Here is a 112,204-nt window from a genome sequence, read left to right as displayed (position 1 = left end):
ATCTCTGGAATCTGCGCCGCGGCATCACCGGCCGTTATATCGGACTCAATCCCGCCGGCACCTTGATGCTGGTGGCGCTGCTGCTCGCCATCGCCGTCTCGACGATCACGGGCGCGATGTCGGTCACCGTGACCTTCTTCGGCGTCTGGTGGGTCGAGGACACCCACCATTACTCATCGGACGCGGTCATCGTGCTGGTCGTGCTGCACGTGGTGGGCGTGCTGTTGATGGGGCTTCTCCAGCGCGAGAACCTGATCCGCGCGATGATCACCGGCCGCAAGCGCATCCGCGGCCACCACTAGCCTTTCGTTGTTCCGTTCTCCGCACAGCCGGGCGCGGTCTTCCGCGCATGCCGGCAAATTGAATCGAACTGGAATCGTTAACGGCCCGGTAAGTATGCAATCGGGCGTTGCACAAAATTAACGCGATCAACGTCTACCGCGTACACCATCGGCACCATTGGCGATGGAGCTATATTGCATGTTCCGCGTTTTCTCCTGCCTGACGGCCGAGCACGATTGGCGGCTCGTTGTGCTCGCAGGTCTGGTCTGCTTCGCCGCAAGCATCGTCGCGGCCAGTATCTTTCATCGCGCCATCGCGACGCGGGCGAGAACGCGGTGGGTCTGGATCGCGATCGCCGGCGCGGCCATCGGCTACGGAATCTGGGCCACGCATTTCGTCGCGATGCTCGCCTACGAGCCTGGTGTCACGACCGGCTACGGCCTCGTGCTGACCGCGTTTTCGCTTGCGGCGGCCATGCTGCTGACCTCGGTCGGCTTCGGTGTTGCGGTCGGCGCGTCTCCCCGGTGGAGCGCGGCGGCAGGCGGCGTCATCATCGGCGGCGGCATCGCCAGCATGCACTATCTGGGGATGTGGGCCCTTGAAGTGCCCGGCCGGGTCAGCTGGTCATTGGACCTCGTGCTCGTCTCGATCATTGTCGGCACGTGTCTCGCCTATGCGGCACTGGCGGTTGCCCTCTCCCGGCAGGACTTTCGGGGCATGCTGGCGGCGGCAGTCCTGCTCACGCTCGCCATCGTATCGCATCACTTCACCGCCATGGGTGCCGTGCAGATTGCACCGGATCCCACCCTCGCGACGGATACGATTTCGCTGTCTCCGGCTTTCCTCGCGCTCGCCATCGCCGGTGTCGCGCTGTCCGTGCTGGGGATGAGCCTGATCGGCGTGCTGGCCGATCGTCGTCTGGCAAGCAGAACCGAAAGGTTCGAGGGCATCATCAGCGAGCTTTCGGTCGCCCGGCAGCAGCTCGAAGACTCCCAGCAGGAGCTGCGGGATCAGACGCTCCGGCTGGACACCGCGATCAATCACATGGTCGAAGGTCTTTGCATGTTCGATGCCGAGAAGCGGCTCGTCGTCTGCAACGAGCGTTATGCCCGGCTCTATCGGCTGCCGCAGGAACTGCTGCGGACGGGGACCTCGCACGCCGACATCATCCGGCATCGTATCGTGGAGGGCATTCTCAAGGGCGATCCCAGCGAGGGCGCCGCCGAGCAGTTCATCTCGAGGCTGGCAGCCCTGCCGTTCGATGCGGTCTCGAGCAGGATCGACGAGTTTGCGGACGGCCGGCTGATCTGCGTGACGCGACAGCCGATGGCCGGCGGCGGATGGGTGGCCACGCATCTCGACGTCACCGAGCAGCGCCGGTCCGAGGCCAAGATCACCCATATGGCGCAACACGACGCGCTGACCGATCTGCCGAACCGCGTGCTGCTCAGGGAGCGGATGGAGCATGCGATCGCGGTGACGCGCAACGGCGGGCTCGATCTGGCCGTGCTCATGCTCGATCTCGATCGCTTCAAGGAGGTCAACGACACGCTCGGACATCCGTCGGGCGATGCGCTGCTGCGCTCCGTCGCCGAGCGTTTGCGCGGATGCGTCACGGAAACCGCGTTGATCGCGCGACTGGGCGGCGACGAGTTCGCGGTGATCGATTACGTGACCAACCCGGCCGTGGAGGCCGCCGCCCTTGCCGAGGCCATCAGGAAGGCGCTCTGCGAACCCTTCGATCTCGGCGATCATCGGGTCACGGTGGGCACCAGCATCGGCATTGCCATCGCGCCGCGCGACGGCAACGATTCCGACGTGATCCTGAAGTGCGCGGATCTCGCGCTCTACTCGGCCAAGAGCGGCGGACGCGGTGCATTCCGCTTCTTCGAGCCGGAGCTCGACGAGCTCATGCATGCGCGGCGCAATTTGGAGCGCGACATGCGGGCCGCGCTGGCCGGCCGTCAGTTCGAGCTTCACTACCAGCCTTTCGTCAACGCCGCGACCGGCAAGACCAGCGGCTTCGAGGCCCTGCTGCGCTGGCATCACCCGAAGCGCGGCCTGGTCCTGCCGGGCGAATTCATTCCGCTCGCGGAAGAGACCGGCCTGATCGTGCCGCTGGGAGAATGGGTCCTGCGAACCGCCTGCGCGGAAGCCGCCAAATGGCCCGCCGATGTCAGGATCGCAATCAACCTGTCTCCCGCGCAGTTCAGGAGCAAGGAGCTCGTTCCGGTGATCGTCGGCGCGCTGGCGAGTTCAGGGCTTGCGCCGCACAGGCTCGAGCTCGAAGTCACCGAGACGGTGATCATGCACGACAGCGAAGCCGTCTTTGCGGTGCTCGCCCAGCTGCGCGAGCTCGGCGTGCGGATTGCCCTCGACGATTTCGGCACCGGTTATTCATCGCTGAGCTTCCTGCAGAGATTCCCGTTCGACAAGGTCAAGATCGACCGCAGTTTCGTCCACGAACTGTCCAGCGCGCCGGCAGAAGCGCGCCATCTCGCGCGAGCCGTGGTCCGTTTCGCAGTCAGCCTCGGCAAGACCACGACCGCCGAAGGCGTCGAAACCAAGGAGCAGCTCGACATCCTCCGCGAGGAGGGGTGCGCCGAAACGCAGGGCTACTATTTCAGCCGGCCGATGCCCGCATCCGACGTCGTCAAACTGCTGCGGCGAGTTTTTGGCGCATCCACCCGCGCGGCGTGAGCCGCCGGATTCTCACTGCAGCGGCGGATCGCCGCTGGTGCGCTTCTTGGCGAGATCCATCTCGGTGACCGCGATCAAAATCTCCGCGCGCGTCTTGAGGTCGGGCGCCTCAAGCATGGCCTGCTTCTCGGCAGGGCCGTAAGGCGACATCATCGCCAGCGCGTTGACAAGCGCCTCGTTGGGCGCGCTCTCGACGCCTTCCCAGTCCACCTTGAGATTATTGGCCTTCAGGAAGTCCGCGAGCACCGACAGCAGGGCCTCGCGATCGACCTCGTCCTCGCCCATGCGCGCGGTGAAATCGTCGACGAAGGCGAAGAAATCCACCTTGCATTGCCGGTATGCGGTGAGCACCTCGAGCTCCTCGACCACCTTGAAGCGCGCGACACCGGTGAGCTCGAGGATGTAGCGGCCGTCGCCGGATTCGGCGAGCTGGGTGATACGGCCGACGCAGCCGACGCGGAACAGCGCCGGCTTGTCGGAATTCTTCGGCGAGTGCGCCACGTCGGGCTGGATCATGCCGATCAGGCGATGGCCGTCGCGCAAGGAATCGTCGACCATCGCGAGGTAGCGCGGCTCGAAGATGTTGAGCGGCATCTGGCCGCGCGGCAGCAGCAGCGCGCCCGGCAGCGGAAACACCGGAATGATCTCGGGGAGGTCGGCGGGTCCGCGATATTCGATGTTGATCGGCATCTGGTCCCCGCTGACTGGCTAGAGCATGATCCGGACCCGAAGGGCCGCGTTAGCGCAAAGAGTGCTGCGGTTTTCCGCCAAGATCATGCTCCAGCAACAAAACGCCTACGAAAACAGGATCGTCGACAGGCGCTTGCGTCCCTCGACCGTTGCATCATCCATGCCGCCCCAGGCCTCGAAGAACTGCACGAGCTGCTTACGGGCGCCGTCGTCATTCCACTTGCGGTCGCGCCTGACGATCTCGAGCAGCTGGTCGGTGGCGGCGGCACGATTGCCCTGCGCGTTGAGCGCGGTGGCAAGGTCGAACCGCGCCTGATGATCGAGCGGGTTTGCGGCGACTTTCTGTTCCAGCTCGGCCACCGGCCCGAGCTGCTGCGCCTGCTCGGCGAGATCGATCGCGGTCTGCACCGCCTTCACCGCGGGATCGTTGCGCTTGGATTCCGGCACCATGGCCAGCGTCTGCTTGGCCTGCTCCATCGCGCCGGAGACGGCGTAGCACTTCGCAAGGCCTGCAAGGGCCGCGATGTTGGTCGAATCATACTGCAGCACTTCCGCGTAGATCTGGGCAGCCGCAGCGGCATCGCCCTCGGCGAGCACGGCCTCGGCCTCCTGCAGGATCTCGGCGATATTCGGCTCGCCCGGCGCAGTCATGCCCTTGGTCAGCTTTTCGATGAAGGCATTGACCTGGCTCTCGGGCACCGCGCCCATGAAGCCGTCGGCCGGCTGGCCGTTGACGAAGGCGATCACGGCCGGGATCGACTGGATGCCCATTTGGCCCGGGATCGCCGGGTGCTGGTCGATGTTCATCTTGACCAGCTTGACCTTGCCCTTGGCGGCCTTGACCGCCTTTTCCAGCACGGGCGTGAGCTGCTTGCAGGGGCCGCACCACTCCGCCCAGAAGTCGATCAGAACCGGCTGGCGCTTCGATTCCTCGATCACGTCCTTCACGAAGGCCTGGGTGGTGGTGTCCTTGATCAGATCGGCCGCAGCCGGGCCCGCCGCTCCGTTACCCTGGTCGATGATCGTCACGGGATCCCCTCGTCTGATGTCTGGAATGGCGGCTCTTTAGCACGTCGCCGATTCATATGCTGTGTTGTCGGCCCCTAAAATTGGGCCGGGACGGCCGAATTTCAATCCGGGGCGGCCGATTCGGCGGTTCCAGGACGTTTTCGGGCGATTCGGTCGCATTCGGGGTCGATATAGGGCCTCAAGAAGCGAATCTATCCCTCCGGTAGCTGTTGCATTCGCCGCCCGCTTTTGGCATACGACAGCCGTTGCCGGCGCGTCATGCGACCGACACAGGATGCGGGTGTAGCTCAGTGGTAGAGCACGACCTTGCCAAGGTCGGGGTCGAGGGTTCGAGCCCCTTCGCCCGCTCCAATTTTTCCCAGAGCATCCAGCCAAACCAGACCGGGCCGCGGTTTTCCGCGCCGGTGGCGGCTGTATGGGGTTTGCAATGACAATTCTGGTTACGGGCAGCGCCGGCCATCTCGGTGAGGCCACCCTGCGGACGCTCCGCGGCCGCGGCTCGCCTGCGCGCGGCATCGATCTCAAGCCTTCGCCCTTCACCGATGCCGTCGGCTCGATCGTCGACCCAGGCTTCGTGCGGGAGCAGATGGACGGCGTCACCGTCGTGATCCATTCGGCGACGCTGCACAAGCCGCATGTGGCGACGCACTCCAAGCAGGACTTCGTCGACACCAACGTCACCGGCACGCTCAATCTGCTCGAGGCGGCGGTGGCCGCCGGCGTGAAAAGCTTCGTCTTCACCAGCACGACCAGCGCGTTCGGCTCGCAGCTTCGCCCTGAAGCCGGGCAGGCCGCGGTATGGGTCACCGAAGATCTGGCGCCGGTGCCGAAAAACATCTACGGCACCACAAAGCTGATGGCGGAGAATCTGTGCGAGCTGTTCTTCCGCGAGCGCGGTCTGCCGGTCGTTGTCCTGCGGACCTCGCGTTTCTTTCCGGAGGACGATGACGATCCGGCGATGCGATCGGCCTATGCACTGGACAATGCGCAGGCCAACGAGCTGCTCTATCGCCGGCTGGACATCGCGGACGCGGTGAGCGCGCATCTGCTGGCGGTCGAGCGCGCACAGAAGATCGGCTTTGGCCGCTACATCGTCTCGGCGACGAGCCCGTTCGAGCAGCGCCACCTCGCCCCGCTTGCGCGTGATGCGGCCGGTGTCGTCCGCGAGCTCCATCCCGACTGCGAGGCGCTTTATGCGGCGAGCGGCTGGCGCCTGTTTCCGCAGATCGACCGCGTCTATGTCAACGAGCGCGCCCGGCGCGAGCTCGGCTGGCGGCCGAAATTCGACTTCGCCCATGTGCTGCGCTGCCTTCGCGACGGCCGCGATTTCCGCAGCGCGCTGGCGCGCGAGGTCGGCGCGAAGGGCTATCACGATACGCTGTTTAACGACGGTCCCTACCCCGTCGCCCCGTAAGCGCCGCATTCGTCATTTTGCCCGATGCATCAAGTGTCTGTGCGGCGCCACCGGGAGCAAGCCGGGCCGGCGCCGCTCTACTGTGCATGGGGTTGTTTTCGAAGTTTTGTTTTGATGCCACTTCGCGCTGCCTGAAAATTGGCCGCGCGCGAAGTTGATTCCGCGCTGCAGCGAGAGCGTTGTTGCCGGCCGGCGCGCGCCGGGAGCAAATCAGTCTCAATTTTTACTGAGCGCAATCACAGCGCACGCGGCCAGCTTCTCACCGCCCGCAGATGTGCTAACCTTTTTGCGTCTGCCTCTCGACAGACTCCGAACTTCGCCTACTCAAACCAGCAAAACAAAGAACGTGCAGCCCTGACGGCTGCCTTAGGGGAGTGACGCGATGACATCGATGTTCCATCGATCCGTGTTGGCGCTTGCGGCCGTGGCCCTTCTTGCCGGGACCAGCGTTGTCAATGCGCAGCAACAGGACAAAAACCGGGCACTGAAGAAATACGAATCCGGCACCAAGGAATTCTGGACCCATCCGCCGGATGACTGGTTCCTCGGCGACGAGACCGAGGCGCAGAAGGGCCTCGCGCCGCCCTCGGGGCCGCCGACCGGCGCGTCCGAGGCCGAGCTGGCGACGATGATGAAGAAGATCAAGCTGCCGCCGGGCTTCAAGATCGAGGTCTATGCGCCCGGCGTTCTCGCCGCGCGGCAGATGGCCTGGGGCAGCAAGGGCACGCTGTTCGTCGGCTCGTTCGGCCTCGGCAACGTCTATGCCATCAAGGACAACAACGGGAAGAAAGAGGTCAAGACCATCCTCAAGGGGCTGAACATGCCCACGGGTCTTGCCGTCAAGGATGGTGCGCTCTACGTCATCGCGGTCGACAAGCTGATCCGCTACGACGACATCGAGAACAAGCTCGACAATCCCGGCGAGGGCAAGGTCGTCTATGACGATATGCCGTCCTATGCCGCGCATGGCTGGAAGTACATCGCCGTCGACAAGGACGGCTGGTTCTTCCTGCCGTTCGGCCCGCCCTTCAATGTCGGCATTCCCCCGACCAGCGTGTCGCAGATCCGCCGCGTCGATCCCAAGACCGGAAACGCCGAAATCTGGGCGCTCGGCGTCCGCAATTCGGTCGGCGGCGACGTCGACCCGCGGACCGGCAAGTTCTGGTTCACCGAGAACGCCCGCGACTGGATCAGCGATGATCTGCCCAGCGACAAGCTGAACATGATCAACAAGATCGGCGAGCACTTCGGCTATCCCTATTGTCACCAGGGCAACCTGCCCGACGACAAGTTCGCGATGGGCCACAAGTGCTCCGAGTTCACGCCGCCCGTGCTGAACCTCGGCGCACACGTCGCTCCGCTCGGCATGAAGTTCTACACCGGCGATCAATTCCCCGCCGACTACAAGAACAACATCCTGATCGCCGAGCACGGCTCCTGGAACAGGCACAAGTACCAGGGCGCCCGCATCATGCGCGTGATCGTCGGGCCCGACGGCAAGAACGCCAAGCAGGAGGTGTTCGCCTCCGGCTGGCTCGAGGGCGATCAGGGCTATCTCGGCCGTCCCAACGACATCATCCTCGCCAAGGATGGATCGATCCTCGTTGCCGACGACTGGGCCGGCGCGATCTACCGCATCAGCTACAGCAAGAAGTAGCGCAAGACGAAACGGAGGCTGCGACCGCGCGACGGCCGCAGCCTCTTTCATTTCAACTTCGACGCCGTTTCGGATTGCGCGCCAGCGCAAGCCCGGAACCCATGACCCCAAATCGTGGTTATGGATTGCGGGCGACGCTCGCCTCGTAATGACGCGTTCGACAGATCGGAATCCCCACCATGCGCCGACAGTTTTCTTCGTATGCCATCGGCGCACTCTCGCTCGCGGTGCTCGCATTCGTGCCCGCAAATGCCGCCGACAACGCTGCGATCAAGGAGAAGGCGGCCGTCTGCTCCGGCTGTCACGGCGAGAACGGCATTTCGCAGACGGAGAACATTCCCTCGTTGGCCGGCCAGCCCGATCAGTTCATCCAGTGGCAGCTCGTGTTCTTCCGCGCAGGCTCGCGCAAGAACGACCAGATGCAGCCGATCGTGGAAGAGATCACCAACGAGGACATCCGCAATTTCGGCGCCTATTTCTCGCAGATGACGCCGCCGAAGGCAGCGGAAGACAGCGATCCGGACCTGTCGAAGAAGGGCGCGCAGGTTGCCGTCGGCCGCCGCTGTGCGTCATGCCACACCGACAGCTTTGCCGGCACCAAGGCGGTGGCGCGGCTCGCCGGCCAGCGCGAGGAATATCTCGTCAAGGCGCTGCGCGACTACAAGGCCGGCGTGCGCGTCGGCGGCGGCGTCGCCGCGATGGCCGACGTCGCCTATCACATGAGCGACGAGGAGATCACGGCGGTCTCGCACTATCTGGCGTATTTCAAGTAGCGCGCGGCTGTTGCCCGCGCCGTCGTCCCGTGGCGCGCCAAGCGCGAGCCCGGGACCCATAGCCACAGCGTCAAGTTTGGCGAAGACTCGTGGTGACCAGCTCGCGCCATAACCACTCCCTGTGGTTATGGGTCCCGGGTTCGCACTGCGCGCGCCCCGGGACGACGATCGCGTGCGGAGTTACCCCGCCCGCTGCTTCTCGTACGCCTTCAGATGCGTATACGCGATGCGCAGCTTCGGCACCGGCACCTTGGCGGCATCGGCGCGCGCGATGAGGTCGCCGATGACGTGATCGGCTTCGACCGGCAGCCCCGCCTTGATGTCGCGGAACATCGAGGCGGTCATGGGCGAGCCCTCGGCGGTGATGTTGCCCTTCACTCGCTCGAAGAACGGCCCGCCCGGCGGATAGCCGGAGGCGGTCGCAATCGCGCTGGTCTCGTCGAGCATGCCGAGCAGGAAGTCGCGGCCGCCGGGTGCGGCGAGGATATTGCCGACGGAGGTGCGCATCAGGCTGGTGCTTGCTGCCAGCGAGGAGAGGAACACCCACTTCTCCCACATGTCCTGCATGATGTTCTGGCTGGCGGTGGCGCCATTGATGCCGCTCTTGAAGGCCTCGTCGATCGCCTTGACGCGGTCCGAAAGCTTGCCGTCGCGCTCGCCGTAATTGAGCGACTGCATCGGCTGGAGCTGCACCACCTCGCGCTTTTCGTTCAGCGTCGCCGCGATGGCGCAGAGGCCGCCGAGCACGCGGCCCTTGCCGAATTTGGCATCGAGGATGTCGAGATGCTTCATGCCGTTGAGCATGGGGATGATCGCCGTATTCGGTCCGACCGCGGGCGCGAACGACTTGATGGCGTCGTCGAGGTCGAACGCCTTGCAGCTCAGCAGCACGACGTCGAACTTGTCCTTGAGCGCGTCGGCCTGAACGGTCGGCGGATTCTTCAAGGTCACGTCGCCGTTCGGGCTCTTGATGACGAGGCCGGCGCTCGCCAGCTCGCCGGCGCGCTTGGGGCGCACCAGGAAGGTAACGTCGCGGCCGGCCTGCAACAGCCTGCCACCAAAATAGCCGCCGATGGCGCCGGCGCCGACCACGAGGATACGCATGGGAAATTCCTTATTGTTGTTTCTTACCGTCGCCCTGGCGAACGCCAGGACCCATTACCCCAACTGCTCGTTATCGGACAAGTTGGAGCACCAGCTCGTCCTAGCAATAACCCTCGGTGGTTATGGGTCCTGGCTTTCGCCAGGACGACACTGACGAGACTACTCGTTTTCAGGGAGAAGCGGGATCACTTCTCCAGCACCATCTCCTCGACCTCGCGCAGCTGCTCCTTGCCGAAGAACATCTCGTTGCCGACGAAGAAGGTCGGCGAGCCGAACGCGCCGCGGGCGACCGCCTCCTCGGTGTTCTTGATCAGCGCGGCCTTCACCTCCGGCTCCTGCGCGCGGGCGAACAGTTTTTGCGCATCGAGCCCGGAGGACGCCAGCGCCTTCGCCGCAACCTCGGGATCGTCCATTTTCTTCGGCTCGCGCCACATGTGGTGGAAGGCGGCCTCGACGTATTTTTCGAACACGCCTTCGCGCTGTGCGGCGATCGCGGTGCGCATCAGGTTCAGCGTGTTGACCGGGAAATTCGGATTGAAGACATAGGGCTGGACCTTGAAGCGCTTGATGAAGCGCCCGGTCTCGACCTGCTGGAATTCACGCTTGTTCTTGATGCCGGCGAGCGTCTCGGCCGGCGACTTGTTGTTGGTCGATTTGAAGATGCCGCCGAGCAGGATCGGCACATATTCGAATTTGACGCCGATCCGCTGTTCGATCGCCGGGATCGCCAGATGGCTGAGATAGGCGTTCGGGCTGCCGAAATCGAACAGGAATTGCGGGGCTGTGCGGGTCAAATTCATTCTCCCTGATCTGGCTTTCTGAGCTGACCTTTCTCTCCATTGTGGCGCAGGCCGCGCCACAGGTCCATTGTTTAATGATGGTCATAATACTTTGACCGGTCAGACCAGACGCCGGATCGCTCGCCTGCGCCACACCAGCAGGTAATACCCCATCTGCAAAAGGAACATGGCGCAGAACACGATCGGATAGGCGGCCCACACGCCCTCGAGACCGATGGTGCGGCTGAGGATGATCGCGGCCGGCAGTTCGATCGCGACGATTGCGAAGATCGACAGCAGCATCGGCGTGAAGGCGACGCCGGCGGCGCGCATCGCGCCCGAGAACACGGTGGCGAGACCGAACGGCACCGAGCTCCACAGGGCGATGTCGAGCAATCGCTTCGCTAGATCGAGCACGGCGCCGTCGGTGATGAAGATGCCGAGCACGGCGCGCGGCGCAAGGTAGATCAGCGCGACCAGCCCGCCGGTCAGGACGATGTTGAACGCAAGACCGGTGCGCACGATGGCGTCGAGCCGCGCCCTGTCGCCGCCGCCGATCGCCTGTGCACCGAGGATCGAGACCGCGATCGAAATCGACATCGCCGTGAACTGCGTATAGCCCATCACCTGGTTGACCGCGCCATAGGCCGCGGTGGCGTTCGAGCCGAAGCCGTTGACGAGGCCGAGCAGCACCAGCTCGGCGATCGCCATCACCACCATGCCGATCGCGCTCGGCAGGCCGATGCCGAGGATTTTTCCGAGCATCGCGCGATCGAGCCTGAGATGGCGCAGCAAGGCGGCGTTCGGGACCAGCGCATGCTTCTTCCGCCGCAGATAAGCGGCCAGTGCCATCAGCGTCAGTGTGTTGGCGATGGCTGCCGCCCATGCCGGGCTGGTGATGCCGGCAGGCGGCAATCCGAACAGGCCGCGGATCAATAGTGGCGTCAGGATCAGGCCGATCGTCGTCGACAGTGCCAGCGCCAGCAGCGGCGTGAGCACATCGCCGACGCCGCGGATCATCGCAGTCATCAGCAGGAAGACGAAGCCGAGCGGCATCGTGAGCAGCATGATGCGCGCATAGGCGCTGGCCTGGTCGAGGATGTCAGCGGGCGTCGCGAGCACCGTCATCAATTGCCGGCTGAAGATCCCGCCGGCCAGCGCGACCGAGACCGACAGCAGGAGGCCGACTGCGAGCGTGGTCCCCACCACGCTCTTGATCTTGCCAGGCTCGCCCGCACCAAACGCCTGGCCGATCAGCACGGTCGCGCCGGTGCTCAGGCCCATAACGAAGGCGAACAGGAAGAACATCACCGGGAAGAACGCCGATACCGCGGCGAGCGCGTCGACGCCGATCATCTGGCCGAGATAGACATTGCTGACGGTGCCGAACAGCGATTGCAGCGCATTGCTCAGCATCAACGGTGCGAGGAAGCGGAGGAACGTCGTCCAGAGCGGTTTTGGAGCGGACATGGATCGGCCTTTCATCAGGGCGTGCGAAGCCGTTGCCGCGCAATGCGCGGCTCGGCTGTCGATGGGGTTGTGAGAGAGCGCGCCCTTAGGCGCGGTCGCTGTAGGCGAGCTTGACGATGTGGTCGCGGACGTCGGTCGGCCAGTCCGCGATCAGTCCGGTGAAGCGGCGCCGGTCATCGGCGAACAGCGCGCGCGAGGCCTCCTCGAACTGCGGCAGATTGCCGGCCATGGTCGACATGAAGTGATAGGCCGCATCGCGCGCCTGCCGCTCGCGGTCCTTGTCGCCGCTCGCGCGCCGTGCCTCGTCGACGAGTTTTCGCAAGGCGACCGAGGCGCCGCCCGGCTGCGCGCCGAGCCACTCCCAGTGCCGCGGCAGCAGCGTCACCTCGCGCGCGACCACGCCGAGCTTCGGCCGGCCGCGCCCGCGCGGCTCGCTCGGCGATGCGGTCTCCTCGACCGGGGGCGGGAGAAGCTTTGCGAGGCGTGCCAGCACCTCGCGATCCCCGCCGCGCAGATCGAAATCGATCGACCGGCCCGTGGCGTCCTCGAAGATGATGATGGGCTCGTCCGGCCGCGACGCCACCCGCTTGACGACCAGCGCGACCTCGCCTGCCGGTCCGGACACCAGGCGCCGCTGGCCCTGGAAGGCGGTGAAAATCTTCTGCATTGGAATCATTGCCATATTTGCTGACGTTGGGCGGTTTAATACCCGGGTAAATTCTGAACGTCAATATACCCGGGTGAAAATATCCGCACCCGGTGCTCGACATTGTGTTCCCGGGCTGGCACGAACGGCCCGGCCGATCGACTATGCCTAGCCCCGGGGATCCACGATGCTGACCGTTCACCACCTCAACAACTCCCGCTCGCAGCGCGTGCTGTGGCTGCTCGAAGAGTTGGGCGTGCCCTATGAGATCGTGCGCTATCAGCGTCAGCCCGACATGCGTGCGCCGAAGGAGCTGCGCGCGATCCACCCGCTCGGCAAGTCGCCCGTCATCACCGACAACGGCAACACCATCGCCGAGTCCGGCGCGATCATCGAATATCTCATCGCCACCTACGGCAACGGCCGGCTGATCCCGCCGCCTGATACGCCGGAGCGGCTGCGCTTCACCTACTGGCTGCACTACGCCGAGGGCTCGGCGATGCAGCCGCTGCTGCTGAAGTTGCTGTTCACGCTGATGCCGAAGCGCGCGCCGGCGCTGCTGCGTCCCCTCGTGCGCAAGGTCTCGAACCAGGCGCTGACCGCGCTGGTCAATCCGCAGCTCAAGCAGCACATGCACTATTGGGAAGGCGAGCTTGCGAAGAGCGAGTGGTTCGCCGGCAACGAGTTCACCGCGGCCGACATCCAGATGAGCTTTCCGCTGGAAGCAGCACAAGCGCGCGGCGGGCTCGAGCAGGGCCATCCCAGGGCGATGGCGTTCCTGGAGCGTATCCATGCGCGGCCCGCCTATGCGCGCGCGTTGGAGAAGGGCGGGCCGTATCAGGTGGGGCGGTAGCTAGCCCCGTCATTCCGGGGCGGTGCGCAGCACCGAACCCGGAATCTCGAGGTTCTCAGGTGCGCAATTGCGCACCAGAGTTCACGCTTCGCGTGCCCCGGAACGACATCTCTCCGCTAATCCGCGTGCAGCACGCGGCCGCGCGTCTCCGGCAGCGCGAACGCGGCGATGAAGAACAGCACATAGGCCACCACTGCGAAGATCGCGATCGCGTTTGCGAGCGACGTCGTCGCCGACAGTGCGCCGACGAGGAACGGAAACAGCGCACCGATGCCGCGGCCGAAATTGTAGCAGAAGCCCTGGCCCGAGCCGCGCAGCCGCGTCGGATAGAGCTCCGTCAGGAACGCGCCGATCCCCGAGAAATAGCCCGAGGCGAAGAAGCCGAGCGGGAAGCCGAGCACCCACAGGATCTCGTTGTTCAGCGGCAGCTGCGTGTAGAGCAGCACCACCGCCATGGCGCCGATCGAGAAGATCAGGAACAAATTGCGACGGCCGATCCGGTCGGCGAGCCAGGCGCCGGTGAGATAGCCGATGAAGGAGCCGATGATCAGCGTCGACAGATAGCCGGTCGAGCCGACGATCGACAGATGCCGCTCCTTGGTGAGGAATTGCGGCACCCAGAACGTGATGGCGTAGTAGCCGCCCTGGCAGCCTGTCGCCATCAGCGACGCCAGCACGGTGGTCTTCAGGATCGGGCCGGAGAAGATTTCCCAGAGCGCCGGACGATCGCCGCTTGCGGCCTGCTTGGCACGGGCCTCGGCCGCGACCTCGGGCTCGGTGACGGAGCGGCGGATGTAGAACACCAGCAGCGCCGGCAGCGCGCCGATCACGAACATCCAGCGCCATGCGATTTCCGGCGGCAGCAGCGAGAACAGGATCGCCTGCGACAGTACCGCGAGGCCCCAGCCGACCGCCCAGCCCGACTGCACCGAGCCGACCGCGCGGCCGCGATATTGCGGCCGGATCGCCTCGCCCATCAGCACGGCGCCTGCTGCCCACTCGCCGCCGAAGCCGAGGCCGAGCACGGCGCGCGCGATCAGGAGCTGGTCGAAATTCTGCACGACGGCACAGACCAGCGAGAAGAACGAGAACCAGATGATGGTAATCTGTAGCGTCCTGACCCGGCCGATATGGTCGGAGAGATAGCCGCCGAGCCAGCCGCCGATGGCGGAGGCCAGCAGCGTCACGGTGCCCGCAAGACCTGCCGAGGCCGCATCGACCTTCCACAGCGCGATGATGGTGCCGATCACCAGCGGGTAGATCATGAAGTCCATGCCGTCGAGCGCCCAGCCCGCGGCGCAGGCCCAGAATGTCCGCCGCTCCGGCGCGTTCATGTCGCGATAGAAGGCGAGAAGGCTGGTGTCCTCGATCTCGGCGCGTTCGATGCGCTGGTTCGGATCGGCTGTGGTCATGTGCGTTTCCTCGGCTATTTCTCCAAAGCCGCGCGGTGGTAGCATGCGCGCCGGCCGCTGCAAGCAGGCCCGCGCTGCCGTGCCATGCACGGACGGGGCTACTGCCCCGCGGCTTCCGCGCCGCGCGTGCGCGGATCGGGCGCGCCGAGGGGACCGTTCGCCGTCACGAGAATCGAATTGGCGGAGGTCTGTCCCATCGGCTCGACGATGACGTGGTCCATGGCCTTCAGCCCGGACAGGACGTCGCCCGGGAAGCCGCGCTCGACGCGCACCTCATCCGGCATCCATTGATGGTGCAGCCGCGGCGCGGCCACGGCGGCGGCGACGTCCATCCTGTAGTCGAGGACGTTGACGATCACCTGAAGCACGGTGGAGATGATGCGGCTGCCGCCGGGCGAACCGGTGACCAGCACCGGCTTGCCGTCCTTCAGCACGATGGTCGGCGACATCGAGGAGAGCGGCCGCTTGCCGGGCCCGGGCAGATTGGGCTCGAAGCCGACGAGGCCGTAGGCGTTGGAGGCGCCGACCGCCGCGGTGAAATCGTCGAGCTCGTTGTTGAGCAGTACGCCGGTGCCTTCGGCGACGAGGCCGACGCCGTAGCTGAAATTCAGCGTATAGGTGTTGCTGACCGCATTGCCGCGGCTGTCGACGACGGAGAAATGCGTGGTGTTGCTGCCCTCGCGCGGCGCGTCGGCGGCGGACACGAGCTGCTGCGATGGCGTGGCGCGATCGACGGCGATGCCCGCGCGCAGCTTTGCGGCGTAGTCCTTCGACGTGAGCGTCTCGATCGGCGCCTTGACGAAAGCGGGATCACCGAGATAGCGCGCGCGATCCGCATAGGCGCGTTTCATGGCCTCGACGAGGAGATGCAGCGATGCTGGCGATCCCTGCCTGAGGTCGGCGAGCTGGAAGCCTTCGAGGATGTTGAGCGCTTCCATCAGCACCACGCCGCCGGAGGACGGCAGCGGCATCGAGACGATGTCGTAGCCGCGATAGGTGCCGCGTACCGGCGTGCGGATCACCGGCTGATAGGTCTTCAGGTCGTCCGTCGTCATGATGCCGCCGGCATCCGACAGCGCCTTGGCGAGCTTGTCCGCGACCGGGCCCTCGTAGAAGCCGCGCGCGCCCTGTGCGGCGACGGCCGACAGCGTCTCGGCAAGGTCGCTCTGCACCAGCCGGTCGCCTTCGCCGAGCGAGCTGCCGTCGGGCTTCGAAAAGATCCTCGCCGAGGACGGCCAGCGTGCGAGGCGCCGGTGCCAGCCCGGCAGGCTGTCGGCGATGTCGTCGCTGACGATGAAGCCGTCGCGGGCGAGTGCGATCGCGGGCTCGAGCAGTTGCGCCAGCGTGAACTGGCCCGAGCCGTATTTCTCCAATGCCAGCGCCAGCCCTGCGACGGTGCCGGGCACGCCGACACCGAGCGCGGAATCGCGCGACTTCGCGGCGTCGGGCTTGCCATCGGGACCGAGGAAGATCTGCGGCGTGGTCGCGGCCGGCGCGGTCTCGCGGTAGTCGATCGCGATGTCTTCGTTGCGTTCGGCGGAATGGATCACCATGAAGCCGCCGCCGCCGATATTGCCGGCGCGCGGATAGGTCACCGCCATGGCGAACCCGGTTGCGACCGCGGCATCGACCGCATTGCCGCCACGGCGCAGGATGTCGGCGCCGACCTGCGCGGAGATCTTCTCCTGCGCCACCACCATGCCGTGCTCGGCGGCAACGGCGCGCACCGAATCCAGCGGCGGCGGCATGTAGGTCCGCCGCGCATCCTGTGCGGTTGCGGGCGCAAGTTCAAACGCCAGAGTGGCGAGGAACGCAAAAAAACTCCGCCGGGTCCAGTATGACGACATTATCAAAATTCCGCCGTGGCCGCGGGCCAGTTCACACGCCTCTCCTTAATGCTATACCGTTTGCGCCAAGAGAGACAAAACTGTTCGTGATGAGGACTTCGGAATGACGACGATCGCCCACGATGCGCGCATCGCCGGGGCGCAGCGGACCTATCCGCCGCGCGCGGCTGTCGTCAGCTGGATCTTCTTCGACTGGGCCGCGCAGCCCTATTTCACGTTGATCACGACCTTCGTGTTCGCGCCCTATTTCGCCACCAGCATCGCGCCGAATCCGGCCACGGGCCAATCGCTGTGGGGCTTTGCAATGGCGGCCGCGGGTCTCGCCATCGCATTGCTGTCGCCGGTGCTCGGGGCCATCGCGGATGCGTCCGGCCGCAGGAAGCCCTGGATCGCGGCGTTCGGGACGCTGCTGGTGCTGGCCTCCTGCACGCTGTGGATCGGCAAGCCCGGCGATCCCTCAGTGATCCCGCCGCTGCTCACGGCGGTCGCGCTCGCCAGCGTCGGCGCGGAATTCGCCACCGTCTTCAACAACGCGATGATGCCGACCCTGGTGCCGCCGGAGCGCATCGGCCGGCTCTCCGGCACCGGCTGGGCCACGGGCTACGTCGGCGGCATCGTCAGCCTGATCATCGTGCTCGGCTTCCTCGCCGCCAATCCCGAGACCGGGCGGACGCTGCTCGGCTTCACGCCGCTGTTCGGGCTCGATCCCGCTACGCACCAGGGCGACCGCGCCGCGGGTCCGCTGACCGGGTTGTGGTTCATTATCTTCGTGACGCCGATGTTCCTGTTCACGCCGGACTATCCGGCGAAGCGTCCGGTGCGCGAGGCGCTGCGCGAAGGCCTGCTGGAGCTCAAGCAATCGATCAGAAGCCTGCCGCAGCAGAAATCGCTCGCGGCGTTCCTGCTCGCTAACATGATCTACACCGACGGCCTGGTGTCGCTGTTCGCGTTCGGCGGCATCTATGCTGCCGGCACCTTCGGCTGGCACACCATCCAGATCGGCACCTTCGGCATCATGCTCGCGATCGCGGGCACGTTCGGCGCATGGCTCGGCGGCAAGCTGGATGATCGTCTCGGGCCGAAGCGCGTCATCGCCGGCAGCCTGCTGGTCCTGCTGCTCGCCGTGGCGGCGATCCTGCTGGTCGACAAGGACAGCGTGCTGTTCGTCAAGGTGGCGCCGCCGCTGCCGGGCGCGCCGCTGTTCTCGAGCGCGGCCGAGCGCGCCTATCTCGTGCTGGGCTGTCTCATCGGCGCCGCCGGCGGGCCGTTGCAGGCCGCGTCGCGCACGTTGCTGATCCGCCTCGCGCCGAAGGACCGCATCGCGCAGTATTTTGGTTTGTTCGCGCTGACCGGGAAGGTGACGTCCTTCATCGGCCCGCTTCTGATCGGCGTGCTTACGGCGACCACGGCAAGCCAGAAGGCCGGCATGGCCGTGCTCGTGGTGTTCTTCGTCGCCGGGCTGGGGCTGCTGATGCGGGTGAGGGATTAGCCGCAGTCCGTAGCCCGGATGGAGCGAAGCGCAATCCGGGGCAGCCGTTGTGAGATTGCGAAACCCGGATTTCGCTGCGCTCCATCCGGGCTACGCTCATAACTGCGACCTCAGTGCCGGAAATGCCGCGTGCCCGTGAACACCATGGCGATGCCGTGCTCGTCGGCGGCCTTGATCACCTCGTCGTCGCGCATGGAGCCGCCGGGCTGCACCACGGCGGTGGCGCCGGCTTCGATGCAGGCGAGCATGCCGTCCGCGAAGGGGAAGAACGCGTCCGACGCCACGACCGAGCCCTTGGTGAGCGGCTCGGCGAGCTTCAGCTCGGCCGCCGCATCCTGCGCCTTGCGCGCCGCGATCCGCGCTGAATCCACGCGGCTCATCTGGCCCGCGCCGATGCCGACGGTGGCGAGGTCCTTGGCGTAGATGATGGTGTTGGACTTGACGTGCTTGGCGACCCGGAACGCGAATTTCAGGTCGCGCATCTCGGCGTCGGTCGGCGCGCGCTTGGTCATGACCTTGAAGGTCATGTCGTCGACCACGGCGTTGTCGCGGCTCTGCACGAGGAGGCCGCCCGCCACCGTCTTGGCGGTGAGGCCGGGCGCGCGCGGATCGGGCAGGCTGCCGGCGAGCAGCAGACGCAGGTTCTTCTTCCCGCCGATGATGGCGATGGCTTCCTCGCTGGCGTCGGGCGCGATGATCACCTCGGTGAAGATCTTCGTGATCTCGCGCGCGGTATCGGCGTCGAGCGCGCGGTTCATCGCGATGATGCCGCCGAACGCCGAGGTGGAATCGCAGGCCAGCGCCTTGCGGTAGGCGTCGACGAGGCTCGTGCCTTCCGCGACGCCGCAGGGGTTGGCGTGCTTGACGATGACGCAGGCCGCCGTGCGCTTGGCGTCGAACTCGCCGATGCACTCATAGGCCGCATCGGTGTCGTTGATGTTGTTGTAGGAGAGTTCCTTACCCTGGAGCTGCCGTGCGGTGGAGACGCCGGGGCGTTTGTCGGGCGTCGCATAGAACGCCGCAGTCTGGTGCGGGTTCTCGCCGTAGCGCAGCGACTGGATCAGCTTGCCGCCGAAGGCGCGGAAGTCGGGCGCGTCGATCTCGAGCTGCCGGTTGAACCAGTTTGAGATCGCGGCGTCATAGGCCGCGGTGCGCGCATAGGCCTTTGCCGCAAGCCTGCGGCGCAGCTTCAGCGTGGTCGCACCCTTGTTGGCGGCGAGCTCGTCGAGCACGGCCTTGTAGTCGTCGGCCTCGACCACGACGGCGACGTCGTCATGGTTCTTCGCGGCGGCGCGGATCATCGCGGGACCGCCGATGTCGATGTTCTCGATGCAATCCTCGAAGCCCGCGCCTTTGTCGACGGTCGCCTCGAACGGATAGAGGTTGACGACGAGCAGGTCGATCGGCGCGATGCCGTGCGCCTTCATTGCCTCCGCGTGCTCCTTGTTGTCGCGGATCGCGAGCAGGCCGCCATGCACCTTCGGATGCAGCGTCTTGACGCGGCCGTCCATCATCTCGGGGAAGCCGGTGAGCTCGGAGACGTCCTTCACCTTGAGGCCAGCGGCGGCGATCGCCTTGGCGGTGCCGCCGGTCGAGACCAGCTCGACGTCGTGCGCGGCAAGCGCTTTCGCGAACTCGATGAGGCCGGTCTTGTCGGAAACGGAGAGAAAGGCGCGGGTGACGCGGCGGGGATGGTCAGTCATGAGCAAGATCCTCTGTTCAGGGAGTGTCTATGCCCAGGCGCGCGGCGGATATGGCCCGCGCTTCCCGATGGTGCTCCATCCAAGGTCGCCAGTCGCGCGAACGAGCGCTCGATAGCAGCTTTTGGCGTTCGTCTCAACGGGTAGATAGGTCCGGATCGCGCCTGTTTACAGCGGAAGTTCCGGCTCCCGGCGGGCGTTGCGGCGCGCGTTGGTGACCGCCGGCGAGGCCGTGGAGCGGACAAAGCTCCAGCGGATCGAGGGCGCCTGCCGCGCGTCCTGCCGGATCACGATCTGCGCGGTGCGGCGCGGGCCGTCATTACCGGCGAGGAACACGCTGTCCTCGAGGTCCACCTTGTCGTCGAGGGCCTCGAAGGTCCAGACGTCGCGGTTCGGCAGCACCAGCATGACGCCGCGGGCGTCCGACAATCGGCTCGCCTTCACTGCGGGATGCAGGTGGAAGCGCAACGCGAAATCGGCGTCCGCGCCCTTGAAGCGTCCACCCTGCGGCGGCGACAGCGTGTCCTCGCCGTCGATGCGCGCGCCGTCATTGGCGATCATCAGGACGCGGCGGTGGATCGCGCCGAACTTGGAGAGATAGCCGTCATGCGACGTCGTCAGCAGCGTGCCGTTCTGCACGACCTCGCGATAGCTCTCGACCTCGACCGGGCCGCTGGTGACGGGCGCACCGTGCAGCAGCCGCTTCATCGCCGACATCTCGACGAACTGGCACGAGGACGTCTCGTGATAGGTCAGCGTCGAATGCGCAGCGGTGCCGCGCGCGAACGGCCGCCAATTGTCGCGGCCCGTGGTCGGCATGCCGCAATTGGTGACGATGCGGCTGATGCCGGAGGACAGTTCGAACGACAGGCAGCCGGCATGGGCGTCGTGGCTGACGCCGGCCGGCGGCGGCGGGCCGGTGTCGATGATCAGCGTGGTCTGGCCGGCATCGAGGCGCTGGAAGCCGGTATGCGGCATGTTCGCCATCGGCGCGCCGTGGGTGTCGTCATAGGCGAGCAGCGTGGCGAGCAGGTCGGACGGTGTCGCGCTCATGCCGTTGAACAGCGCGAAATTTCCGTCGCCATGGCGGAAGAAGCGCAGCATCGGCATCATGCGGTCGATCGCGTTGAGCAGCGCCGGCGGCGGCGCGATGTTGCGCGCGGCGAAGGTCTGCCGCAGCGGCAAGAGATCGATCAGCAATTCGATCAGTGCGCCCGGATTGCGCGAGATGTGGCCGCCGTCGGGCAGGATCTGCCGTTGCAATTCGTCCGACAGCTTCTTCGAGGCGCTGCGGATGTGGCGCGCCTGGTTGGCGAGGCACAGCGCGGAATAGCACAGCGCGATCAGCACCTGCAGCTTCGGCACTCCGTCCGGAATGTCGACCATGGTGTAGCGCAGGAAGCGGATCTCGCGGGCGAGCGCGCGCAGATAACGGCGGTAGAACTTGTTGTCGGTGTCGTTGAGCACCAGCGGCGCCTGCGACAGCAGCGAGATCACGCGGCGCGCCAGCACGTCGGCGCGGCGCGCGACGGGGCGGCGCTTGTTGGCGGGGTTGGCGATCCAGTCCTCGACCAGCGCGCGGGCATTGGCCCGCGTCAGCGCGGTGTCGGCGGCGCGCAAATGGCGCAGCCAGCCGAAGCCGAGCAGCGCGACCTCCCAATCCTCCGACGGCGGCTCAAGATCGAAGATCGAGCGGCCGTGGCAATTGACGATCTTGCCGGCGAAGACGAAGCGGCCGGCATAGATCTCGGCGGCGCGCGTCGCATCGGCGGTGCGTAAGTCATGCGGCGCGATGATCAGCCGGTCGGTGCGTCCGGGCCAGACCCGCGAGAGCGCAACCGAGCCGCCGCTCGCGCGCGCGAGCACGTTCCGCGCGAAGCGGTTCATGACCAGCGTCGAGATACGTCTGCGTTGAGCGACCGACACGCCTTGCCTTGAAGGGGAGGATTCCGACGAATCCTTATTAATCCCAAAATCGGTCGCCTGACACCACCTTGAACGGGACGAATCAGTGTCGGAGTTGCAAAAACCGGTGCAAAATCAGGATTTAACGAGCCGGCTTGCGTAGAATCCGTCGAGCCCGCCGAGCTTGGGATCGGCGTTCGGCAGATGGCTGGGCAGGGTGCGCAGGTCGCCGTCGGCGGTGATGATTTCGGCGAGTCCGGCGACCTCCGACGCTGTGATCGGGACGCGGCGAAGCGCGGGCTCGGAGGCCAGCAGCGCGGCCACGGCCTGCTCGCCCTCCTCGGGTTCCAGCGAACAGGTGCAGTAGACCAGCGTGCCGCCCGGCTTGAGCAGCGAGACGGATTTCTTCAACAGCCGCTGCTGGAGTGCGGTCAGCGCGGCGATGTCGGATTCCTGGCGGAGCCAGGCGACATCGGGGTGACGGCGGATCGTGCCGGTCGAGGTGCAGGGCGCATCGATCAGGATACCGTCGAAGCCCTCAGGCGGGCCGGCCCACTCCACGGCGTCAGCAACGACGGTCTCGGCCTGGAGCGACAGCCGCGTCAGGTTCTCGCGCAGCCGCGCCACCCGGGCGGGGGAGCGGTCGATCGCGGTGACCTGCGCGCCGGCCTGCGCCAGCTGGGCGGTCTTGCCGCCGGGCGCGGCGCAGAGATCGGCGATGGACTTGCCCTTGATGTCGCCGAACAGCCGGGCCGGCAATGCGGCGGCGGCGTCCTGCACCCACCATTGTCCTTCGGCGAAGCCGGGCAGCATCGTCACCGAGCCGTGCAGCAGCATCCGCACCGTCCCGGTCGGCAGCGTCTCGCCGTGCAGGCGGCTCGCCCATTGCGCGGCATCCGACTTCACGGTGAGATCGAGCGACGGCTCGTGGCCAAGTGCCAGCGCCATGTCGCGCGCGGTCGCCTCGCCGTAATGCGTGCTCCAGCGCGCCAGCAGCCAGGGCGGCAGATCCAGCGATTGATTGGCGACTTCGTCAACCAGCGCCTTGCCCTCGCGCGCGCAACGGCGCAGCACGGCATTGACGAGGCCGGCATAGCGCGCGGCGCGCCGGTCGGATTGCACGAGGCGGACGGAGAGATCGACCGCGGCGTGATCGGGCACGTCCATCCAGAGGATCTGTGCGGCGCCGATCAGCAGCGCGCTTTGCGCGCGGGGCGCGTCGGAAGGGATGCCCTTGTCGAGCAGGCGGGACATCACATGGCCGAGCGTGCCGAGCCGGCGCAGCACGGTGGCGACCAGGCGGCGCATCAGCGCGCGGTCGCGGTCGGCCAGCGTCTTCAGTCCGGGATGGGCGCCGCCGCCGTCAAGCTGATCGTCGAGCGTGCGGTGCTTGTGCAGCACGCCATCGACGATATCGGCGGCAATCCGCCGCGCCGCAAGACCAGGCACTTCGGACGGAGGGGCAAAACGTTGAGAGGGCATGCGGAAACAAGGTTCTGAGCGAGCGGCAGTTCCGCCGATATGGGCGCATGCCTAGAGGAGTCGATGTGTGGCACGCGAATATGCCAAATGTAAGAATGGCCTCTCGCGTTTACAGCCCACTATCGCCATTTCAGCAATGCGATATTTGACCTCGCACGCATCGTGATCCTGCGCTAGGAACCGCTTGATGAGTGATCAGCCCTCCGTTCCCGATCGCAAGCAGCTATCGCCGGCCGCCCAGCGTGCGCTGGCCGAGGCCGAGGCGCGCCGGCAGGCTGCTGCTGCGCATGCGGAAGCGGCGCCCAAGGAATTGCAGGGGCCAAAGGGGCCCGAGCCCACCCGCTATGGCGATTGGGAGCGCAAAGGTATCGCCTCGGACTTCTGAGGCGCCGTTTCACGCGCCGGTTTCACGTGCTCTTGCCGGCTCAGCCGACTCAGCCCTAGCGTGCGCGGATGCCGCGCTTCGATCCCAGCCATCCCTACCGGTCCTCCTACCGCGGCTCGCCGTTTGGCCGCCGCTTCTCCGGATTGCTGCCGTGGATGTTCGTGGTCGGCATCGCGGTCGCGATCGTGCTCACGTTCCGGCACGGGACAAACTGGCCCATTCCGCATGCAGACGACGGACAGTCGCGCGATGCCGAGATTGTTATTCAGCGCGCCGGTCATCCCGATAGCCGCGAGGCAGTGGACGTCATCCGCACCACGGCGATACCTTTCTCGCGCGCGTTCGTCCGCGCGACGGCCGCGACCTCGTTGTCCGCGTTCGCCTGCGCGGCATCGATGCGCCCGAAATGAAAGCGTCCTGTCAGGACGAGCTCGACAAGGCCGAGGCCGCCAGCGCTGCGCTGCGCAATCTGCTTGGCCAGGGAGGCGTGACGATCTTCAATCTCGGCCAGGATAAATACGGGCGCGTGCTCGCCGACGTCGCGACCAAGCGCACCGCCAACGTCTCGGCCGCGCTGCTCGCGGGCGGTTACGTGCGCAGCTACAATGGCGGCCATCGCGACGGCTGGTGCGCGCGCGGCTGGCGCGTCTGGCAATAAAAAAAGCCGCGTCGATCGACGCGGCTCTTTCAACTCTTTGGGATTTACGGCGATCAGCGCGTCACGACCACCGTCGTGCCGACGGAGACGCGGCCGTAGAGATCGGTGATGTCGTCGTTGAGCATGCGGATGCAGCCATAGGAGACGAAGCCGCCGACCGAGCCCGGCACGTTGGTGCCGTGGATGGCGTATTCGCCGCCGGAGAGCGTCATCGCCGCGACGCCCATCGGGTTGCGCGGCGAGCCGCCGGGAATGACGTCGGGAAGCTGCGGCTTGTCGCGCTTCACCTCGGCGGGCGGCGACCATGCCGGGTTGCGGTACTTGCCGTCGATGCGGGTGGTGCCGGCCCACTGCTTGCCGGACTTGCCGACGCCGACAGGATAGCGGACGGCGTGGCCGTTATCGAGGATCAGATAGAGTTTGCGCTCGCTGGTTTTGACCACGATGGTGCCCGGCGAATAGTCGGCGAGGTGGGCCCCCACCATTTCCGGCCGCGCCTCGGCTGCGGTCGACATCAAGACCCCTGCCCCGATGGTGGCGGCCAGCGCCACAGCAATCCTCATCGACATCAATGCTTCCCTTCCGTTGCCCCGAACGGGTCGTCCAAATCTACGCAAACCCGGAAATTGCCCGCTCGCCCACACAGTATTAACCGCGCCCGTTAACCGGATGGTTTCCAAGCGCGGCCGCCAGGGGCGGGCCGGCAGGGGGAACAAAGGAAATGTTCGAAATAAAGTAAATGACTTGAAAACAACACTCGGCGGGAAAGATACCGGCGCGCCGTCACGCGCGCTGACAAGCGCGTGAGGATGTGAACCGCGGTTGTTTTGAGGGTGCGGGCGCGAAAGGCAGGCGCGTGTCCCGGACGCGCTGCAGCTTGCGCTGCTGCGCGGAGCCGGGACCCAGCTCTTTCTTTGCGCGGACCGATGGGCCCCGGCTCTGCAGCGCACCGCGACTGGACGATGCCTAGCATCGCCAGGGGTCGGCGCTGCGCTGCGTCCGGGGCACGAGAGTTTTCCTACGCCGACTTCTTGTTCTGCCGGTTCTTGACGAGGTCGTCGACCACGGCGGGATCGGCGAGCGTCGAGGTGTCGCCCAGGCTGCCCGGTTCGTCCTCGGCGATCTTGCGCAGGATGCGGCGCATGATCTTGCCGGAGCGGGTCTTGGGCAGGCCCGGCGCGAACTGGATCTGGTCGGGCGAGGCGATCGGACCGATCTCCTTGCGCACCCAGGTCACGAGCTCCTTGCGCAGCTCGTCGGTGGGCTGCACGCCGGCCATCAGGGTGACATAGGCGTAGATGCCCTGGCCCTTGATGTCGTGCGGGAAGCCGACGACGGCGGCCTCCGAGACCTTCTCATGCGCGACCAGCGCGCTCTCGACTTCCGCGGTGCCCATGCGATGGCCGGACACGTTGATGACGTCGTCGACGCGGCCGGTGATCCAGTAATAGCCGTCGGCGTCGCGCCGGCAGCCGTCGCCGGTGAAGTACTTGCCCTTGTAGGTCGAGAAGTAGGTCTGCTCGAAGCGGGCGTGGTCGCCATAGACCGTACGCATCTGGCCCGGCCACGAGCGCGTCAGGCAGAGGTTGCCCGTGGTCTCGCCTTCCAGCACCTTGCCGTCGGCATCGACGATTTCAGGCACGACGCCGAAGAACGGCTGCGTCGCCGAGCCCGGCTTCAGCTTGGTCGCGCCCGGCAGCGGCGTGATCAGGATGCCGCCGGTCTCGGTCTGCCACCAGGTGTCGACGATCGGGCAGCGGTCGTCGCCGACGACGCGGTGATACCATTCCCAGGCTTCGGGATTGATGGGCTCGCCGACCGAGCCGAGCAGGCGCAGCGAGGCGCGCGAGGTCTTCTTTACCGGCTCGTCGCCGCTCTGCATCAGCGCGCGGATCGCGGTCGGAGCGGTGTAGAAGATGTTGACCTTGTGCTTGTCGATGACGTTCCAGAACCTGGAATTATCCGGGTAATTCGGCACGCCTTCGAACATCAGCGTGGTCGCGCCGTTGGCGAGCGGCCCGTAGAGAATGTAGCTGTGGCCGGTGACCCAGCCGACGTCGGCGGTGCACCAGTAGATGTCGCCATCGTGATAGTCGAAGACGTATTGATGCGTCATCGAGGCGAACACGAGATAGCCGCCCGAGGTGTGCAGCACGCCCTTGGGCTGGCCGGTCGAGCCCGAGGTGTAGAGGATGAACAGCGGGTCTTCGGCATGCATGTGCTCAACCGGGCATTCGGTCGTCACCATCTTGGCGGCGTCGTGATACCAGAGATCGCGCGACGGATTCATCTCGACCTGGCCGCCGGTGCGCTTCACCACGACGACCCAGTCGACGCCGTCGGCCTTGGCGAGCGCGGCGTCGACATTGGCCTTCAGCGGCACCTTCTTGCCGCCGCGCAGGCCTTCATCCGCGGTGATGATCACCTTGGACTGGCAGTCGTTGATGCGCTGGGCGAGGCTGTCGGGCGAGAAGCCCGCGAACACCACCGAGTGGATCGCGCCGATCCGCGCGCAGGCCAGCATCGCATAGGCGGCCTCGGGGATCATCGGCAGGTAGATCGTGACTCGGTCACCCTTCTTGACGTTACGGGTGCGCAGGATGTTGGCCATCCGGCAGACCTCGTCGTGCAGCTCCTGATAGGTGATGTGCTTGGACTGCGAGGGATCGTCGCCTTCCCAGATGATCGCGGTCTGCTTGGCGCGCTTGGGCAGATGCCGGTCAATGCAGTTGTAGGCGACGTTGAGGATGCCGTCCTCGAACCATTTGATCGAGATGTTGCCGGGCGCGAAGGAAACATTCTCGATCTTGGTCGGCGCGTGCATCCAGTCGATGCGCTTGGCCTGTTCGGCCCAGAACGCGTTCGGGTCCGAGATCGAGCGGGCGTACATGTCCTTGTACTTGGCCTGGTCGATCCAGGCGCGCTTGGCCCATTCCGCGGGGACGTCGTAGATCTTCTCGGACATGCTTCCCTCCAGATACGGCAAGCCGAGCACAGGTGACTGGCGCGCCGACTTCATCGTTGAACCGATTATGCGTCGGGCTAACCGGGCCCGACAAGGAGCACAAGCTGAACCTTCGGCGAGCCGCCGGCCATGCGGAGAATCAAGCCACAACCGCCGGCTGTCGCAAATCTGAAACAGGCCGGGAGACGGCTTTCGGCTCTTTACCCAGTTCGCCGGAATAGGCCTGTGCACGGCGCCCATGCGTCGCAGGAGGTATTTAGAAACCGCTTCTCACTGATTCGGGACTCGCAATGCGGTTCGGAACACCCTAAGTGGCTAACCCGGGTCCAAAGAGACCCGCAGGGAACAAACAATAGAACAGCGGCATTGAACGGTAACAGACAGGGCCAAGGCGTAACACTATGATGGATCAGCAGAATCTCGGGACGATGCGGCCCGCTTCGGCCGATCCTGCTGCCATTGCGCTGGCTAAAGCCCTCGGACAATGGCCGAAACCGGCCGGTTCCACCCGTCCCAGCCCGAAAAAGGCGTTCGACTCGGCCTCCCCGGCGGCGGTCGAGGCACTCGCCAAGGAGCTGGGCCTGCGGCTCGGCGACCAGAACGAGCTGACCATCCGCCGTATCCGGCGCGGCAAGGGCTATTCCTTCGTCCGCCCCAACGGCGCCCATATCCGCGACGCCCGCACCATCCGCCGCCTGCACGCCATGGCGGTGCCGCCGGCCTATCGCGAGGTGCGCTACTCCGCCGATCCGAGCTCGCATCTCCAGGCGGTGGGGCGCGATGCCGCGGGCCGGCTGCAATATCGCTATCACGCCGACTGGGAGAAGGTCCGCGAGCACCGCAAGGCGCATCGCCTGGAAAAGCTCGTCGGCGCGCTGCCAAAAATCCGGCGCAAGGTCTCGGCGTTCCTGTCGGGCGACGAGCCGACGCGCGAGTTCGCGCTCTCGGCCGTGATCGAGCTGATCGCGCGCACCGCGATCCGTCCCGGCAATGAATCCTATGCCCGCCTCAACGGCACCCGCGGCGCCACCACGCTGCTGAAGGCCAATGTCACGCTCGAAGAGGACAGCTTCGTGCTGACCTTCAAGGCCAAGGGCGGCAAGGCGGTGCGCAAGGAGTGCGACGCGGCCAAGCTGGTGCGCGCCATCGGCATTCTGCAGGGCGTTCCCGGCAAGCGCATGTTCCAATATCGCGATGCCTACGGCATCGTGCGCGCGGTCAGCACTACGCAGGTGAATGCGTTCCTGCGCGAGATCGCCGGCATCAAGATCTCGCTGAAGGATTTCCGCACGCTGATGGCGTCCGCCGTCGTGGTGGAATCGCTGTCGCGGATCACGCCGGCGACCAGCCAGCGCGGGCGCAAGAAGCAGGTGCTGGAGGCGATCCGCGCCGCCGCCGACAAGCTGTCGAACACGCCGGCGATCTGCCGCAAGAGCTACGTGCACGACACCATCGTCACCGCCTTCGAGGACGGCATCCTCGAACGTTTTGCGGCGACGATGAAGGGCCAGCGTTCCCAGGCGCGGCGCGAGCAGCTGCTGGCGCAGGTGGTGGCGACCGCGGCGGTTTAGCGGCGTGCTGCCGTAGCAGCACTGCTCTCGTAGGGTGGGCAAAGGCGCAAAGCGCCGTGCCCACGATCTCGCGATTGAGGCACGAGTGGTGGGCACGCTTCGCTTTGCCCACCCTACGAGAACTACGACTTGGTCGTGACACCCCTGTCCGGGCCGGGATCCTTGCCGCTGGCTGCGATCGTGAGTCGCTCCAGGTAATGCGCCCACCCCGTCGCATGCGCGGCCGCCTGCGCTTCGCTCGGCAGCCCGCTATGGGTCATGCGCAGCAGTGTGCCGCCGTCGCGTTCGATCAGGTCGATCTCGATCAGGCTCGAGCCGGGCGGCACTTCCTGGCCGCCCTCCCAGCCGAACGTGTAGGCGAGGCGATGCACCGGCACGACCTCGCGGAACGCGCCGCGGGCGGCGCCGTCGCGCGGACCGATGCCTTTCAGCAGATAGAGCCCGCCGGGATGCGGCTCGGTGGTCGCGTCGGATCCCATCCAGCTCAGGATCTTCTCGGGGTCGGTGAGATAGGCGAAGACGGTGGCACGCGGGGCCGCGATCTGGGTCTCGCGTCGTACGACGAACGGTTCGGTCATCGGCGATCATCCCTGGTCCTGCCTTGAGCAGACCATGGGACATGGCGGCGGCGCGGCGCTCCGTCAAGGATTGCCCGTGACAAACACCACCCTGCTTCGTCATCATCGGACCATGCAACTTGCCCCGACCCTCGCCTGGCTCGTCGATGCCGCCCAAGATTGTTCCGGGGCTGACCGCCTGCTCGCGGAACTCGGCGCGCATCTGGTCGCCGACGGCGTGCCGCTGGCGGCGGGCGCTCTGACGCTGGACGTGCCGCATCCGCTGATCGCGAAGCGGACGTGGTTATGGCGCGCCGAAAGCGGCGAGGTGATCGAAGCACTCGGCTTCGCACCGGGCGGGCTTGCGCCCGATCCGCCCAACGACGCCGGCCGCCGCTGGCTGCGCGACGTCGCGGGCGGCGAGGTGCACGAAGACGCCGTCGGACGATCCGATGGGCCGCTGCTCGGCTGGATCGGACCGCGTCCGTTCACGGCGGATGAGATCGAACGATTGCGCCAGGCCGCGCGCTTCGCCGCGACGCCGCTTGCCGTGCTTGCCGCGCGCGCCACGTTGCGGGCGACGCTCGATGCTTACCTCGGCAAGCGCAGCGCGGAGCGGGTGCTGGCGGCGCCGCTGCGGCGCGATCTCGGCGAGACCATCCAGGCCGCGCTGCTCTATGCGGATCTGCGCAATTTCACGACCTTGTCGGAAACGACGCCGCCGGCCCAGGTCATTGCGGCGCTCGACGCCTGGTTCGACCGCATCGCCGGTGCGGTTCACGCCTTCGGCGGCGAAGTATTGAAATTCATCGGCGATGGCGTGCTCGCGATCTTTCCGGTGCTCGAGGCCTCGCCGCGCCGCGCGTGTGATGCCGCCCTGCGTGCTGCAAGCGCCGCCGAAGCCGGGATGGCCTATCTCAACAAGGAGCGCGGTGCCCAAGGGTTGCCGCCGCTCGCGTTCGGCGCGGCGCTTCATCTCGGCGAAATGCTGTGGGGCAATATCGGCGCCGCCAACCGGCTCGACTTCACCGCGATCGGTCCCGCGGTCAATCTCGCCAGCCGGCTCGAAGGATTGTGCAAGCAGCTCGGCCGGACCGTGCTGGTGTCGGGCGCGCTTGCTGCCGAGACCGAGATGCCGTTGATTGCACTCGGACCGCATTCGCTGCGCGGCATCGCAGTGCCTTGCGAGGTGTTTGCGCTGGCGGAGCGGCAGGCTGGCTCGTAGCCCGGATGGAGGAAGCGTAATCCGGGACGGTCTTTCCGAATGCGCGAATCCCGGATTGCGCTGCGCTCCATCCGGGCTACGGCAACGCCTACATCCCGCCCATCTTGCACACGAGCTTCCACTCTTCCGCCGTCACCGGCTGCACGGACAGGCGCGAATATTTCACCAGGGCCATGTCTTTCAGCTTCGTCTCGGCCTTGACCGCGGCCATCGTCACCGGCGTCTTCAAGGGCTTGTCGGCCTTGATGTCGACGCAGACGAACTTTTCCGTTTTGTCGGTCGGGTCGGTGTAGGCTTCCTTGATGATCTCGACGATGCCGACGATCTCCTTGCCCTCGTTGGAATGATAGAAGAACGCCTTGTCGCCCTTCTTCATGTTCACGAGGTTCTGACGGGCGGTGTAATTGCGCACGCCGGTCCAGGCTTCGCCCTTGGCGCCCTTCGCGACCTGCTGGTCCCACGACCACACCGACGGTTCGGATTTCACCAGCCAGTAGTTCATCGCCATCTGTCCCGTTCCTGATACGCCGCCGCGATGTTTAGGGCACGCGGATGCCCGCGACAAGCGCGGGCATCCGATATCCATCGCGGTGCTCACTCCTTCAGATGTCGATCGAAGAATTTTGCGATATCGGTGAAGGCTTCCTTCGTCTCCGGCGCGCTGATGTTGAACTGGTACTGCGCGTGAGACTGGCCTTCATAGACGTTCAGGTCGGCGGTGACGCCGGCGCGCCGCAATTTGCGATGGGTGCGAACCGTGTTGCTGAGGAACAGGTCGCGCGTGCCCGAGGTCAGGATCGTCGGCGGGAAGCCCTTGAAGTCGCCATAGATCGGCGAGATGTAGGGGTTCTTCAGGTCGGTGCCGTTGGCATAGAGCTTTGCGGCGCGGCCGAGCCAGCCGTCCCAGGTCACCAGCACGTTGTCGACCCACTCATTGCTGGCATAGGTGTCGCCGACCTTGTCGATATCGGACCACGGTGTGCCCGGCGCGATCGCGGCCGGCTTCGGCAGCTTCTCGTCCTTGGCCCGCAGCACCATCGCCAGCGTCATCGCCCCGCCTGTCGACGTGCCGAAGATCGCCATCCGTCGCGCGTCATGCGTTCTGGTGACCTCCTTCCAGACCGCCATCGCATCGTCCATCGCGGCGGGATAGGGGAAGTCGGGCGGCATCCGGTAGTCGACCGAGATCACCTTGAAGCCGCCGAAGCCGGCCATCATGATCGCTTCCGGCAGCGCGGCTTCGCCGGGCCCGAACACATAGCCGCCACCATGGACATGGACCAGAAGGCGCCGCCGGTTCTCCGGCGGGATCCTGTTCGGCGTCACGACGAAGCAATGCACGCCGGCGATCTTCGTCTCCTCGACCTTGACGCCGAGCTTCTCCTTCATGGCCGGAACGTTCGCGATCGACAGCTTTGCGCGACGGTCGATCAGCTCTTTCCATTCGCTCGCGGATTTCGGATCTGCATTGAAGTGCGGCGGAAACGGTGCGCCGATCATGGCCTGCATGTCGGAGCTGACGTCGTTGGAGGGATTGACGATCGACTTGACGGGTGCGACCCGCTTGCCGTTTTCGGCATTGGCGGCCGCCTCGTTCTTGGCGAGCTCGTCATAGGAGACCGCGGCCTGAGCGCAGGCTGCGGTCGGCAGTGCAATGGCAGTGAGTGCGGCGATGGCGATCGAAACGATCGCATGATGCGGTTTGCGCATGCGTTCTTCCCCTGGATCCGCTTCGTTGTTGTTGGACCGGGATCCTGCGGTGTGGCGCTAGGCTAGACCAGCGTGCAGAGGCCGTGAAGTGCTACCTGCGAGGCGAGGGCGCGCTTCACTCCTCGGCCTTGAACGGCCGCGTCAGCAGCCCCTCGATCGCGGCATCGATCGTCAATCTGCTGTCGAGGATGGCGGCGACGGCTTGCGAGACCGGCATGTCGACATTCGCGGCCGCCGCGAGCTCGACCAGCACCGGCGCGGTGAAGGCGCCTTCCGCGAGCTTGCCGGCCGGCGCCGCCTCGCCGCGCCCGAGCGCAATGCCAAGCGCGAAATTGCGCGATTGTGCGGTCGAGCAGCTCAGCAGGAGGTCGCCGAGGCCGGAGAGGCCCGAAAGCGTTTCCGCACGCGCGCCGCAGGCACGGCCGAGCCGCGCCAGCTCGCTGAAGCCGCGCGTGGTCAGCGCGGCATGTGCAGAGGCCCCGAGCTTGCGGCCGACCACGATGCCGGCCGCGATCGCCAGCACGTTCTTGGCCGCGCCGCCGATCTCGACGCCGCGGATGTCGGTGGAGTGATAGGGGCGGAATGTCGGCGAGCCCAGCGCCTGCACCAGGCGGCTCGCCAGTGCTTCGTCCTTCGCCGCCAGCGTCACCGCGGTGGGCAGGCCGCGCGCGACGTCGTCGGCAAAGCTTGGCCCCGACAGGATCGCCGGCTGCGCATGCGGCGCAGCTTCCGCGATCACGTCGGTCATGAATTTATGGGTGCCGTGCTCGATGCCCTTGGCACAGGCGACGACCGGGACAGGCTTTGCGAGATGCGAGGCCAGCATGTTGACCGTGCCGCGCAGGTGCTGCGCCGGCGTTGCGATCAGCAGCATCTCCGCGCGCGACGCCTCCGCGAGATCGCTCGTCACCACGATCTCCGGAGCGATCCGCACGCCGGGCAGGCGCGGATTGTCGCGGGTCGATGCGATCCGCGCGGCGTGCTCGGCATTGCGGGCCCAGAGGGTGACGTTCCGCCCTGCCCGCGCCGCCACCAGCGCCAGCGCCGTCCCCCAGGCGCCCGCGCCGATCACCGCAACGGATTGGAACGCGGTCATCTAATATCCCGCCCGCGTCTTGCCGTAGCCCGCGGGTGCCGTGGCATTGGCGTCGAGCAGCCAGCGTGCACGCGGTTGCGCTTCCATCGTATCGGTCAGGCCGAGCGCGAGGCGCTCGGCACCGGCCCATGCGATCATCGCGCCGTTGTCGGTGCAGAGCGTGGGCGGCGGCATGATCAGTTGCGTGCCGGCCTGTCGCGCGACCTCATGCAGCGCGCCGCGGATCGCCTGATTGGCGGCAACGCCGCCGGCGGCCACGAGCGCGCGCGGCGCGCCGAACTGCTCGCGGAAGAGCTTGAGGCCGACGCCAAGCCGGTCGGCCGTCGAATCCAGCACCGCGGCCTGGAAGCTCGCGCAGAGATCGCTGATGTCCTGCGACGTGATCTCGGGCAGTCGGCTCGCTTCGGTGCGCACCGCCGTCTTCAATCCCGACAGCGAGAAATTGGCGTCGGGACGTCCCTGCATCGGCCGCGGGAACGCAAAGCGCGTGGCATCGCCGCTCGCGGCGGCACGCTCGACCTGGGGGCCGCCGGGATAAGGCAGGCCCAGCATCTTCGCGACCTTGTCGAAGGCCTCGCCGATGGCATCGTCGACGGTGGTGCCGAGCCGCACATATTGGCCGACGCCGGTGACCGCGACGATCTGGGTGTGGCCGCCCGAGGCGAGGAAGAGACAGTAGGGGAAATCGATGCCGTCGGTGAGGCGCGGCGTCAGCGCATGCGCCTCCAGGTGGTTCACCGCGACCAGCGGCGTGTCATGCACCATCGCGATCGCCTTCGCGGTGGTGAGCCCGACGATCACGCCGCCGATCAGCCCCGGCCCCGCGGCCGCCGCGACGCCGTCGAGCTGGGCATAGTCGATGCCGGCCTCGTGCATAGCGCGGTCGATGATCCCGTCGAGCACGTCGACATGGGCGCGGGCGGCGATCTCCGGCACCACGCCGCCGAAGCGGGCATGCTCCTCGACCTGCGACCGCACGATGTTGGACAGGATCTTGCCGCGGCCGCCCGGCGCGCGCTCGATCACCGCCGCGGCGGTTTCGTCGCAGGTGGTTTCGATGCCCAATACCAGCATTGGCGAATCGTTATCCAATTTGCGCCCTTGCACTGATCCGCAAAGCGGAGTTCTGGTAATCCGGTAGCATTCCGGGGTTGGCTTGCGCAATCGTCACGAAGCAAGCCATCCCGTCGAATGCCTCACCGTTACGCGGTTCGGGAACACGAGCGATGTCCATTCTTGTCACACGGCCGCATCCCGACAATGAGGCGACGGCGGGAAATCTGCGCGCGCGGGGACATGTGGTGCTGCTCGCGCCGGTCCTCAAGTTCGAGCCGGTCGCCTTTCACGACGAGAGTGAAGCGGGCTATGGCGCCGTCATCGTTACGTCGGCCAATGCGATCCGCGCCATCGCGCCGCAATTGCGGGACCTTGGCCTTCTGGAGCTGCCGCTGTTCGCGGTCGGCGAGCACACCGCTGCTGCTGCGCGCGACGCCGGCTTTGGCGAGGTCATCGTCGCGGGCGGCGATGCCGCTTCCTTGCGCGAGAAAATCATTCGAAGCGCGCGCGACAAGGTGCTGAAGAAGAAAAGCACGCTGCTCTATCTTGCCGGCGCGGATCTGTCGCGCGATCTCGGCGGCGAGCTCGACGCGGAAGGATTCAACGTGGTCACGCAGACCACCTATCGCATGGCGCCGGTCAAGCATCTGCCGCGCGAGGTCTGCGAGGGCTTCGCGGCCCACGGCGTCGAGGCGGTGTTGCACTACTCCCGGCGCAGTGCGAGGGCGTTCCTGGATGCGGCGCGGGATGAGGGCGTCGAAATCTCGGCGCTGGCGATCCCGCAATGCTGCCTGTCCGAGACGGTCGCGGGCGTGCTGCGCGATGCAGGTGCCTCGCAGGTTCTGGTGGCCGCGACGCCGGACGAAAATGCCTTATTTGACACCTTGGAGCGTGCTTTGCGTACCCGTTTGGCGTAAGAGGTCGGGCCCAATCCGGCGCGATTTAGGTCCACCCGGGATCTGTGTAAGGTATGGAAGTGTGAGGAACCGTCACGATGGCCGACGACAAGCCTGAAGACGCAGGATTGGCTCCCGACACCGGTCGTGCCAAGCGCACCCCGCCTACCATCGATCTGGAGGCAACCGAAGTCTCGACCCAGCCGCAGGACGTTGCGGGCGAGCCCGAGGCTCAGCCGGCGGCCGAGCAGGCCGCGCATGACGAGGTCAAGATCGAGGAGGCCAAGTCAGAGGCGGAGTTAGAGGCCAAGCCGGAGCCTCAACCCGAGCCAACGCCCGAGTCGGCCGAGGAGCAGCCGTCCATTGCGCCCGCCGCCGCCTCGCGGCCGGTTTCCCCCTGGATCATCGCACCGTTCTCCGGTGCTGCGGCCGCAGCGGTCGTGATCGGCGTCGGCTGGATGCTGGGCTGGCCCGCCGTGCAGGCTCCGCCGGCCGCGCCGCAAGTGACCAGCGCGACGGTCGATGCGCTGAGCGGGCGCGTCGCCGCGGTCGAGGCCAAGGCCGGCAAGCCCGTCGCCGATCCCGCCATGGCGGCGCGGATCGACGCGCTGGAGAAATCGGCGAGCGCCCTGCGCAGCGACATCGCCAATCTGCGCGCGCAATCCGACAAGACCGCGGGTGCGCTGAATGACGCAAAGTCCGCGGCGCCCGTTGCATCGCCTGATCTTGCCGCACTCGCCGACCGCGTCACGCAGCTCGAGCGCGCCAGCAAGACCGAACGCGCCGAGCTCGCGCAGCAGGGCGAGAAGATCGCCGAGACAAAGAAGCTGGACGACAAGCCGCTGCGCTTCGTGGTCGCAGCCACCTTGCTCGACGTCGCCGTGCGCCATGGCGATCCCTATCAGTCGCAGCTGTCCGCGGCGCGGTCGCTCGCCGCCAAGCCCGAGATGCTGAAGCCGCTCGATACGTTCGCATCGTCGGGCATCCCGACGCCGGTCGCGCTGAGCCGCGAGCTGCTCGCCATCGTGCCGAAACTGTCGCCGCCTCCGGAGGCTCCGGCCGCGAATGCCGGCCTCGTGGAGCGTCTGCAGGCGGGTGCATCGAAGCTCGTTCGCATCGAGCGCACCGACGGGGTCGGCAATGATCGCGGCGCCATCGTCGCGCGGGTGACGTCCGCGGCGCTGCGCAACGATTTCGTCGAGGCGCGGCGCGAGCTGAAGACGCTGCCCGAGGCCGATCGCGTGCCGGCGCAGGGCTGGCTCGAGAAGGCCGACGCCCGCGACGCCGCGCTCGCCGCGTCCCGCAAATTCGCCGACGATGCCATGGCGGATCTCGCCAAGTCTACGCAGTAAGATTCGCGCAACAATCCGCGCGTAATTAGGGATCGCCATGCTTCGCATCGTCCTTTTCCTTGTCTTGATTGCGCTCGCAGGCGCGGGCTCGGCCTGGGTTGCCGACCAGCCCGGCGAGGTCGTGCTGACCTGGGGCGGCTGGCGAGCCTCGCCGACCATTCCGGTGTTCGTGCTCCTTCTCGGCGTGTTTGCCGTGGCGATCGTGCTGCTCTGGAGCATCCTGACCACGATCTGGCGCACGCCGGGTCGCATGCGCCAGCGCCGTCACGAGAAGCGCCACGCGCGCGGCCGCCAGGCCATCACCCACGGCCTGCTCGCGATCGGTCATGGCGACACCGCGCTGGCCCGCCGCCACGCCGAAGCAGCGCGGCGGCACGCGCCGAACGATCCGCTCGCGCTGCTGCTGCATGCGCAATCGGCCCAGCTCGAAGGCAATCGCGACGAGGCCCAGCGCGTCTTCCGCGCCATGGCCGAGCGCGAGGACACGCGTTTGCTCGGCCTGCGCGGCCTGTTCATCGAGGCGCAGCGTGCCGACGATGCTGTTGGCGCCGTGATGATCGCGGAGGAGGCGATCAAGCTGTCGCCGTCCTCGACCTGGGCCTCGCATGCGGTGCTCGGCTTCCGCTGCGCGCGCGGTGACTGGAGCGGCGCGCTCGCGATCCTCGAGTCGAACCTGTCCACCGGCCTGATCGACAAGCCGACCTATCGTCGCCAGCGCGGCGTGCTGCTCACGGCGCGCGCGCTGGAATTGGAGAGCATGGACCGCGACGTCGCGCGCGAGAGCGTGATGGAGGCGATCAAGCTGGCGCCGACCCTGGTGCCGGCCGCCGTGCTCGCCGCGAAATTCGAGAGCGAGGCGCATCAGGTGCGCCGCGCCATGAAGCTGGTCGAGGCCGCCTGGCTCGCCAATCCGCATCCCGATCTCGCGGACGCCTATGCCCATGTGAAGCTCGGCGATTCCGCGCGGCAGCGCCTGCAGCGGGTCGAGACGCTCGCGGCCAAGACGTCGGCCGACAAGCCCGGTCATGTCGAGGGCCAGCTCGCGATCGCGCGCGCCGCGATCGACGCTTCGGAGTTCGCCCGCGCGCGCGCGGTGCTGGCGCCCTATATCAACGATCCGACCCAGCGCGTGGCGATGCTGATGGCCGAGATCGAGCGCGCCGAGCACGGCGATAGCGGCCGTGCCCGCGCCTGGACCTTGCGCGCCGTGCGCGCCCGCCACGATCCGGCCTGGACCGCGGACGGCTATGTCAGCGACCGCTGGCGCCCGGTCTCGCCGGTCACCGGCCGCCTCGACGCCTTCCAGTGGCAGACGCCGGTCGCGAGCCTTCCCTCCGACAAGGGCCCCACGATCGAATCCTCGGCCTTCGAGGAGGCCATGCTGGCTGCCCCGCCGCCGAAGCGGGTGACGGCGGCTCCGAGCGAGAGCCCGGTGGAACCGGCCGCTCCGGCTCCCGCGCCCGCCGCTCAGGACAATTCTCCTCGTGCTGAGGCCGCCAAGGAAGTCGTCCCGGAAGCGTCCAAGGGCGTCGCCAAGGAGACAGCCAAGGAAACCGTCAAGGAAACCGTCAAGGAAACCGTCAAGGACGAGCCGGTCCTGGCGCCCGCCGAGCCAGCCAAACCGGCCCCCGAGCCCACCGAATCAACGCCGGTCGCGGCCACCCCGGTGTTCCGGACCCGCGCCGACCTCGGCAAGCCCGCCCCTGCCCCGATCCCCGCCGTCATCCCGATCGTCCGTGCGCCCGACGATCCCGGGATCGATGACGAGGGGCCGAGCGATGAATTTACGGAACAAATCGGCACGCCAAAGGCCCAGGCCGGCGGCTGGCGCGGATTCTGGTCCCGCTGGGGGGCGTGAGGCGGATTTCGAACCCCGCTTGTTCTTGCCAATTCGGGCCATGCCCGATATCAGAAGCGCGCGTATCGGGGCCGGCATTGCTTTGGTCCCGGCAAGGTTGCCGCAATAGCTCAGTCGGTAGAGCACGTCATTCGTAATGACGGGGTCGGGGGTTCGAATCCCTCTTGCGGCACCAGCCTTCGCTGGCTTTGCCAGCTTCGGCCCGGCAAGCCGACACTCTCTCACTGCCGATCCTGCTCGATCACAGTCTCGGTGAGGTCTGTCACATAATCCTGCGCCCCCACTCCCGTAGTGTCCGCATCAGGCAAACACGGGGAGATTTCACATGCGCAAGATCGTTCTGGTCGCCGCCATGATCCTGGCTTCTGCATCCGCCCATGCAGGCGACCGCAGCCTGTCGCTGTCCGGAATGGCCGGGCAGTCCGCCGCTCCGCAAGCCGCGCCGATCGCCACGCCCGCCTCGCAGGTGAGCGAAGTCGCACCGGTGGCCGAGGCGCCGAAATATTCCGATCGTCCGCCGGCAGTGTCGTTACCTCCCGTGCCCGCTGCGGCGACCGTGCCTGCTGCAACCGCAACCGCGACCACGACCACGGCCACGACCACGACGGCATCGTCGCCGGCGCCGGTCGCGACCACCAGGCCTGCGAAGACGGCAAGGGCGGAGAAGCCGAAGCACAAGCGCGAATGGACCGAGCGCCGCATCATCAGCGAGCTGCATCGGCACGGCATCTACTGGTAAGGCGGCTGCGTCCTCAACTCTCGCCGTAATGCCCAAAAACGTGGATGGCCGGGACAAGCCCGGCCATCACGCAAGAGTTTTGGATCTGATCGCGCTTACTGCGAAACCGTCTGCACCACGCTTGAGATCGGACGCATGGTCGTGCTGGCGGTCGGAACCTTCATGTCCTTCATCAGCGCCTCGTCATATTCCGGCAGCGTCTGAAGCGTCGTCTTGGCTTTCATCTGCACGACCTTGTAGCCGCCGGCCTTGAGGCGGGCGAGCAGCGCCGGCATCGCTTCGCCGGTGTGCTTCTGGAAGTCGTGCATCAGGATGATGCCCTTGCCGAGCTTGTCGAGCCGCGTCATCACCGTCTCGATGATCTTCTCCGGCGTCGCGCCTTTGCGGAAATCGAAGGAGTCGATGTCGGTCGAGAACATCGCGACGTTGCGGGTGCCGAAATAGCTCACGATCGCCGGATTGTGCTGAAGCTGCGGGAAGCGGAAGAACGGCGCGGGGTTGGCACCGAGCGCGAATTTCACTGCGCTGATACCCTTTTCGACCTCGTCCTTGGCCATCTGCTCGGTCATCTTCTTGCCGTTCAGATTGACGTGCGACCAGGTGTGCGTGCCGACCGTGTGGCCCTGGGCCAGCACCTGGCGCAGGATCTCCGGATGATAGGTCGCGTGCTTGCCGACCGAGAAGAACAGGCCCTTGGTGCATTCATCCGCGAGCGCCTTCAGCACGGCGGGCGTGTTGACCGGCCACGGACCGTCGTCGAAGGTCAGCACGACCTCCTTGTCGGTGAGGAAGTCGAACTGCTTGAAATGGTCGAAGCCGAAGCCGGGGCCGCCGGTGGTGTCGATCTCGACCACGCGGGAGACGCCGAGCGCGTTCGGATTGGCGCAGGCCTGCTTCGGTTGAACCGGCGCGACCGGAGCGGGCGCAGGCGCGGCTGCCTGGGCCATCGTCGCGGGCTTCACCGCGATCGTCGCGGTCGTCGTGACGTCATCCTTGGCCGCAAGCTTCGCCGGTGCCGGCAACGGGTCGGCGGCACGGGCGGCAACTGTCTTGGGGGCGCCATGGTCGGCGCTGGAGGAATAATAAAACCAACCGCCGGCGGCGATCACGACCGCCGCAACTACACTGGCCAGCATCAGGCCCAACGCATTACGCATCGCTACTCTTTCCAATTACGCAACCAAACCTGCGGAATCTCCCGCGCGACGAGCCATTAATGCGAAGGAACAGTTAACGTGACACCAACACGACGGCGGTTGCGGAGGAATTTCAGCGGGGTGCGCCAAAGTGACCGACCTCACAGAAGGTGGGTCGCCCGTGACCGTCATCACAGTGGAAACTGTTTTGCTGGAGCATCGTAGTTCCCATTAACAACGGGCCCGCCAAGGCGGTGCCAATGGGAGCTTCAAATGACCACCTCGTTCACGACCAAGTCCCTGAGTAGCAAGATCCGCGACGCCAGCCTGGCGCTGGGCTTCGCCGCGATCGTCTCGATCATCTCGACCACTTCGAGCTTCGCCTTCTCGGCCGAGGCGCAGCAGCAGTGCACCGGCGATGCTTTCCGCCTGTGCTCGGCGGACATCCCCAACATCCCGAAGATCACCGCGTGCATGATGAAGCACCGTTCGGATCTGAGCGCCGGCTGCCGCGCGGTGATGGACAAGGACCTCGCCAAGGGCGCCTCACGCAAGGTCGCTGACGCACAGGACAAGCAGTAAGAGAATGCGCAACGCCGCAGGCGTTGCGATCTGACAAGCTCCCCCTCGCGATGCGCCCCGGCATCAGGCCGGGGCCACGCGGCGGTGCCATGTAGCCGGCAATAAAGCCGTTGCGGCCGAGGGATCGTCGCACTAGCTTCGCCCGCACTTTCTTCCGGGTAAGAGGCATTATGCGATGACCAGATTTCTTTTGATGATTTCCCTGCTCCTGTGCGCATCCGCTGCGTCGGCGCAACAGCAGCCTGGACACGACGCGTGCGCGCGCGATGTCAGCCGCTTCTGCCGCGCCGTGATGAACAATGGCGATGGCGCCGTGCTGGCGTGCCTGAAGCAGAATCGCACCCGTCTCAGCAAGGGCTGCGACAAGGTGCTGACCGATCACGGGCAGTAGCGATTGCCGTAGCCCGGATGGAGCGAAAGCGTAATCCGGGAAATCTCACCGCGGAGACAGAACCCCGGATTGCGCTGCGCTCCATCCGGGCTACGCAGCTTCGCCGGGACGACGGAGAAGAAGCCCTACGTGCTGCTGCCCGCCGCGGTCGCGACCACCGGCAGCACCTCCTCGCTGGCGCGGTCCGGCGTCTCCTCCTTCCAGCGCACCGAGCCGAACGGACGCTCCAGCATGCGGCGGACGCGCACCGGCTCGGGGCCGATGTGGAAGTCGATCGCCTGCTGATGCAGCGCGCGTTCGGACAGCGTCGAACGGTTGCGCTGGCGCAAGTAATCGAGCCAGGTCGGGCAGTGATAGCGCTCGGTCCACAATTCGGGGTCGGCGATGTCGCGCGCGATCGACCAGCCGTAGGCGCCGTTGCGCTGGCGCGAGAGCTGCACGTCCTGCATCACGTTGTGGAAGGCGCGCGCGTTCTCCTGGGAGACGCGATACTCGATCTCGACCACCAGCGGCCCGCTGCGGCCGGTGAGCGACAGCCTGACTTCAGGGTCGGCAAGCACCTCGGCGTCCTCGTTGCGGGCGCCGACGCGCGGCATGGTGAGCCAGACTCCGAGCAGCGGCGAGATCAGCATCAGGCCGGCCGCCGTCAGCAGCGCGACCTCCACGCCGGCATAGTCGGTGAGATGGCCCCAGCCCCAGGCGCCGATTGCGATGCCGCCGGAAATCGAGGCCTGGAAGGCCGCCAGCGACCGGCCGGCGACCCAGCGCGGCGCCGAGAGCTGGACGCCGATGTTGAACAGCGCGACCGCCGCCATCCACACCGCGCCGGCGAGCACCAGCGCAGCGGCCGTCAGCACCGGCTCCGTGCTCACGGCGAGCGCGGCCATCGCGAACGCCATCGAGATGGTGCAGGCGCGGATCGCGGCCTCGCCGCTCATGCGCTTGCGGAGTTCGTGGATGTTGAGCGCGCCGACCACCGCGCCCATGCCGAAGGCGCCGAGCATAATGCCGTAAGTCTGCGCGCCGCCATGCAAGAGGTCGCGCGCGACCAGCGGCATCAGCGCCATGATGGCGCCGCCGATCAGGCCCATCACCAGCGTGCGCAACAGCACGATCTTGATCGGCGGCGAATTGGTGATGTAGCGGAAGCCCGAGACCATGGCGCGGTTGAGCTTTTCCCGCGGCAGGCGCGACGGCTCCACCGAGCGGCGCCAGATCAGCAGCACCACCAGCAGCGGCAGATAGAGGATGGCGTTGCAGGCAAACGCCGCCACCGCGCCGAGGGCTGCGACGATGACGCCGCCGACCGCGGGACCGAAGCTGCGCGCGATGTTGTAGCTGATGCCGTTCAGTGCGACGGCTGACGGCAGCGCTTCCGGCGGCACCTGCTCGCTGACCGAGGATTGCCAGGCCGGCCCGAACAGCGCGTTGCCGCTGCCGACCACGAAGCAGAAGGCCAGCAGCGTTTCCGGCGTGATCAGCTTGAGCCCGGCCAGCACCGTCAGCGCGCTCGCGCCGGTCAGCGCGATCGCGAGCGAGACCAGGGTGACGATGCGGCGGTCATACATGTCGGCGATCGCGCCGGCCGGCATCGAGATCAGCATGATCGGCAGCATCAGGGCCGTCTGCACCAGCGCCACCTGGTCGGCGGACGCCGACATCTGCGTCATCGCCCAGGCCGCGCCCACGCCCTGGATCAGAAGGCCGAGATTGGAGAGCAGGCTGGCGAGCCAGATGCGCCGGAATACGGTGAACCGCAGCGGGGCGGTGATGCCGTCGCCGGCGAATGTCTGACGGTTCGGCTGCTCGGTCATATCCCCTTCCAAATGGGCTGGCAGAAGTGGTCTTGGAGTGATCTTTGGGCAATTCCGGCAGGTCCAGTGATGCCCGCGAAAGTCCTTCGCTGTCCAGTGGTTAGGCCGCTATAAGCGGTGCAAAGAGATGGTTTTGCCGGAGAGGAACAAATGAGGCTGTCGCGACGGACGATCCTGCTGGGGGCGGGCAGCCTGCCTTTCGCGGTTGCGAGCTTGCGGGCGGGGGCGCTGGCCCAGACGGCGCCTGCAGCGCAAAACGGGCAGGTCCCGCCGATCCTGTTCGTCCACGGCAATGGCGACTACGACGCGCTCTGGATGACGACGCTGTGGCGGATGGAATCCAACGGCATCGCGCGCGATCGCATGATGGCGATCAATTTCACCGATCCGCTCGCCCGCAGCGACGACAAGGTCGAGCAGGCGGGCCGCTCCTCGGCCGAGGACCAGCGCCGCGAGCTTGCCGCCGCCATCGCTGAACTGAAGCGCCGGACCGGTGCGGCGCGCGTGGCCCTGGTCGGCAGCTCGCGCGGCGGCAACGCGATCCGCAACGTCATCAGGAATGGCGGTGCCGGCGATGTCAGCCACGCCGTTTTGTGCGGCACGCCCAATCACGGCGTGTTCGCGACCGATGACCAGCCCAACAACGAGTTCAACGGCCGCGGCCCGTTCCTGCGCGGCCTGAACGAGGGCGAGAGCGAGGTGACGCCGGGTGTTGCCTTCCTCACGCTGCGCAGTGACGGCATGGACAAATACGCACAGGCTGACGGCCGCTTCATCGGCAAGCCCGGGACGCCGACCGGCGTCACCAATGAAGGGCCCGAGCTGAAGGGCGCCACCAATCTCGTGCTCGGCGCGCTCGACCATCGCGAGGTGGCGTTCCACCCGCGCGCCTTCCGCGAGATCTACAAGTTCATCGCCGGCAGCGAGCCCGCGCGCATCGCGATCGTGCCGGAGCAAGTCGTCCGGCTGAACGGCCTCGTCACGGGTACGCCGGGCGGCGTGCAGACCAATCGTCCGGTGGCGGGCGCAACCGTCGATATCTTCCGCGTCGATCCCGATACCGGCGAGCGCAAGGGCAGTGCAGTGCACAGCGCGAAGACCGGCGCCGACGGCCGCTGGGGGCCGGCGCAGGTCGAATCCGGCTGGTCGCTCGAATTCGTCCTGACCTCACCGGACGCGCCGACCACGCATATCTATCGCTCGCCCTTCCCGCGCTCGTCGGACGTCGTGCATCTGCGGCCTGCGCGTCCGCTCGGGCCGGCCGACAAGGGCGCCGGTGCGGTCGTCATCATGTCGCGTCCGCGCGGCTATTTCGGCCTGCCGCGCGACGTGGTGCTGTTCGACGGCAAGGAGCCCGCCGACGTCAAGCCGGGCGTGCCCACGGATGCGGCAGCGACACTGCGCCTTCCCGCGACGGAGATCGGGCGTAACATCGTGGCCCAGTTCGGCGAAGAACAGATTGTGGCACGCCTCTGGCCGGCCGCCGAGAACAGGATTGCGATTGCCGAGCTGACTTACTAGCTATTGACCTGCGTCACATCTCTCGGGAGTGAGCCATGAATATCGCCAGTGTGCGTCGGCCCATCATCCCCCCGGCTCCGCCGCGCGCGCCCGACGACATGTCGTTCTTCGGCCGCCTGGCGGTGATCCGCCGGAACATGATCGCGACCTGGGGCCAGCGCGCCTATGAGGAAGAGGTCATCAAGGGGCGCTTCTTTCTCCGCAACAGCTTCATCCTGAACCAGCCGGATGCGATCCGGCATGTCCTGCTCACCAATTACGAGAACTACACGCGCACGCCGGCCGGCATCCGCATGCTGCGCCCCGTGCTCGGCGACGGCCTTCTGATCGCGGAGGGGCACTCCTGGACGTTTCAGCGCCGCACACTCGCGCCGGCATTCACGCCGCGCGCGACCGCGAACCTCGTTCCGCACATGACGGCGGTGCTCGACGAGACCATCGCCAAGCTCGACACGCGCACGGGCGAGCCGGTCGATCTGCGCGAGATCATGCAGCGCATGACGCTCGAGATCGCCGGGCGCACGATGTTCTCGTTCGGCATGGACCGGCACGGCGCAACCTTGCGCAACTTCGTCATGGAATATGGCGAGCGGCTCGGACGGCCGTATGTCCTCGACATGCTGCTGCCGGTGTCCTGGCCGACCCCGATGGATCGGGCGCGCGCCCTTTTCCGCGAACGCTGGACCGAATTCGTTTCGATGCTGATCGCCGAGCGGCGCGCGATGGGCAAGAAGGACGGCGCGCCGCCGCGCGACCTGTTCGACCTCATGGACGCCGCGCGCGACCCTGAGACCGGCAAGGGCTTTTCCGACGAGCAGCTCGTCGACGAGGTCGCGACCATGATCCTCGCCGGCCACGAGACCACGGCGACCGCGCTGTTCTGGGCGCTCTATCTGCTCGCGCTCGACCCGGAGACGCAGGAGGAAGTCGCCTCCGAGACGCGCGGCGAGCATCTCGACAGCATGGCCGACATCGATCGCCAGAAGTTCACCCGCGCGGTGACCGAGGAGACGATGCGGCTGTATCCGCCGGCGTTCCTGGTCGCGCGGGCTGCGCGCGAGAAGGACAACGCCGCTGGCGTCGAGATCGGCAAGGGCGACATCATCATGATCGCGCCCTGGCTGCTGCACCGGCACGAGAAGCTGTGGGATCAGCCGAACGCGTTCATTCCAAAGCGCTTCATGTCGAAAGAGGCGCCCGACCGCTTCGCCTATCTGCCGTTCGGCGCGGGCCCGCGCGTCTGCGTCGGCGCGCCGTTCGCGCAGGCCGAATCCGTGCTGGCGCTGGCACGGCTGATCGGCGCCTTCCGCGTCGAGCTCGCCGACGCGGCGAATCCCGTGATCCCGCTCGGCGTCGTCACGACCCAGCCGGACCACTCACCCATGTTCCGCATCACGCGTCGATGACAGGCACTTGCCTGGCCGATGGCGTGATTCAACCGAGATAGAGCCCGCCATGAGCGACATCCAGGCCCAGTTTTCCGTTCTGAAGCAGACCGCCGATGCGAAGGTGGTCGACGAGATCGCGCGCCTCATCGAGGACGGCGAGGATCACGAGCTCAACCGCGTCAATGTCCTTGATTTCTCCAGGCAGCATGGCGTCGACGAAGAGCACGCGATCTCGGCGTTCCTGCATGCGGCGCGGCTGGGGCTGTTCGACCTCGGCTGGAACGTGCTCTGCCCTGGCTGCGGCGGCGTGCTGGGTGCCCACACGACGCTGAAGGCGCTCAAGCCCGACGACTATCATTGCGCGCTCTGTGCCTGCGGCTACAAGGCTTCCGTCGACGACCAGGTCGAGGTCTCCTTCACCGTGAACCCGCGCGTCCGGCGCATCGCGGCGCACGATCCTGATACGCTTCCGGTGTGGGAGTATTTCAAGCAGGTATTCTGGAGCTCGGGCGTCGACTTCAACAAGGAATCGTTTGCGACGCTCGCCAACGAGGTCACGCTCGACACCATGGAGCTTCCGGCCGGCGAGAAGGCGACGATGTCACTGCAATTGCCGAACGATTTCGTCATCATCTTCGAGCCGGTGACGCACGCCGCCCATTTCATCGACGTCCAGGGCGAGCCGACCAAGGACCGCCAGCAGCTCGCCATCATGTACAACAAGGTGCAGGCGCCGACGGGGACGACGGTGATGCGGCCGGGCCCGTTGCGGCTGTCGATGGAGAACCAGGCCGGCGTGCGCGTGCTTCCGTCGGTGTTCATCGCCGCCGAGGCGCTTCATCACCTCATCGGCAAGCGCAAGCCGTTCCTCACGGCGAAGCGGATGCTGTCGAACCAGACGTTCCGCGATGTGTTCAAGGCGGACAATCTCAGTCTCGACCAGCGGCTGCAGATCACCTCGCTCACCTTCCTGTTCACCGATCTGAAGGGCTCGACCGCGCTCTACGAGCGTGTCGGCGATCTCGCCGCCTTTGATCTCGTGCGCGCGCATTTCCATGCGCTGCTCGAGATCATCTCCTCCGAGAAGGGCGCGGTGGTGAAGACCATCGGCGATGCCGTGATGGCGACCTTCATCCGTCCCGAGCACGCGATCGGCGCGGGCCTGCGCATGCGCGCGGCGATGGACGAGCTCAACAAGCAGCGCGGCACCACCGACCTCATCGTCAAGATCGGCATCCATGAAGGGCCGTGCCTCGCCGTGATGCTCAACGAGCGGCAGGATTATTTCGGCCAGACCGTCAACATCGCCGCCCGTGTGCAGAGCCTGTCGACCGCGCAGGAGATCCACATCACCGGTCCCGTGCTCGACGCGCCCGCGGTCGCCGAGGTGCTGGAGCGGCGCGCGATCAAGCCGATCCAGAAACAGGCCGCGCTGCGCGGCATCGCCGACAAGATGGTGGTGTACGAAATTCCGTAGTTGGTGTCGTCCCGGCCTCCGTGCGCAATTGCGCCACCAGGCCGGGACGACACTGGTGGACTTGGTTGCCGATTGTCTCTCGATTACATTGCCCAGGATTGCCGAAACGTAATGCGCGTGCGGAACTGACGCACGTTGCGCCAATTGAGTTTCCCTCTCATATAATGCCTGTAGCTGCCGCACCCCCGCGGCAGCATCGATTTTGGTAGGACCTTATGCTCGACGGCCTGCGCCAGTTCATCGCCGACATTGTTGCCCCCCAGGCGCAGGACCGCGCATTCGGCGACAGCGATTATCGGCTCGCCGCGACCGCGTTGCTGGTCCACGTGGTATCGCTGGACGGCCAGCCGAGCGCGGCCGAGCAGCGCAAGCTGCACAGCCTGATCGAGAGCCATTTCGGGCTCGATCGCGGCACCGCCGACCGGCTGATCGCCGATGCGACCCAGGTCGAGGGCGATGCGGTCGATCTGTATCATTTCACCAGCGTCATCATGCGGTCGCTCGACGAAGCCGGCCGCAAGCGCATCGTGCAGATGATGTGGGAGCTGGTCTATGCCGACGGCCAGGTCTCCGAGTTCGAGGACAATGTCGTCTGGCGTGCGTCCGACCTGCTCGGGATTTCCCAGCGCGACCGGATCGAGCTCAAGCACGCCGTTGCGGAGCGTGCCGGCGGCCAGGTCAAGGACAGCGCCGTCGGCGGCTGACCCGCGCGCAAACCTGCCTAGCAGCGGTTGTGCGGAGCACATGACGAAACTTTAATGTAGCCGGTCGCGGTCCGGATTCGCCCGTAAAATCCCGGATTTTCTGCTTTCCCTGATATTCGCTCAAGCGGCCATGCGGCTGGCGCCGCTTGCCTGTCGCGCACGGCCTATGCTCTCGTTCCGCCATTGCGGGGCCAAAAAACTTCAATTCAAGAGACATCGATCGTGACTGAGCGGGTAACGTTGATCACCGGTGCCTCGGCTGGCATAGGCGCGGAGCTGGCGCGCGTGTTTGCCGCCAATGGACACCGTCTCGCACTGACGGCGCGCCGGGCAGACCGGCTGGAGGCGCTCGCGAACGAGCTCGCCGCCAAGGGCGGCAAGAAGCCGATCGTGATCGCCTGCGATCTCCAGGACGCGAATGCCGGCGAGAAGATTGCCGCGGCACTCGCCGCCGAAGGCGTCGAGCTCGATCATCTGGTCAACAATGCCGGCTTCGGCGTGTTCGGCGATGCCATCGAACGCGACCGCGTCGAGCAGGTCGGCATCGTCGATGTCAACGTGCGGGCGCTGACCGATCTGTCGCTGCGTTTTGCCGATCATCTCATCAGGAACAAGGGCGGGCTTCTGAATGTCGGATCGGTCGCCGGCTTCCTGCCGGGCCCCGGCATGGCCGTCTATTACGCCTCCAAGGCCTATGTGATCTCGTTCACCGAAGCGCTGCGGGCGGAGCTCGCGCCGCGCGGCGTTCGTGTCACCGTGCTTTGCCCCGGGCCGGTGCCCACCGAATTCCAGGCGCGCGCCGGCGTCGGAGCCGGACACGATACCGCCCTTCTCAATGTCTCCGCCGCCGTCGTTGCACAGCAGGCCTATCGCGGCCTGATGGCCAATAAACGGGCAGTCCTGCCCGGTCTCGGCATCAAGATTGTGCCGTTCGCGCTGCGGTTCTTCCCGCGCGACTTCATCCTGTCGGCCACCAGCCGGTTCCAGCGGCAGCGGCACTGAAGGCAGCCCCAGGCGTCCGTAGTGGCCCGGAGCTTGCTTCAGTTGTGGAGCATGTGTGCGCAAACTCACACGATGTTAACCTTCGCTTAGCTATGCTGGCGATGTGAACCGATAGCACTCGCAGAGGCCATGTCGTTCCGGACGAACAGGTTTGGTGGCGCAGAGGTGGTGCCCTTCCCAGGAAGGACGCCGGGCGCGGCCGCCTCCGGAACGAAGTTGCCGGTTCTCATCATCCTGCATCAGGAATCCTCGACACCCGGCCGCGTCGGCAATGCGCTGCGTGCGCTCGGCCATCGCCTCGACATCCGCCGTCCCCGCTTCGGCGATCCCTTGCCCGAAACGCTCGACCGGCATGCCGGCGCGGTGTTCTTCGGCGGTCCGATGAGCGCCAACGATCCCGACGATTACGTCCGGCGCGAGATCGACTGGATTGAAATTCCGCTTCGCGAACAGCGGCCGTTCCTCGGCATCTGCCTCGGCGCGCAAATGCTCGCGATGCAGCTGGGCGCCCGCGTCGCGCCGCATGCGCAGGCATTGACGCAGATCGGCTATTACCCGATCCGCCCCACAGCTGCGGGACGCGCGCTCTGCCCGGACTGGCCGGCGCAGGTCTATCATTGGCATCGCGAGGGTTTTGAGCTGCCTGCCGGCGCCGAGCTGCTTGCGGAAGGCGATGATTTTCCGATCCAGGCCTATCGCTCCGGCAATGCCTTCGGCGTTCAGTTCCACCCTGATGTGACCTACGCGATGATGCATTGCTGGACCACGCGCGGCTATGACGGTCTCAGCGCGCCCGGCGCGCGCGAGCGGCATCATCATTTTGCGGACCGTGCCGTGTATGACGCGGCCGAGCGCGCCTGGCTCGATCATTTCATCGGCGACTGGCTGGCGCGGCGGCCGGTGCTGGCACAAGCCGCCGAGTGATCGCGGCTTCGCGCAAGTCCTTGCCTCACTCCTGGATATGCTAGGCTCGTTCCTAACGAGCGCGCGCAAACGCGTGCCGGCAGCACAGGGAGAGCGTCATGGCCTACGAACACATCCTCTATGAGGTGAGCGACAAGATCGCGACCGTCACGCTCAATCGCCCGGATCGCATGAATGCGTGGACGCCGGTCATGGAGCGCGACGTGCGCCATGCGATGGAAGCGTCAAACGCGGACGATGATGTCCGCGTCATCGTGCTGACGGGCGCGGGCCGCGCCTTCTGCGCCGGCGCCGACATGGATGCGCTGAAGGGCTTGGATCCCGATGACGTGAGACGCGCATCGAACCTGCCGCCGTTCGACATGAACCGCCGGCCCGACTGGCAGACGCGCTACGGCTTCTATCCCGCGATCAAGAAGCCCGTCATCGCCATGCTCAACGGCGCGACCGCGGGCATCGGCCTCGTGCATGCGCTCTACTGCGACTTGCGCTTTGCCGCGGACAATACGGTGTTCACCACGGCCTTCGCCCGGCGCGGGCTGATCGCCGAGCACGGCATCAGCTGGATGCTGCCCCGCATCGTCGGCCACGCCAATGCGATGGATCTCCTGCTGTCGGCACGGCGCGTGACCAGCGCGGAAGCCTTGCGGATCGGATTGGTCAACCGGCTCGCCTCGCCCGAGACGCTGCGCGAGGAAACCTATGCCTATGCGCGGGACCTCGCCGATTTCGTCTCGCCGAGCGCGATGGCCGTGATCAAGCGGCAGCTCTACGAGGTCCCGTTCCAGACGCTGGCGGAGGCGACCATCGAGGCCAACCGCGAAATGATGGTGGCGCTGAACGGGAGTGATTTCAGGGAGGGCGTGGCAAGCTTCATGGAGAAGCGGCCGCCGCGGTTTACGGGGAGGTAGGGGCTTGCATCGGGAGAGTCCGCCGCCGCCGTTCGGGCTATGGCGGGACAGCCTTCGCTACGAAAAAGGCTTGCCTAGCCGAAGCAGGCGCAGCCTGCGAAGGCTGGTGGAGCCAGGCGGGATCGAACCGCCGACCTCGTCATTGCGAACGACGCGCTCTCCCAGCTGAGCTATGGCCCCTTTGCTGGCCGCTCTGGTGAACGCGGCCGACAACCGGGCGCCATTTAAGTCCCCGGCAGGGTCAAGTCAAGGACGCGTGTAACCCGGTTTTAGCCATCCCGGCACCGACTTCCCTTGTTTGGGCGGGGGGGAACCGATATCTAGCAAAAGGCGTCAATCCCGACCGCGGCCAGCGTTTTCCAGAGCCAGAGTCTTCAAAAGCCAGAGTCCTAGAAAATCATGCGTGCCGTTCTCGACATCGTCATCATCGTGCTCGACCTCTACGTCTGGCTGCTGATCGCCTCCGCGATCCTGTCCTGGCTGATCGCCTTCAATGTGGTGAACACCCGCAACCAGTTCGTGTCGGCCGTGGCCGAGTTCCTGTACCGGATCACCGAGCCGGTGCTGGCACCGATTCGCAATTTCCTGCCGAGCCTCGGCGGCCTCGACATCTCGCCGATCATCCTGATCCTGATCATCATGTTCATCGAACGGGTGATCCTGTACTACATCTACCCGAACGTGATCTGAGCAGGCTGGAGCGCCTTGGTTGCCAAACCAGCATCTGGGGAACCCTGGCGCTATTCGGCCGCTGGAATCAGCATCGCGCTGCGCGTGACGCCGCGCGGCGGCCGCGACGACATCGACGGGATCGAGCAATTGGCCGATGGCCGCAGCGTGCTCAAGGTGCGGGTGCGGGCGATCGCCGATGGCGGTGAGGCCAACAAGGCCGTTCTGGTCCTGCTGGCGAAATCCCTCGGGGTGCCCAAAGCCAGCGTCAAGCTGCTGTCCGGAGCCACCTCGCGGCTGAAGCAGATCGCCGTCGACGGCGATCCGGCGCGGCTCGGCGCAGCCCTGCGCCAGCTCGTCCAGGCCAGATCCGCAGACGCGAAATCGACAGACTGAGGAACCGACATGACCGCTGAGATCATCGATGGGAAAGTCATCGCTGCCAAGCTCCGTGCGCGCGTGGCCGACGAGGTCGCGCGGGTCAAGCGCGAGCACAATCTGGTCCCGGGCCTGGCGGTGGTGCTGGTCGGCAACGACCCCGCCAGCGAGGTCTATGTCCGCTCCAAGCATACCCAGACCCAGGCCGCCGGCATGGCCTCGTTCGAGCACAAGCTGCCGGCCGACGTCTCGCAGGCCGATCTGCTGGCCGTCGTCGCAAAGCTCAACCGCGACCCGGCCGTGCACGGCATCCTCGTGCAATTGCCGCTGCCCAAGGGGCTGAACACCGAAGCCGTCATCAACGCGATCGATCCGGCCAAGGACGTCGACGGGCTGCATCCGAACAATGCCGGCCGGCTTGCCGGCGGCCTCGAGGCGCTCTCGCCCTGCACGCCGCTCGGCTGCATCATCCTGACCAAGAGCGTGCATGCCTCGCTGGAAGGCATGAATGCGATCGTCATCGGCCGCTCCAACCTGGTCGGCCGTCCGCTGGTGCAATTGCTGCTGAACGAGAACGCCACGGTGACGATCGCGCATTCGCGCTCGCGCGACCTGCCCGGGCTCGTGAAGCAGGCCGATCTGGTCTATGCCGCGGTCGGCAGGCCCGAGATGGTGCGCGGCGACTGGCTGAAGCCGGGCGCGACGGTGATCGACGTCGGCATCAACCGTATCCCCAAAGAGGACGGCAAGACCCGTCTCGTCGGCGATGTCGCCTATCAGGAAGCTCTCGGCGTTGCCGGCGCCATCACGCCGGTCCCCGGCGGCGTCGGCCAGATGACGGTGGCGTGCCTGCTGGTGAACACGCTGCGCGCGGCGTGCGCGATCGCAGGGTTGCCGAAGCCGGCGGTGTAGCTGAGTTCTCGTGCCCCGGACGCGGCGCAGCGTGAAACGGTGCGCTGCTGAGCCGGGGCCCAGCGCAAGCGGCGCCATGAGTCCCGGCTCTGCGGTGCATCACTTGGTGATGCGCCGCGTCCGGGACACAGAATCCTAGCCCTTCTTCTTCTTCTCGCGCTCGATGCCTTCGAGGATCAGCTTGTGCGCTTCCTCCGGGCCGCCCCAGCGCAGGATCTTCACCCACTTGCCCTTCTCGAGATCCTTGTAGTGCTCGAAGAAGTGCTGGATCTGCTGCAGCGTGATGTCGGGCAGGTCGGAGTACGACTTCACCTTGTCGTAGCGCTGCGTCAGCTTCGACGACGGCACTGCGAGGATCTTCTCGTCGCCGCCGGCCTCGTCTTCCATGAACAGCACGCCGACCGGGCGCACGCTCATGACGGCGCCGGGGATGATGGCGCGGGTGTTGATGATCAGCACGTCGCAGGGATCGCCGTCGTCGGACAGCGTGTGCGGGATGAAGCCGTAGTTACCGGGGTAACGCATCGGCGTGTACAGGAAGCGGTCGACGACGAGCGTGCCGGCCTCCTTGTCCATCTCGTACTTGATCGGTTCGCCGCCCACGGGGACTTCGATGATGACGTTGATGTCGTGGGGTACGTTTTTTCCGATCGAGATCGCATCGATACGCATTCAAGGCTCCGTTGTTGCCGAGGTTAAATCGCGCCCGGCAGCGATTTTCGGCGCTGTCTTACGCGGGCTTGGCGCGCCAATCCATCGTGTTTTTGTGAAAAAATGAATCCAGCGATCACCGGCGCAATGGGCAAACGGTATCGACGGATGGGAAACGCTGCCGGCTAAGCTTTCAGCAGCTCAATTGGTCCAAATTTGAGTTGGTCCAAGTTTTAATTAGTCCAGGCGAAGGCAACCTTGTCGAGCGACTTCGGCCCGAAACGCTCCGAGGAGCGCGCCACCATGCGACCACCGAGAGCCCGGTAGAACTCGGTCGCGGGATCGTTGTCCGAGAGCGCCCACACCACCATGCTCTTCAAACCGCTCTGCATCAGATCGCGGCGGGCGGCCGCGAACAGGCGACGGCCGAAGCCGAGGCCCTGAAACTCGGGACGCAGATAAAGCTCGTAGATCTCGCCGTCGAAATGCAGGCTGCGGGCGCGGTTGCGGCCGTAATTGGCGTAGCCTGCGATCTTGTCGCCGAACACCAGCACGCTGACGCGGCTGCCCTTGCGGATCGCGCTGTCCCACCACTGCGGACCGCGGCGGTTGATCAGCTTCTCCAGCTCGGCGCCGGGAATGATGCCCTGATAGGCCGAACGCCAGGCTTCGTCATGGGTGGTCGCCACCGCAGTTGCATCTGCAGCTTTGGCCGGCCGGACCTCGATCAGGGTTGTGCTCATGGGCGTAATCAAACCAAGTCGCCGGGCCGGCGGCAAGACCTATCGTTAATTATCGGTTAACGTGTGGACTTTCTGCATCAGTATTTTAACCATGTTGTCCCGAAAGAAGACAAGACGCCAATTCGAATGGCACCGGCGTGCCATGCGTCGGTGCAAAACTCGTGTGCGGCAACGAATGAACGGCAATGGCAACGCAGAAAGTCCGCCCTTGCTGATTCGTTCCTACTAGTGTGGCCATCGCTGTCCGTGTTCGCCTCCGGCAATTCATGCGACTCATCAACGCCTTTGCACTCCTGTCACTGCTGGCCTTGCTGACTGCGCCGCCTGTGTGCGCACAGGTCACGTTCGGCGCGTCGGGCGACGAGGGCGCGCCGTTTCGCCGGCAAGAGTGGCGGGTGCCCTCGCCCGATGCCGACATGGCCGCGCATGCCCTGCTGTTTCGTCCCGCCAGTGCCGGCCCGTTCCGCCTTGCGGTCATCGCGCATGCCTCGACGCAGAACGGCTTGCGTCGTGCGCAAATGCCGCAACCGGAGTACCGCGCGCTCGCCGCGTTTCTCGTTGCGCGCGGCTTTGCCGTGCTGGTGCCGGAACGGCTCGGCCATGGTGCGACCGGTGGCCGCTATGTCGAGGATCAGGGCGGCTGCGACGAAGCGGACTATGCGCGCGCCGGCCGCGCGACCGCGGACGAAATCTCGCGCGCGCTGGAGTTCTTGCGCAAGCAGGACTTCATCCGCAAGGATGCCGCGATCGTGATCGGCCATTCCGCCGGCGGCTGGGGTGCGCTGGCGCTTGTGAATGCCGATCCAAAGACGATCTCGACCATCATCGCGTTCGCGCCGGGACGAGGTGGCCACGCCAATGACGAACCGAACCGGATCTGCGCGCCCAACACGCTTGTCGCGGCAGCTGCGGAGTTCGGCGGGGCGGCGCGCATTCCCGTCTCGTGGCTCGTTGCCGCCAATGACAGCTATTTCGCGCCTGCATTTTCGCAGAAGCTTGCCGAAGCGTTTCGCGGCGCTGGCGGCAAGACAGACTTTCACGTCCTGCCGGCCGTCGGCGGCGAAGGCCATGCGATGATCGAGACGGAGGCCGGCGTCAAAGCCGCGAGCGGTGAGCTCGCCCGCGCGCTGAACCCGCCCAAGCCTGTGGCGACCAAGAAGCCATGACGCTGTATTTCCTGGTCAAATTCCTCCACGTGCTCGGCGCCATCGTCATCCTCGGCACCGGGACCGGCATCGCCTTCTTCATGCTGATGGCGCATCGTACTTACGATGCGGAGTTCATCGCGCGGACCGCTTCGTTGGTGGTGATCGCGGATGCGATCTTCACGCTGTCGGCCGTGATCCTTCAGCCGCTCAGCGGCGGCCTGCTGATGATGCTGTCCGCGACGCCGATCACGGAGCGCTGGCTGCTCGCGTCGCTGGCGCTCTATGCCATCGCAGGCCTGTTCTGGGTGCCTGTCGTGTTCATGCAGATCGAGATGCGCGATCTCGCGCGCAAGGCCGCCGCTCAGCACGCCGCGTTGCCGGAGCGTTACTTCGTGCTGTTCCGCCGCTGGTTCGCGTTCGGCTTCCCCGGCTTCGGTGCGACGATGGCGATCCTGTGGCTGATGGTCGCGAAACCGTTTTGAGAGGCGTGATGAACCAGCGCACCATACTCGTGCTCGGCGCCTCCGGCCTGATCGGCCGCTTCGTCACCGACAATTTGCGCATGCGGGGATTCCGTGTCGTCGGCGTCGCGCGCAGCCTCTCGCCTGCGCAGAAGATGAGCGCGCTGGATCTCGAATTGCCGATCCTCTCCCTCGATGCGGCTACGTTGGCGCGCCTGCTCGGCGACCACGCCGTCGATCTCGTCGTGAACTGCCTCGGCGTGCTCCAGGACGGCCCCGGCAGCGACACCGGCGCGGTGCATCGCGATTTCGTTGCTCGCCTGCTTGCGGCGATCGGCGGCAGCGGCCGCGCGATCCGGCTGGTGCACATCTCGATTCCCGGCACACATGAGGCGGATCGCACCGCCTTTGCGACGACCAAACGCGAGGCGGAGCGATTGATCGCGGCATCCGGCATTCCTCACGCCATCCTGCGGCCCGGCTTCGTGATCGCGCCGTCCGCCTATGGCGGCAGCGCGATGCTGCGCGCACTCGCCGCCTTTCCCGTCGATCTGCCGGACAAGGAGATGGCGACGCCGTTCCAGCCCGTCGCGGTCGAAGACATCGCCGCCACCATCGCCTGGTTCGCCGCGCGCGAGATTAACGATGACTCGGTGAGGGCGGTGAGCTGGGACCTGATGCAAGCCGAGCCTGTCACCATGGCCGGCGTCATCAAGCAGCTCCGTGTCGCGTTCGGCACGGCCGGTTGGCGACGCATCGCGATGCCGCGCTTCATGCTGGATCTCGGCGCAGCAATCGGCGATCTCGCCAACATGCTCGGCTGGATGCCGCCGATGCGCTCCACGGCCATCGCCGAGCTCCGCCGCGGCGTGCGAGGTGATCCCTCGGCGTGGATTGCCGCCACAAGCATCGCTCCCAAGACGCTGGTGGATGCGATCGGGCGCCATCCCGCGACCATCCAGGACAAATGGTTCGCGCGGCTGTTCCTCGTGAAGGCGTTGATATTCGCGAGCCTGGTCGCGTTCTGGCTCGTCTCCGGCTTCATCGCGCTGTTCGTGTCCTACCGCGCCGCCGCCGGCATTTTGACCGCGCATCACTTCCCGCCCGCGCTGGTCGATCCCATCACCATCGGCACCAGCCTGATGGACATGAGCATCGGCGTGCTGATCGCCTTCCGCCGCACGGCTGCGGTCGGGCTCGTCGCAGGCATTTTGGCGTCGCTCGGCTACATGTTCGGTGCGGCGATCCTGACACCCGACCTCTGGATCGAGCCGCTCGGCGCGCTGGTGAAGACGGGGCCGGCGATCGTGCTGATGCTGGTCGCGCTCTTGATGCTGGATAATCGCTGATGGCTAAGTGGCCCGACGACGACATGATCCTGTTCGACGGCGTCTGCATCTTCTGCTCGCGCTGGGTCCGCTTCGTTGCCAAGCGCGACACGGCGAGGCGGTTCCGGTTCACGCCGATCCAGTCGGATTACGGGGCGCGGTTGGCGCGCACGTTCGGCATCGATCCCGATGATCCCGATACCAACGCCGTCGTCCATGGCGGCGAAGTCTTCATGAAGTCCGACGCGGCGCTGACGGTGCTGTCGCAACTTCCGGGTTGGAGTTGGGTGCGCGGGCTGTTTGCCGTGCCGAAGCCGTTGCGCGACCCCGTCTACAGCCTCATCGCACGCAATCGTTATCGCATCTTCGGAAGGTATGACGCGTGCTTCGTGCCGGATGCGGATCTGCGGGCGCGGGTCATCGAGTAGCGTCGTTCGTCCTTGTGAAGGACGGCTGCACCACAAACTCGGTGTCGTCCCGGTCTTCGCCGGGACGACGCTGGGGTAGGCTAGCGCTTCGCCGCCAGCACTTCCTTCGCCGCGCGCTCCCCACTGTCTCTTGCCCCATGTGCCGTCGTGAAAAACTCCGGCGACGTCGCCTCTCCGGCAAAGAACAGCCGCCCATCGACCGGCGCGGCGAGCACGGCACGATCTCCCGCATGCCCCGGCAGCGCGTGCGAATACGAGCCCCGCGCAAAGGGATCATGCGCCCAGCGCGACTCGTAGAGCGGCTTCAGCCTGCGGCGGATGTCGTTGCCGAGAAAGCTCGCGATCTCGTCGATGCTGTGCGCGGCGATGGCGCCTTCGCCGGCATCTTCCAGCGCGCGGGCGAAGCTGCCGCCGAAGAAGCCTTCGATGCAGGGCTGGCCGAACGGGCGGATGTGATAGGTGCCCATCTCCGTGCGCATGGTCGCGCCGCGCAAATTGCCTTCTTTCGGGAAGGCTTCGGCACCCTCGAGCGCCAGCGTCACCTTGTCGTCCACGCCGAGCGGCAGGCCGGCTGCGGCATCGACCTTGGCGGGAAGGGGCGGCGAGAAGCGGATGGCTTCGTCGGCGATCAGATTGGTCGGGACGGTGACGATCACCTTGTCGGCGGCGAGCGTGCCCTGCGAGGTCTCGATGCGGATGCGTTTGCCGGAGTGATCGATCAGCGTGACCTCGCAGTTCAGCGCCACCGGGCAGGGCGCGCCATAGGCCGCGACCAGCGCGCCGTAGCCGCGACGGACGCGCCAGTTGAGGTTGGTGTCCTCATAGGCGTCCCAGTCCAGCGTGGACATGTCCTTCAGCTCGCAGCCGTTGATGTAGGTCGAGACGGCGTCGATCATCGGATTCCAGCGATTGCCGGACTCCAGGCTCAGGCTCGCGGGCTCGTCCTTGCCTTTCTGCGCAACCTGCCAGAGACGCTCATAGAACGCGTCCATCGCGCGCATGAAGTCGTCGCGCTCGCTTTGCGGAAAGGCATCGCCATAGGCGCGCTCGCGCCAGGGCGGCAGGTCCTTGTTGACCTCGAAACCGAGCTGTCTGGCGATTGCGACGAAGGAGTTCCTGTCGGCCGAATGCAGCCAGCCGCAGCCGACGTCGAACGTCACCTCCGGCGAGGCCTGCACGGTCCAGGCGCGGCCGCCGAGCCGGCCCCGCGCCTCCAGCACGATCATGGAGAGGTTTGAGCCCGCCAGCGCATGCGCGGCGCCGAGGCCGGCGGCGCCGGCCCCGATGATCGCGACGTCCACGGAGGAGGGGAGGGAGGTCATGGGCGGGCTCTAGCACGTCTGCTGGGTGTGCTGAAGCCGGGCGGATATGCCGATCTCGTGTCCCGGACGCGGTGCGGCGTGTAACGCCGCTCCGCAGAGCCGGGACCCAAGGTGATGTGCAGGAGAGAACGTCTGGGCCCCGGCGCAGCAGCGCACCGCTATCGCGCTGCGCTGCGTCCGGGGCACGAGAGAGCGGCCGCTTACGCCACCGCTTCCTTGGCCTTTTCCGCGCGCTTGCGCTCGTTCGGATCGAGGTGCTTCTTGCGCAGGCGGATCGACTTCGGGGTGATCTCCACCAGCTCGTCGTCCTCGATATAGGCCAGCGCCTTTTCCAGGGTCATGCGGATCGGCGGGGTCAGGCGCACGGCTTCGTCCTTCGAGGTCGTGCGGATGTTGGTGAGCTGCTTGCCCTTGAGCACGTTGATCTCGAGATCGTTGTCGCGGGTGTGCTCGCCGACGATCATGCCGCGATAAACCTTCCAGCCTGGCTCGATCATCATCGGGCCGCGGTCTTCCAGCTTGAACATGGCATAGGCCACCGACTCGCCCTGGTCGTTCGAGATCAGCACGCCGTTGCGACGGCCCTGGATCGGGCCCTTGTAGGGCAAGTAATTGTGGAACAGGCGGTTCATGATCGCCGTGCCCTTGGTATCGGTCATCAGCTCGCCCTGATAGCCGATCAGGCCGCGGGTCGGCGCGTAGAACACCAGACGCAGGCGGTTGCCGCCGGACGGCTTCATCTCGATCAGCTCGGACTTGCGCTCGCTCATCTTCTGCACGACGACGCCGGAATGCTCCTCGTCGACGTCGACCACGACCTCCTCGATCGGCTCCAGGGTCTGGCCGGTGGCTTCGTCCTTCTGGAACACGACGCGCGGACGCGACACCGAGAGCTCGAAGCCCTCGCGACGCATGGTCTCGATCAGGATCGCGAGCTGCAATTCGCCGCGGCCGGACACTTCCATCGCGTCCTTGTCGGCGGACTCGACGACGCGCAGCGCGACATTGCCTTCGGCCTCGCGCAGCAGGCGGTCGCGGATCAGGCGACTGGTGACCTTGTCGCCTTCGGTGCCGGCGAGCGGCGAGTTGTTGACGATGAATGTCATCGACACGGTCGGCGGATCGATCGGCTGCGCCTGCAACGCTTCTTCGACCGTGGGATCACAGAAGGTGTCGGCGACGGTGCCCTTGGTGAGGCCCGCGATGGCGACGATGTCGCCGGCCTCGGCGAACTCGACCGGCTGGCGCTCGAGGCCGCGGAACGCGAGGATCTTGGTGATGCGGCCGTTCTCGATCAGCTTGCCTTCACGCGACAGAACCTTGACGGCCTGGTTCGGCTTCACAGAACCCGACGCGATGCGGCCGGTGATGATGCGGCCGAGATAGGGATTGGCCTCGATGATGGTGCCGAGCAGCCGGAACGGGCCTTCCTGGACCACGGGGGGCGCCACATGCTTGAGCACGAGCTCGAACAGCGGCTTCATGCCGACGTCATGCGAAGCGTCGGGCGAGTCGGCCATCCAGCCGTTCTTGCCCGATCCATAGAGGATCGGGAAGTCGAGCTGCTCGTCGGTAGCGTCGAGCGCCGCGAACAGGTCGAACACCTCGTTGACGACTTCGGAGATGCGGGCGTCCGGACGGTCGACCTTGTTGATGGCGACGATCGGCTTCAGGCCGAGCTTGAGCGCCTTGCTGACCACGAATTTGGTCTGCGGCATCGGGCCTTCAGCGGCGTCGACCAGCACGATCACGCCGTCGACCATCGACAGGATGCGCTCGACCTCGCCGCCGAAATCGGCGTGGCCGGGGGTGTCGACGATGTTGATCTGGGTGTCGCCCCAATGCACGGAGGTGCACTTGGCCAGAATGGTGATGCCGCGCTCGCGCTCCAGATCGTTGGAGTCCATGGCGCGCTCGGCGACCTTCTGGTTGTCGCGATAGGTGCCGGATTGCTGCAGCAGCTTGTCGACCAGGGTGGTTTTGCCGTGGTCGACGTGGGCGATGATGGCGATGTTGCGAAGGTTCATGTGTGAGCTTCTTTGCGATCGAACAATGGGTTAAGCGCGATCTCGCCGGTCGGACCGGGACCTCTTCTCGAAACAACGCTGGAAGACTGGAAACGGGGCGCTTTCCGCCCAAAAAGGAAGCCCGGCCATATCAGACCGGGCGCCCTGTGCGTTGCGGCGCAATATATGCAAAAACCGCCAAAAAACAATGTGTTCTTTGGCCCTTGGTTGACTGAATTTTGTCCGGGAATTCCCGGGGCTTAGGGCTGGGTTCCGGGATGGACGGGGGCCTTTCGCCCCTTGATGGCCGCCCAGATCAGGACGACGCCCCCAATACCGACCACCAGTCCCAGGAAGACCAGCGGGGCGATGTCGGAATCGATCTTGCCCCCGTCGATCACCGAGGCCCCGCCGAACAGCAGGGCGCAGAGGCCCGGCAGCAGCATGATGATCCCTCCGAGCACCATGAGCGCGGTGAGGCAGCCGCTGCGTGGCGGGAGCGGAGGAGGGGGCGGAAGGGCGGAAGGTGGTTGCTGGCTGTCAGGATTGCTCATGATGGCGGTGGCCCCACTCCCCATTTTCTGATCGCGGCGGCAAGCAACAGGACGGCGGCGGCGACGCTCAGTGCCAATCCGATCAGGCCGAGCGGGCCCCTGCCATCTAAGCTCAGCAGGCAGACGCCTGGAAGGAGGAGAAGGATGCCGATGATGACCATGAAAGCGGTCATGCAACCGCTGCGTGGCTCCGGTGTACGAGGGGGTAGCGGGGGCGCGTCGTTCATCGCCGTTGCGCCAATGCGATCAGGATCAGGATCAATCCGACGAATGCAACCGTGAAAGTGATTGGCGTGATCCGAGCAAAAGAGGAACGGCCGATATACCCACCGCTTGCGACCACGGTGCAAGCACCTGGCAATAGCAAGATTAAGCCGGCGGCAAGCCGGTTGATTCCAATCACGATGCCCATGACGGCAAGTGCCACGCCGACAAGAGCAGCGTTGAAAGCGATGACGACAAGTGGTGGGTCGTTCGGCTTATGGAGCTCAAAGCCAAAGAAGGTTTCCGTGCACAAGCCAGGCAGGAGCAAGAGGATTCCTGCCGTGACGAGAAACGCCGCCAGACAGCCTCTGGACGAGTCTATCGCGGGCGGGGCATTCCGCGGCGGAGATGGATCAGGCGGAAGCGGAGGGGGCGCACCGGTATCGCTCACCGCGGCACGTCCTCGCCCTGCCTCGCTTCCCGATAGGTCTGCGCGGCCAGCTCCGCGCGGATGCCGTCGATCTTGCCGTTGCGGTAGAACAGATTGTAGGTGTCGAACGGAATGATCGCGCCCTGCTCGGTCACGAAATGGATGCAGCTGCGCTTGACGTTGCCGACGCAGAAATTGAAGCGGTCGAGAAACTGCACGATGGTGACGCGGAAGACGTTCTCGTAGGAGAGCCCTTCCGGCACCTGAAAGCTCGGCAGGCAGCACAAGAGCTCGCAGACCCGCTCGCTCGTGTTCAATGGCCCCGACGACAGCGAGAACAGGTCGACGAATTTCTCCCGCAGCATCGGATATTTTTCCGGGCTGATGGTGTTGGGCATCACCGCAACGAGCTGCTCCTGCGGGATCAGCGAGGTCAGCGGCAGTACTTTTTCGCCATTGCGCAGGCCGTAGCCGATCGAGATGCTTTCGGGATTGCAGGGCAGCGGGATCATGTCCTTGTCGCCGAACACGCCGGTCTCGACGACGCGGTTGCGGATCTCCGACAGCATGATGCGGTCGGTGGTCTTGTCGAAATTCTCGTTGCGGCCGGCATCCTGCACCGGCTGCAGCGTGACGCCGCGCACGCACTTCCAGGTGAGGGCGTGGCGAACGATGTCGCCGATCTCGGAATCGTTGACGCCGCGCTTGATGGTCGCGACCAGCGTGGTCGACACGCCGTAATGCTCGAGATTTTCCAGCGCCTGCTGGCGGATCTTGCGCAAATCCGCACCGCGCAGATTGACCAGCGCATCGCGCTGAAGCGAATCGAACTGGAGATAGACCTCCAGCCCGCGCCTGTTCTCGGCGAGCCGCGCCACGAAATCCTTTTCGCGGGCGATGCGCAGGCCGTTGGTGTTGATCATGACGTGCCGGATCGGACGGGCTCGCACGGCGTCCAGGATTTCGAAGAAATCCGGATGCAGCGTCGGCTCGCCACCGGAAAGCTGCACCAGGTCGGGCTCGCCTTCGCTGGCGACCAGTGCGTCGAGCATCTTCTCGACCGTCGCGAGCGGCGTGAATTTCGTCCGCGCCGGCGCGGAATCGGCGAAGCAGACCGGGCAGGTGAGATTGCAGTGCTCGGTGATCTCGATCAGCGCCAGGCAGGAATGCTGCTCGTGGTCGGGGCAGAGGCCGCAATCATAGGGGCAGCCGAATTCGGTGCGGTGCTGGAATTGCAGCGGCCGGTCGCCGGGCTTGATGAAATCCTTGCACAGGCGCCAATAGGCGGCATCCGTCGAGACCAGCGTCGACTGAACGCCGTGCTCCTTGCAGCGCTTTTCGTACCAGACCTCGTTGTCGAGGATCTGGATCTTGGTCGGCACCAGCTTCAGGCAGGTTTCGCAGAGGGATTGAGTCTGGCCCCAGAAGATGTAGGGACGCGACTTACGCAACGGCGCGTTCATGCACAGGTCTCGCTTTGGGCGCCGTCGCCAGCATGACGGCGGCGTAGAGCAGGATGGACAGCGACAGCAGGTGAAACAGCGTGAAGGGGCCGATCAGCGCGCCATAGGGCTTGAGGAATTCCCATAGGAAGCGCTGCGACCCATAATAGAGGAGAACCAGGTAGAAACCATTGGTGATCGCGAACGCATTCCGGTTCAAGGCCGCCGCCACATAAGCGAGCGCGAACAAGGCCATGGCTGCGCTCTCATAGAGCTGCACGGGATGGCGCAGAACGCCGTCGCCGAAATCATGGCCCCACGGCAGCGTCGTCGGCGTGCCATAGGTGAAATCGTCGAGGCCTGCGAAGTAGCAACCGAGCCGCCCGATCGCGATGCCCAGAGCCAGCGGCAGCGCAAAGCGCGCGCCGGTCCGTACCGTGATTCCGGCGGACCATTTGTAGAGCTCGATCGCCACGATGCCGCCGGCCAGCGCACCTTCGACCGAGCGCGCGATGCCGCTCTGGCCCGACAGCCAGAGATTGGCGGATCCGAACAGATAGGCGCCAAGGCCTGCGCCGAACACCAGCGCGGCGACATAGGGCAGCTCGAAGGATTGTGCCGGAAACCGCAGGCCCTGTCGCGACAGCCAGTAGACGGCGCCAGCCGCCGCCAGCCACGCCGCGATGTCGAAGACAGTGTGAAGGAAGGCCCCGCTCATGCGGGGGTAGTATAACACGGTCGCGTTTAAAAGCGCGTGCGGTGCATTGCTGTGCCCTCTGCCCTTGCGGGAGAGGGCGGCGACGCTGTCGGCCGCGGCTTCGCTTGGCTGAGGGGTCTCTCGCATCAAGGCGAGTTCGCGGAGAGAACCCCTCATCGGGCGCGCGCAGTGCGCGCGCCACCTTTTCCCGCAAGGGGGAGAAGGGGAAAAGACCTCACCCGCTACCCGCCTGCCGCTCCTCGGTCGGGTACACGCCGCGCAGCACTTCCTCGAAGTGCATCTTCACGGCCTCGTTGCACAGGCAGGCGCGCAGGCGCAGGCCGTCTCGGTTGCGGACCAGGATCGATCCGCGCCGCGTATCGAGCACGCCTTCGGTCCTGAACGACTGCAGCACGCGGCTGGCATAGCTGCGCCCGACCCCGAGCAGCGTCGCGAGCTGCTCATGCGTCAGCGGCACGCTGCTCTCGTCGCCGGTCCGCTCCATCGCAGCCAGGATCCATTTCGCCGTCCTCTGCTCGATCGAGTGGATGGCGTTGCAGGCGGTGGACTGGAAGATCTGCGCCAGCAGGCAGTCGGCGTAACGGGCAAAGATGTTGCGCAAGGACGCCGAGCGCAGCTTGGCTGCTTCGAGCTTGGCGACATGAATACGCGCGAAGGGGCCGCCGAACTTGACGCAGATGCGGGTGTAGGCGGGCAAAAATCCTTCGCTGACGATGCCGCCGACCGCGCCCTCGCGGCCGACCAGGATGGTCTCGACGTCGCGGCCGTCCTCGTTGGGCACCAGGAAGGTCGCCAGTGACGGTCCACAGGGGAAGTGGACGACCTGGACATCGTCACCGGGATTGTAGAGCAAATGGCTCGCGGCGGTGTCTTCGACGGTCACGTGGGGCGCAAGCAGGGCATAGTCCGCCGGGCTCAGGCGCCGCAGCAGATTGTTGGCCGGCCGGCTTTCGACCTCGCTCGTCTTGTCGATCCGCGCATCCATCGTGACCCCCTGTCCTCCTCTCCACATTAGCGAGTTCCTCCCACTTCCTGTGTGCACAAGTGGACAGACGGAAGAACTGCGATGTGGTGGGTTTCGTTCCGGGAACCCTCCGATGCGCTGGGCGCAGGCATCGTGTCGCGGCAGTCCTGATCCGAAAACCCCCACCCAAGATGCGATCATGGCACCTGCACTTCCCAATGGCTCAGGCCGCCCGGCCGATGTTCTGATCGTTGAGGACGACCCGATCATCGCGATCGATTTCGAGGATCGTCTTATCGGGTTCGGGGTGGCGAGCGTGCGGACCGTCGGCTCGGTGACGCAGGCATTGGACGCGATCGCGATGCGGGCTCCCGACTTTGCGCTGCTCGATGTCGAGCTGATCCGCGAGAAGAGCTTTGCGGTCGCCGAGCGGCTGGTCGCGCTCGGGATCCCGTTCGTGTTCGTCACCGGCTACGGTGCCGACGCGCGGATTCCGCCCGAGTTCGCCGGCCAGCCGCGGCTGCAGAAGCCGTGCTCGAGCGACGCGCTGGAGGCGGCGCTCCAGGTCCGAGCCGCCGGCTAGCGGTCAGGCCTGCTTCGGATCGAGCGTGGTGGACCACAGCGCGACGTCGGCGCGGTCGCGCAAGGTCACGGTCATCCGGCCGGATGCGCCGTCGATCTTGACGTGACCGAAGAACTGCATGCCGGCGGAGGGCGGCAGGTTCTGGCTGTCCTTGCCCGGCGCCTTGACGAAGCGGACCTCGGGCCCAAACGTGTTGTCGAGCGCGTTCGGTCCGAACGTGCCGGCGTGCAGCGGGCCCGAGACAAACTCCCAGAACGGCTCGAATTCCTGGAATTGCGCCTTGTTCGGATCGTAGTAATGCGCGGCGGCGTAATGCACGTCCGCCGTCAGCCACACCGTGTTGCTGACCGGCGCCAGCTTGATGAAGCGGAGGATGTCGGCGATCTCGAACTCGCGGCCACGCACCGGGCCATCGCCCTGCGCAACGGCTTCCGAGCCGCCCTGCGGCGTGTCCGCGACGACGAGGCTGATCGGCATGTCCGACGCGATCACCTTCCATGTCGCACGCGAATTCAAAAGGCCGCGCTTGAGCCAGGCGATCTGGTCCGGGCCGAGGAAGTAGCTCGCCGGACCGTAGGCGGTTTCGAGATTGGCGCCGTTGGGACCGCGATAGCTGCGCTCGTCGAGCACGAACACGTCGAGATGCGGACCGTAGGAGATCTGGCGATAGACGCGGCCGGGCTCGTTGATGCTCTCGCGCATCGGGTACATCTCGTGGAAGGCGCGGCCCGCGCGGGCCGCGAGCAACTCGATGTCGCGCACCTTGTAAGCCGCCGGCAGATCCTTCGACAGCGACCAGTTGTTGGTCACCTCATGGTCGTCCCACTGCACGAAGATCGGCACTTCGGCATTGAAGGCGCGGAGATTGTCGTCGGTGAGATTGTATTTGTGCGCGGCGCGATATTCGTCGAGCGTCTCGGCGACCTTGGCCTTCTCCGGAATGGTGACGTTCTTCCAGATCTTGCCGTCGGGGAGCTTCACCTCGGATGCAATGGGCCCGTCGGCATAGATCGTGTCGCCGGAGTGCAGGAAGAAATCCGGACGGTGCTTGCGCATCGCGGAGAAGGTGAACATGCCGCCGTCATCGGGATTGATGCCCCAGCCCTGGCCTGCGACGTCGCCGCCCCAGACGAAGCTGACGTCGCGGCGGTCGGTGGGCGCGGTGCGGAAGCGGCCAACGACGGCCTCGCCCTCGATCGCGCTGTGGGAGAGATCGCGGAAACGGACGCGATAGAAGATATCCTGGCCGCCGGGCAGGTTCTCGATCAGCATTTTCGCGGTGAAGTCGCTCTCGGGGAGCGCTGCGATCGGCGGCAGCGCGCGGGCATCCCTGAACGATTCCGTCGTCGCCACTTCGACCAGCATCTGCGAGGGGCGGTCGGCGCGCGCCCAGACCACGCCGCCGTCGACGGTGACGTCGCCCGACTGCACGCCATGGGTGACCGCCGGCCGGTCGGCCGCGCGCGACAGATAAGGCATCGCGACAGCGCCGAGCGCGCCGGCCCCGGTTGAGAGGAAGCGGCGGCGGGAGAATTTGATCTTCATGGCTGGCTCGCTGGCTGGCTTGTGCCCGTCTCGCACCGTCATTCCGGGATGGTGCGCAAGCACCAGACCCGGAATCTCGAGATTCCGGGTTCGCGCGTGTGCGCGCCCCGGAATGACGGGCGGAAGCTATATTGAGACAATGTGACGCAGCAATTACGCGCGCAAGCCTTTAGGCGTTGCCGGCGGCCCTGAACTGCGCGCCCGTGCGCTGCAGGTTCTGCTGCAGGCTGAACAGCACCGCCTTGCGGTCGGCGACGGCGGCGTGGAACTGGTCGAGCGCGATGTTGAAGGCGGTGAGCGCGGCTTCCTCGATTGCGCCGTGATCGAAGCAGCGCAGCGTATCGCGCAGGATGTCGTCGGCCTCGGCCTGCATCTGGTCGAGCTCTTCCGTCGTCTCGCTCTTGCGTGCCGCCGCGATCATGTCGAGCAGGCGCTCGCGCTGATGGTTGCTGCTGTCGCGCTCGTCCTTCTTCAGATAGCCGGCGAACCAGGCGCCGAGCGAGCCCATGGCGGAGAGCGCCATCAGGCTCCACCAGATGTAATCGCTGTATTTGTCGAGGAAGGACTTTTCCTCGCCGTCGACGAACGCGGCCGCGCCCGGATGCACCGGGATCACCGCATCCTTGTCGGTATCGGGAGTTTCGATCTTCGCCGCCAGCGGGAATTCGGTCACCAGTTGCTGCCGCACGGCGAACAGCTGGCGCGTGAACGCCGCGATGGAGGTTTCGGACACGGCTTTGCGCGCCACGATGTGGTGCGCGAAGCTGATGGTCTTGACCTCGTCGTCGGGGCGGGCGGGCGAGCCGCCAAAGGTGCCGGCGGGAATCTCGGAAGCTTCATAGACCGGATGGTTCTGCGCGATCGCATCCGCGGAATCGATCGCGATGAAGGTCGGCGCGCCGAAATCCTTGGTGGAGGCGGCGATCGCGTCCGCCGTGATCTTGCTGTTGACGGGACCGGCGGCGAGATAGACGTCGGCCTTCTGGGACTTGATCGCCTCGGCAGCCTCGTTGGCCGGAAACTGGATGATATCGACCTTGGCCGGATCGACGCCGTATTGCTGCAGGATCACCTTGAGCAGATTGACGTTGGCCTGGGTGCGGCCGACCACGCCGACGCGATGGCCGGCGAGCTGCTCGATCTTGGTGATCTTGGGGCCCTTCTTCTTGCCCTTGCCCTGGACCGACCACAGCACCACAACGTTCTTGCGCAAGGTGGCGACCGCCTGTGCGTTCTTCGGCACATCGACGTCGCCGCGCACGATGGCGAGATCGACCTTGCCCCCGGCGAGCGCCTCGGCGCTGGCGGTGGCGCCGTCGGTCTGGATCGGGCGCAGCCGCACCTGGCTCTTGTTCTGGGAGAAGGCTTGCGTCAGCGCCTGCACGACCTTGACGTCGTCGCTGTTGGCGGGGCCGACCGCGATCTTCAGCGTCACGGGGCGCATCGCGAAATAATAGCCGCCGACGAGCGCGCCGATGATGGCAAGCACCAGCGCCAGAGACACGAGCGCCGTCTTCCGCGCCGCGGATCGCGGCGAAGGCGGAGAGGGCGCTTCGGCCAGGTCCAGACCCCCGGTCATCGATCTCCCAAACAGGCGTTTCAGGCTCAGCTTCATCTCGGCCGGCAATTTAGGCCCACAATTGTAGCAAATTTCCTGTCCGCCGGGGTTACATCTCCGTCATGGTTAGCGGATCGGCGCGAATCCGCGTGAACCGGGACCGTAAGCACGGTGTTAGGGTAAAAGTTCCCCTGAAGCACGGAGGCGATCATGGCAGAACGGCTGGCGGCGGACGCACGCAAGCAGGCCCTGGGTGGTATCCCGGGCTGGACCGAAGTCGGGGGTCGCGACGCGATCGCAAAGACCTTTGTCTTCAAGGATTTCAACGAGGCCTTCGGGTTCATGACCCGCGCGGCGCTGGTCGCCGAGAAAATGGACCATCACCCCGAATGGCGTAACGTCTACAAGACCGTGGAGGTGGTGCTCTCGACCCATGATGCCGGCGGCGTCACGGCGCTCGACATCGAGCTCGCCAAGGCAATGAACGCCATGGCCAGGTCTACGGCCTAGCTGACACCAGGCTGACATCTTGCAGCGATGGGCCGCATCCCCATCTTGTGACCAGCAGGGCATGCGGCGATCCGCCGCCCCTCGATGAACGGAGAGTTGGAGCATGGCTGCCGAGCACAGCGTCGGCTTCGAGCCGGCCGATCGGCTCGCGGAAGATCGTGAGAGCGTGCGCCGCCGCTTCTGGCGCAAGCTGAAGCGCGTCGCCGCACAGCTGCCGTTCGCCGAGGATCTTCTCGCGGCTTACTACTGCGCGTTCGACCTGCAGACGCCGCGTCATGTCCAGGCATCGCTGCTGGGCGCGATCGCCTATTTCATCCTGCCGCTCGACTTCGTTCCCGACGTGATGCCGATCCTCGGCTTCACCGATGACGCCGCCGTGCTCGCCACCGCCATCCGGATGGTCGCCACTCACATCACGCCCGAACACCGCGAAGCCGCCCGCGCCGCGCTGAAGCGCGGTGTGGGGGAGAGGGCGCAGTAGGGGCGATTCAACCACACCCACCGCTGTCATTCCCCGCGAAAGCGGGGAATCCAGTACGCCGTGGCCTCTCGATTCAATCGCCGGCGTCACGGAGTACTGGATCGCCCGGTCAAGCCGGGCGATGACACTGAGAGTGTGGGTGCTGCCTGCGACACCATTGGTCGCAACGACAACCACTACTTCTTTCCCGTCTCCGCCCGCGCCTTCTCCGCGTCCCAGACCTGGAACTGCTTGAACAGCGTCTCCCTGTCCGCGTCGGAGACCTGCGCAGCGTTCGGGCTCTGCTTCAGGAACGCCTCGAAGCGCTGCCGCGTCACAGGCTCGACGCCGTGCTTGTCGAGCCATTGCTGCGCCACCGGCAACCTGTTCCAGCCGGACAGCGGCGCCGCGAGCGAGACCTCCTTCCATTTGGGATGGAAGGGCGGGTTCTGCAGCGCCGGGAATTTCGTGAAGAACGCGTCCACGAACAGCGCGAGCTTGCGATAACGCTCGGTGTTGGGCGCCCAATTATAGGCCGCGAGCACCGCGGGCACCGCGATCGTGTCCACGCTCTCGCCCTCCTTGACCAGGTTCGGATAGTCTTTGGCCGTCAGCGTTGCCGGCAGATAGTCGCTCTGCAGCGGCTTGGCGTAGTCCACCTTGGCGAGATGGAAGCGGCCGTCGTTGCCGAAAGTGGAGACCGACTTGTACGGCTTGCCGCCGACCACGATGACCGCGTCGATCTCGCCGGCCTTCAGCTTCTCCATCGCGATGCGCTGCTCGACGTAGACGAAGTTCGCCTTGATCCCGAGCCGCTCGAAGACCGTCAGTGCAGTGACGAAGGTCCCGCCATTTGGTAGATCGACGCTGACCTTCTTGCCCTCGAGGTCCTTCAGCGTCGCAACCGACTTCGGCGCGATGACCTGCATCTCTTCATTGTAGAGCTTGGTCACGTAAGTGAACTGTTTCTTGATGTCCTTGGCAAAGCCCTTGCGCTCGAGATAGTCGAGCGTGTCGGCGCGCACGATTCCGAGATCGACGCCCTGCAGGAACAGGATGTCGGCGACGCTCTGCACCGAGCCGCGGCCGACGATCGGCAGCACGCGGATCCTGTTGCCGTCGTCGAGCACCGAGGCGAGGTCGGCGCCGAACTGCACATAGGTGCCGCCGATCGTGCCGGTGATCAGCGTGACGGTGTTGGCGTTCAGCGACTGCTTGGTCGAGCTCGACCCGAACTGGAAGATGGCCTTCAGGCTGTCCGAGACCTTGGCCGGATCGTATTCGGTCTGCTCGGCGCGAGCGGCGACGGCACAGATCGTCATGATGGCGGCAAGCGCCACTTTCAAAGCGTTACGCATGATGTCCCCTGATTAGTTCGAGAGCCGGGCAAGGCGCTGGCGCGCCTCCGCCGATCCAAGCGTTGCCGCGCGCTGGTACCAGTCGCGTGCGGCTGCCGCGTCGGCCGTCACGCTTCGCGCATCGCTGGTGCCGAGCACGGCCGGATCATAGGTCTGCGCCAGCAGAAGCGCGGCCGTTGCGTCTTTTGCATTGGCGGCGCGTTCGAGCAGCAGGCGCGCGGCGGCGATGTCGCCGACTCCGATCAGGCTTCTGGCGCGCGTCATCAGCCCTGCCAGCGTGTCGGCGTCGAGCGTCCTGGCTGGCTCGGGCGGTGCCGGCTGCGCCGCGACGGGCGCGGGCGCCGGCGTCGGCGCTTGGACCTGCACTGGAGGTTGGCTTTGGGTTTGGGCTTGCAGCGCGGTCTGGTAGGCGGTCGCAATCGCCTCGCGGCTTGGTGTCGAAGGCGCCGGAAGCTCCTGCTTGTCGGCGCTCGCCAGCATCGCGTTGGTCACGCGGGCCGGATCCTTCAGCGGGGTCTGACGTGCAGCGGGTGCATTCACGACCGCTGCGGCCTGTACGGAAGCTGCATCCGGAGAATTGCCGCCGATGCCGGCGACGAGGCCGCGCAGATCGGATTGAAACAGTACGGCCGCAATCGCCGCGGCGGATATCGCAAGCCCGGCAGCGGCAACGCGATACGCGATCCAGGTTCTGGAACGCAGCGCCAGCGGCGCATATTCCCGCGGGTCGGGTGCTCCGAGCGGATCGGAAAGGAACAGCGGAATTGGATCGTCCTGCGGAAGATCGGCGCGCTTTGCGCGCGCACGGATGTAGGACGTGGTGGACGAATGTGATGCAGATCGATCGGAGTCGAGCGCGCGCGACTCCTTCGACAGACGGTAGGCCGTCGTCTCCATGGTGTGATGCTCCCCATTACTGACGCAACGCAGGGGCAGTCCCGGCTTCAGTCTTCTTGTTTTTTGTCCAGAAGCGCCCCGCAAACTGGAACCGGTAAATCGCCGTCCGATTCAGCCCAAAAAACGACGGCCGTTTGCGCGAATCTGGAGATATTTGGGTTTGATTACGGCGAGGCGGCGGAATGCACCGCAATTTTGGCCGCAATGGTTGAGGGGATTTTACCATGCGCGCGAGGGCGCGATGTCGCGCGAGAAGCGGCGATGGCCATCCACCTCGCCTCATACTCGCTGTCATGACCCGGCTTGACCGGGGCATCCGGTACGCCGCGGCGTCTCGGCTAAATCGCTGATGTCTCTGGAATACTGGATCGCCCGGCCCTGGTGCGCAATTGCGCACTGGCCGGGCGACGACAGCGAGCATGTGGCGATGGCGTGCCTCGCATCCTCACGGATGCAGGATCACCTTGCCCATGGCCTGGCGTCCCGCCAGCACCTTCAGCGCGTCCGCGGTCTGTGCCAGCGGGAAGGTGCGGTCGACATGCGATGAAATCTTTCCTTCCGCCGTCCACTTCACGAGCTTCTCGAGATTGGCGCGGTTCTTGGCCGGGTTGAGCCTGGTCCAGGCGCCCCAGAACACGCCGCGGATATCGCAGCCCTTCAAGAGCGCAAGGTTCAGCGGCATCTTCGGGATGTCGCCGGCGGCAAAGCCGATCACCAGGAAGCGGCCTTCCCAGGCGATCGAGCGCAGCGCCTGCTCGGCATAGGCGCCACCCACCGGATCGAAGATGATGTCGACGCCCTTGCCGTCCGTCAGCTTGCGCAGGCCTTCCTTCAGATCTTCCTTGCCGTAGTTCAGCGTCAGCTCGGCGCCATGCTTCTTCGCGAATTCGAGCTTCTCGTCGGAGGAGGCGCAGGCGATCACCTTCAGGCCCATCAGCTTGCCGAGCTCGCAGGCGGCAAGGCCGGTGCCGCCGGCGGCGCCCAGCACCGCGAGCGTCTCGCCCGGCTTCGGGCTGGCGCGATCCTCCAGCGCATGCAGCGCGGTGCCGTAGATGATGATGATGCCGGCCGCGCGGTCATAGTCGAGATTGTCGGGGATCTTGACGATCGAGGCCGCCGGCAGCGCGATCTTTTCGCGCGCGCCGTTGTGGCCGCAGGAGGCGACGACGCGGTCGCCGACCTTGAGGTCGGTCACGCCGGGGCCGATGCTCTCGATCACGCCGGCGACTTCCGCGGCGGGCGAGAACGGGAACGGCGGCTTGATCTGGTACTTGCCCTGGATCATCAGGATGTCGAAGAAGTTCAGCGCCGCCGCCTTGATCGCGATCACGGCCTCGCCGGGACCCGCCACCGGATCCGGCACGTCTGCCAGAACGAGATCGTCGGGCTGGCAATATTGCGAGCAGAGGATGGCTTTCATGGCGGCACCTTGGAGCGTTTCGAGTGGAATTATAGTTGGATCGGTTTTGCCGGATTTAGCCACGGGCGACAATCCGGATTCTTTGTCTGAGGCCGAGCACCGGCTTATCCTCGTCATTGCGAGCGAAGCGAAGCAATCCAGAGTCCGTCCTGCGGAAATAGCCTGGATTGCTTCGTCGCTTTGCTCCTCGAAATGACGAACCCCGCGGAGAAAGGGATTCAAACGATGTTTGAAATGGGTCTGCTCAGGGACAAGCGCATCCTCGTCACCGGCGGCGGCTCGGGTCTCGGCGCTGCGATGGGGCGGCGCTTCCTCGCGCTCGGCGCCGAGCTCGTGATCTGCGGCCGCAAGCACGAGCGGCTCGAGGCAGCTGCGAACGAGATGCGCGAACAGACCGGCGGCAAGGTCACCACCATCGCCTGCGATATCCGCGACGGTGCGGCCGTGGACGGCATGATGGACACGATCTGGCGCGAGGCACCGCTCGACATTCTCGTCAACAATGCTGCCGCGACCTTCATCGCGCAGAGCGAGCATCTCTCCTTTCGCGCGGCCGACGCGATCCTCGCGCCGACATTGCACGGCGCGATGTACTGCACGCTCGCCGCCGGCAAGCGCTGGATCGAGGATGGGCATGGCGGCGTCGTGCTCTCGATTCTCTCGACCTCCACTATCACCGGACGCGCCTTCACGGTGCCGTCGGCGATGGCGAAATCGGCGGTGCTGGCGATGACCAAAAGTCTTGCCGTGGAATGGGGCCCGAAGGGCATCCGCACCGTCGCGATCGCGCCGGGTCCGTTCCCGACATCGGGCGCATCGGGCCAGCTTCGCCCCGAAGGCCGCGACGAGGGCTGGACCGCGCGCAACCCGCTCGGCCGTACCGGCGAGCACGGCGAGCTCGCCGACCTCGCCAGCTTCCTGGTCTCCGATCGTGCGGGTTACATCAATGGCGAGATGGTGGTGATCGACGGTGGCGCGCATTTGCGCAGTTCCGGCGCCGAGGACCTGCTCGGCTGGACCGAGGCGCAATGGGCCGCCCAGCGCGCCGCGATCCAAAGGCTGACCCGCTAACTGCCTTCCCAAATTGGACTTTCCCGGCTATCCCTGCACCGGGGACAAAGCGCGGCCGGGCCATCTTCCAGTCACAATATTGAGGGAACCACTCCACCATGTGGCGGGTGCTATCTTTGGCTTTGATGATGGGCGTGGCGGCGTGGGGAATCACTGATTCCGCGCGGGCTCAGACGGCGCAACCGGCGCCCAAGGCTGCAGCACCCAAAGCCGCTGCACCGGCAGCCAACACGGCGGCCAAGACCGCTGCAAAGCCCGAGAGCAAGCCGGCGGGCCCGGCTGCGGCGGTTGCGGGTGGCGCGGAGCCCACGCTGATCGGCCAGTTCGGCACCTGGGGCGCCTATTCGGCGACGCCCAACGGCAAGAAGGTCTGCTTCGCGCTGGCCAAACCCTCGTCCTCGAAGACCAACCCGCCGAATCGGCCGCGCGATCCCGCCTACGCGTTCGTTTCGACCCGGCCGGCGGAAAAGGTGAACAACGAAGTCTCGGTCATGATCGGCTACGCGCTGAAGCCGGGCTCGGAATCATCGGTCGAGGTCGGCGGCGCCGCTTTTGCGATGTACACGCAGGGCGACGGCCTCTGGATCAAGAACGCGGCCGAGGAGGAGCGGATGGTCGAGGCCATGCGCAAATCCGCCGATCTCGTGGTCAAGGGCGTCTCGGCCAAGGGCACGGAGACGACCGACACATTTTCGCTGAAGGGCCTCGCCCAGGCGCTCGACAAGATCGCCCAGGATTGTAGGCGGTAACGCCTAGTCGTTAAGGCTGAGGGCGATAAGGTCGCAATCGGCGGTTCCGGTTGCTATATAGGGGCGGTTCCAGATTTTCTTCCGTCATTCCGGGATGGTCCGAAGGACCAGACCCGGAATCTCGAGGTTCCGGGTTCGTCGCTTCGCGCCGCCCCGGAACGACCAATCAACCAGGTCCATTCAATGCAACCGACGACCGAGCCGCACAACGCAACATTGGTGGAGAAGACTCCGCTCGAAGTCTATGTGCCGCCGGCAAAACCGTCGCTGATCGGCCTGTCGCGCAGCGAGCTGGCCGATCGCCTCGGCGAGATCGGCGTCGCGCCGGCGCAGCGCAAGATGCGCGTGCAGCAGCTCTGGCACTGGCTCTATTTCCGCGGCGCCCAGAGCTTCGACGACATGACCTCGATCTCGAAGGGCATTCGCGGCGAGCTCGCGCAGCACTTCACGGTCGATCGGCCCGAAGTGGTGGCCGAGCAGATCTCCAACGACGGCACCCGCAAATGGCTGCTGCGTCTGCCGAGCGGCGACAATGTCGAGAAGGCGCATGAAGTCGAGTGCGTCTACATCCCCGAGACCGACCGCGGCACGCTCTGCGTCTCCTCGCAGGTCGGCTGCACGCTGAACTGCTCGTTCTGCCACACCGGCACCCAGCGCCTGGTGCGCAATCTCACCGCCGGCGAGATCGTCGGCCAGATCATGGTCGCACGCGACCGCCTGAACGACTGGGCCGATCGCGAGGACGGCACGCGCCGCGTCACCAACATCGTGATGATGGGCATGGGCGAGCCGCTCTACAATTTCGACGCGGTGCGCGATGCGCTGCTGATCGTCGGCGACAACGAAGGCATCGGCATCTCCCGCCGCCGCATCACGCTGTCGACCTCGGGCGTGGTGCCGAACATCGTGCGTGCCGGCGAGGAGATCGGCGTCATGCTCGCGATCTCGCTGCACGCGGTGCGCGACGAATTGCGCAACGAGCTGGTGCCGCTCAACCGCAAATATCCGATCAAGGAGCTGTTGCAGGCCTGCCGCGATTATCCCGGCGCCTCCAACGCGCGCCGCATCACCTTCGAATATGTGATGCTCAAGGGCGTCAACGATTCGCTCGACGACGCCAAGCTGCTGGTGAAGATGCTCAAGGGCATCCACGCCAAGATCAACCTGATCCCGTTCAACCCCTGGCCCGGCACCGCCTATGAGTGCTCGGACTGGGACCAGATCGAAAAATTCTCCGAATACATCTTCAATGCCGGCTATTCCTCGCCGGTGCGCACCCCGCGCGGCCGCGACATCCTCGCCGCCTGCGGCCAGCTCAAGTCGGAGACGGAAAAGCTCAGCGCGCGCGAACGCCAGGCGCTGCGCGCCATGGCGATGACGGATTGATGAATGCGTGCTCCGCGCACTCTCGTCATGGCCGGGCTTGTCCCGGCCATCTATGTTTATAGGCTGTCATTCCGGGGCGCGCGAAGCGCGAACCCGGAATCTCGAGATTCCGGGTCCGGTGCTGCGCACCGTCCCGGAATGACGGTGATATTCAACAGGCCCGTTTGATGTCCCTGATCGGCCGCCTCATCGTCATCTTCATCGGCTTCCTGGCCGCCTGTTTCGTCGGCGGCATGATCGTCGTCGGCGCGCTGCTGTTTCCGGAGTTCGCCGATCTCGGCGCAGGTCCCGTCGACCAGGGTGCGATCGACATCCTGCTCGGCTTCGGTTTCATCTTCGTCTCGGGTTTCGCGCTGGTGCCGGCGGCGGTGATCGTCGCCATCACCGAAGCGCTCTACATCCGCAGCGCGCTCGCCTATGCCGTCGGCGGCGGCCTTGTCGGGCTTGCCTGCTATCTCGGCCTCGTTCCCTTCCACTCCGACACGCTGCAGTTCGAGGGCATCGTGCGGCGGCATCTGGAAATCATGACGGGTGCGGGCATCGTCGCCGGCGTCGTCTACTGGCTGGTCGCCGGCCGCAACGCCGGCGCCTGGCGCGAACCGCCGCCCCCGCGCAAGCCGCCTCCGCCATTGCCGGCGAATTCAACGCAGGATGCGCGGTGATTTGTGTGCGTCATTCCGGGGGGATGCGAAGCATCGAGCTCCGGTGCGCAATTGCGTATCCGAGAATCTCGAGATTCCGGGTCTGGTCCCTCGGACCATCCCGGAATGACGCCCGCAAGGGTTTCCATCCCCGTCCCACTCCGCTAAACCGCGCGCCATGAACCGTACCGGACTCTTCATCGGCCTGGCGCTGTGGCTCGTGATCGGCGTTCTTTTCGGCCTCTATCCCGAGCTCGATCTCAAGCTGGCGTCGCTGTTCTTCGACCCCGAGACCAAAACCTTTCCGCTCAAATCGGTCGGCTGGGCCGGCTTTGCGCGCGACGCGGCAATGTGGATCGCCTGGGCGTTCGTGCTGCCTTCGCTGGTGGCGCTCGTGGTCAAACTGTTTCGGCCGGACCGGCCGCTGATGGTGTCGGGGCGCGCGATGGTGTTCCTGCTGACGACGATCATCCTGTCGGCGGGCATCCTCACCAACCTCACGTTCAAGACCTATTGGGGGCGGCCGCGTCCGGTGGTGGTGACGCAGTTCGCCGGCGACCAGCAGTTCGTGCCTTGGTGGGATCCGCGCGGCGGCTGCGCGCGCAACTGCTCGTTCTTCTCCGGCGAGGGCGCGACCGCGTTCTGGACGCTGGCCCCGGCCGCGCTGGCGCCGCCGGCGTGGCGGCCGCTCGCCTATACCGCGGCGGTGATCTTCGGCGCAGTCACCAGCGCCCTGCGCATGGCCTTCGGCGGGCACTTCTTCACCGACGTCTCGATCGCCGGCCTCGTCACCTTCGTCGTGATCTGGCTGGCCTACGCACTGATCTACCGCTGGCCGCGGACGCGGTTCTCGGACGCGGCGGTGGACGCCGCGCTGACCCGGCTGGCCGCGCCCGGCTACCGCCTCCGCCAGCGCCTGTTCGGCCGCAAGACCGGCCCCGAACCCTCGATTTGAGCCATTAAATGCGTGCCGACCCCCGCGAAATTTGATATTCGCGCGGTCAAGCCCGTACCTTCATCAGCCCCTTGAGACCGATTGGAAGCCCCATGACCACGATCCTGAAAAGCCTGCCCAAGGGTGAGAAAGTCGGCATCGCTTTTTCGGGCGGTCTCGACACCTCTGCGGCGCTGCTCTGGATGAAGCAGAAGGGCGCGCGCTGCTACGCCTACACCGCAAACCTCGGCCAGCCCGACGAGGCCGACTACAACGAGATCCCGCGCAAGGCGGAGGCATTCGGCGCCGAGAAGGCCGTGCTGGTCGATTGCCGCACGCAGCTCGTGCACGAAGGCATCGCCGCGATCCAGTCGGGTGCCTTCCACATCTCGACCGGCGGCATCACCTATTTCAACACCACGCCGCTCGGGCGCGCGGTGACCGGCACCATGCTGGTCGCAGCGATGAAGGAGGACGGCGTCAACATCTGGGGCGACGGCTCGACCTTCAAGGGCAACGACATCGAGCGCTTCTACCGCTACGGCCTGCTCACCAATCCGAGCCTGAAAATCTACAAGCCCTGGCTCGACCAGCAGTTCATCGACGAGCTCGGCGGCCGCGCCGAGATGTCGGCGTTCATGACCGCGCAGGGCTTTGCCTACAAGATGAGCGCCGAGAAGGCGTATTCGACCGACAGCAATCTGCTCGGCGCCACGCACGAGGCCAAGGATCTCGAGAGCCTCGACAGCGGCATCAAGATCGTCAACCCGATCATGGGCGTGCCGTTCTGGCGTGACGACTGCACTGTGAAGGCCGAGAAGGTCGTGGTGCGTTTCGAGGAAGGCCAGCCGGTCGCGCTGAACGGACAGACCTTCACCGATCCCGTCGCGCTGTTCCTCGAGGCCAATGCCATCGGCGGCCGTCACGGCCTCGGCATGAGCGACCAGATCGAGAACCGCATCATCGAGGCCAAGAGCCGCGGCATCTACGAGGCGCCCGGCATGGCGCTGCTGCACATCGCCTATGAGCGCCTCGTCACCGGCATCCACAACGAGGACACCATCGAGCAGTACCGCATCAGCGGCATGCGGCTCGGACGTCTGCTCTATCAGGGCCGCTGGTTCGACTCGCAGGCCCTGATGCTGCGCGAGACCGCGCAGCGCTGGGTCGCGCGCGCCGTCACCGGCGAGGTGACGCTGGAGCTGCGCCGCGGCAACGACTATTCGATCCTCAACACAGAGAGCCCCAACCTCACCTATGCGCCCGAGCGGCTCAGCATGGAGAAGGTCGAGGACGCAGCCTTTACGCCGGGCGACCGCATCGGCCAGCTCACCATGCGCAACCTCGACATCGCCGACACGCGGACGAAGCTCGGTCTCTATTCGAAGACCGGCCTGCTGTCGGGCAGCGAAGGCTCGCAGATCTTCAAGCTCGAGAGCGACAAGGGCTGATTGACGTCGTCGTAGAAATCGTAGGGTGGGTTAGCCGAGCAGATGTGCGAAGCGCATCTGCTCGGCGTAACCCACCACTTCCGTCACCACGGAAATCAAAGAGGTGGGTTACGCCTTCGGCTAACCCACCCTACGCGTTCCATCCGTGTCCCGGACGCGATGCAGCGCGAAGCGGTGCGACGGAGAGCCGGGACCCATGACCCAAATCCAACTGCATCCATAGTGCGTGGTCCCCGGCTCTGCTGCGCATCACTGCGTGCTGCGCAGCGTCCGGGGCACGAGAGCTCAAAACAAAAATGGCCGGGATCGCTCCCGGCCATTTGCATTGATGCGTGTCGCCTCAGCGCGGCGGCGGTGCCGCGTTGGCCTGGCCGCCGTTGAGCAGCGGCGTAATGCGGCGGACGGTGACGCGCCGGTTGATCAGGCTCGGCCCCTGCGTCTGCTCCTTCAGGTACTGCTCGCCGTATCCCTGCGACGTCAGGTTCTCCGCCGGCACGTTGAACTGCTGGGTCAGCAGCTCGGCGGCGGCCTGCGCGCGGCGGTCCGACAGCGACAGATTGTCGACGTCGTTGCCGACCGCGTCGGTGTGGCCCTCGATCAGGAACACCTCCTGCGGATTGGCCTGGAGCGCCTGGTTGATGCCGTCGGCGATCACCTGCAGCCGCGCCGCTTGGTCCGGTGGGATGGTCCACGATCCCGTTTCGAAGTTGATCGTGTTGACGTCGATGCTCGGCATCTGCATGCGGACGTTCGGGCTGTAGCGGATCTCGTCGAGCGAATAGCGCCGATCGATCCGCTGCACCGGCGGTGCCCGCATGGTCTGGTAGATCACGTCCGGCGACGCTTCCTGGGCGTCGACGATGTAGCGATCGTAGGGGATGTTGACCACCGGCGGCGGCACGTCGACATAGAAGCCGCCGACCGCCCGCGGATCGCGATAGCTGTTGTCGATGATCACGATCTCGCGTCCGCGCGGGTCCCTGCGGATTCGCCGCAGCAGCGAACCGTCCGCGGCGACCACGGTGATGACCTCGCTGCCGTCGGGACGCACCACGACCGTCCGCGTTTCGCCGCCGACGGTGTCGGTGCGGATGTCGCGGGCGCCGTAGCGGAAGCGATAGAGGTCGTTGCCGCGAACATATGCCTGCCCGCCCGGATCGCGGATGATGATGCGGTCCGGCTCGGTGTAGACAGTGCGGCCGCCTTCGACGACCTCGCGGCGCTGGCTGTGCATGTCGGCGATGGTCGCGCCGATCACCGCACCGGCCACCACGCCCGCACCGATCGCGAGCGGCGTCAGGTCACGCTGCTGCGGACGGGGCGGCGGCGGCAGCGGTGCTGCAACCGTCGGCGCGGCGCGGAAGGCCGGCGCAACCGTCGGCGGCCTGTATTGCGCCCGGTCGGGCGGCGGCGCTGCGGCCGGCGAGCCCGGCACGACTGTCGGTGCCGCGGCACCGGCGGGAGGCGCGGGCGGCCGTGCGGGCAGGTTGCCGGCCTGGGGCGGCGCAGCCGGCGTTCCGGCCGCGGGCGCGCCGGCAGGCGGCGTTCCACCCTGCTGGCCAGGAGCTGGCGTTACGGCCGGAGCGGGTGCTGCGCCGGGAGCCGGTGCCACTGACCCCGGACGTGCGGGCGGCGTCGCAGTGCCACCGGGGGCCGGGGTTGCCGTCGGAGCGGGCGCGGCCCCTGGGGCCGGCGAACCCGCCGGCGGCGGAGGCGAACCGGGGCGCACGCCGGGCGGCGGCGGTGGCACGCCAGGGCGGCCAGCCGGCGCTGCGCCCGGAGCGGGCGTCGCGGTCGGCGCAGGTGTTGCGGCCGGAGCCGGCGTGGTGGCCGGGGCGGGCGCGGCAGGTCGCACCGCCGGTGCTGCGGGCGGAGGAGCCGGGGGCGTCGCCGTGGGCGCAGGCGCCGGGCGCGCCGCCGCAGGGGGCGGCGGAGGCGGAGGCGTGTGCTGCGGAGCCGCGGCGGGAGGCGGCGTGGGAGCCGGTCGTGCCGCGGGCGGCGGCGGAGGCGGCGGGGTCGGGGCATGCTGCTGCGGAGCCGCGGCCGGAGGCGGCGACGGCTGCTTCGGGGCGGCAGGCGGCGGAGGAGGCGGCGGCGGAGCCGGGCGGGCCGCAGGCGGAGGCGGCGGGGGCGGCGGCGCGGCAGGGCGCGCGGGCGCTGCAGCCGGCGGAGGCGCAGCGGGCGGGTGAGGCGGTGCCGCAGCGGGCGGCGGTGCGGCCGGGCGTGCCGGGGCTGCAGGCGGCGCGGCGCCTGGCGGGCCCTTCGGCGGCTGCTTCGGTTTTCCGTCAGGGCCAGTCTCTTGCTGTGGCTGGGCCTGCGCGACGACGAGCGGCGAGGCGCCCTGCGCATGCGATGCGGTGTTGGCCAATTGCATCGCGGTGAGAGCCGACGTCGCAAGCAGCACGAAACGAAGGTTGGTCATGATGGTGAACTTCCCCGGAAGGTTCTTTGACGAAGTGTTGGGATGAACAGCTACGCGTTAGGCCGCATTGTGGCGGGCGAAGCGGTCGTGGCCCGATTTATTTCTGCACGCAAATCACCTCACTATGGTGACGTTCATTGCGCATTCAGGCGTACGTTGCAATCGCCTCACATGTGATGCTTCGCCTCATATGCGATCCGCGGCGGCATTGCGTCCGTCGCGGGATTGGGAGTGAGCGGTCCGTTCGGCCCGCGCGATGGAATCTCTTCGGGCATGCGGCCCGGCAATTCGTCGGGCCGCGGTGATTCGCCGGGCTCGCGCACCGGCGGCGTGATCTCGGGCTGCGGATTGCCGGGCGGAATCCCCGGTGGCGGCTCGGTCGGAGTGCCCGGTGTCGATGGCGGAATCTCGGGCGGCTCGATCGGCGTCACATCGAGACCTTGCGGTTCTCGCCGATATCGGGACGCGTGTTCGTCACCGCCGCGGCAGCCATCTTCACATAGGAGATCACCGTGCCCGGCGAGTCCCAGAACTCGGCGTCGTCAGGCGTGATCTTGAGCACGCGGATATTGGGATCCTCCGCGGAGTCCCACCACGCCTTCGCCGGCGTCGTGAACAGCTGCTTGATCTTCGCGCGGTCGTTGGAGACGTCGGCAGTGCCGGTCAGCGAAACATATTTCTGGCTGCCGGCATCGGCGAACGACAGGTTGATGGAGGGATTGCGCGCGATCTCCTCGTCCTTGTGACGGCGCGCGTCGGTGAGGAAGAAGATCGTGTTCGCGTCGCGATCGAGATAGGCGCTCATCGGCCGCGCGCGCAGCTTGTCGCCGTCGCGCGTCACCAGCATCGCGAATCCGATCTTCTTCATCAGATCCCAAACGCGGTCGACGTCGCGGGCATTGTCGTTGGCCATATCGTACTCCTTGCTGCAAGGATCGATAACGGCCCGCGGGATGCGATGTTCCAGCCGGAACCCGTCTATTCCGGCGCGTGACAGACGGCCTCGATGTTGTGGCCATCGGGATCGAGCACGAACGCGCCGTAATAGTTCGCGTGATAATGCGGGCGGATGCCCGGAGGTCCGTTGTCGCGCCCGCCGGCGGCAATCGCCGCCTTGTAGAAGGCATCCACGGTGGCGCGGTCCTTCGCGGTGATCGCAATGTGCACCGGCTTGTTCATGGCGCCTTCGGCGCCGAACCAGAGATCGGGCTTGCCGCCTGCGCCGAAGCCGGCTGCCGCGGCGTGGCCGGTCTGCTCCGCCGTCACTTCCATGATCAGGCTGTAATCGAGCGGCGCCAGCGCCTTCGCATAAAACGCTTTCGCGCGCTCGTAATCGGAGACGGAGAAACCCAGATGGTCGATCATCGCAAACCTCCGTTGCCTGCTCCCGTCAGCGCGACAGGAACGTATTGCTCCGCGTCTTGCGCGCGACCGTGAAGCCGCGCGCGACCATGTCGGCAATACAATCCTGCTGCCATTCGTTTTGTGACAGATGCTCGATGACGACCGCGCGCGGCCACAGCGATTGCGGCGCGTCGCGGAAGAAGCCGATCAGCACCCGGTCCTCGAAACCCTCGACGTCGATCTTGAGCGAATCGACTCGGGCAACGCCGGCCTCGTCGAGAATGCGGGTCAGGCGCAGTGACGGCACCTTGATGGCTTCCGCGCTCGCCGTGCCGGTGACGACATGGGTGGCGCCGAGATTGCCGCCGCCGCTCTCGATCATCAACTCGCCGTCGCTGTCGCCCGCTGCGGCCTGAACCAGGCGCACCTGTGTTGCTTTCGATGCGGCATGGTTGAAGGCGAGCCGTCCGAAGGTGAGGGGATGCGGCTCGATCGCGACCACCTTGCCGGTGGTGCCGACCTGGCGCGCCATCACCAGCGCGAAAGTGCCGACATTGGCGCCGACGTCGACGAACACACCGCCCGCTGGCGTGTGCTGGCGCAGGAAATCGAGCTCGTCGAGATTGTAGTCGGGATTGAACAGCGCGCCGCGCTCGGTGGCGCTGCCCTGGTGATAGAAGCGGAACGAGGCGCCCTGATATTGCACGTCGATCGGGCCGCCGCGCAGCAGATTGACCAGCCGCGACATCCACGGCCGGAACGCGCCGCGCTTCAGCCCCGACTGCTGCGCGAGGCGAATGATCGCGGCCTGCGCCGCATTCGGCGCAAACGCGCCGAACGGCGCGGATGAAGGGGCATTGTCGGGCGTCAAGCAGCAGGTCCTCGTTGCAGGCGGCGCATGCATAGCCGGTTTTGGCGGGGACTCCAACGCTAAGGGGAAAGAATGTAGCCCGGATGGAGCGCAGCGAAATCCGGGGCCTTCGTTGCTTGAGGCGCGATTCCCGGATTGAGCTGCGCTCCATCCGGGCTACGGAGTTCACGCCGCCTTCTTCGGCGCCTTGCGCTGCCTCAGGAATCGACCGAGCAGCTTGCGCTTGCCCTTGCGCGGGATCAGGTCGATGTCGCTGACGAGCTTGGCACCGCCCTTGCGGCGCTCCAGCACGATCTTGCGGCTGTGGAAGGCTTCCAGCTCGACGCGATGCGCGACGCTGACAATGGTCGCCTTGGGCAGCTCGTCGGTGACCATCTGCATCATCTTGTCCTGGCTCTTCTCGTCGAGCGCCGAGGTCGCTTCGTCCAGCACGACGATGTCGGGGTTGTGCAGCAGCAGACGTGCGAAGGCGAGGCGCTGCTTCTCGCCGCCTGACAGCGTCTGGTCCCACGGTCCCTCTTCCTCGATCTTCTCCTTGAGATGATCGAGACCGACCTTGTGCAGCGCTTCGCCGATCTCCTCCCCGGTCCAGTTCTCGGCGGCGCCGGGATAGGCGACGGCGCGGCGCAGCGATCCCGAGGGCACGTAAGGCCGCTGCGGCAGCATGAACAGGCGCCGGTCGGCATGGAAATTGACGCTGCCGCCGCCCCACGGCCAGAGCCCCGCGATGGCGCGCACCAGTGTGCTCTTGCCGGTGCCGGATTCGCCGGCGACCAGCAGCCGCTCGCCGGGCTCGATCACGACCTCGGTCTCACCGACCACGGCGGTGCCGTCGTCCAGCGTGACCGAGAGGTCGTGCAGCTCCAGCATGGCGTCGTTGCTGGTCTCGCCGCGCTTGATGCGGCCGAAACCGTCGCCCTGCTCGGCGCGCTCGAGACCATCGAGCGACATCATCAGCGAGGCGATGCGGCGCGCACAGGCGTTCCAGTCGGCGAGCCGCGGATAATTGTCCACCAGCCAGCCGAACGCGCTCTGCACGATGGTGAAGGCCGACGCCGCCTGCATCACCTGTCCCAGCGTCATGCTGCCGTCGAGGAACTTTGGCGCGCAGAGCAGGAGGGGGACGATGGGGGCAACGAGGCTCGACCCCTGCGACACCAGCGTGGTGCGCATATGCTGTCCGGCGAGTCGCGCCCATTGCCGCAGCACGCCAGTGAAGTTGCGATCGATGCCGCCGCGCTCCTCCTCCTCGCCGCCGAGCAGCGCGATGCTCTCGCCGTTCTCGCGCACGCGCGTCAGCGTGTAGCGGAAATCGGCCTCGGCCTGGTTCTTGTCCTCGGAGACCTGCACGAAGCGCCGGCCGATCACCACGATCGAGCCGGAGGCGATGGCGGCATAGAGCATCGCCGCGATCACGAGGAAGCCGGGAATGGTGACAGTGGAGCCGCCAAGCGTGACGGTGAGCGCACCGCCGATGGTCCAGAGCACGACGATGAAGGTCACAGCCGACAGCAGCGCGGAGGTGACGCCGGCGAGGAAATCCACCGGCGAATCGGTCGCGATGCGCAAATCCTCCGCGATCCGGTATTCCGGATTCTTGTGGTCGCCGCCGACGAGGTTGAGCTGGTAGTAGCGGCCGTTGGTGAGCCAGCGGGTCAGGACGCTGCTGGTGAGCCAACCCCGCCAGCGCCGCTGGATGCTCATGCGCGCGAACACCTGCGCGACGCCGAGCACGATGCTGCCGATCGCGAGCGGGAAGAAAACCGCCGTGAGATGGAAGACGGTGCCCGCATCGCGCTTCTCGATGGCGTCGAAGATCGCGCGATTCCAGACATTGATGCCGTACTGAAAGGCGACGGTGAGGACGATCAGCACGCCGAGCCCGAGCGAGAACGGCCAGGCGAGGCGGTCGCCGTTGCGGCTCCAGAAGCCGCGCGCGCTGATCCAGAAGCGCGTGAGCAGGTAATCCTTGCGCGCCTGCTCGGCCTCTTCGGGCGACAGCTCGGGATCGGGTTCGAGCACCTCCGGCGGCGGCGGCGCGACCTCGTCGCCGTTCTCGCCCTTGATTTCGACAATGGGCGTCTTGCCCTGTTCGCGTTGTCTGGCCGGCTTTTGCATGGCCGGGTAACGCGAGGGAACTCAGCCGGTTCCAGCCGGTTCCATGTTACTGCTATTCGGCGGCGCCGTCGCGCACCCGCCGCAGCCGCGCGGCGCGGTGCAGCACCTGCGACAATTCCTCGATCGAATAGGGCTTCTGCACGAGGTCGAAGCCGAGGCTGCCCTCCTGCGACAGCGCCTGGCTGTAGCCGGTGGTCAGCACGACCGGCACGCCGATGCTGCGATCGCGGATCGCCCGCGCCAAGTCGAGCCCGGTCATGCCGGGCATCACCACGTCGGAGAACACGACGTCGAAACGATCCGCGTCCACGACGAGCTCGGCGAGCGCATCGGCGGCATTGTCGACCAGCGTGATGCTGTAGCCGAGCTCGGTGAGCCCGTCGGCGGCGAAATTGGCGAGCTCGATATTGTCCTCGACCAGCAGCACCGACATGCCGCTGCCGGCCGCGGGCGCGGTGTCAGGCGCCTGCCGCCGCGGCAGCAGCTCCGCCGGCACGCGCGGCAGGAACAGCGAGAAGGTGCTGCCCTGTCCGACCTCGCTCGCCACCGTCACCTCGCCGCCGGATTGCCGGGCGAAGCCGAACACCTGGGACAGGCCGAGACCCGTGCCGTGTCCGACCTGCTTGGTGGTGAAGAACGGCTCGAAGACGCGCCCGAGCCGTGCGGCGGGAATGCCGACGCCGGTATCGCTGACGGTCACGGCGACGAAGCCGAGGTCCCCGGAGATATGGCTGCCCGGAACGCTCGCCGCCGCCTCGACGGTGAAGCTGATCCGGCCCTTGCCCTGCATGGCGTCGCGCGCGTTGGTCGCCATGTTGATCAGCGCCGTCTCGAACTGGCTGGCATCGGCATTGACGAGGCACGGCTCCGCCGGCAGCCGCATCTTGATCTCGATCGCGGGGCCCAGCAGCGTGGCGAGCATGTCGTGCAGCGACTGGATCCGTTCGCCGACGTCGAACACTTCCGGCTTCAGCGTCTGGCGCCGCGCGAAGGCCAATAGCTGCGAGGTCAGCCGGGCCGCGCGCGCGACCGCATCCGCGATCGCCGTGATGTAGCGCTGCCGCCGCTCTTCGGTGAGTTGCGGCCGGTTCAGCAGATCGACCGAGGCGCGGATCACGGTCAGCAGATTGTTGAAGTCGTGCGCGACGCCGCCGGTGAGCTGCCCGAGCGCCTCCAGCCGCTGGCTGTGCTTGAGCGCCTCCTCGGCCTCACGCCGCTTGGCGGCCTCGGCCTGGAGATGCTGGGTGCGCCGGAATGCGAAGGCGAGCAGCAGGAACAGCAGCGCGGTGGCGGGGACGCCGAACACCAGATGCTGGCCGATGGTCGCGTACCAGCGCGCACGGATCGCCGACGTCTCGAGCCCGGCGCTGACATAGATCGGATATTCGGCGACGCGCCTGTAGCCGATGCGGCGCTCGATCCCGTCCGACGGCCAGGCGATCGTCATGAGCCCCTGCGCGGGGTGCGCGGCGATCTCGCGGCCGACCGGCCCGCTTGGATCGAGCCGGAGGTCGCGGTCGAGCCGGGGGAAATGCGCCAGCATCACGCCGTCGGTGCGCCCCATGGCGAAGAAGCTGCCGGGATCGGAGCCGATCCGGGCATAGAAGCTCTCGAAATATTCCGGCAGCACGGAGGCCTGGATCACGCCGATGAAGCGGCCGTCGTCGGAATCGCGGCGGCGGCTCACGCCGAAGAAGCGCGCTCCCTGGTAGGGCGGGCGCGGCGTCAGCGGCGTGCCGATGAAGGAGCCTATGCTCTGGTCGACATGGACATAGAAATAGTCGCGGTCGGCAAAGCCCAGTTCAGGCGGCGGCGAGGCGAGGCTGTTGACCAGCGCCTTTCCGTCCGCGTCGAAGATCCAGGCGGATTTGAGCTGCGGCAGCGAATCGGCCAGCCGCTTCAGCCGGCGGTGCAGCGCCGGCTCGCGCGCGCGGATGACCTCGTCGGGAAGGCCGCGCACGACCTCGTTGAGCTCGGACAGGCTGCGGTCGATGGTCTCGAACACCTTGAGCGCGTGCTCATGCGCGACGTCGAGCGTGCGCTGGATCTCACGGTCGGCGATGTCCCGGGTGGAGTTGTAGGAGATCGTGGAGGCGATCACGAACAGCGCAATCGGCAGCGCCAGGGATGCAGCCATCATCCACTGCAACAGTCTCAGCGAATTGCGTTGCGCGCCGTGCACGTTCGCTCCGGTCCCAGACCGGAGAGCTTAACTGAACTTCCCGCCGGGAAGGAAGCGGCTTATGGCCGTAATCTTTGGTTGTATTACGACGAATCGCCCGTCACGCGCGTTGCGGCAAATTCTACTCAAAATGCTGCCGGCCGTGGCATGCCCCGGCCGCGATGGCCGGGGGCCGTAGCATGAACGATGCTAGATCTGGCGCTCGACCATCTTGAGCTTGAGCTCGGCGATGGCTTCCGCGGGGTTCAGGCCCTTCGGGCAGGCCTTGGCGCAGTTCATGATGGTGTGGCAGCGATAGAGGCGGAACGGGTCCTCGAGATTGTCGAGGCGTTCGCCGGTCGCCTCGTCCCGCGAATCGGAGACCCAGCGGTTGGCCTGCAGCAGCGCGGCGGGGCCGAGATAGCGCTCGCTGTTCCACCAGTAGCTCGGGCAGGAGGTCGAGCAGCAGGCGCACAGGATGCACTCGTAGAGGCCGTCGAGCTTCTCGCGGTCCTCGTGGCTCTGGCGCCATTCCTTCTGCGGCGTCGGCGAGGTCGTCTTCAGCCACGGCTCGACGGAGGCGTACTGCGCGTAGAAATTGGTCAGGTCGGGGACGAGGTCCTTCACGACGGGCTGGTGCGGCAGCGGGTTGATCTTCACCGCGCCGTCCTTCACGTCGTGCATCGAGCGGGTGCAGGCGAGCGTGTTCTGGCCGTCGATGTTCATGGCACAGGAGCCGCAGACGCCTTCGCGGCAGGAGCGGCGGAAGGTCAGCGACGGGTCGATGTGGTTCTTGATCCAGATCAGGCCGTCCAGCACCATCGGACCGCAATCATGGGTGTCGACGTAATAGGTGTCGACGCTCGGATTCTTGCCGTCGTCCGGATTCCAGCGATAGACCTTGAACTCGCGCAGCTCGGTCGCGCCCGCGGGCTTCGGCCAGGTCTTGCCGCCGGTGATCTTGGAGTTCTTCGGAAGTGCGAATTCAACCATTCGTCTGGCCTCTGGTTTCTCCCGTCATTGCCGGGCTTGACCCGGCTATCCATCGCCTTTGAGAAGATGGATGCGCGGGTCAAGCCCGCGCATGACGAGTGGTGATCAATACACGCGCGCCTTCGGCGGGATGTACTGCACGTCGTTGGTCATGGTGTAGTCGTGAACCGGGCGATACTCGATCTTGACCTTGCCCTTGTCGTCCAGCCAGGCCAGCGTGTGCTTCATCCAGTTCTTGTCGTCGCGCGCGGAGAAGTCCTCGCGGGCATGCGCGCCGCGGCTCTCGGTGCGGTTGGCGGCGGAGTCCATCGTCACCACCGCCTGCGAGATCAGGTTGTCGAACTCCAGCGTCTCGATCAGGTCGGAATTCCACACCAGCGAACGATCGGACACCGCGATGTCGGTGATGCCGCTGTGGACCTTCTCGATCAGGTGCTGGCCTTCGCTCAGGACTTCGCCGGTGCGGAACACCGCGCAATTGGTCTGCATCACGTTCTGCATGCCCTCGCGCAGCTTCGCGGTCGGGGTGCCGCCGGAGGCGTAGCGGTAGTGGTCGAGACGGCCGAGCGCGAGGTCCGACGAATTCGCCGGCAGCTCGGGCTGCTTGGCATTGGGCGTGAGCTTCTCGGCGAGGCGGAGCGCCGCGGCGCGGCCGAACACGACGAGGTCGATCAGCGAGTTGGAGCCGAGGCGGTTGGCGCCGTGCACGGAGACGCAGGCCGCTTCGCCGATCGCCATCAGGCCCGGGATGATCGCGTTGTCGTCGCCGTCCTTCTTGGTGAGCACTTCGCCATGATAGTTCGTGGGGATGCCGCCCATGTTGTAGTGCACGGTCGGCACGATCGGGATCGGCTCGCGCGTCACGTCGACATTGGCGAAGATTTTTGCGGATTCGGAGATGCCCGGCAGCCGCTCGGCGAGCACCGCGGGATCGAGATGGTCGAGATGCAGGAAGATGTGATCCTTCTTCTTGCCGACGCCGCGTCCCTCCCGGATCTCGATGGTCATCGCGCGCGAAACGACGTCGCGCGATGCCAGGTCCTTCGCCGACGGCGCATAGCGCTCCATGAAGCGCTCGCCCTCGGAGTTGACGAGATAGCCGCCTTCGCCGCGGGCGCCCTCGGTGACGAGACAGCCCGAGCCATAGATGCCGGTCGGGTGGAACTGCACGAACTCCATGTCCTGCATCGGCAGGCCGGCGCGCAGCACCATGCCGCCGCCGTCGCCGGTGCAGGTGTGCGCCGAGGTGCAGGAGGCGTAGGCGCGGCCGTAGCCGCCGGTGGCGAGGATCACGGTCTGGGCGCGGAAGCGGTGCAGCGTGCCGTCGTCGAGCTTGAGCGCGATGACGCCGCGGCAGGTGCCCTGGTCGTCCATGATCAGGTCGATGGCGAAGAACTCGATGAAGAACTCGGCCGCATGGCGCAGCGACTGGCCGTACATCGTGTGCAGCATGGCGTGGCCGGTGCGGTCGGCGGCGGCGCAGGTGCGCTGTGCCTGGCTCTTGCCGAACTCGGTGGTCATGCCGCCGAACGGACGCTGGTAGATCTTGCCGTCCTCGGTGCGCGAGAACGGCACGCCCCAATGCTCGAGCTCGTAGACCGCGTCGGGCGCGTTACGCACCATGTATTCGATCGCGTCCTGGTCGCCGAGCCAGTCCGACCCCTTCACGGTGTCGTACATGTGCCAGCGCCAATCGTCCTTGTGCATGTTGCCGAGCGAGGCCGAGATGCCGCCCTGCGCCGCGACGGTATGCGAGCGGGTCGGAAACACCTTGGTGATGCAGGCCGTCTTCAGGCCGGCTTCGCTGCAGCCGACCACGGCGCGCAGGCCCGCGCCGCCGGCGCCGACCACGACGACGTCGTAGGTGTGGTCCTCGATCGGATAGGCTTTTCCGTTGGTGGCGGGAGCGCCGTTGCCCTTGCCATTGGTCTCAGCGGCCATGGGTTACACTCCGGAAGAAAGTTTCAGGATCGCGTAGATCGAGGCCAGTGCCACGGCGACCGAGAAGAAGTTGTTGAGCATGACCGAGACGAGCTTCAGCTTCTCGTTATGGACGTAGTCCTCGATCACCACCTGCATGCCGATCTTCATGTGCCAGGCGCTGGCGACGATGAAGAGCAGCATGATGACGGCGATCGGCAGCGAACCGAGCGTCTGCGCCACGAAGGCCTGGTTGCGGCCGAACAGCATCACGATGATCACCAGCACCGGGATCATCAGCAGCGTCATCGCGACGGCGGTGATGCGCTGGCGCCAGAAGTCGGACGTGCCGGAATGGGCGGCGCCGAGATTGCGGACGCGGCCGAGCGGGGTGCGCATGCTGCGCTTGGGCGTATCGGTCGCGCTCATCGTCCGCCTCCGGTCGCATAGGCGATGATCCAGATCAGAACCGTCAGCACGATGCCGCCGATCAGCGCGCCCCATGTCAGCGCTTCGCGCTCATTGGCCTTGAAGCCGAAGCCGAGGTCCCAGACGAAATGCCGGATGCCGCTCAGCATATGATGCATCAGCGCCCAGGTGTAGCCGAACAGAATCAGGCGGCCGATGATGCTGCCGGTGAAGGCCTGGACATGGGCATAGGCGGCGGGGCCGGACGCCGCCGCGATCAGCCACCAGGCCAGCAGCAGGGTTCCGACGTAAAGGGCGATACCGGTGGCGCGGTGAACGATGGACAGCGCCATCGTCAAGGTCCAGCGATAGACTTGCAGGTGTGGTGAAAGCGGTCGTTCGATCCGTGCGGTCATGGGCTTTTGATGTTTTATTGCGGCCCAGCAGAGGGCGCGCGGGGATCGCGAAAGGTCGGCTCTATTTACGGAGTCGGTTTGGCCTGCGCAATCACCAAATCGCCATAAATCGAACCGTCGTTCAGCCCTAGGCCCTTGATGAAACAAGGCCAATCAGGGTCTTGGTATACCAGAGGGGCGGTATGCCGACTAAGGAAGGAATACGTATTCATACTTTGCGGCGACGGGTGAGGCGCATTGAAATTGCTATTGGAACGGCTCTAACCCGCCTTCGACCGTCCGGCGTTCGAACCAGTCAGTTCACGCCGCGAGCGGCCGATCGATCGGCCAAAGCGACGTCGCCAATTTCCGTTGGGCGCACTGATTTTTCGCAGCGTGGACGGATATGCGCGGCCTGCATCCCACCCAAGACAGCGAACGCAGCGGTCGACCGCACAAATCAGATCGCCTAGAGCTTGGCGCGTAGCCAACTCCGAACGCGCGCTTCGGAGACGCTGCGACCAGTCGCCGGGGCAGGTCAGGGGTGATTGCAGGTCTTGATATCAAGGAGATCGTCGAGCTCGCGCTGTTGCTGATCGCAACGGGCGCGCTCTCGGGATTTTTGGCCGGCGTGTTCGGCATCGGCGGCGGCGCGATTCTCGTGCCGGTGTTCTACGAATGCTTCCGTATCGCCGGCGTGCCGCTGGAGGTGCGCATGCCGCTCTGCATCGGCACCTCGCTCGCGGTGATCATCCCGACATCGATTCGTTCGTTCCAGGCGCATTACAAGCGCGGCGCCGTGGACATGACGATCCTGCGCGTGTGGTGGCTGCCGATCGTGATCGGCGTCGTCTGCGGCAGCGTGATCGCGCGCTATGCGCCGGAGAAGCTGTTCAAGATCGTGTTCGTCTGCGTCGCCTATTCGGCCGCAGCGCGCCTGATCTTCGCACGCGAAGGCTGGAAATTCGGCGACGACCTGCCGAAAGGTCCCCTGATGCGGGTCTACGGCTTCTGCGTCGGCATCCTCTCGACGCTGATGGGCATCGGCGGCGGCCTGTTCTCGAATCTGCTGATGACGTTCTACGGCCGCCCGATCCACCAGGCGGTGGCGACCTCGTCGGCGCTCGCCGTGTTGATCTCGATTCCCGGCGCGCTTGGCTACATCTACGCCGGCTGGCCGGCCGCGGCGACCTATCCCGCCGTCGCAGCGCTGCAGGTGCCGTTCGCGCTGGGCTACGTCTCGCTGATCGGCGCCGTGCTGGTGATGCCGATGAGCCTCGTCACCGCGCCGCTCGGCGTGCGAGCCGCGCATGCGATGTCGAAGCGCACGCTGGAGGTCGCGTTCGGGTGCTATCTGTTTATCGTGGGAAGCCGGTTTGTGATGAGCCTGGTGGCCGGGCAGTAGCCGTCACACCCTCCGTCATTGCGAGCGCAGCGAAGCAATCCAGAATCTTTCCGCTGAGGCGGTCTCGATTGCTTCGTCGCTTCGCTCCTCGCAATGACGGCGGAGAGAGCAGAGCCAAAAAATCGGAAGGTGGCTTAATCCTTCAATCGCACTTCGCTGTGAAGCCACGATTGGATATTGCCAATGCCTTCGATGCGATCGGAATCGGAAAGTACCTTTAGTCGCGCGGCAATCACCTGGCCTTCGATCGCCAATCCGAGTTCTTTGCAGCGGTCCATCACATAGATGACCATCATCGCGGTTTTCCGCCAAGTTGGCTTCATCACCGAGAAAATGATCTCATCGAATTGCTGCTCGGTTACTCCCGGCGGCAGCTGGACCTCGTCCCACGTGAGCTCGCAGACATCACTATTCGATTCTCGATCGGGCCTTGGAGGCTTCAGATCCGGATGCTGATCATAGATCGGCTGAAGCAACTCGTCCTCTAAGGTGCCGAGGACCTCCTCGAGCCGGTCATCGAGCTCAATACGCTCGGCCTTGCCAAGGTCGGCAATAGCTACACGGGCTCGATCCAATGCCGCGCAGGCATCAAGGAGACGATCGTTGATCCGGACTGCCTGCTCGCGTCTCATGTCCCCCCCCCAGCCCCGGAGCATTTGCTCCTATTTCTTCGCGTAAATATCCTTGTAAGTATCGCGCAGCACGTTCTTCTGCACCTTGCCCATCGTATTGCGCGGCAGTTCGTCGACCACGAACACCCGCTTGGGCATCTTGAACTTTGCGAGGCGCCCGTCGAGCGCTTTCAGCACCGCAGCTTCGGTGACATCCGCGCCCTTGTTGCAGACCAGCACGGCCGTGACGCCCTCGCCGAAATCGGCATGGGGCACGCCGATCACGGCGGATTCGACCACGCCCGGCATGGCGTCGATCTCGCTCTCGATCTCCTTCGGATAGACATTGAATCCGCCGGAGATGACGAGATCCTTGCCGCGGCCGAGAATGTGAACGTAGCCCTTGTCGTCGATCTTGCCGAGGTCGCCGGTGATGAAGAAGCCGTCGGGCCGGAATTCGGACTTGGTCTTCTCCGGCATCCGCCAGTAGCCCTTGAAGACGTTCGGGCCCTTGACCTCGATCATGCCGATTTCGTCGCGCGGCAGTTCTTTGCCGGTCTCCGGCTCGGTCACGCGCACCGAGACGCCGGGAAGCGGGAAGCCCACGGCGCCCGGCACGCGCTCGCCGTCATAGGGGTTCGACGTGTTCATGTTTGTCTCGGTCATGCCGTAGCGCTCGAGCACGGCATGCCCGGTGCGCGCCGACCATTCGCGATGGGTTTCGGCGAGCAGCGGCGCCGAGCCCGAGATGAACAGGCGCATGTGCTTGGTCGTCTCCTTCGACAGCGCGGGGTTTTGCAGAAGCCGTGTGTAGAAGGTCGGCACGCCCATCAGCACGGTCGCGCGCGCCATCAGCTTGATGATCAGATCAGGATCCAGCTTGGGCAGGAAGATCATCGACGCCCGCGAGAACAGCGTCACGTTGGTCGCCACGAACAGGCCGTGCGTATGGTAGATCGGTAGCGCGTGGATCAGCACGTCCTTGTCGGTGAAGCGCCAGTAATCGACCAGCGACAGCGAGTTCGACGCGAGATTGTCGTGGGTCAGCATCGCGCCCTTGGAGCGGCCGGTGGTACCCGACGTGTAGAGGATCGCGGCGAGATCGTCGTTGGCCCGCGAGACGGTGGCGAACTCGCTGCTCGCCTTGCCGGCGGCATCCGTCAGCGAGCCCTTGCCGTCAGGTCCCAGCGTCTCGACCTTGGCCTTCACCTTGGCGGCGATCGGGGCGAGACCTTCCGCCTTGGAGGGATCGCAGACCACCAGTGAGGGCTCGGCATCGCCGATGAAGTAATCGAGCTCATTGAGCGTATAGGCGGTGTTGAGCGGCAGATAGACCGCGCCGGCGCGCACCGTGCCGAGATACAGCACGATATTGGCGACCGATTTTTCCACCTGCACCGCGACGCGGTCGCCGGGCTTCACGCCGCGCGCCACCAGCACGTTCGCCATCTGGCCTGCCCGCGCGATCAGATCGCCATAGCTGATATGGGCGCCGTCCTGCGTCTCGATCGCGAGGCGCTTGGGGTCGTCGAGGCCGTCGAACAGGCGGGAAAACAGGTTGGCGTTGGCTGCTTGGTTCATGCAAGATTTCCTCGACCGCAAGACTGACAAGGCCGGTCAAAACCGAGGGCTGGATTAGCAAAAACCGCCCCAATGAAGCAACGGAGACAGTTTGCATGACCAAAGGTGGGAAACGCGTGGCCTGGGTGACAGGCGGAGGCAGCGGGATCGGGGAGGCCGGCGCGGAGGCACTGGCTGCCGACGGCTGGATCGTGGTGGTCTCCGGCCGCCGCAAAGATGCCCTGGATACCGTGGTTGCGAAGATCGCCAAGGCCGGCGGAGCCGCCGAGGCCATCGCGCTCGACGTCGCTGACGCGGGAGAGGCCCGGAAGGCGGCCGATCAGATCGTCGCCAGGCACGGCCGCATCGACCTGCTCGTCAACAATGCCGGCATCAATGTTCCCAAGCGCAGCTGGAAGGACATGGAACTGGAAGGCTGGGACAAGCTCGTCCAGGTCAATCTCAATGGCGTGCTCTATTGCATGCAAGCGGTGCTGCCGACGATGCGCAAGCAGCAGGACGGCTCGATCATCAACGTCTCGTCCTGGGCCGGCCGTCACGTCTCGAAGATGCCGGGCCCGGCCTACACCACCACCAAGCACGCGGTGCTGGCGCTCACCCATTCCTTCAATATGGACGAATGCGTCAATGGCCTGCGCGCCTGCTGCCTGATGCCGGGCGAGGTGGCGACGCCGATCCTGAAGCTGCGCCCGGTGGTGCCGAGCGAGGCGGAGCAGGCGAAGATGCTGCAACCCGAAGACCTCGGCCGCACCATCGCCTTCATCGCCTCGATGCCGCCGCGCGTCTGCATCAACGAGCTGCTGATCAGCCCGACGCATAATCGCGGCTTCATCCAGACGCCGAACAACAGGGATTGAGGCGGGTACACTGCCGCAACGGGCATCATTGCCGTCGGGTGGGCAAAGCGCAGCCTGCCCACCACTCGTCAATGCGAAGAGGGATGGTGGGCACGGCGCTGCGCGCCTTTGCCCACCCTACGGCACCGTCCGCTTGGCGCGCCCCCACGAACATCCCCGCGCATAGTTTCACGCATCACAAAGAAGTTTTTCCCGAAACCGCATCGCAAACCCTCCCGTAGTTCGGCCAACGACGGCGCTGCTTCACGTCAAACTGCTGCAAGCGCCGTTGTTGCCCCAACTCAAGCACCGGCACGTGCCGGTCTCAATTCAATCGGGAGACTCTCCATGTCGAAGCGCATTGCCTATCTCGCTGCCGCCGCCTTCAGCGCCCTCGCCGTCACCGCGACCGTCGTCGCGCCTGTGCGTGCCGAGGAGAAGACCGTGATGGTCGGCGGCGCCGCGATGTTCCCGTCCAAGAACATCGTCCAGAACGCCGTCAACTCGAAGGACCACACCACGCTGGTGGCGGCGGTGAAGGCGGCCGGCCTCGTGCCGACGCTGGAAGGCAAGGGCCCGTTCACGGTGTTCGCGCCGACCAACGCCGCCTTCGGCAAGCTGCCGGCCGGCACCGTCGACACCCTCATCAAGCCCGAGAACAAGGCGACGCTGACCAAGATCCTCACCTACCATGTCGTGCCCGGCAAGCTCGAGGCCTCCGACCTCACCGACGGCAAGAAGCTGAAGACCGCCGAAGGCGAGGAGCTCACCGTCAAGAAGATGGACGGCAAGGTCTGGATCGTCGACGCCAAGGGCGGCACCTCGATGGTGACGATCTCCAACGTCAATCAGTCGAACGGCGTGATCCATGTGGTCGACACCGTGCTGATGCCGGCGACGTAACACCGCGCCATCAGGTTTCATCCCCGAACCGGGTGCGACGAAAACGGCGAGCCGGGGGCACCCGGCTCGCTTTTTTGTGACCATGATAGCCTGCGGGCATCGATTCGATGCCGTGCGAAGGCGTAACGAAAGCCGATGCATCGGCGTATAATCGGTGTCACGCGACGTTCAGGACGGAACCATCATGTCGAGCCTCACAGTCACCGACGAGCAGGTCGGCGCCACCCCCGCCAAAGTGATCCAGCCGGCCTGGGTCCGCGTCATGCACTGGATCAATGCGCTGGCCATGATCCTGATGATCCTGTCGGGCTGGCAGATCTACAACGCCTCGCCGCTGTTCGGCTTCAGTTTCCCGCGCGAGTACACGCTGGGCGGCTGGCTCGGCGGCGGCCTGCTCTGGCACTTTGCCGCGATGTGGCTGCTGATGGTCAACGGCCTCGCCTATCTCATTACCGGCTTTGCCACCGGGCGCTTCCGCAAGAAACTGCTGCCGATCACCCCGTCGGGCGTGCTGCACGACGTCAGGGCCGCCCTGACCTTCAAGCTCGGCCATGACGATCTCACCGTTTACAATTACGTGCAGCGCCTGCTCTATGCCGGCATCATCGCGGTCGGCGTGCTGATCGTGCTCTCCGGCCTCGGCATGTGGAAGCCGGTGCAGTTCTATTACCTCGTGATGCTGTTCGGCGATTATCCGACCGCGCGCTACGTGCATTTCTTCTGCATGGCCGCGATCTGCGCCTTCCTCGTCATTCACGTCCTGCTCGCGCTGCTGGTGCCGAAGAGCCTGCGCGCGATGATCATCGGACGCTAAGGAGCAAGCCATGGCCAAGCGTTCATTCCTGATCCCCGGCGTCGACAAGCGGCTGCTGATCAAGGACGCCATCAAGACGATGCCGGATTTCACCCGCCGCCGCTTCATCGCCGGCGGCGCCAGCCTGGGTGCACTGACGCTGCTGACCGGCTGCGACGTCGTGGACTCGTCCTCGGCCGATACGCTGCTGGCGCAGGTCTCGAAGTTCAACGATGCGGTGCAGGCCTTCATCTTCAATCCCGATGCGCTGGCGCCGACCTTCCCGGAGAGCGCGATTACAAAGCCGTTCCCGTTCAATGCCTATTACGATCTCGACGACGCGCCCGACATCGCGGCTGCGGACTGGAAGCTCGAGGTGCGCGGCCTCGTCGACAACAAGAAGTCCTGGACGCTGGACGAGCTCTACAAGCTGCCGCAGGTCAACCAGATCACCCGGCACATCTGCGTCGAGGGCTGGAGCGCGATCGGCAGCTGGACCGGCACGCCCTTGCGGGATTTCCTCAAGCTGATCGGCGCCGACACCCGCGCGAAATACGTCTGGTTCCAGTGCGCCGACAAGGACGGCTACAACTCGCCGCTCGACATGCGCAGCGCGCTGCATCCGCAGACCCAGATGACGTTCAAATACGGCAACGAAATCCTGCCGCGCGCCTACGGCTTCCCGATGAAGATCCGCGTGCCGACCAAGCTCGGCTTCAAGAACCCGAAATACGTGGTCTCGATGGAAGTCACCAACGAGTACAAGGGCGGCTATTGGGAAGACCAGGGCTACAATTCGTTCAGCGGGAGCTAGCTCCGCGGAGCTAACCTCATCGTCGTCCCGGCGAAGGCCGGGACCCATAACCCCAGGGAGTAGTTTGGCGAAGACTCTCAGTTCGGTACTTCTACCTGCCGCAATTGATGGATCACGCGGTATGGGTCCCGGCCTTCGCCGGGACGACACCGATTATTTGGCTATTTCGCCGGCCCCACCTTCCGCTGACACAGCGCCGCCACCGCCCCCAGCGCCAGCAACGCCGCCGACACATTGAGCGCGTAGCTCAGGCTCCCCAGCGCATCGGTGATCGCGCCGACCACGATCGGCCCGAGCGTCTGGCCGACGCCGAACGAGATCGTCATGGCCGCGATCGCGGTCGGCCACACCTCCGGCGGATAATTGAAGCGCACGAAGGCGGTGGTCGAGCCGACCACGGCGAAGAAGGCGACACCGAACACGATGGCCGAGACCGCGAGCCAGGCCGGCGAATGGCCGAGCATCGGCAGGGCCGCTCCTAACGCGTTGGTGCCGAGGATGATCGCGGTGGCGAGCCCGCCGCGGTCGAGCGCCAGCACGCCGCGCCAGACCCAGGGCGTCACGAAGGCGGATAGACCGATCAGGCTCCAGAACGCCGCCTGCGCCGCGGCTCCGCCGCCGCCGTCGCGCACATAGGCGATCATGAAGGTCATGTAGGCGATGTAGCCGGCACCGAACAGGAAGTAGCCCGCGAGGTAGATCAGCACGGGCGGAAGCGCGAAGGCGGCGTGGCTGCCTTCCGAGAAGCGCGCCCGGCTCTCGATGCGGATCAGGAACAGCGGGATCGTCATCGCGGCCGACAGCAGCGTCAGCGCCCACCACACCATCCACCACGAGCCCGGCCCGAAATGTTGCAGCGTGAACGGCGCGATCAGCCCGGAGGCGAGGATGCCGATGCCGGGCCCGGCATAGAACAGGCTGAGCAGGAAATTGGCCCGTTCGGGGCGCGACTGCGCGATCCCCGCGGCCAGCGCGCCGCCGGCGACGAAGCCGGCCGCGGCCCCGAGGCCCAGCACGAGGCGCGCGAGGCTCAGCGCGACGAAATTCCCGGTCAGCGCGCAGGTGGCGAGCGCGGCGACGCAGGCCAGGGTTCCCATTCGGATCGCCGCCGCCCAGCCGACCCGCTGGATCAGCCGGGATGCCACCAGCGCGCCCGCGAGATAGCCGACGGCGTTGATCGTGTTCATGAAACCGGCCGCCGAGTAGGACCAGCCGAGGTCCTCCCGCATGTCGGGCAGCACCAGGGCATAGGCAAAGCGGCCGATGCCGAGCCCGACCGTCGCCGCCAGCGACAAGGTCAGGATCAGCCGCGCGGGGTGCGCGTCGGGCAGGGGGCGATCAGGCGCGTGCAAGGGCTACTCCGGCCCACGCACTGTGGCAGGCCCCACCCGCCTTGCACAGCCGCAGCGCGGCAATGGTGTCTTGCCAAGCGCGCAACGCCGCTCTAGCACTCCGGCCGAAATTCACGAGATGCCGTCATGCCCGACCATGACGAAACGGAGGAAGAACGATCATGGCGACCCACAAATTGCTGCTGCTCCCCGGCGACGGTATCGGCCCCGAGGTGATGGGCGAGGTGAAGCGGCTGATCGACTGGCTCAATTCGGCCGGGATCGCCAAGTTCGAGACCGACACCGGCCTCGTCGGCGGCTCCGCCTATGACGCCCACAAGGTGTCGATCTCCGAGGGCGACATGGCCAAGGCGCTGGCCGCCGATGCCATCATCTTCGGCGCGGTCGGCGGCCCGAAGTGGGATGCCGTTCCTTACGAGGTTCGCCCCGAAGCCGGCCTGCTGCGCCTGCGCAAGGATCTGGCGCTGTTCGCCAACCTGCGTCCCGCGGTGTGCTACCCGGCGCTGGCGGACGCCTCGAGCCTGAAGCGCGATGCGATCGAGGGCCTCGACATCGTCATCGTGCGCGAGCTCACCGGCGGCGTTTATTTCGGCGAGCCCAAGACCATCACCGATCTCGGCAACGGTCAGAAGCGCGCCATCGATACCCAGGTCTACGACACCTATGAGATCGAGCGCATCGGCCGCGTCGCCTTCGAGCTTGCCCGGAAGCGCAAGAACAAGGTGACGTCGATGGAGAAGCGCAACGTCATGAAGTCGGGCGTGCTCTGGAACGAGGTCATGATCCAGGTCCACAAGCGCGAATACCCCGACGTCACGCTCGAGCATCAGCTTGCCGACTCCGGCGGCATGATGCTGGTGAAGTGGCCGAAGCAGTTCGACGTCATCGTCACCGACAATCTGTTCGGCGACATGCTGTCCGACATCGCGGCGATGCTGACCGGCTCGCTCGGCATGCTGCCCTCGGCCTCGCTCGGCGAAGTCGACGTCAAGAGCAAGAAGCGCAAGGCGCTGTACGAGCCCGTGCACGGCTCGGCGCCCGACATCGCCGGCAAGGGCCTCGCCAATCCGATCGCGATGATCTCGTCGTTCGGCATGGCGCTGCGCTATTCCTTCGACATGGGCGATCTCGCCGACAAGGTCGACGCCGCGATCGCCGCGGTGCTCGCCAGCGGCCTGCGCACCGCCGACATCAAATCGGAAGGCACCACAGCCGCCTCGACCACGCAGATGGGCGAGGCGATCCTGAAGGAATTGCAGAAGCTGCACGCGTAAGGCGAGCATCGCATTCGTAGGGTGGGTTAGCCGAGCAGATGCGCAAAGCGCATCTGCTCGGCGTAACCCACCTCTTTTGTTGCCGCGGAGGCAAACAGTGGTGGGTTACGCCTTCGGCTAACCCACCCTACGCACCTGTTCTCGGAGCCGCCTCATGGATTCGCCCCGCCCAAAAATAGCGGAAACATTCATCCATGAGACGGTGCGCCGGCGCGAGGCGCAGATCGGGCGGCGTTGCGAGATCCTCGCCAACACCCGCATCGAATATGCCTCGCTCGGCGACTACTCCTATCTCGGCGAGAATTGCGAGGTCGCCGACGCGGCCATCGGCAAGTTCACGGCGATCGCCAATTCGGTCCGGATCGGCGCGCCCAATCATCCGATGGGCCGCGCATCGCAGCATCGCTTCACCTACGTCCCCGAATATTACGAGGCGGCCGCGAGCCGCGACCGCGACTTCTTCGCGGACCGCCGCGGCGATCGCGTCATCGTCGGCAATGACGTCTGGATCGGCCACGCCGCGATCCTGCTGCCGGGCGTGAATGTCGGCGACGGCGCGGTGATCGCCGCCGGTGCCGTCGTCAGCCGCGATGTCGCGCCCTATACGATCGTCGGCGGCGTCCCCGCGCGCGCCATCCGCAAGCGTTTCGATGACGCCGTCGCGGCCAGCCTGCGCCGCATCGCCTGGTGGGATTGGCCGGACGAGCTGATCTTCGAGCGTCTCGCCGATTTCCGCTCCGAGGCGATCGAGGAGTTTTGCCGGCGCTATGATCCGGCGGCGAATGCGTAGGGTGGGTTAGCCCTGCGACTGCGCGAAAGCGCTGTCGCTGCGCGTAACCCACGCTACGGCACCAACGAAAAAGGCCGGGCGTGAGCCCGGCCTTTTGATTCGGTCGTCGTGCCTGCTCAGTACAGCGGGAAATTCTGCGGATAGCCGCCGATGTCGGCCGGCGTCGAGAGCGGCTGGCGATCGATCGGGCGGTTGAGGTTCTCGCGGGCGAAGGAGGGATAGCCCACGGCCGGCGGGAAGGCGTAGTCGGTGAACTTGCGGTCGCCCGGATTGACCTCGGTGCCGCCGTCGAGCCAGGAGCGCTTGCTCACATAGATGCGGGTACGGCCCTGCTGATACACCGCGTTGGGGCCGCTCGGACCGTAGTAAACCCGGCCGCGCTCGTCATAGCGCTTGGTCTTGGTGTCGGCCGCAGCCGGCGTCGCGAAGGCCATCGCAACCACGGCGCCCGCTGCAAGCCAGGTCGCCAGTTTGTTCGCGGCAGAAAAATTCGAGCTCATCACGTCCCCTTCAGGCGGCGCGCCGCCAGTCGATTTCGCCCCATACTAGCGCGGCCGGGGTGGCCGCAACTAGGTCTATTGGGTCACACCAGCCCGGAATAATCGGGCGCATCGGCAAAAGTTGCATGCAAACCAGCCACTTGAGCTTGATGTGCCTCAAAGCGCTCCGCGCAATTGCGCGTTGGCGGCGCCGAGCAGCCAGTCCGGCGAACCCTGGGCGTCGCAGCCGCGGCGCCTCAGCTCGGCACGGGCGAACAATTCCGCCAGCTTCGGCTCGTTGCCGGAGGTCAGCAGCGTCAGCCGGTTCAGCGTGCAGGCGACGGCCGCGCGCTGGGCCGGCAGCGTATCGCCCTGGCAGGAGAAGCCGGAGATCTGCAGCGCCGGCTCCTCGCTGCGCTTGAGGTAGGCGAGGCAGCTGCCCTTGGCCGTGCCGGCCGGCCGGAACAGGGCGACGGGACCGAATTTGGTGTCGATCAGGCCGGCCTGCTCCAGCAGCGTGGTCGGGCCGAGTCCCATCTGGACGGCGAGGTCGGCGGTCGCCGGGCGGGCGACGTCGAATTCGCCGCCCTCGCGGTAGATCTCGAGCTGTGCCACGGGCTTGTCGGTCTCGCCGGTCCAGCGCATGACGTCCTTCCGGCCGCCTTCCGGATGCCTGAAGATGGTGTAAGAGACTGTTTTATCGGATGAATCCAGCCGACTGAGGGCGAAGGCCGGATGCGAGCGGTCGGCCACCCCCCAGCCCGGCTTCGCAGCCGGCTCGTCGTCGCGCAGCTCGGGGAGCTGGCCGAGGCCCGCCAGGGCCAGGATGGCAAACAGGACCAGCGCCCCCACATAGGCAAACAGACGCGCCACCGTGCCGACCACCTCGTCGGCGAAGGCTGCGAGCGTCAGATGGATCTGGGTAGGGCTAACGGCCGTCCTGGCCTCAGGCGACTGCATCCACGGCCTTCAGGCATGGTCCAACGTTGTCTTGAGGCCGGTTCTCGCATAGAAGCGCTGCTCTTCCTGTTTAAGCGTCAGCTTCAGGAACGGGCTTTTTCGTCGGAGAGTGAACGATGGGTTACAAAGTCGCAGTCGTCGGCGCGACCGGCAATGTCGGACGGGAAATGCTCAACATCCTGGATGAGCGCAAATTCCCCGCGGACGAGGTCGTGGCCCTGGCGTCGCGCCGCAGCGTCGGCGTCGAGGTCTCCTATGGCGATCGTACCCTGAAGTGCAAGGCGCTGGAGCATTACGACTTCTCCGACGTCGACATCTGCCTGATGTCGGCCGGCGGCTCGGTGTCGAAGGAATGGTCGCCGCAGATCGGCGCCGCCGGCGCGGTCGTGATCGACAATTCCTCGGCCTGGCGCATGGACCCGGACGTGCCGCTGATCGTGCCCGAGGTGAACGCGGCCGCGACCGAAGGCTTCAAGAAGAAGAACATCATCGCCAACCCGAACTGCTCCACCGCGCAGCTCGTGGTCGCGCTCAAGCCGCTGCACGACAAGGCGACCATCAAGCGCGTCGTCGTTGCGACCTATCAGTCGGTGTCGGGCGCCGGCAAGGATGCGATGGACGAATTGTTCTCGCAGACCAAGGCCGTCTACACCAACAGCGAGATCGTCAATAAGAAGTTTCCCGCGCGCATCGCCTTCAACGTCATTCCCCAGATCGACGTCTTCATGGAGGACGGCTACACCAAGGAAGAGTGGAAGATGATGGCGGAGACCAAGAAGATTCTTGATCCCAAGATCAAGCTCTCCGCGACCTGCGTGCGCGTGCCGGTGTTCGTCGGCCACTCCGAAGCCGTCAACATCGAGTTCGAGAATCCGATCAGCGCCGACGAAGCGCGCAATATCCTGCGTACGGCGCCGGGCTGCCTCGTCATCGACAAGCATGAGCCCGGCGGCTACGCCACGCCGTATGAGGCGGCCGGCGAGGACGCGACCTACATCAGCCGCATCCGCGAGGACGCGACGGTGGAGAACGGTCTCGAGCTGTGGTGCGTGTCCGACAACCTTCGCAAGGGCGCAGCCCTCAACGCGATCCAGATCGCGGAAGTCCTGATCAACCGCAAGCTGATCACCGCGAAGAAGAAGGCGGCCTAAGGCAGGTTGCCGTAGGGTGGGCAAAGCGAAGCGTGCCCACCACCTGCATCTAATCGGGAGAGATGGTGGGCACGGCGCTTCGCGCCTTTGCCCACCCTACGAATTCAAGCCAGGCGGCGAGAGGCTTACACCACGCTCCGCGCGCTCTTGAATTCCTTGCTCGCCTTGTCCAGCACGAACAGCGTTCCTTCCGCGACGCCGAAATAGGCGCCATGCAGCTGCATCTGGCCGCTCTCGACGGCCTTGCGCACGAACGGGAAGGTCATCAGGTTTTCCAGGCTGCGGAACACCGCGGCCTTCTCGATGCGCTCGACGAATTGCGCCATGCTCTCGTGGTCGCGCTGCTCGACCACTTCGCCCGGCTTGATGAACATCTGCATCCATTTGCCGATGAAGTCGCCGGGCGTAAGCGGCTCGATCTTGTCGACGAAGGCGCGGATGCCGCCGCATTGCGCGTGGCCGAGGATGACGATGTGCTTCACCTTCAGCACCGTCACGGAATATTCCAGCGCCGCCGAGACGCCATGCGCGTTGCCGTCGGGCTGGTAGACCGGCACGAGGTTGGCGATGTTGCGGACGACGAACAATTCGCCCGGACCGACGTCGAAGATCGCCTCGGGCGAGACGCGGCTGTCGCAACAGCCGATCACCATCACCTCGGGCGACTGGCCCTTGACCGACAGCTCGCGATAGCGGCTCTGCTCTGCCGGCAGCCGGTTGGTGGCGAAGGCGTTGTAGCCTTCCAACAGGGACTTCGGGAATGTGATCATGGCCTATGCCTAACCATAGAGCCGACCGGCGAACAAGCCTTTCGAATAGGCACGCCGGGTGCTATCGGCTCGGGTCAGAACACAGACGAGGAAACCGGAAGGACCATTCGCATGACCCGCCCGCGCCGCAGCCATCTGTTCATGCCCGGCTCCAATCCCCGTGCGCTGGAAAAAGCCAGGAATCTCGCTGCCGACGGCCTGATCCTCGATCTCGAAGACTCCGTCGCCCCCGAAGCCAAGGCGGCGGCGCGCGACGGGATCGCCGCCGCGATCGCAGCCAAGGGGTTCGGCAAGCGCGAGATCCTGATCCGCACCAACGGCCTCGACACACCCTGGTGGGCCGACGACGTGGCGATGGCCGCCAAGGCATCGCCGGACGGCATCCTGGTTCCAAAAGTTTCAAGCATCGAAGATCTCGACGCGATTGGCCGCAGCCTCGCCGAGCTTGGCGCCGCGCCGACGGTGAAGGTCTGGGCCATGATCGAGACCGCGCGCGCCGTGCTGCATGCGGAGGAGCTGGCCGCCGCCGGCCGCGATCCCAGGACGCGTCTCTCCGGCTTCGTGTTCGGCCCGAACGACATCTCGCGCGAGACGCGCATCCGGATGATGCCCGGCCGCGCCGCGATGGTCCCGATGATCACCCACTGCATCCTGGCGACGCGCGCCCACGGCCTCGAGATCCTCGACGGCCCCTACAGCGACATCGCCAATCCCGATGGCTTCGCCACCGAATGCGCGCAGGGCCGCGACCTCGGCTTCGACGGCAAGACGCTGATCCATCCCTCGCAGATCGAGGCCTGCAACGCGATCTTCACGCCGCCCGAAGAGGAAGTCGCCCGCGCGCGAAAGATCATCGCGGCATTCGAGCTGCCGGAGAACGCCTCGCGCGGCGCGATCCGCCTCGATGGCGCCATGGTGGAGCGCCTGCACGCCGACATGGCGCGGCGTACGATTGAGATCGCGGACGCGATCGCGGCGATGAGCAAGGGCTAGCCACGGGCCGAGCAAGCTGGGCCGGCGCCATGAAAGTGAAACGCATCGTCACGAACGTCGCGGCTGCCGACGTGTCGTTGGCGCGCCGGTTCTACCATGACATCCTCGGCCTCGAGGTCGTCATGGACCAGGGCTGGATCGCGACATTCGCAGCGTCGACGAGCATGGCGCCCCAGCTCAGCGTTGCCAGCGAAGGCGGTTCAGGCACGCCGGTGCCCGATCTGTCGATCGAGGTCGATGATCTCGATGAGGCGCTGCGCCGAATGGAGCGCGCCGGCATCGCATTGGAGTACGGGCCTGCGACAGAGCCATGGGGCGTGCGCAGGTTCTATGTCCGCGATCCCTACGGACGACTGATCAATATTCTGTCTCACGCGTGATCCTGCCGGCGCTGCTGGCCGGCATCGTCGTGCCGGCGTGCGTCGCGACCGCTTGATCAACGAGCTGCGCGGTCTCACGACATGAGTCGACGACGTTCGCGTCTGCGCCTCGCCCCCGGGATCGCATCCAATACATTAGATGCTCTCTATTTCAGATGCGTTCTATTTGGCGGCACCCGTCCCGCTGTTTATTGCACCTTGTGTCTCATCGGCGCGATGAGACGGGGTATCAATAAGAAAAGACGCCGGGGTACGATGATCTACGACTTGAATGGCACGCGCGCATTTTGGCTCGTGTCCGTATCGGTGCTGCTGACCACGACATCATCATTCGCCCAGCAATCCAACGCTCAACCGCCGGCCGGATCCGGGCAGTCGCTGCCTCCGGTTGCCGTATCCGCGCCGGAGCGCCGCGCCGTTCCCGTGCGGCGGCAGCAATCTTCGAATTCAGTGCGCGCGCGGCGTCAGGCTGATGCGCGCCAGAGCGCGCCGCCTGCGAATTCGCCCGCGACGGTCGGTGCGCAGCGCGCCGCATCGCCGGTGCCCTATGTCGGCGGACAGGTGGCGCGAGGCGGCCAGCTCGGCCTGCTCGGCAACAAGGACTACATGGATACGCCGTACAGCCTCACCAGCTATACGGAGAAGACCATCCGTGACCAGCAAGCGACCAGCGTCGCAGAGGTTCTGACCAATTCCGATCCGTCGGTCCGCGCCGCCATCGGCAGCAGCAACCGTTATGATGCGCTGACCATTCGCGGCTTTCGCGTCGAGAACAGCGAGATCGCATTGAACGGGCTGTACGGTCTCGTGCCGGCCTATCGCGTCAACCCGGCGCCGATCGAGCGCATCGAACTGCTCAAGGGCCCCGGGGCGTTCCTCAATGGCATGGCTCCGCAGGGAAGCATCGGGGGCAGTGTCAACGTCGTGACCAAGCGCGCCTCCGAAGACCTGACGCGTCTGACGGTCGGCTACATGTCGAACGCCCGCTTCGGCACGGAAGTCGACGTGGCGCGCCGTTACGGCGACCAGAAACAATGGGGCGTCCGGTTCAATGGCGGCTTCGACGGTGGAGACACCACGATCGATCGTCAGTCGGTGCGCGACGGCATTGGCTCGCTCGGCGTCGACTACCGGGGCGAGCGCTTCCGGTGGTCGGCCGACGTCATCTATCAGGACGACTGGATGAAGGCTGCGGCGCGTGGCTACACGCCGGTCAAGGGCATTGCGGTGCCGAATGCGCCCGATCCCCGCATCAATCTCGCCCAGCCCTTCGACTATGCCCGCGCAAAGAGCCTCACGGGCCTGACGCGCGCCGAATACGACCTGTCGAACAACGTCACCGTGTTCGGCGCCGTCGGCGGCAACCAGTTCGGTTACGACAAGCGGGAGGCGCCGGGCGCGACGATCCTCACGACCTCGGGCGATGCGCTTTCGACGTCGCGCTTCCAAACCGGCAAGTCCGAGGCCGTTTCCGGCGAGGCCGGTGTCCGGGCGCGGTTCGACACAGGGCCAGTCGGCCATGAGGTCGTCGTCAGCGGCAGCGTGTTGGACCGGACGGACTGGCTCGGCCAGACCAATTACGGAAACTATCTCACCAACATCTACACGCCGACGCTGCTCGCCCGCCCCGGCGCTCCAGTGTCGTCCTTCGCCGAAGGCAAGTCCGGCTCTCTCGGCCTGCGAAGCGTCGGCGTTGCCGACACGCTCTCGATGATGAACGGGATGCTCCAGGTGATCGTCGGTGCGAGGCAGCAGCAGGTCATCGCGAACAGCTTCGATCCCGCGAGTGGTCTGCAGAGCACCCATTACGACCAGAGCGCGACATCGCCTTCCATCGCCCTGCTGGTGCGGCCGATCAAGGAAGTGTCATTCCACGCCAGTTACATCGAAGGGCTTTCGCCCGGCCCTACGCCGCCGGCCGGCGCGGCCAACACCAATGCCGTGTTCGCTCCTTTCAAGACCAGGCAATACGAGGTCGGCACCAAGCTCGATCTCGGCCGTTTCGGCGCGAGCCTGGCGGCGTTCCAGATCAGCCTGCCCAGCGGCGTGGTCGACCCCGTCACCAAGATCTACGGCCTCGACGGCGAGCAGAGAAACCGGGGCGTCGAGCTCAACACGTTCGGCGAGGTCGGCCCTGGTATCCGGGTTCTGGGCGGTGTGACCTATCTCGATGCGCGGCTCACGAAGACCGAAGGGCACCTCAATGACGGCAATCATGCGGTCGGCGCGCCGGGCTGGCAGAGCAATCTCGGCGTCGAGTGGGATACGCCATTCCTGCCCGGGCTGACGGCGACGGTTCGCACGATCTACACCAGCCGGGCCTATGTCAGCACCGACAACATTCAGAGCGTTCCCGCGTGGATGACGTTCGACATCGGTGCGCGCTATGCAACCAGCCTGGCCGGGCGGCCGACCACATTCCGCGCATCCGTCACCAATCTGTTCGACAAGCGCTACTGGATCGGCAATCCGACCGGCTACGTCATCAGCGGCATGCCGCGGACGCTCTGGCTGTCGATGTCGGTCGACTTCTGACGCGCAGCAGCCGCGTCGCGCCGCTCAGCGCTGCGCGTGCTCGGCGCGGTCGAGCGACTCCAGCGTCGCGGCGTTGCCGCAATAGCCGTGATAGTTCTCCGCGGCGGTGCCGTCTGCGAGATCGCGGTCGCACTGGCCCTTGTTGTTGCAGAGCGAGCAGACCCGCTCCATGTCGCGCAACAGCAGCGGCTGGGCGCGGCCGAGCGCTTCGGTGCTGATGCCGAGCTGCTCCAGCATCTTCGGCAGCTCGCTCGCGGCATGCTTGCCGTGACGGACCAGCTCCTGCAGATCGTCGGGCGCGATCCTGAGATCGCTCGCGATCCGGTCGAAATCGGCGCGATCGAGCTGCCGCATCTCGTTCATCTCGCGGCGATGCTTGAGCCAGCTGGCAAAGGACTCGATGAGGTCCTGGACGATGGGATAAGGCCTGCTTGCGGTGCTCATGCGAGGCTCCGTTGGGGTCGTGGAATTGAAGCCAGACTAGGCACAATGGTGCAGGAGCGCGTTGCGCTGGATCAAATTGGGAAGGGGTTACTGCTCTCGTGTCCCGGACGCGCTGCAGCGTGCAAAGCTGCTGCGCAGAGCCGGGACCCATCGTGCGGCTTGCTGGGCCCCGGCTCAGCAGCGCATCACCAAGGGGGTGCTGCGCTGCGTCCGGGGCACGAGAGCGCCGCGCAACAGACAGAGTTACGCAAACCTCTCCGCAGCCCACGCATACAGGCTGCCGGGAATCGGCTTCTCGCGGCCGCGGCCCTTGGGCGAGATGTGCAGGCCGATGATCTCGGGGTTGGTGACGAGGCCGAGATAGCTCGAGGGATCGAAGAACAGTTTTGGCTCGGCATGCACGGCGTAGAACGATTGCTTCGGCAATGCGTTCTCCAGTTCACCAGTGCGGCGCGCGAGCGCGGTGAGGGCCGCCGGACCATAGATCGCGACGCGAATGTCCGACAGGCGGTTCGAGCCGCCGCGCAGGCGGCGCATCATGAAGGTGATGCGATGGCGGACCGAGAGCCAGTTCGGCGTCAGCTCCTCCTGCTCCATCAGCTCTTCGAAGGCGCTGACGATGCCGTGCTCGGGCGGCAGATAGATCACGGAATTGCCGAGCTGGCGCGGCCGCTCCCAGGCGAAATAGGGTTTTGCCGGATCAATCTCGATGGGCTTGAGCAGCAGCACGTCGGCATCAAGCCAGAGGCCGAGCCCCTTCGCCATCAGCTTCATGCGGAAGAAGTCGCTGAACTGCAGCGTGGTCCAGTCGCGCCAGCTGCCGTCCGGCTGCGGCGGCCGCAACCGTTCGGAAAACGCGTGCGGCAGAATCGCCTCGGCCTCGGCATTCTCGACGCCCGGTGGAAGGCCGGGAATGGTGTCGAAGCTGTAGACGGTGACCTTGTGGCCGGCAGCGATCTGCGAGCGCAGACAGGTCTGGCGCAGTGCGTCCATCGGGCCATGCCAGAAGGTGACGATCTCGGGCAGCATGAGGCAAAGTTCTACGGATAATCAGGGCAAAGAAAAAGCCCCGGCGCTTTCGACGCCGGGGCTTTAACGAAAGTCGAACATCAGGCCCAGGCGCGTTCGTGCTTGAGCTTGTCCTCGTAGGTGTCGATCGAGGCCTTCTTCTCCATCGTGAGACCGATGTCGTCGAGGCCGTTGATCAGGCAGTGCTTGCGGAACGGGTCGATCTCGAACTTGACCTTGCCGCCGTCGGGGCCGCGGATCTCCTGGTTCGGCAGGTCGATGGTCAGCGTCGCGTTGGCGCCGCGCTCGGCGTCGTCGAACAGCTTGTCGAGGTCTTCCTGGCTGACGCGGATCGGCAGAATGCCGTTCTTGAAGCAGTTGTTGTAGAAGATGTCGCCGAACGAGGTCGAGATCACGCAGCG

105 protein-coding genes, 3 tRNA genes, 1 pseudogene and 1 riboswitch (2 of these 110 running past the window's edge) are annotated in these 112,204 nt (G+C 65.8%); of the genes and pseudogenes, 53 read left to right on the top strand and 56 right to left on the bottom strand.

Features of this window, described 5'->3' with window-relative positions; genetic code table 11:
* Together JQ617_RS21660 and JQ617_RS21655 are read left to right on the top strand one after the other, a co-directional pair.
* Positions 1-302, top strand: partial view of a cytochrome b/b6 domain-containing protein gene (locus JQ617_RS21660; protein ID WP_212028062.1) — the 3' portion only. 292 nt of this gene lie to the left of the window's left edge; the window shows 302 of its 594 coding nt (coding positions 293-594); its start codon lies beyond the left edge, outside the window; the stop codon is at positions 300-302.
* A gap of 178 nt (positions 303-480) precedes the next feature.
* Positions 481-2,982 (top strand): EAL domain-containing protein, encoded by a 2,502-nt coding sequence (locus JQ617_RS21655; protein WP_212028061.1) that lies wholly within the window; start codon positions 481-483, stop codon positions 2,980-2,982.
* Positions 2,983-2,994: 12 nt separating this feature from the next.
* Here JQ617_RS21655 and JQ617_RS21650 read toward each other — a convergent pair whose 3' ends face one another.
* A complete protein-coding gene (locus tag JQ617_RS21650; RefSeq protein WP_063685287.1) occupies positions 2,995-3,672 on the bottom strand; it encodes an LON peptidase substrate-binding domain-containing protein in 678 nt (225 codons plus the stop codon).
* Positions 3,673-3,777: 105 nt separating this feature from the next.
* Positions 3,778-4,701 carry a thioredoxin gene (gene trxA / locus JQ617_RS21645; RefSeq protein ID WP_186467212.1) on the bottom strand — a complete coding sequence of 308 codons (924 nt, stop codon included), beginning with the start codon at positions 4,699-4,701 and terminating at the stop codon, positions 3,778-3,780.
* Positions 4,702-4,977: 276 nt separating this feature from the next.
* Here trxA and JQ617_RS21640 point away from each other — a divergent pair.
* From JQ617_RS21640 to JQ617_RS21625, 4 genes are all read left to right on the top strand, one after another.
* Positions 4,978-5,052: transfer RNA gene (locus JQ617_RS21640), tRNA-Gly, on the top strand.
* 76 nt (positions 5,053-5,128) lie between these two features.
* Positions 5,129-6,115 carry an NAD-dependent epimerase/dehydratase family protein gene (locus JQ617_RS21635; RefSeq protein ID WP_212028060.1) on the top strand — a complete coding sequence of 329 codons (987 nt, stop codon included), beginning with the start codon at positions 5,129-5,131 and terminating at the stop codon, positions 6,113-6,115.
* A 382-nt stretch (positions 6,116-6,497) separates the two neighbouring features.
* Entirely contained in the window at positions 6,498-7,772 is a 1,275-nt protein-coding gene (locus JQ617_RS21630) for a PQQ-dependent sugar dehydrogenase (RefSeq protein ID WP_212028059.1), read from the top strand.
* Positions 7,773-7,951: 179 nt separating this feature from the next.
* Entirely contained in the window at positions 7,952-8,545 is a 594-nt protein-coding gene (locus JQ617_RS21625; protein ID WP_063685279.1) for a c-type cytochrome, read from the top strand.
* Positions 8,546-8,725: 180 nt separating this feature from the next.
* On the opposite strand, the gene panE is transcribed toward JQ617_RS21625, so the two are convergent.
* From panE to JQ617_RS21605, 4 genes are all read right to left on the bottom strand, one after another.
* The gene (gene panE, locus JQ617_RS21620) at positions 8,726-9,649 is read right to left on the bottom strand and encodes a 2-dehydropantoate 2-reductase (RefSeq protein ID WP_212028058.1); all 924 of its coding nucleotides are present in this window, start codon (positions 9,647-9,649) and stop codon (positions 8,726-8,728) included.
* Positions 9,650-9,834: 185 nt separating this feature from the next.
* Positions 9,835-10,443, bottom strand: a complete 609-nt coding sequence (locus tag JQ617_RS21615) for a 2-hydroxychromene-2-carboxylate isomerase (RefSeq protein ID WP_212028057.1) — start codon at positions 10,441-10,443, stop codon at positions 9,835-9,837.
* Positions 10,444-10,548: 105 nt separating this feature from the next.
* Positions 10,549-11,898: an MATE family efflux transporter gene (locus tag JQ617_RS21610; protein WP_212028056.1), complete on the bottom strand. Its 1,350-nt coding sequence runs from the start codon at positions 11,896-11,898 to the stop codon at positions 10,549-10,551.
* An 85-nt stretch (positions 11,899-11,983) separates the two neighbouring features.
* Positions 11,984-12,580 (bottom strand): DUF2239 family protein, encoded by a 597-nt coding sequence (locus JQ617_RS21605; RefSeq protein ID WP_212028055.1) that lies wholly within the window; start codon positions 12,578-12,580, stop codon positions 11,984-11,986.
* A gap of 151 nt (positions 12,581-12,731) precedes the next feature.
* On the opposite strand from JQ617_RS21605, the gene JQ617_RS21600 reads away from it, so the two are divergent.
* Positions 12,732-13,397, top strand: coding sequence for a glutathione S-transferase family protein (locus JQ617_RS21600; protein ID WP_212028054.1), 666 nt, complete (start codon positions 12,732-12,734; stop codon positions 13,395-13,397).
* Between the two features lie 116 nt (positions 13,398-13,513).
* On the opposite strand, the gene JQ617_RS21595 is transcribed toward JQ617_RS21600, so the two are convergent.
* Positions 13,514-14,809, bottom strand: coding sequence for an MFS transporter (locus tag JQ617_RS21595; protein WP_212028053.1), 1,296 nt, complete (start codon positions 14,807-14,809; stop codon positions 13,514-13,516).
* Between the two features lie 98 nt (positions 14,810-14,907).
* Positions 14,908-16,656, bottom strand: coding sequence for a gamma-glutamyltransferase (gene ggt / locus JQ617_RS21590; RefSeq protein WP_212028052.1), 1,749 nt, complete (start codon positions 16,654-16,656; stop codon positions 14,908-14,910).
* Between the two features lie 103 nt (positions 16,657-16,759).
* Here ggt and JQ617_RS21585 point away from each other — a divergent pair, with 103 nt between their 5' ends.
* Positions 16,760-18,145 (top strand): MFS transporter, encoded by a 1,386-nt coding sequence (locus JQ617_RS21585; RefSeq protein WP_212028051.1) that lies wholly within the window; start codon positions 16,760-16,762, stop codon positions 18,143-18,145.
* A gap of 110 nt (positions 18,146-18,255) precedes the next feature.
* Here the strand turns inward: JQ617_RS21585 and purH are convergent, their stop codons facing one another.
* From purH to JQ617_RS21570, 3 genes are all read right to left on the bottom strand, one after another.
* On the bottom strand, positions 18,256-19,848 hold the full coding sequence (gene purH / locus JQ617_RS21580; protein ID WP_212028050.1) for a bifunctional phosphoribosylaminoimidazolecarboxamide formyltransferase/IMP cyclohydrolase: 1,593 nt from the start codon (positions 19,846-19,848) through the stop codon (positions 18,256-18,258).
* Between the two features lie 24 nt (positions 19,849-19,872).
* Positions 19,873-19,954, bottom strand: a riboswitch (ZMP/ZTP riboswitch).
* 59 nt (positions 19,955-20,013) lie between these two features.
* Positions 20,014-21,732, bottom strand: a complete 1,719-nt coding sequence (locus tag JQ617_RS21575) for a heparinase II/III family protein (protein WP_186467244.1) — start codon at positions 21,730-21,732, stop codon at positions 20,014-20,016.
* Between the two features lie 153 nt (positions 21,733-21,885).
* Complete coding sequence (locus JQ617_RS21570) at positions 21,886-23,232, bottom strand: RsmB/NOP family class I SAM-dependent RNA methyltransferase (RefSeq protein ID WP_212028049.1); 1,347 nt, start codon at positions 23,230-23,232, stop codon at positions 21,886-21,888.
* A gap of 187 nt (positions 23,233-23,419) precedes the next feature.
* On the opposite strand from JQ617_RS21570, the gene JQ617_RS21565 reads away from it, so the two are divergent.
* Together JQ617_RS21565 and JQ617_RS21560 are read left to right on the top strand one after the other, a co-directional pair.
* Positions 23,420-23,617, top strand: coding sequence for a DUF1674 domain-containing protein (locus JQ617_RS21565; protein WP_212028048.1), 198 nt, complete (start codon positions 23,420-23,422; stop codon positions 23,615-23,617).
* Between the two features lie 68 nt (positions 23,618-23,685).
* Positions 23,686-24,275 (top strand): annotated as a pseudogene (locus tag JQ617_RS21560) (thermonuclease family protein).
* A 53-nt stretch (positions 24,276-24,328) separates the two neighbouring features.
* On the opposite strand, the gene JQ617_RS21555 reads toward JQ617_RS21560, so the two are convergent.
* Positions 24,329-24,844: a L,D-transpeptidase gene (locus tag JQ617_RS21555; RefSeq protein WP_212028047.1), complete on the bottom strand. Its 516-nt coding sequence runs from the start codon at positions 24,842-24,844 to the stop codon at positions 24,329-24,331.
* Between the two features lie 449 nt (positions 24,845-25,293).
* Positions 25,294-27,240 (bottom strand): acetate--CoA ligase, encoded by a 1,947-nt coding sequence (gene acs / locus JQ617_RS21550; RefSeq protein WP_212028046.1) that lies wholly within the window; start codon positions 27,238-27,240, stop codon positions 25,294-25,296.
* 401 nt (positions 27,241-27,641) lie between these two features.
* Here acs and JQ617_RS21545 point away from each other — a divergent pair, with 401 nt between their 5' ends.
* The gene (locus tag JQ617_RS21545; protein WP_212028045.1) at positions 27,642-28,811 is read left to right on the top strand and encodes a DNA topoisomerase IB; all 1,170 of its coding nucleotides are present in this window, start codon (positions 27,642-27,644) and stop codon (positions 28,809-28,811) included.
* 122 nt (positions 28,812-28,933) lie between these two features.
* Here the strand turns inward: JQ617_RS21545 and JQ617_RS21540 are convergent, their stop codons facing one another.
* A complete protein-coding gene (locus JQ617_RS21540) occupies positions 28,934-29,389 on the bottom strand; it encodes an SRPBCC family protein (RefSeq protein WP_212028044.1) in 456 nt (151 codons plus the stop codon).
* Between the two features lie 112 nt (positions 29,390-29,501).
* On the opposite strand from JQ617_RS21540, the gene JQ617_RS21535 reads away from it, so the two are divergent.
* Complete coding sequence (locus JQ617_RS21535) at positions 29,502-30,593, top strand: adenylate/guanylate cyclase domain-containing protein (RefSeq protein ID WP_212028301.1); 1,092 nt, start codon at positions 29,502-29,504, stop codon at positions 30,591-30,593.
* A gap of 88 nt (positions 30,594-30,681) precedes the next feature.
* Here JQ617_RS21535 and JQ617_RS21530 read toward each other — a convergent pair whose 3' ends face one another.
* The 4 genes from JQ617_RS21530 to tsaD all read right to left on the bottom strand — a co-directional run bounded on the left by JQ617_RS21530 (position 30,682) and on the right by tsaD (position 34,473).
* The gene (locus JQ617_RS21530; protein WP_212028300.1) at positions 30,682-31,095 is read right to left on the bottom strand and encodes an EVE domain-containing protein; all 414 of its coding nucleotides are present in this window, start codon (positions 31,093-31,095) and stop codon (positions 30,682-30,684) included.
* A 92-nt stretch (positions 31,096-31,187) separates the two neighbouring features.
* Positions 31,188-32,303, bottom strand: coding sequence for an alpha/beta hydrolase (locus JQ617_RS21525; RefSeq protein ID WP_212028043.1), 1,116 nt, complete (start codon positions 32,301-32,303; stop codon positions 31,188-31,190).
* 115 nt (positions 32,304-32,418) lie between these two features.
* A complete protein-coding gene (locus tag JQ617_RS21520) occupies positions 32,419-33,399 on the bottom strand; it encodes an NAD(P)H-dependent glycerol-3-phosphate dehydrogenase (protein ID WP_212028042.1) in 981 nt (326 codons plus the stop codon).
* Complete coding sequence (gene tsaD, locus JQ617_RS21515; RefSeq protein WP_212028041.1) at positions 33,400-34,473, bottom strand: tRNA (adenosine(37)-N6)-threonylcarbamoyltransferase complex transferase subunit TsaD; 1,074 nt, start codon at positions 34,471-34,473, stop codon at positions 33,400-33,402.
* 152 nt (positions 34,474-34,625) lie between these two features.
* On the opposite strand from tsaD, the gene JQ617_RS21510 reads away from it, so the two are divergent.
* From JQ617_RS21510 to JQ617_RS21490, 5 genes are all read left to right on the top strand, one after another.
* Entirely contained in the window at positions 34,626-35,372 is a 747-nt protein-coding gene (locus JQ617_RS21510; RefSeq protein WP_212028040.1) for a uroporphyrinogen-III synthase, read from the top strand.
* A 77-nt stretch (positions 35,373-35,449) separates the two neighbouring features.
* Positions 35,450-36,703 carry a COG4223 family protein gene (locus JQ617_RS21505; protein ID WP_212028039.1) on the top strand — a complete coding sequence of 418 codons (1,254 nt, stop codon included), beginning with the start codon at positions 35,450-35,452 and terminating at the stop codon, positions 36,701-36,703.
* 37 nt (positions 36,704-36,740) lie between these two features.
* Positions 36,741-38,561 carry a heme biosynthesis protein HemY gene (locus JQ617_RS21500; RefSeq protein ID WP_212028038.1) on the top strand — a complete coding sequence of 607 codons (1,821 nt, stop codon included), beginning with the start codon at positions 36,741-36,743 and terminating at the stop codon, positions 38,559-38,561.
* Between the two features lie 99 nt (positions 38,562-38,660).
* A tRNA-Thr gene (locus tag JQ617_RS21495) sits at positions 38,661-38,736 on the top strand.
* Between the two features lie 150 nt (positions 38,737-38,886).
* Positions 38,887-39,300: a hypothetical protein gene (locus JQ617_RS21490; protein WP_212028037.1), complete on the top strand. Its 414-nt coding sequence runs from the start codon at positions 38,887-38,889 to the stop codon at positions 39,298-39,300.
* A gap of 95 nt (positions 39,301-39,395) precedes the next feature.
* Here the strand turns inward: JQ617_RS21490 and JQ617_RS21485 are convergent, their stop codons facing one another.
* Complete coding sequence (locus JQ617_RS21485; protein ID WP_212028036.1) at positions 39,396-40,457, bottom strand: polysaccharide deacetylase family protein; 1,062 nt, start codon at positions 40,455-40,457, stop codon at positions 39,396-39,398.
* Between the two features lie 252 nt (positions 40,458-40,709).
* Here JQ617_RS21485 and JQ617_RS21480 point away from each other — a divergent pair, with 252 nt between their 5' ends.
* Together JQ617_RS21480 and JQ617_RS21475 are read left to right on the top strand one after the other, a co-directional pair.
* Complete coding sequence (locus tag JQ617_RS21480; protein WP_212028035.1) at positions 40,710-41,018, top strand: hypothetical protein; 309 nt, start codon at positions 40,710-40,712, stop codon at positions 41,016-41,018.
* A gap of 175 nt (positions 41,019-41,193) precedes the next feature.
* On the top strand, positions 41,194-41,409 hold the full coding sequence (locus JQ617_RS21475; protein WP_212028034.1) for a cysteine rich repeat-containing protein: 216 nt from the start codon (positions 41,194-41,196) through the stop codon (positions 41,407-41,409).
* Positions 41,410-41,534: 125 nt separating this feature from the next.
* Here JQ617_RS21475 and JQ617_RS21470 read toward each other — a convergent pair whose 3' ends face one another.
* Complete coding sequence (locus JQ617_RS21470) at positions 41,535-43,223, bottom strand: MFS transporter (RefSeq protein ID WP_212028033.1); 1,689 nt, start codon at positions 43,221-43,223, stop codon at positions 41,535-41,537.
* Between the two features lie 150 nt (positions 43,224-43,373).
* Here JQ617_RS21470 and JQ617_RS21465 point away from each other — a divergent pair, with 150 nt between their 5' ends.
* From JQ617_RS21465 to JQ617_RS21435, 7 genes are all read left to right on the top strand, one after another.
* On the top strand, positions 43,374-44,744 hold the full coding sequence (locus tag JQ617_RS21465) for a hydrolase (RefSeq protein WP_212028032.1): 1,371 nt from the start codon (positions 43,374-43,376) through the stop codon (positions 44,742-44,744).
* 35 nt (positions 44,745-44,779) lie between these two features.
* The gene (locus JQ617_RS21460) at positions 44,780-46,150 is read left to right on the top strand and encodes a cytochrome P450 (RefSeq protein WP_212028031.1); all 1,371 of its coding nucleotides are present in this window, start codon (positions 44,780-44,782) and stop codon (positions 46,148-46,150) included.
* A gap of 49 nt (positions 46,151-46,199) precedes the next feature.
* A complete protein-coding gene (locus JQ617_RS21455; protein ID WP_063685220.1) occupies positions 46,200-47,609 on the top strand; it encodes an adenylate/guanylate cyclase domain-containing protein in 1,410 nt (469 codons plus the stop codon).
* A 215-nt stretch (positions 47,610-47,824) separates the two neighbouring features.
* Positions 47,825-48,313, top strand: a complete 489-nt coding sequence (locus JQ617_RS21450; protein WP_145657797.1) for a tellurite resistance TerB family protein — start codon at positions 47,825-47,827, stop codon at positions 48,311-48,313.
* Positions 48,314-48,535: 222 nt separating this feature from the next.
* The gene (locus tag JQ617_RS21445; protein ID WP_212028030.1) at positions 48,536-49,315 is read left to right on the top strand and encodes an SDR family NAD(P)-dependent oxidoreductase; all 780 of its coding nucleotides are present in this window, start codon (positions 48,536-48,538) and stop codon (positions 49,313-49,315) included.
* Positions 49,316-49,444: 129 nt separating this feature from the next.
* Positions 49,445-50,239 (top strand): glutamine amidotransferase, encoded by a 795-nt coding sequence (locus tag JQ617_RS21440; RefSeq protein ID WP_212028029.1) that lies wholly within the window; start codon positions 49,445-49,447, stop codon positions 50,237-50,239.
* Positions 50,240-50,337: 98 nt separating this feature from the next.
* Positions 50,338-51,150, top strand: coding sequence for an enoyl-CoA hydratase (locus JQ617_RS21435; RefSeq protein ID WP_212028028.1), 813 nt, complete (start codon positions 50,338-50,340; stop codon positions 51,148-51,150).
* 104 nt (positions 51,151-51,254) lie between these two features.
* Here the strand turns inward: JQ617_RS21435 and JQ617_RS21430 are convergent.
* Positions 51,255-51,330, bottom strand: a tRNA-Ala gene (locus JQ617_RS21430).
* A 219-nt stretch (positions 51,331-51,549) separates the two neighbouring features.
* Between JQ617_RS21430 and JQ617_RS21425 the strand changes: the two genes are divergently transcribed.
* From JQ617_RS21425 to folD, 3 genes are read left to right on the top strand one after another with little or no spacing between them, the layout of a single operon-like run.
* The gene (locus JQ617_RS21425; protein ID WP_018318966.1) at positions 51,550-51,840 is read left to right on the top strand and encodes a YggT family protein; all 291 of its coding nucleotides are present in this window, start codon (positions 51,550-51,552) and stop codon (positions 51,838-51,840) included.
* 15 nt (positions 51,841-51,855) lie between these two features.
* The gene (locus JQ617_RS21420) at positions 51,856-52,215 is read left to right on the top strand and encodes a DUF167 domain-containing protein (protein ID WP_063685210.1); all 360 of its coding nucleotides are present in this window, start codon (positions 51,856-51,858) and stop codon (positions 52,213-52,215) included.
* 9 nt (positions 52,216-52,224) lie between these two features.
* Entirely contained in the window at positions 52,225-53,109 is an 885-nt protein-coding gene (gene folD, locus JQ617_RS21415) for a bifunctional methylenetetrahydrofolate dehydrogenase/methenyltetrahydrofolate cyclohydrolase FolD (RefSeq protein ID WP_212028027.1), read from the top strand.
* Positions 53,110-53,244: 135 nt separating this feature from the next.
* Here the strand turns inward: folD and ppa are convergent, their stop codons facing one another.
* A complete protein-coding gene (gene ppa, locus JQ617_RS21410) occupies positions 53,245-53,781 on the bottom strand; it encodes an inorganic diphosphatase (RefSeq protein WP_063685206.1) in 537 nt (178 codons plus the stop codon).
* Positions 53,782-53,993: 212 nt separating this feature from the next.
* The gene (locus JQ617_RS21405) at positions 53,994-54,503 is read right to left on the bottom strand and encodes a GNAT family N-acetyltransferase (protein ID WP_063685204.1); all 510 of its coding nucleotides are present in this window, start codon (positions 54,501-54,503) and stop codon (positions 53,994-53,996) included.
* A gap of 266 nt (positions 54,504-54,769) precedes the next feature.
* Here JQ617_RS21405 and JQ617_RS21400 point away from each other — a divergent pair, with 266 nt between their 5' ends.
* Genes JQ617_RS21400 through JQ617_RS21385 form a run of 4 tightly spaced genes read left to right on the top strand, consistent with a single transcriptional unit; the run spans position 54,770 to position 57,868 of the window.
* Positions 54,770-55,669, top strand: a complete 900-nt coding sequence (locus JQ617_RS21400) for an alpha/beta hydrolase family protein (protein ID WP_212028026.1) — start codon at positions 54,770-54,772, stop codon at positions 55,667-55,669.
* Positions 55,666-56,133: a DUF2269 family protein gene (locus tag JQ617_RS21395; protein ID WP_212028025.1), complete on the top strand. Its 468-nt coding sequence runs from the start codon at positions 55,666-55,668 to the stop codon at positions 56,131-56,133. Before JQ617_RS21400 ends, JQ617_RS21395 begins: the two co-directional genes overlap by 4 nt.
* Positions 56,134-56,141: 8 nt before the next feature.
* The gene (locus JQ617_RS21390) at positions 56,142-57,461 is read left to right on the top strand and encodes an SDR family oxidoreductase (RefSeq protein ID WP_212028024.1); all 1,320 of its coding nucleotides are present in this window, start codon (positions 56,142-56,144) and stop codon (positions 57,459-57,461) included.
* Complete coding sequence (locus JQ617_RS21385; protein ID WP_212028023.1) at positions 57,461-57,868, top strand: thiol-disulfide oxidoreductase DCC family protein; 408 nt, start codon at positions 57,461-57,463, stop codon at positions 57,866-57,868. Before JQ617_RS21390 ends, JQ617_RS21385 begins: the two co-directional genes overlap by 1 nt.
* Before the next feature lie 80 nt (positions 57,869-57,948).
* On the opposite strand, the gene JQ617_RS21380 is transcribed toward JQ617_RS21385, so the two are convergent.
* The 8 genes from JQ617_RS21380 to JQ617_RS21345 form a co-directional block, all read right to left on the bottom strand.
* Entirely contained in the window at positions 57,949-59,190 is a 1,242-nt protein-coding gene (locus JQ617_RS21380; RefSeq protein ID WP_212028022.1) for a flavin monoamine oxidase family protein, read from the bottom strand.
* 200 nt (positions 59,191-59,390) lie between these two features.
* Positions 59,391-61,217 (bottom strand): translational GTPase TypA, encoded by a 1,827-nt coding sequence (typA, locus tag JQ617_RS21375; protein WP_212028021.1) that lies wholly within the window; start codon positions 61,215-61,217, stop codon positions 59,391-59,393.
* Between the two features lie 239 nt (positions 61,218-61,456).
* Entirely contained in the window at positions 61,457-61,750 is a 294-nt protein-coding gene (locus JQ617_RS21370; RefSeq protein ID WP_212028020.1) for a hypothetical protein, read from the bottom strand.
* Positions 61,747-61,923: a hypothetical protein gene (locus JQ617_RS21365; RefSeq protein WP_249157351.1), complete on the bottom strand. Its 177-nt coding sequence runs from the start codon at positions 61,921-61,923 to the stop codon at positions 61,747-61,749. The genes JQ617_RS21370 and JQ617_RS21365 overlap by 4 nt, the downstream gene beginning before the upstream one ends.
* Positions 61,924-61,973: 50 nt before the next feature.
* Positions 61,974-62,282 carry a hypothetical protein gene (locus tag JQ617_RS21360; protein ID WP_212028018.1) on the bottom strand — a complete coding sequence of 103 codons (309 nt, stop codon included), beginning with the start codon at positions 62,280-62,282 and terminating at the stop codon, positions 61,974-61,976.
* Between the two features lie 119 nt (positions 62,283-62,401).
* The gene (locus JQ617_RS21355; protein WP_212028017.1) at positions 62,402-63,847 is read right to left on the bottom strand and encodes a radical SAM protein; all 1,446 of its coding nucleotides are present in this window, start codon (positions 63,845-63,847) and stop codon (positions 62,402-62,404) included.
* The gene (locus JQ617_RS21350; RefSeq protein WP_212028016.1) at positions 63,828-64,544 is read right to left on the bottom strand and encodes a prolipoprotein diacylglyceryl transferase; all 717 of its coding nucleotides are present in this window, start codon (positions 64,542-64,544) and stop codon (positions 63,828-63,830) included. Before JQ617_RS21350 ends, JQ617_RS21355 begins: the two co-directional genes overlap by 20 nt.
* A 214-nt stretch (positions 64,545-64,758) precedes the next feature.
* Positions 64,759-65,529 (bottom strand): Crp/Fnr family transcriptional regulator, encoded by a 771-nt coding sequence (locus JQ617_RS21345; RefSeq protein ID WP_212028015.1) that lies wholly within the window; start codon positions 65,527-65,529, stop codon positions 64,759-64,761.
* Between the two features lie 178 nt (positions 65,530-65,707).
* On the opposite strand from JQ617_RS21345, the gene JQ617_RS21340 reads away from it, so the two are divergent.
* A complete protein-coding gene (locus tag JQ617_RS21340; RefSeq protein ID WP_249157347.1) occupies positions 65,708-66,091 on the top strand; it encodes a response regulator in 384 nt (127 codons plus the stop codon).
* 3 nt (positions 66,092-66,094) lie between these two features.
* Here JQ617_RS21340 and JQ617_RS21335 read toward each other — a convergent pair whose 3' ends face one another.
* Both JQ617_RS21335 and JQ617_RS21330 read right to left on the bottom strand, forming a co-directional pair.
* Positions 66,095-67,636, bottom strand: coding sequence for an alkaline phosphatase D family protein (locus JQ617_RS21335; protein ID WP_212028013.1), 1,542 nt, complete (start codon positions 67,634-67,636; stop codon positions 66,095-66,097).
* 169 nt (positions 67,637-67,805) lie between these two features.
* The gene (locus JQ617_RS21330) at positions 67,806-69,251 is read right to left on the bottom strand and encodes a TAXI family TRAP transporter solute-binding subunit (RefSeq protein ID WP_212028012.1); all 1,446 of its coding nucleotides are present in this window, start codon (positions 69,249-69,251) and stop codon (positions 67,806-67,808) included.
* A 153-nt stretch (positions 69,252-69,404) separates the two neighbouring features.
* Between JQ617_RS21330 and JQ617_RS21325 the strand changes: the two genes are divergently transcribed.
* Positions 69,405-69,704, top strand: a complete 300-nt coding sequence (locus JQ617_RS21325; protein WP_145657835.1) for a 4a-hydroxytetrahydrobiopterin dehydratase — start codon at positions 69,405-69,407, stop codon at positions 69,702-69,704.
* Between the two features lie 103 nt (positions 69,705-69,807).
* Positions 69,808-70,185, top strand: a complete 378-nt coding sequence (locus JQ617_RS21320; RefSeq protein ID WP_212028011.1) for a YkvA family protein — start codon at positions 69,808-69,810, stop codon at positions 70,183-70,185.
* Positions 70,186-70,361: 176 nt separating this feature from the next.
* Here JQ617_RS21320 and JQ617_RS21315 read toward each other — a convergent pair whose 3' ends face one another.
* The 3 genes from JQ617_RS21315 to JQ617_RS21305 all read right to left on the bottom strand — a co-directional run bounded on the left by JQ617_RS21315 (position 70,362) and on the right by JQ617_RS21305 (position 73,839).
* Positions 70,362-71,522, bottom strand: a complete 1,161-nt coding sequence (locus JQ617_RS21315; protein WP_212028010.1) for a TAXI family TRAP transporter solute-binding subunit — start codon at positions 71,520-71,522, stop codon at positions 70,362-70,364.
* 12 nt (positions 71,523-71,534) lie between these two features.
* Positions 71,535-72,419: a hypothetical protein gene (locus JQ617_RS21310; protein ID WP_212028009.1), complete on the bottom strand. Its 885-nt coding sequence runs from the start codon at positions 72,417-72,419 to the stop codon at positions 71,535-71,537.
* A gap of 445 nt (positions 72,420-72,864) precedes the next feature.
* Positions 72,865-73,839, bottom strand: a complete 975-nt coding sequence (locus JQ617_RS21305) for an NADPH:quinone oxidoreductase family protein (RefSeq protein WP_063685161.1) — start codon at positions 73,837-73,839, stop codon at positions 72,865-72,867.
* 225 nt (positions 73,840-74,064) lie between these two features.
* On the opposite strand from JQ617_RS21305, the gene JQ617_RS21300 reads away from it, so the two are divergent.
* The 6 genes from JQ617_RS21300 (at position 74,065) to argG (ending at position 80,071) form a co-directional block, all read left to right on the top strand.
* The gene (locus JQ617_RS21300; protein WP_212028008.1) at positions 74,065-74,910 is read left to right on the top strand and encodes an SDR family oxidoreductase; all 846 of its coding nucleotides are present in this window, start codon (positions 74,065-74,067) and stop codon (positions 74,908-74,910) included.
* 98 nt (positions 74,911-75,008) lie between these two features.
* Positions 75,009-75,659 (top strand): invasion associated locus B family protein, encoded by a 651-nt coding sequence (locus JQ617_RS21295; protein ID WP_212028007.1) that lies wholly within the window; start codon positions 75,009-75,011, stop codon positions 75,657-75,659.
* A gap of 183 nt (positions 75,660-75,842) precedes the next feature.
* The gene (gene rlmN / locus JQ617_RS21290) at positions 75,843-77,045 is read left to right on the top strand and encodes a dual-specificity RNA methyltransferase RlmN (protein ID WP_212028006.1); all 1,203 of its coding nucleotides are present in this window, start codon (positions 75,843-75,845) and stop codon (positions 77,043-77,045) included.
* Between the two features lie 167 nt (positions 77,046-77,212).
* Positions 77,213-77,707: a hypothetical protein gene (locus tag JQ617_RS21285; protein ID WP_212028005.1), complete on the top strand. Its 495-nt coding sequence runs from the start codon at positions 77,213-77,215 to the stop codon at positions 77,705-77,707.
* Positions 77,708-77,864: 157 nt separating this feature from the next.
* Positions 77,865-78,641: a phosphatase PAP2 family protein gene (locus tag JQ617_RS21280; RefSeq protein ID WP_212028004.1), complete on the top strand. Its 777-nt coding sequence runs from the start codon at positions 77,865-77,867 to the stop codon at positions 78,639-78,641.
* Positions 78,642-78,733: 92 nt separating this feature from the next.
* Positions 78,734-80,071: an argininosuccinate synthase gene (argG, locus tag JQ617_RS21275; protein ID WP_212028003.1), complete on the top strand. Its 1,338-nt coding sequence runs from the start codon at positions 78,734-78,736 to the stop codon at positions 80,069-80,071.
* Positions 80,072-80,411: 340 nt separating this feature from the next.
* Here argG and JQ617_RS21270 read toward each other — a convergent pair whose 3' ends face one another.
* From JQ617_RS21270 to sdhC, 11 genes are all read right to left on the bottom strand, one after another.
* Complete coding sequence (locus JQ617_RS21270) at positions 80,412-82,493, bottom strand: OmpA family protein (RefSeq protein WP_212028002.1); 2,082 nt, start codon at positions 82,491-82,493, stop codon at positions 80,412-80,414.
* A 167-nt stretch (positions 82,494-82,660) separates the two neighbouring features.
* Positions 82,661-82,924, bottom strand: a complete 264-nt coding sequence (locus JQ617_RS21265; RefSeq protein ID WP_212028001.1) for a hypothetical protein — start codon at positions 82,922-82,924, stop codon at positions 82,661-82,663.
* Complete coding sequence (locus JQ617_RS21260; RefSeq protein ID WP_212028000.1) at positions 82,921-83,406, bottom strand: pyridoxamine 5'-phosphate oxidase family protein; 486 nt, start codon at positions 83,404-83,406, stop codon at positions 82,921-82,923. The genes JQ617_RS21265 and JQ617_RS21260 overlap by 4 nt, the downstream gene beginning before the upstream one ends.
* Before the next feature lie 65 nt (positions 83,407-83,471).
* Complete coding sequence (locus JQ617_RS21255; protein ID WP_212027999.1) at positions 83,472-83,858, bottom strand: VOC family protein; 387 nt, start codon at positions 83,856-83,858, stop codon at positions 83,472-83,474.
* Positions 83,859-83,883: 25 nt separating this feature from the next.
* Positions 83,884-84,708 (bottom strand): FkbM family methyltransferase, encoded by an 825-nt coding sequence (locus tag JQ617_RS21250; RefSeq protein ID WP_212027998.1) that lies wholly within the window; start codon positions 84,706-84,708, stop codon positions 83,884-83,886.
* A gap of 165 nt (positions 84,709-84,873) precedes the next feature.
* On the bottom strand, positions 84,874-86,826 hold the full coding sequence (locus JQ617_RS21245) for an ABC transporter ATP-binding protein/permease (protein ID WP_212027997.1): 1,953 nt from the start codon (positions 86,824-86,826) through the stop codon (positions 84,874-84,876).
* Positions 86,827-86,878: 52 nt separating this feature from the next.
* Positions 86,879-89,008, bottom strand: a complete 2,130-nt coding sequence (locus JQ617_RS21240) for a hybrid sensor histidine kinase/response regulator family protein (RefSeq protein ID WP_212027996.1) — start codon at positions 89,006-89,008, stop codon at positions 86,879-86,881.
* Between the two features lie 189 nt (positions 89,009-89,197).
* Positions 89,198-89,980: a succinate dehydrogenase iron-sulfur subunit gene (locus tag JQ617_RS21235; protein ID WP_063685135.1), complete on the bottom strand. Its 783-nt coding sequence runs from the start codon at positions 89,978-89,980 to the stop codon at positions 89,198-89,200.
* Between the two features lie 105 nt (positions 89,981-90,085).
* Positions 90,086-91,921, bottom strand: coding sequence for a succinate dehydrogenase flavoprotein subunit (sdhA, locus tag JQ617_RS21230; RefSeq protein ID WP_063685133.1), 1,836 nt, complete (start codon positions 91,919-91,921; stop codon positions 90,086-90,088).
* A gap of 3 nt (positions 91,922-91,924) precedes the next feature.
* On the bottom strand, positions 91,925-92,329 hold the full coding sequence (gene sdhD / locus JQ617_RS21225) for a succinate dehydrogenase, hydrophobic membrane anchor protein (RefSeq protein WP_212027995.1): 405 nt from the start codon (positions 92,327-92,329) through the stop codon (positions 91,925-91,927).
* Entirely contained in the window at positions 92,326-92,724 is a 399-nt protein-coding gene (gene sdhC, locus JQ617_RS21220) for a succinate dehydrogenase, cytochrome b556 subunit (RefSeq protein ID WP_063685129.1), read from the bottom strand. Before sdhC ends, sdhD begins: the two co-directional genes overlap by 4 nt.
* Positions 92,725-93,247: 523 nt before the next feature.
* On the opposite strand from sdhC, the gene JQ617_RS21215 reads away from it, so the two are divergent.
* Positions 93,248-94,108 (top strand): sulfite exporter TauE/SafE family protein, encoded by an 861-nt coding sequence (locus JQ617_RS21215; RefSeq protein WP_212027994.1) that lies wholly within the window; start codon positions 93,248-93,250, stop codon positions 94,106-94,108.
* A 134-nt stretch (positions 94,109-94,242) separates the two neighbouring features.
* Here JQ617_RS21215 and JQ617_RS21210 read toward each other — a convergent pair whose 3' ends face one another.
* Together JQ617_RS21210 and JQ617_RS21205 are read right to left on the bottom strand one after the other, a co-directional pair.
* On the bottom strand, positions 94,243-94,740 hold the full coding sequence (locus JQ617_RS21210) for a hypothetical protein (protein WP_212027993.1): 498 nt from the start codon (positions 94,738-94,740) through the stop codon (positions 94,243-94,245).
* Positions 94,741-94,770: 30 nt separating this feature from the next.
* Entirely contained in the window at positions 94,771-96,300 is a 1,530-nt protein-coding gene (locus JQ617_RS21205) for a malonate--CoA ligase (protein ID WP_212027992.1), read from the bottom strand.
* Positions 96,301-96,395: 95 nt separating this feature from the next.
* On the opposite strand from JQ617_RS21205, the gene JQ617_RS21200 reads away from it, so the two are divergent.
* The 4 genes from JQ617_RS21200 to JQ617_RS21185 all read left to right on the top strand — a co-directional run bounded on the left by JQ617_RS21200 (position 96,396) and on the right by JQ617_RS21185 (position 99,646).
* The gene (locus JQ617_RS21200) at positions 96,396-97,157 is read left to right on the top strand and encodes an SDR family oxidoreductase (protein WP_212027991.1); all 762 of its coding nucleotides are present in this window, start codon (positions 96,396-96,398) and stop codon (positions 97,155-97,157) included.
* Positions 97,158-97,484: 327 nt separating this feature from the next.
* A complete protein-coding gene (locus JQ617_RS21195) occupies positions 97,485-98,039 on the top strand; it encodes a fasciclin domain-containing protein (RefSeq protein ID WP_212027990.1) in 555 nt (184 codons plus the stop codon).
* A gap of 184 nt (positions 98,040-98,223) precedes the next feature.
* Positions 98,224-98,853 (top strand): cytochrome b/b6 domain-containing protein, encoded by a 630-nt coding sequence (locus tag JQ617_RS21190; protein ID WP_212027989.1) that lies wholly within the window; start codon positions 98,224-98,226, stop codon positions 98,851-98,853.
* A gap of 10 nt (positions 98,854-98,863) precedes the next feature.
* Complete coding sequence (locus tag JQ617_RS21185; protein ID WP_212027988.1) at positions 98,864-99,646, top strand: molybdopterin-dependent oxidoreductase; 783 nt, start codon at positions 98,864-98,866, stop codon at positions 99,644-99,646.
* A gap of 161 nt (positions 99,647-99,807) precedes the next feature.
* Here the strand turns inward: JQ617_RS21185 and JQ617_RS21180 are convergent, their stop codons facing one another.
* Positions 99,808-100,998 carry a YbfB/YjiJ family MFS transporter gene (locus JQ617_RS21180; protein ID WP_212027987.1) on the bottom strand — a complete coding sequence of 397 codons (1,191 nt, stop codon included), beginning with the start codon at positions 100,996-100,998 and terminating at the stop codon, positions 99,808-99,810.
* Between the two features lie 161 nt (positions 100,999-101,159).
* Here JQ617_RS21180 and leuB point away from each other — a divergent pair, with 161 nt between their 5' ends.
* The gene (gene leuB, locus JQ617_RS21175; RefSeq protein ID WP_212027986.1) at positions 101,160-102,272 is read left to right on the top strand and encodes a 3-isopropylmalate dehydrogenase; all 1,113 of its coding nucleotides are present in this window, start codon (positions 101,160-101,162) and stop codon (positions 102,270-102,272) included.
* Positions 102,273-102,426: 154 nt separating this feature from the next.
* On the top strand, positions 102,427-103,062 hold the full coding sequence (locus JQ617_RS21170; RefSeq protein WP_212027985.1) for a DapH/DapD/GlmU-related protein: 636 nt from the start codon (positions 102,427-102,429) through the stop codon (positions 103,060-103,062).
* A 116-nt stretch (positions 103,063-103,178) separates the two neighbouring features.
* Here JQ617_RS21170 and JQ617_RS21165 read toward each other — a convergent pair whose 3' ends face one another.
* Positions 103,179-103,562, bottom strand: coding sequence for a hypothetical protein (locus JQ617_RS21165; protein ID WP_063685107.1), 384 nt, complete (start codon positions 103,560-103,562; stop codon positions 103,179-103,181).
* Between the two features lie 156 nt (positions 103,563-103,718).
* Positions 103,719-104,501, bottom strand: coding sequence for a hypothetical protein (locus tag JQ617_RS21160; RefSeq protein ID WP_212027984.1), 783 nt, complete (start codon positions 104,499-104,501; stop codon positions 103,719-103,721).
* A gap of 116 nt (positions 104,502-104,617) precedes the next feature.
* Between JQ617_RS21160 and JQ617_RS21155 the strand changes: the two genes are divergently transcribed.
* Positions 104,618-105,652 carry an aspartate-semialdehyde dehydrogenase gene (locus tag JQ617_RS21155; protein ID WP_063685103.1) on the top strand — a complete coding sequence of 345 codons (1,035 nt, stop codon included), beginning with the start codon at positions 104,618-104,620 and terminating at the stop codon, positions 105,650-105,652.
* A gap of 125 nt (positions 105,653-105,777) precedes the next feature.
* Here JQ617_RS21155 and JQ617_RS21150 read toward each other — a convergent pair whose 3' ends face one another.
* Complete coding sequence (locus tag JQ617_RS21150; protein WP_063685101.1) at positions 105,778-106,422, bottom strand: carbonic anhydrase; 645 nt, start codon at positions 106,420-106,422, stop codon at positions 105,778-105,780.
* A gap of 111 nt (positions 106,423-106,533) precedes the next feature.
* Between JQ617_RS21150 and JQ617_RS21145 the strand changes: the two genes are divergently transcribed.
* The 3 genes from JQ617_RS21145 to JQ617_RS21135 all read left to right on the top strand — a co-directional run bounded on the left by JQ617_RS21145 (position 106,534) and on the right by JQ617_RS21135 (position 110,330).
* Complete coding sequence (locus JQ617_RS21145) at positions 106,534-107,415, top strand: HpcH/HpaI aldolase/citrate lyase family protein (protein ID WP_212027983.1); 882 nt, start codon at positions 106,534-106,536, stop codon at positions 107,413-107,415.
* Between the two features lie 29 nt (positions 107,416-107,444).
* The gene (locus tag JQ617_RS21140; RefSeq protein ID WP_212027982.1) at positions 107,445-107,795 is read left to right on the top strand and encodes a VOC family protein; all 351 of its coding nucleotides are present in this window, start codon (positions 107,445-107,447) and stop codon (positions 107,793-107,795) included.
* Positions 107,796-108,089: 294 nt separating this feature from the next.
* Entirely contained in the window at positions 108,090-110,330 is a 2,241-nt protein-coding gene (locus JQ617_RS21135) for a TonB-dependent receptor (protein ID WP_212027981.1), read from the top strand.
* 24 nt (positions 110,331-110,354) lie between these two features.
* On the opposite strand, the gene JQ617_RS21130 is transcribed toward JQ617_RS21135, so the two are convergent.
* The 3 genes from JQ617_RS21130 to leuD all read right to left on the bottom strand — a co-directional run.
* On the bottom strand, positions 110,355-110,774 hold the full coding sequence (locus tag JQ617_RS21130) for a hypothetical protein (RefSeq protein WP_212027980.1): 420 nt from the start codon (positions 110,772-110,774) through the stop codon (positions 110,355-110,357).
* A 243-nt stretch (positions 110,775-111,017) separates the two neighbouring features.
* Positions 111,018-111,803, bottom strand: coding sequence for a hypothetical protein (locus JQ617_RS21125; protein WP_212027979.1), 786 nt, complete (start codon positions 111,801-111,803; stop codon positions 111,018-111,020).
* Positions 111,804-111,883: 80 nt separating this feature from the next.
* On the bottom strand, positions 111,884-112,204 hold the 3' portion of the coding sequence (gene leuD, locus JQ617_RS21120) for a 3-isopropylmalate dehydratase small subunit (protein WP_063685094.1). The gene runs 285 nt beyond the window's last position; 321 of the gene's 606 nt are visible here — the last part of the coding sequence; its start codon lies off the right edge, out of view; the stop codon is at positions 111,884-111,886.

The sequence above is a fragment of the Bradyrhizobium sp. KB893862 SZCCT0404 genome (assembly GCF_018130885.1).
GTDB classification, from domain to species: domain Bacteria; phylum Pseudomonadota; class Alphaproteobacteria; order Rhizobiales; family Xanthobacteraceae; genus Bradyrhizobium; species Bradyrhizobium stylosanthis.
This window is presented reverse-complemented; position numbering and strand designations above follow the sequence as displayed.

Excerpts from the sequence above, each read along its gene's own strand:
- ppa (WP_063685206.1), bottom strand. The coding sequence starts at position 53,781 with ATGCGTATCGATGCGATCTCGATCGGAAAAAACGTACCCCACGACATC.
- JQ617_RS21595 (WP_212028053.1), bottom strand. The coding sequence starts at position 14,809 with ATGACCACAGCCGATCCGAACCAGCGCATCGAACGCGCCGAGATCGAG.
- JQ617_RS21150 (WP_063685101.1), bottom strand. The coding sequence starts at position 106,422 with ATGATCACATTCCCGAAGTCCCTGTTGGAAGGCTACAACGCCTTCGCC.
- JQ617_RS21575 (WP_186467244.1), bottom strand. The coding sequence starts at position 21,732 with ATGAACCGCTTCGCGCGGAACGTGCTCGCGCGCGCGAGCGGCGGCTCG.
- JQ617_RS21440 (WP_212028029.1), top strand. The coding sequence starts at position 49,445 with ATGTCGTTCCGGACGAACAGGTTTGGTGGCGCAGAGGTGGTGCCCTTC.
- sdhC (WP_063685129.1), bottom strand. The coding sequence starts at position 92,724 with ATGACCGCACGGATCGAACGACCGCTTTCACCACACCTGCAAGTCTAT.
- JQ617_RS21125 (WP_212027979.1), bottom strand. The coding sequence starts at position 111,803 with ATGCTGCCCGAGATCGTCACCTTCTGGCATGGCCCGATGGACGCACTG.
- rlmN (WP_212028006.1), top strand. The coding sequence starts at position 75,843 with ATGCAACCGACGACCGAGCCGCACAACGCAACATTGGTGGAGAAGACT.
- JQ617_RS21210 (WP_212027993.1), bottom strand. The coding sequence starts at position 94,740 with ATGAGACGCGAGCAGGCAGTCCGGATCAACGATCGTCTCCTTGATGCC.
- JQ617_RS21585 (WP_212028051.1), top strand. The coding sequence starts at position 16,760 with ATGACGACGATCGCCCACGATGCGCGCATCGCCGGGGCGCAGCGGACC.
- JQ617_RS21505 (WP_212028039.1), top strand. The coding sequence starts at position 35,450 with ATGGCCGACGACAAGCCTGAAGACGCAGGATTGGCTCCCGACACCGGT.
- JQ617_RS21350 (WP_212028016.1), bottom strand. The coding sequence starts at position 64,544 with ATGAGCGGGGCCTTCCTTCACACTGTCTTCGACATCGCGGCGTGGCTG.
- JQ617_RS21425 (WP_018318966.1), top strand. The coding sequence starts at position 51,550 with ATGCGTGCCGTTCTCGACATCGTCATCATCGTGCTCGACCTCTACGTC.
- JQ617_RS21335 (WP_212028013.1), bottom strand. The coding sequence starts at position 67,636 with ATGAAGATCAAATTCTCCCGCCGCCGCTTCCTCTCAACCGGGGCCGGC.
- JQ617_RS21255 (WP_212027999.1), bottom strand. The coding sequence starts at position 83,858 with ATGATCGACCATCTGGGTTTCTCCGTCTCCGATTACGAGCGCGCGAAA.
- JQ617_RS21435 (WP_212028028.1), top strand. The coding sequence starts at position 50,338 with ATGGCCTACGAACACATCCTCTATGAGGTGAGCGACAAGATCGCGACC.
- JQ617_RS21625 (WP_063685279.1), top strand. The coding sequence starts at position 7,952 with ATGCGCCGACAGTTTTCTTCGTATGCCATCGGCGCACTCTCGCTCGCG.
- JQ617_RS21235 (WP_063685135.1), bottom strand. The coding sequence starts at position 89,980 with ATGGTTGAATTCGCACTTCCGAAGAACTCCAAGATCACCGGCGGCAAG.
- JQ617_RS21345 (WP_212028015.1), bottom strand. The coding sequence starts at position 65,529 with ATGGATGCGCGGATCGACAAGACGAGCGAGGTCGAAAGCCGGCCGGCC.
- acs (WP_212028046.1), bottom strand. The coding sequence starts at position 27,240 with ATGTCCGAGAAGATCTACGACGTCCCCGCGGAATGGGCCAAGCGCGCC.
- JQ617_RS21140 (WP_212027982.1), top strand. The coding sequence starts at position 107,445 with ATGAAAGTGAAACGCATCGTCACGAACGTCGCGGCTGCCGACGTGTCG.
- JQ617_RS21630 (WP_212028059.1), top strand. The coding sequence starts at position 6,498 with ATGACATCGATGTTCCATCGATCCGTGTTGGCGCTTGCGGCCGTGGCC.
- JQ617_RS21355 (WP_212028017.1), bottom strand. The coding sequence starts at position 63,847 with ATGAACGCGCCGTTGCGTAAGTCGCGTCCCTACATCTTCTGGGGCCAG.
- JQ617_RS21540 (WP_212028044.1), bottom strand. The coding sequence starts at position 29,389 with ATGACCGAACCGTTCGTCGTACGACGCGAGACCCAGATCGCGGCCCCG.
- argG (WP_212028003.1), top strand. The coding sequence starts at position 78,734 with ATGACCACGATCCTGAAAAGCCTGCCCAAGGGTGAGAAAGTCGGCATC.
- JQ617_RS21380 (WP_212028022.1), bottom strand. The coding sequence starts at position 59,190 with ATGACCTCCCTCCCCTCCTCCGTGGACGTCGCGATCATCGGGGCCGGC.
- typA (WP_212028021.1), bottom strand. The coding sequence starts at position 61,217 with ATGAACCTTCGCAACATCGCCATCATCGCCCACGTCGACCACGGCAAA.
- JQ617_RS21405 (WP_063685204.1), bottom strand. The coding sequence starts at position 54,503 with ATGAGCACAACCCTGATCGAGGTCCGGCCGGCCAAAGCTGCAGATGCA.
- JQ617_RS21195 (WP_212027990.1), top strand. The coding sequence starts at position 97,485 with ATGTCGAAGCGCATTGCCTATCTCGCTGCCGCCGCCTTCAGCGCCCTC.
- JQ617_RS21480 (WP_212028035.1), top strand. The coding sequence starts at position 40,710 with ATGACCACCTCGTTCACGACCAAGTCCCTGAGTAGCAAGATCCGCGAC.
- panE (WP_212028058.1), bottom strand. The coding sequence starts at position 9,649 with ATGCGTATCCTCGTGGTCGGCGCCGGCGCCATCGGCGGCTATTTTGGT.
- JQ617_RS21295 (WP_212028007.1), top strand. The coding sequence starts at position 75,009 with ATGTGGCGGGTGCTATCTTTGGCTTTGATGATGGGCGTGGCGGCGTGG.
- JQ617_RS21400 (WP_212028026.1), top strand. The coding sequence starts at position 54,770 with ATGCGACTCATCAACGCCTTTGCACTCCTGTCACTGCTGGCCTTGCTG.
- JQ617_RS21365 (WP_249157351.1), bottom strand. The coding sequence starts at position 61,923 with ATGACCGCTTTCATGGTCATCATCGGCATCCTTCTCCTCCTTCCAGGC.
- JQ617_RS21650 (WP_063685287.1), bottom strand. The coding sequence starts at position 3,672 with ATGCCGATCAACATCGAATATCGCGGACCCGCCGACCTCCCCGAGATC.
- JQ617_RS21305 (WP_063685161.1), bottom strand. The coding sequence starts at position 73,839 with ATGAAAGCCATCCTCTGCTCGCAATATTGCCAGCCCGACGATCTCGTT.
- leuB (WP_212027986.1), top strand. The coding sequence starts at position 101,160 with ATGGCGACCCACAAATTGCTGCTGCTCCCCGGCGACGGTATCGGCCCC.
- JQ617_RS21605 (WP_212028055.1), bottom strand. The coding sequence starts at position 12,580 with ATGGCAATGATTCCAATGCAGAAGATTTTCACCGCCTTCCAGGGCCAG.
- JQ617_RS21280 (WP_212028004.1), top strand. The coding sequence starts at position 77,865 with ATGAACCGTACCGGACTCTTCATCGGCCTGGCGCTGTGGCTCGTGATC.
- JQ617_RS21460 (WP_212028031.1), top strand. The coding sequence starts at position 44,780 with ATGAATATCGCCAGTGTGCGTCGGCCCATCATCCCCCCGGCTCCGCCG.
- ggt (WP_212028052.1), bottom strand. The coding sequence starts at position 16,656 with ATGTCGTCATACTGGACCCGGCGGAGTTTTTTTGCGTTCCTCGCCACT.
- JQ617_RS21245 (WP_212027997.1), bottom strand. The coding sequence starts at position 86,826 with ATGCAAAAGCCGGCCAGACAACGCGAACAGGGCAAGACGCCCATTGTC.
- JQ617_RS21270 (WP_212028002.1), bottom strand. The coding sequence starts at position 82,493 with ATGACCAACCTTCGTTTCGTGCTGCTTGCGACGTCGGCTCTCACCGCG.
- JQ617_RS21170 (WP_212027985.1), top strand. The coding sequence starts at position 102,427 with ATGGATTCGCCCCGCCCAAAAATAGCGGAAACATTCATCCATGAGACG.
- JQ617_RS21525 (WP_212028043.1), bottom strand. The coding sequence starts at position 32,303 with ATGCGCAAACCGCATCATGCGATCGTTTCGATCGCCATCGCCGCACTC.
- JQ617_RS21285 (WP_212028005.1), top strand. The coding sequence starts at position 77,213 with ATGTCCCTGATCGGCCGCCTCATCGTCATCTTCATCGGCTTCCTGGCC.
- tsaD (WP_212028041.1), bottom strand. The coding sequence starts at position 34,473 with ATGCTGGTATTGGGCATCGAAACCACCTGCGACGAAACCGCCGCGGCG.
- JQ617_RS21555 (WP_212028047.1), bottom strand. The coding sequence starts at position 24,844 with ATGTCGATGAGGATTGCTGTGGCGCTGGCCGCCACCATCGGGGCAGGG.
- JQ617_RS21370 (WP_212028020.1), bottom strand. The coding sequence starts at position 61,750 with ATGAGCAATCCTGACAGCCAGCAACCACCTTCCGCCCTTCCGCCCCCT.
- JQ617_RS21385 (WP_212028023.1), top strand. The coding sequence starts at position 57,461 with ATGGCTAAGTGGCCCGACGACGACATGATCCTGTTCGACGGCGTCTGC.
- JQ617_RS21330 (WP_212028012.1), bottom strand. The coding sequence starts at position 69,251 with ATGAAGCTGAGCCTGAAACGCCTGTTTGGGAGATCGATGACCGGGGGT.
- JQ617_RS21315 (WP_212028010.1), bottom strand. The coding sequence starts at position 71,522 with ATGCGTAACGCTTTGAAAGTGGCGCTTGCCGCCATCATGACGATCTGT.
- JQ617_RS21325 (WP_145657835.1), top strand. The coding sequence starts at position 69,405 with ATGGCAGAACGGCTGGCGGCGGACGCACGCAAGCAGGCCCTGGGTGGT.
- JQ617_RS21465 (WP_212028032.1), top strand. The coding sequence starts at position 43,374 with ATGAGGCTGTCGCGACGGACGATCCTGCTGGGGGCGGGCAGCCTGCCT.
- JQ617_RS21485 (WP_212028036.1), bottom strand. The coding sequence starts at position 40,457 with ATGCGTAATGCGTTGGGCCTGATGCTGGCCAGTGTAGTTGCGGCGGTC.
- JQ617_RS21475 (WP_212028034.1), top strand. The coding sequence starts at position 41,194 with ATGACCAGATTTCTTTTGATGATTTCCCTGCTCCTGTGCGCATCCGCT.
- JQ617_RS21535 (WP_212028301.1), top strand. The coding sequence starts at position 29,502 with ATGCAACTTGCCCCGACCCTCGCCTGGCTCGTCGATGCCGCCCAAGAT.
- JQ617_RS21565 (WP_212028048.1), top strand. The coding sequence starts at position 23,420 with ATGAGTGATCAGCCCTCCGTTCCCGATCGCAAGCAGCTATCGCCGGCC.
- JQ617_RS21545 (WP_212028045.1), top strand. The coding sequence starts at position 27,642 with ATGATGGATCAGCAGAATCTCGGGACGATGCGGCCCGCTTCGGCCGAT.
- folD (WP_212028027.1), top strand. The coding sequence starts at position 52,225 with ATGACCGCTGAGATCATCGATGGGAAAGTCATCGCTGCCAAGCTCCGT.
- JQ617_RS21610 (WP_212028056.1), bottom strand. The coding sequence starts at position 11,898 with ATGTCCGCTCCAAAACCGCTCTGGACGACGTTCCTCCGCTTCCTCGCA.
- JQ617_RS21145 (WP_212027983.1), top strand. The coding sequence starts at position 106,534 with ATGACCCGCCCGCGCCGCAGCCATCTGTTCATGCCCGGCTCCAATCCC.
- JQ617_RS21500 (WP_212028038.1), top strand. The coding sequence starts at position 36,741 with ATGCTTCGCATCGTCCTTTTCCTTGTCTTGATTGCGCTCGCAGGCGCG.
- JQ617_RS21205 (WP_212027992.1), bottom strand. The coding sequence starts at position 96,300 with ATGAACCAAGCAGCCAACGCCAACCTGTTTTCCCGCCTGTTCGACGGC.
- JQ617_RS21655 (WP_212028061.1), top strand. The coding sequence starts at position 481 with ATGTTCCGCGTTTTCTCCTGCCTGACGGCCGAGCACGATTGGCGGCTC.
- JQ617_RS21340 (WP_249157347.1), top strand. The coding sequence starts at position 65,708 with ATGGCACCTGCACTTCCCAATGGCTCAGGCCGCCCGGCCGATGTTCTG.
- sdhA (WP_063685133.1), bottom strand. The coding sequence starts at position 91,921 with ATGGCCGCTGAGACCAATGGCAAGGGCAACGGCGCTCCCGCCACCAAC.
- sdhD (WP_212027995.1), bottom strand. The coding sequence starts at position 92,329 with ATGAGCGCGACCGATACGCCCAAGCGCAGCATGCGCACCCCGCTCGGC.
- JQ617_RS21130 (WP_212027980.1), bottom strand. The coding sequence starts at position 110,774 with ATGAGCACCGCAAGCAGGCCTTATCCCATCGTCCAGGACCTCATCGAG.
- JQ617_RS21200 (WP_212027991.1), top strand. The coding sequence starts at position 96,396 with ATGACCAAAGGTGGGAAACGCGTGGCCTGGGTGACAGGCGGAGGCAGC.
- JQ617_RS21185 (WP_212027988.1), top strand. The coding sequence starts at position 98,864 with ATGGCCAAGCGTTCATTCCTGATCCCCGGCGTCGACAAGCGGCTGCTG.
- JQ617_RS21600 (WP_212028054.1), top strand. The coding sequence starts at position 12,732 with ATGCTGACCGTTCACCACCTCAACAACTCCCGCTCGCAGCGCGTGCTG.
- JQ617_RS21635 (WP_212028060.1), top strand. The coding sequence starts at position 5,129 with ATGACAATTCTGGTTACGGGCAGCGCCGGCCATCTCGGTGAGGCCACC.
- JQ617_RS21510 (WP_212028040.1), top strand. The coding sequence starts at position 34,626 with ATGTCCATTCTTGTCACACGGCCGCATCCCGACAATGAGGCGACGGCG.
- JQ617_RS21490 (WP_212028037.1), top strand. The coding sequence starts at position 38,887 with ATGCGCAAGATCGTTCTGGTCGCCGCCATGATCCTGGCTTCTGCATCC.
- JQ617_RS21155 (WP_063685103.1), top strand. The coding sequence starts at position 104,618 with ATGGGTTACAAAGTCGCAGTCGTCGGCGCGACCGGCAATGTCGGACGG.
- JQ617_RS21310 (WP_212028009.1), bottom strand. The coding sequence starts at position 72,419 with ATGGAGACGACGGCCTACCGTCTGTCGAAGGAGTCGCGCGCGCTCGAC.
- JQ617_RS21320 (WP_212028011.1), top strand. The coding sequence starts at position 69,808 with ATGGCTGCCGAGCACAGCGTCGGCTTCGAGCCGGCCGATCGGCTCGCG.
- JQ617_RS21260 (WP_212028000.1), bottom strand. The coding sequence starts at position 83,406 with ATGGCCAACGACAATGCCCGCGACGTCGACCGCGTTTGGGATCTGATG.
- JQ617_RS21530 (WP_212028300.1), bottom strand. The coding sequence starts at position 31,095 with ATGAACTACTGGCTGGTGAAATCCGAACCGTCGGTGTGGTCGTGGGAC.
- JQ617_RS21165 (WP_063685107.1), bottom strand. The coding sequence starts at position 103,562 with ATGAGCTCGAATTTTTCTGCCGCGAACAAACTGGCGACCTGGCTTGCA.
- JQ617_RS21300 (WP_212028008.1), top strand. The coding sequence starts at position 74,065 with ATGTTTGAAATGGGTCTGCTCAGGGACAAGCGCATCCTCGTCACCGGC.
- JQ617_RS21160 (WP_212027984.1), bottom strand. The coding sequence starts at position 104,501 with ATGCAGTCGCCTGAGGCCAGGACGGCCGTTAGCCCTACCCAGATCCAT.
- JQ617_RS21450 (WP_145657797.1), top strand. The coding sequence starts at position 47,825 with ATGCTCGACGGCCTGCGCCAGTTCATCGCCGACATTGTTGCCCCCCAG.
- JQ617_RS21570 (WP_212028049.1), bottom strand. The coding sequence starts at position 23,232 with ATGCCCTCTCAACGTTTTGCCCCTCCGTCCGAAGTGCCTGGTCTTGCG.
- JQ617_RS21390 (WP_212028024.1), top strand. The coding sequence starts at position 56,142 with ATGAACCAGCGCACCATACTCGTGCTCGGCGCCTCCGGCCTGATCGGC.
- JQ617_RS21520 (WP_212028042.1), bottom strand. The coding sequence starts at position 33,399 with ATGACCGCGTTCCAATCCGTTGCGGTGATCGGCGCGGGCGCCTGGGGG.
- JQ617_RS21455 (WP_063685220.1), top strand. The coding sequence starts at position 46,200 with ATGAGCGACATCCAGGCCCAGTTTTCCGTTCTGAAGCAGACCGCCGAT.
- purH (WP_212028050.1), bottom strand. The coding sequence starts at position 19,848 with ATGACTGACCATCCCCGCCGCGTCACCCGCGCCTTTCTCTCCGTTTCC.
- JQ617_RS21190 (WP_212027989.1), top strand. The coding sequence starts at position 98,224 with ATGTCGAGCCTCACAGTCACCGACGAGCAGGTCGGCGCCACCCCCGCC.
- JQ617_RS21395 (WP_212028025.1), top strand. The coding sequence starts at position 55,666 with ATGACGCTGTATTTCCTGGTCAAATTCCTCCACGTGCTCGGCGCCATC.
- JQ617_RS21470 (WP_212028033.1), bottom strand. The coding sequence starts at position 43,223 with ATGACCGAGCAGCCGAACCGTCAGACATTCGCCGGCGACGGCATCACC.